This is a genomic window from Paenibacillus sp. FSL H8-0079, assembly GCF_037991315.1.
GTDB lineage: Bacteria > Bacillota > Bacilli > Paenibacillales > Paenibacillaceae > Paenibacillus.
Window position 1 is genome coordinate 1,268,775 of the sequence record NZ_CP150300.1, and the last position, 115,343, is coordinate 1,384,117.

The following is a 115,343-nucleotide window of genomic DNA, read 5'->3' on the forward strand; positions in this document are numbered from 1 at the left end:
GCCGTCAGGCAGCCGTATGGTTGGGGCTTAGCTGTATGCCTGAAGTGCTGCTGATGGATGAGCCGATTGACGGCCTCGACCCGGTCATGCGCCAGCAGATTAAAAATCTGCTGTTCCAGGAAGCGGCTGAGCGTCAAGTAACCATTGTCATCTCGTCCCACAATTTACGTGAGATCGAAGATCTGTGTGACCATGTGGCAATTATGCACAAAGGCCGAATTATTGTAGAGAAGGATCTTGATGATCTGAAGGCGGATACGCATAAAATCCAGGTCGCTTTCCGTCACCCGGACCATGCCAAAGCCATGGATGAGCAGATTGATATTTTGCATGAAGAGAAACGGGGAAGCGTTTCCCTGTACATTGTCAAAGGCAACCGACAACAGGTAACGGATCAATTCCGTGTACATGATCCGTATCTGCTGGATGTATTGCCACTAACACTGGAAGAAATCTTTATCTATGAAATGGAGGACGCAGGGTATGATATTCAACCGATTGTTCTGTAACCGGGGCATCCTGATCCAAAATTTCAGACAGCATGGATGGATAGGCATTTTATATCTCATCACATTGTTGTTCTCACTTCCGCTATATATTGCTACCGAATACAGGGACGCGCCACAGCAGATTACAAGTCTGTTTCAAGCTAATGGTGAAGTGCAGATTCTGTTCGCCATCACACTCCCCGTAGCGGCTGGAATCTTTCTATTCCGTTACATGCAATCAGGTGCGTCTTCAGATCTATTCCACAGTTTGCCGTTACGTCGTAAACATCTATTAACGGTAAATCTATTGATCGGATATGCCATGATTTTGCTTCCGATCTGGATTACAACTGCAATTACCGGCTGGGTATGGGCAGTACTGGATCAACCTGCTTTTCTGTTCGATGGCAGTACAATCTGGATGTGGGGCTTGAGCATGAGCATCTACTCCCTGTTTATGTTCATGCTAACTGTGGCGGTTGGCATGTGTATGGGGCAATCTGTGTTGCAGGGGCTCACTGTATACGCGCTCCTCTTGTTACCTGTGGTCGTGTGGTTCATTATGTCACTTCATCTCCAGCATTATTTGCTTGGATATCCGTACGATGAATTGGGACGTAATTCGGAAATGTCACTTGTTCTTCGCATGGCTTCAATCAGTTATTCTCCTATCACTAATGGAGAACTTATAATCTATTCGATACTCGCAATCCTGTTTATTCCTCTGACTTATGTGCTCTATGCGAGAAGACAGGTTGAATCTGCTACGCAAGCAGTTACGTTTACTCTTGTGAAACCTATATTCCGATTTGGTTTAATGTTTACGTTGGTTCTGATTGGCGGAGCTTACTTCACGATTATTGCTCCAAGAGGATCAGCCGGATGGGGAATCTTCGGATATGTTCTTGGTGGCATTGTGGGTTATATCGTTGCCGAGATGATTATTCGCAAAACATGGCTGATCTGGAGCAGTAGACTTCTGCCCAAGCTGATTTTGTATGGTGTCGTCGCTGGTTTGATATTGTACGTACCTATTGCCGGCTGGAATGGATACGCTGCGCGAGTGCCTGAACTGAACAAGGTGCACAGCATTAAGCTTGGTGGTGAGAGTTATACCTACAGTAACGGTGTCACTCAGAAAAAGGACGATGCTCACCTCTATTCTAATGATCCGGAATACATGGGGGCAGTTATCGCTCTTCATCAAAAAATCGTGGATTCCGATCTTCCTTTACTGAATGATCCAATCAATCCAAGTATGCGTGATGATGAGTATGTATTTATTAATTACAAGCTGGATAACGGCAAGGTGATGAAACGCAAATACTATATTCCAGAAGCCGAATTCCATCAGGAATTAATGGCTCTGAAACAGTCCCATGATTACAAAAGAGTAGCCTTTGAAACGTATAAGCTGGAAGAGGATGCATTAAGTTTTGGCATTCGCGCTGCCACTAGTTCATACCGAAAGGTGTATATTAGCAATCCGGAGCAAGTCCGTGAATTCAAGGAACTCTTGAAACAGGACATTTTGGATCAGACCTATGAAGAACAACGCTCCCCGTGGCAGTCGTTTGCCTACGTGGAGATGAATCAGGACTCGTCTTCGAAAGATCCATTTCAACCAAAAGAGATGTGGAATTTCGAGATCAAACCTAGCTATGATCGGGTATTGGCATGGCTGAAGGAGCACAAATTATACGATCAGTTGCTTGTTCAGGCAGACGGGATTGTCTCCGCACAGTTTGTAAAGCAGGAGATCAACAGTCCGGGTTCGCTTCAGTGGGCGACTCCGCAACCAGAATATATCGATGGGAGTCTAAGCATCAAGAAGCAGGTCGCGACTCAAAACAAAGAAATCATTAGTGATTTGCTCAAGCGTCAACGGTCTGGTTATCTAACAGAGAGAGATACCATCTATCAGATTAAGTTGAATGTAACTCGTGGCGAGAACATCTACATGATGCTGAAAGAAGAAGATCTGACCGAGGAAATGAAAGCTATTTTGGTCAATGAATAAGCTGAGCTGTATCAGTTGTAACTAAAAGCGGGAAGGGTTCTCCCGTTGATCGAAGGGTTGATATTAGACCAGTCAAACTATATAAATTGAACTAAACATTTACACAAAACGGAGAGGATAGAAAGGACCTGAAGAAGCGGAGCGTTCGCCTACAAGCTTTCTGCAAGAAAGCTACATCGGAAGCATACGCTATCCCCGGATTTCCCCTTTATAAAAGGAATCAAAAAAATCTGGGGATAACAGCGATCGGAAGGTTGTTCTGTCATCGGAGTGTGCAGTGTAAATATTCTTTAGTTCAATTTATATAGACACGACTTGACCAGACACAGTGAATGGAATATATTAGAAAAAGAAAAGGTTCGAGCGACTCGTTCAATCGAATCTCATATGGAACGGCTTATGAGGGAAGCACCCGTAAGAGCAGGCAAATGCCTGACTTGCGGGTGCTTTTTTGTCGTTCGCTGATTTCGTTGGCTATTCTGCTAAATATTTTAGAAGAAAGGGTGTAGGAGTACATGCAAACAGAAGCATGGAAGGAAACGATAAGTGAACAGGAGGCAATGGAATGTTGTTCCCTATTGGAACGATCAAGCTCACATAACTTCATAGATCATCATGGCTTGATTAAAGGAGAGAAGGGGCGAAAGCATCTCGAAGATTTAGCTTTAGAGGACATAGATCCAATGGAGACAAGAGTAAGTGCATCTCATGTTCTGACAGGAGATAGCGGTAGTCACGTAATACGTCAAAGTAAAGGCAAACCTGGTAAATTGCCATCGTTGGCTCATCTTTTACTCAGGTCACGCCTACTTATAGGGCTTGTAATTCTGTTCAGCGCAGGCACGATCTATTTTGCTTCCTCAGTCGAGGCAGCGGGTATAGATCTCGGCGTAACCGCGCAAAAAGCGTGGGATACCGTTCTGAACAAAGCCGATGCACAGAACAAGTTGACCCTGCAACGAGCATACGAGAAAGTGGGCAGCTGGAAGACACAAGAGCAGGCTTGGGAACAAAAAATAAAGACACTTCATGCCGCCAATACCGCGGAATTGGAGCGATTGCGTGTAGAAATAAGACAAACTGACGACGCGAAGATCGCAGCTTTAGCTGAAAAGGTAAAGCAAACCCAAGCCCGATATGAACCGCTCTTCACCCTGTACAGTTCAGTCAATCGACAGTTGGATGGAGCCAAAGCCATCAAAAATAAGGAATGGAGTGCAGCGATCCGTACGCAGGCCGACACATTAAGACCTGTTGTACAGCTTGCCAGAGAAGACATTCGGATCAAGAAAAAGGAGCTTGCCGAAGCACGTAAACGGAAGACTGCTGAAGTAAAACGTTTGCGCGTTATGCTGACGGGGGCCGATCCGGTGAAGAAACAGATTCAAACGGCGAAAAAACAGGCTAGCCTGGCGAAAGAACGATATTCAAACGCACTGCAACAGTTCAAACAGAGTACAAAGCAAGGCCAAACATCACGTGTACTCAGCTCATTGAACGCATTGGCTTCTGCAACAGAGAAGTGGGCAGGCTCAAAACAAAATATCCATACACTGGAGCAAAAAGTATCCACTACGTACGTCAAAGTCAGACAGGAACTCGCCAAGAGACCCAAATAAGAGGAAACCCGTTTCGCTCAGCAACGTACACCACTTTAGATGTAAAGACGTTTCTATGATGATGGAGCGAGGTGAAGTTGTTGCAGTCCAAGTTGGAAACGAAACGGGCGGGGAGAAGAGGTTTTAAACGTAAAAGGTACTGGATTCCCATTGTATTACTAATCATGATTACAGGTTTTGTTGGGATGGGTGCTCAATTAACACCGAAAATCACGATATTTTTACTGAAATCAGGCTTTGAACTTGCCAGTGCAGACAAGAACAGTAACGAAGCTGTTATCTCCGAAGGAGTAACTCGTGTTGTGGATGTGCCCTATGCAGACGAAGGTCGTAATGACAGTACACTGGATATCTATTATCCTTCCGTAACATCGGAACCTTTGCCTGTCGTGTTGTGGGTTCATGGTGGTGGATGGGTTTTGGGTGACAAATCGGACATCGCAGATTATGCCGTACAATTAGCCAAACAGGGCTACGTTATCGTCAGTATGAATTATGCGCTCGCACCGGATACGAAATATCCCATTCCCGTGGTCCAAACGAATCAGGCTTTGACTTACGTGAAGAACCATGTCAGTGAGTACCAGGGTGACCCGGAAAACATATTTCTCGCAGGCAATTCGGCAGGCGCCCAGATTGCAAGTCAGACCGCGGCAGTGGTGACCAATCCATCTCTGGCTAAGCTGATGAATATAACGCCAACCATTGAACCGGAAGAGTTACGTGGGGTCCTTCTATTCTGTGGACCATACAATCTGAGCACGGTAGCGGAAACGGGATTTCCGCTCATACGGACATTTCTCTGGTCATATACCGGAGTCAAAACATTTGAAGAGTACCCGCGTCTGGATGAAATGTCGACCGTGTTTCAGGCCACAGCAAAGTATCCGCCTGCATTTATTACCTCAGGCAATGATGACCCGTTGACCAGTCAATCGATTGAACTGGCACAAGTCTTGAAGCGACTTGATGTTGATGCGGAAACCTTGTTTTTCTCGAACTCATCAGAGAAGCTGGGACATGATTATCAATTTGATCTGGAGAGTGAAGCTGGACAACAGGCGATGCATTCGACTGTACGCTTTTTGCAACAGTATAGTCGATGAGCAGACAAGTCTGTGGTACACTCGAAGCAAATGAGGGCGCAGGAGGAGAAGCATGGCAGACAAAGAAGATTTGACTCGGTTCGGGGTGGCGTTTCCTACACCTTTGATTGAGCAGTTTGACCAGTATATTGATGAACAGGGGTACAAAAACCGATCTGAGGCCTTCCGTGATCTTGTTCGCAAAACATTACTGCAACCCTCTGCACTGCAATCCGATCAGGATGTGGCTGGTACCATTGTTATGGTCTATGATCACCATATTAGTGATCTCCCCATTCGCCTGATGGAGCTGCAACATGAGGCGCATCATGACATCATTTCCAATATGCACGTACACTTGAACCATGACCAATGCCTAGAGGTAATTGCCGTACGGGGTAACCTGGGACGATTGCGTCATCTGCATCAACAGATCCAGGTGCAAAAAGGGGTATTGTATGCGGAGCTGTCTGTGACTTATGTAGATGAGCTCAACAAACTGGCCCATGCTCAGAGTAGCGGTCAGGATGGCAATCCGGATCAAAGTCCAGATCATAATCACAGTGCGGGGCAGCATGGGCACAGTCATCATCATCGCTCTGAGGATTAAGACGAAATGTGAGTGTAATTTCTATAAAAATGTAGCGAACCTGAAAAAACAGACCATTGGTTAGATACCAATCGTCTGTTTTTTTGTCGTTTGTTATAATACCTAACTTTATAGAGCGGTACAAATGCTGTGTTATATAACTTTTCAATTATTTATTTCTGAAATATGAAAATATTTGGGTTTTGAAGTTAACTTTATTGACATATGTTTTGTGTTTTGTGCTACAATTTCCGTAAAAAGTAACACGAAATGAATGGGAGTAGCACAACTTTAGAGGGGGAACGACCAGAATGGGCAGATTTTCATGGAGATGGGGAAAACGAAAAGTTAGAACAGGACTAGGCATCTTGCTTGTATGTTCCATTGGATTATCCGGTTGTGCACAGGGGACAGCGCCAGCAACGTCATCGGCAGAGAACGGACAACCGGGGACAACCTCAACCAAAGACGAATTGGTGCTGGCTGTGGGCACCGAGCCGGAAGGCGGGTTTGATCCAACAACCGGATGGGGGCAATATGGGTCACCGCTTTTCCAGAGTACCTTGCTGAAGCGAGATGCCAAGTTGCAACTGGTTAACGATCTGGCAACGACATATTCTGTTAGCGAAGATGGTCTGACCTGGACAGTTACACTTCGGGACGATGTGAAGTTTTCGGATGGGGAGCCGCTTACGGCTGAGGATGTGAAATTTACATTTGAAACAGCTGCCAAGAGTGGGTCCGTGATTGATCTGACCAATATGGCTGATGTGCAGGCACCCGACGATCGAACGGTCGTATTCACACTGAAGTCGCCGCAGTCTACTTTCATCAGTTTGCTGACGACACTTGGCATTGTGCCTGAACACGCCTATGGTGCTGATTATGCAGAGCATCCGGTCGGATCAGGACCGTACAAGCTGGTTCAGTGGGACAAAGGACAACAGGCTATCGTTGAGGCTAATGAAGAATATTACGGAAACAAGTCTGCGTTCCACAAACTCACCTTCCTGTATCTGGATGAAGATGCGGCCTATGCCGCTGCACAGGCAGGTACAGTGGATATTGCTGCTATTCCGGCAGCGTTTAGCAAGCAACAGGTGAATGGCATGACATTGGAGGCTGTGAAAACGGTAGATAACCGTGGCATTATGTTCCCCATGCAACCTGCTGGTGCCAAGTCGGGCGATGGTCTTCCCGCAGGGAATGATGTGACATCCGATCTGGCGATTCGCCAAGCGGTGAATGTCGTGATTGATCGTAAGGCTTTGGTTGAGGGCGTACTGGAAGGGTATGGTCGTCCGGCTTATTCCGTCAGTGATGATCTGCCTTGGAGCAATGCGGAAGCTGTATTTACGGATGCCAATCTCGAAGAAGCGAAGCGCATTCTGGCGTCTGGTGGCTGGGTAGATGCGGATGGTGATGGTATCGTCGAGAAAAACGGCGTTAAGGCCGAGTTCAATCTGCTTTATTTTGCAGGTGATTTAACAAGACAATCTCTGGCACTGGCTGCTGCGGATATGGTTGCCCCGGCGGGAATTAAAATCAATGTGGAAGGCAAAAGCCGTGAAGAGACGAAAAAGCTGGCTTACTCCAACGCTGTATTGTTTGGTTGGGGCAGTCATGATCCTCTGGAAACCTATAATCTCTATAGCAGCACTCATAAAGGAGAAGGGTATTACAATGTGGGGCTGTACAGTAATCCTGTCGTGGATTCTTGGATGGACAAAGCCCTTCAGGCAACAAGTGAGGAAGATGCATTGCCGTTCTGGCAGAAAGCCGAATGGGATGGAACAACAGGTTTCAGTTATCAGGGTGATGCACCATGGGCATGGCTCGTAAATATAGATCATCTGTACCTGGTTACGAATGGACTGAACATTGGCGAGCAGCAGATCCATCCCCATGGTCACGGCTGGCCGGTGACAACCAATCTGGAGGAATGGTCCTGGGATAACAGTACAAAGTAGGAAACGTAGCGGTAGCTTTAGCCTGAATTGGGGAGAGATTGGATGACAGGCAGGAATGGATGGGCTAGATTTGTTGGTTTTAAAATGTTGCGACTTGTATCCTTATTGGTCGGAGTCAGTGTGTTGTCTTTTATATTAATGCAATTCTCTCCAGTTGATCCGATCGAAGCCTATATTGGTGGAGACATGATTAGAGTAAGTGCCGAACAGCGCAGTCTTATCGAAGAACGATGGGGATTGAATGAATCCCCTACAGAACGATTGCTCACTTGGGGACAAGCGCTGATTCAGGGAGATCTGGGAACTTCGATGATCTACAGACAACCTGTAGCAGATATTATTCAGGAACGGTTTATGAATTCTGTCGCACTTATGGCTGTAGCCTGGCTATTATCCGGCATCTTCGGGTTCGCTCTTGGGGTAGTTGCTGCCATGAGACGTGATTCGAAGCTGGATCGCCTGATCTGCTGGTATTGTTATACGTTGGCTTCCACGCCAGTATTCTGGATTGCGCTGTTGCTGCTGATGGTATTTGGTGTGTGGCTCGGATGGCTTCCGGTTGGGCTTGGAGTACCCGCAGGGATGTCAGCTGATCAGGTCACATGGGGAGATCGAGCTATCCATATGATTCTGCCAGCGTTGACTCTCAGCCTGACTGGGGTAGCTTCAATCGCTTTGCATACCCGGCAGAAGCTCACGGATGTGCTGGAGTCAGATTACATTCTGTTCGCTAGAGCCCGGGGTGAGCATGGATTTCAGCTGTTCCGTCGACATGGGTTCAGACATGTTGTTTTGCCAGCCATAACACTACAGTTTGCTTCATTCAGTGAACTGTTTGGTGGGGCTGTGCTTGCAGAACAGGTATTTTCATACCCCGGGCTGGGTCAGGCAACGGTCCAGGCTGGGTTACGCGGTGATGCTCCACTGTTGCTCGGACTTGTGATGTGCAGTGCAATTTTTGTTTTTACAGGTAATATGGTGGCTGACATTCTGTATCGCATGATTGATCCACGAATGAAGGAGGAGCTGATGTCATGAAGCAGACGGTTGAACGCTCCTCCGAGCAGACTCCAGAAACAGCCGAAGTGCAGAAAGTGAACACTGCAACTCAAGAGGTACGACACAACATTAATCCGGAGCTATTGCAAACGGGAGCTGAAAAAGAGACAAGCCATACTAGAAAAGGTTATGCGGGTGTCAGCAACCCACCTTTTCGCAATCCTCGCAAAAGGGCTTTGATCTGGGGCAGTTTCGCCGTGATCTGGATTGTCACTGTGTGGTTGACGGGCAGGCTACTCCCCGCTGGTTCTACGCTAACTTCATTAATGGATCGAAATCTGTCTCCGGCCTGGGCGCATCCATTTGGCACGGATTGGCTCGGAAGAGATATGTTCATGCGTACGTTAAAAGGATTGGCAACCAGTATTCAAGTTGGATTGCTTGCTGCATGTGGCGGTGGACTGATCGCACTGTTGTTAGGTCTGGGGGCCGCTTCAAGCAAGGCAGCCGACCGGGTAATCTCGTGGATTATCGACCTGTTCCTCAGTGTGCCTCATCTGGTATCGCTGGTCATGTTGGCCTTTGTATTCGGTGGAGGTTTGGCAGGAGTGGCGACAGCAATCGCGCTGACGCACTGGCCGAATCTGGCTCGGATTGTAAGAGCCGAGATGATTCAACTGAAATCCGCAGAATACATTCAGATTTCACATAAGTTGGGCCAATCGCGGTTACGAATTGCGGTGCAGCATATGCTGCCACATCTGGTCCCGCAGCTGTTCGTGGGCGTACTGCTAATCTTTCCCCATGCCATTCTGCATGAGGCGGCCATTACGTTTCTGGGGCTGGGGTTGTCCCCGCAACAACCGGCAATTGGAATTATTTTGTCCGAGTCGATGAGATATTTATCTGCTGGCATGTGGTGGCTCGCCTTTTTCCCGGGACTGGCATTGTTGCTGGTGGTTCGCGCGTTTGATGTATTGGGCAACAGTCTGAAGATGTTGACGGGTACAGGTAGTTCAAGGGAGGTGAGGTAAATATGGCTCTTCTTGATATTGAGGGTGTGTCGGTGTCGTTTCGGCGCGCTCGCGGTTGGTTTGCGCATGAACAGACTTATGTCATTCAGAATCTGGATCTTTCCATAAACGAGGGTGAGATCGTGGCTGTTGTAGGTGCAAGCGGATCGGGTAAAAGTGTGCTGGCGCAGGCCATTATGGGTATTCTACCTGCCAATGCCAGGTTGGAGGGGTGTATTAGCTATAGCGGCGAGCCATTGACCCCAGAGCGGCAGCTTCATCTGCGTGGTGATGAACTGATGTTGATTCCACAATCCGTCAGTTATTTGGACCCGTTGATGAAGGTGGGAAGGCAAGTTCAGCCAGTAACCCGAGATTCCGGACGGAAACGAGGCTTCATAACTCGATCGCATATGAAAAAGACGGAGCAGGAGCTGATGGAACGGTATCATCTTCCTCAAGGAACAGCCGGGAAATACCCGTTTGAGTTGTCCGGAGGTATGGCAAGGCGAGTGCTAATGGCGACAGCGACCTCCGGTCATCCGAAGCTGATCATTGCGGATGAGCCGACACCAGGCATCCATCCGGAAGTGTTAGCCGAGACGATGAAGCAATTTCGCGAGCTCGCGAATGAAGGCGTAGGTATCCTGTGGATTACGCATGATGTTACGACAGCCCTGACGGCTGCCGATCGCATTGCTGTATTTTACGCGGGTGCCAATGTAGAGACGGCGCAGGTTGATGATTTTACGGGAACGGGGGAACATCTGCGCCATCCGTATACGAAAGCACTCTGGAATGCGTTGCCACAGAACGGATTTCAGCCACTCCCGGGCTCCCAGCCATTGGCGGGTCAAGAGATTACAGCAGGATGTTCATTTGCTCCCCGATGTAGCGCAGCAACCGCAGCATGTACCCACGAACGTCCTCAGCTTCGTAAGATACGAGGCGGAGAAGTGAGGTGTTTCCATGTCACTTGAAGCACGGGAAGTGAGTTACTGTTACGATCAGACATCGTGGGTGTTCCAGCAGATGAATATGCAGGTGCAACAGGGAGAAGTGGTCGGCTTGTGGGGGCCGAGTGGCTGTGGCAAAACAAGTCTTGGACGCATCCTTGCAGGATATGCCGAACCCGTGTCAGGACAAGTACTTCTGGATGGGAACCCACTTCCTCGTACAGGAGTATGTCCGGTTCAGCTGGTATTCCAGCACCCGGAGAAAGCCGTGAATCCACGATGGCGGATGCGTCGTGTACTTGAGGAAGCGGCTGTGCAGGATGAGCAGTTGCTCGAAGCGTTGGGTATTCAGCAGACTTGGCTGGACCGCAAACCGAGTGAATTATCCGGTGGAGAACTGCAACGTTTCTGTGTGGCGCGAGCACTTGGTACAGCGACACGTTACGTGATCGCAGATGAGATGACGACGATGCTGGATGCAATCACTCAGGCACAGATCTGGCATACTGTGATGGGGGTGGCTCGCGAGCGTGATCTGGGATTACTGATCATAAGCCATGATCGGGATTTGCTGGATAGGCTATGCGACAGAATCACTCCGATGCCAACAATATAGTTTACTTACATCCATACAACGCATAGAGAAATAGGATCAGTTTGATCCAAATTTATGCTGATAGGAAACCGTTCTAGTGATTTATGCAAATTGAAAAATGCATATTTAAAAAGGGTGTCACGGTAGTCAAACATGAAAAAACTCATGGACATGACTACGGGGACACTCTCTTTATTTTCAACGAACTGTACAGGTTAAGCCCTGCTTTAGGAATGGAACGTTGCATAGATGTGCATGAGTGAAATCATGTGTATGGTCCGGAATTTGTGACTTTATTCATATAAGAACAACTTAACGAGCCAGAGAACAGTGGAGAGACAACAAAGACTATTTTTGTACGCCCCTGGTCCTGTTTTAGCCATTAATCGTTTACATCCTCTTACCAGATGCTATTATATTGCTAACATTTGATGGAACAACGGGCTGTTATCCGAATAAGCTCGTACCCATATATGATGAGCATAATTACATGAGCCTTTTGCATAAATCGAGCGAGCGTCATGAATCGTATGTTGCAAAAGGCTGACATTGAATTCAGGAGGCGTATTGGGATGAAAAACAAGAAGTGGTTGATTGCTGCGGGTGTGTTCGGCATGGTGTTGACGGGATCGGCAGGCGTATATGCAGGTACACAACTGGAGACGATCAAAGCTTATCTGAACCATGGACTCGCCATCGAAGTGAACGGGCAGAAATTTACACCGACAGGTGACCAGGGCAAAAAGCTTGCGCCAATTACGTATCAAGGCAGTACATATCTCCCCGTTCGTTCCATTGCAGATGCGTTGAAGACCGAAGTGAAGTATGATTCCCAGAATAATAAAGTAAGTATTGGCTCTTCAAGCTCCTCCGGTGGGTCAACATCCAGTGGCAACAGCGGTTCAACATCGCCGACAACAGGTACAAACACACAGGCTGCAGGCGTGAAATCCAAGTATCTGCCAGCAGATTTCCCATTACCGAAAGATGCCAAGGCAACGAGCTTAATTGAGAGTAATGTGGGCGGCAACGATAAAAAAGTAGTGCTTACGTACACAACAAAAGAAACATTACTAACCGTTGGAACATCCTACAAAGACTACTACCAGACTAAAAACTTAAGCCAAAACAGTCAGGATATACAGGTTGACGGCTTCAGCATCGTGGGTCGTGAAGACGGTGAATATGCCGTAACGATCTCAGGTTCTGTGTCTGCAACCAACAAGGATCTGAATGAAATCACTGTGGTGTGGGGCGAAGAGTAATCCTCCCTTCTATAAAAGGTAAACAGCAAAAGCCGCCCGTTGAAATCATAACAGATTTCATTGGACGGCTTTTAAGGTTGGTTGAATCCCTATCGGGTTCTATACTCTGAACTAACAGTTGGTTACAGGTACTCGTTAAACCATCCGGCAATATGCTCCAGACGGCGTACCCTCAAGTGAGGATGACCTCCCCGAGACAACTCATGGTTGGCGCCTGGGAACCGAACAAGCCTTGTGGTCTGCTTGCGCCGTTTCAACGCAACGTATAACTGCTCGGCCTGTTCAATCGGACACCGCAGATCCTGTTCGCCATGTAATATGAGCAACGGCGTACTCACGTTGCCAACGTAAGCGAGCGGAGAATGTTTCCACAGCTTTTCCGTGTCATCCCACGCGTTACCGCCAATCTGGTCTTCCGTGAAGAAATATCCAATGTCACTTACGCCGTAGAACGATAGCCAGTTGGAGATGGAACGCTGGGTAACTGCGGCCTTAAAGCGATCGGTGTGTCCAACAATCCAGTTGGTCATGAAGCCACCATAACTGCCCCCGGTTACGCCCAATCTGGATTCATCGATAAACTCATATTGGGATAGGGCATAATCCACGCTCTCCATGAGATCACGATAATCGCCACCGCCGTAATCTCCGCGACAGGCGTCTACAAACTGCTGCCCATATCCAAGGCCCCCGCGTGGATTAATGTATACAACAGCGTAGCCTTGTGCGGCGAGAATCTGGAACTCGTGCATAAATGTAAAACCATACATCATGTGCGGGCCGCCATGAATCTCCAGAATAGTCGGGATTTTGACCCCGTCGACCATGCCATGAGGTTTCATGATCCATCCTTGCAGCCGCAGGCCATCTGAGGAATTGAACCAGAAGGTTTCCGGTGTACTAAGGTGGATCTCATCCTCAAGCTGTGGATTGCTATGGGTGAGCTGAATAGGCTCTACTTCGGAATTTTCCGGCTGTTCATACAGATAGATGTCACCAGGACTTCGTGTATCGGCAACAGCGGCAACGATCTGCCCATTTTCCAACTCAGCAAACTGATAAATTTCCCGTTCGTCAGGCAATATATAGTCGGCACTGCTGCCGTCTCGTGCGAATTTGGCGATGCGTACACTACCATGGATGGTCGCTAGACAGAGGATGGATGATCCATCCCGACTGAATACAGGCCCCGTGGTTGTCAGATGTGATCTCATGTCACCAACAATACTATGATTTAGCTGCACGTCCCAATCGGTGCTTAGACATACGAGTTCACCTCCTGATATCGGAAGGGTGTACAGCTTCACAAGTGTGGCATTTCCATAGGAACGGTCGCTGGCGAGCAGTGCCAGGGATTGTCCATCCGGTGCGAAAGTTAGTCGGCTGAACGTATATCCTTCTGGGGTCAACTGCTGCACATCCGATCCGTCTGCCTTGGCAAGGTACACATGATTAGTCAGGGTGTAATCATTATGGTCCTCACCTTCTTCGGGCATCTGCGCGATCCATACGATGGATGTTCCGTCCGGTGACCAGGCGTAGTCTCCAACGTCATAATGACCTGTAGTTACAGGGATTGCTTCCGCTTCGATCGGCGTGATGGTGAAGAGATGGGCACGTCTTCCGTTCCATACTCCGCCGGCATCTGACTTCATGCGAATCCGGTCTACAACATGCTCTTGTGGAAGTTTATGTTCATTGTCTTTAGGATCTGTAAGTTCTAAGTCTTCTTGTCCGCTTATTTCCACGGATGATTTCACAAGCAAAGTATGGCCATCTGGTGACCAGAGCAAGGAACTGACGCCATGTTTCAGGTGACTGATTTGCCGTGCCTCTCCGCCATCTGTTGCGATGATCCACACTTGGGATTTACCATCATTCTCTCGTATAAAAGCAAGCTGAGACCCATCTGGCGACCAGGCAGGGGAATGATCCTTCTCTCCAGAGGTAAAGGGCCTGTCCTTTTGACTCCCCAGATGCAGCAGTCTTAGGTGAGAACAATAACCGTCACGTGCTTCATTCGTTTTCCGGCTTACATATACCAGTTGTCCGCCTTGAGGAGACGGAGTTGGATCGTTAACCCATGTAATCTGATAAAGATCTTCCGATGTGATGCCGCGCTGACTCATCATTGTTTGTCCTCCCACCATGAATTAGAATTGGTTAATTTCCTAACCTTTCCATTTATATTAACGGAAAGCTAGGGACAGGACAATAAGTGTAATGAAGGAGGGGCAAGACATTTAACAATGTATATTAATTGAATTAAATATTTGCACGTAACGTAGAGGACAGAAATAACCTGAAGAAGCGGAGCGTTCGCCTTTATCCCCGGATTTTCACTTTGAAAAAGTGGAATCGAAAAATCTGGGGATAACAGCGATCGGAAGGTTGTTCTGTCATCAGAGTGACCCATGCAAACATTCTTTGTTCAATTCATATAGGTGTGTTAAAAGGATTTGCTCGAAGGATGACGAATCCTAATGTTGAATAAGCGCAGAATTGATGAAAAATTGTCTTAATCCAAATGTTTAACATGGGTGAAATTAGTTTAATGGACAATGCAATTCCTGTTCTATATTCAGGTATTCGATTCAAAGAATTTCGTTTATATATAACTCTTATGATTCAGTCGCAATGGAGGAGGAACGTCACGTTGAGCACATCCTATGAGCAGCATGTGGAATATCCAAACCGAAAACGAATGGCGTGGCTTACAGCAGGGGCGGCACTTTTTGTGGCAGCCGGATTTTTTTTGATTTTTGATGGTTCATCAGTTACGAATGATTCGATCCTTTCGGGTGTGATCGGACTTCTTTCCATTTTATTTTTCGGGCTATGTTTCTGCTACAGTCTGGTAAAGATGATTAAGAAGGAACCTTCTTTTGTCATCGATGAGGATGGGTTTGTGGATTCATCTTCTTATACCGCAGGAGGGGCAGTGGCCTGGAGAGACGTTGAGAATATTTTTATGTATGAATTAATGGGTCAGAAAATGATCGGGGTTAAACTGCGGGATGAGAAAGCCTTTTTGGATCGCCAGAATGGGATGAAACGCAAGTTAATGACGGTCAACAGCAATATGGTCGATGCGACCATCAGCGTTGCCCAAAGCAGCCTCACTTTGCCACTGGATCAATTGTATATCATGATGATGAGCCACTGGAGACATGTGAGTGATAGCATGATTCATGATTCGTATAGTCGTCGTTAGAGGGTCACAAGGTCCATAGAGATTCAGAATGGAGGAATATAGATGATGCATAGTAATGCAACACGCACGATTCTGCTTCCAGATGGAACTGCCCTGCCTGCGATAGGACAAGGCACTTGGAATATGGGAGAGAAGCAATCCAGCCGGGAAGAAGAAGTACGGGCACTGCGTTCCGGTATTGAACAGGGAATGACCGTGATTGATACAGCGGAGATGTATGCTGAAGGTGGGGCTGAAGTTGTTACGGGAAAGGCTATCTCGGGCTATCGTGACGAAGTCTTTCTCGTATCCAAAGTGTATCCCCATCACGCGGATCGCAAGCAGATGATTACGGCCTGTGAACGCAGTCTCAAGCGCTTAGGAACAGATCGCCTGGATCTGTATCTGCTCCACTGGCGCGGAGGAGTACCGCTTGAAGAGACAGTTCAGGCTTTGGAACAATTGAAGCAATCCGGTAAAATCCTGCGTTGGGGTGTATCGAACCTGGATACAAGGGATATGCAGGAGTTATGGAACCTGCCGGAGGGTGCTCAGTGCATGGTGAATCAGGTGCTGTACCATGCAGCTTCGCGTGGTATTGAACATGATCTGCTCTCCTGGATGCGGGAACGGCATGTTCCAGTGATGGCGTATTGTCCCCTGGCTCAGGGTGGCAGACTTCGAAGTGAATTGTTGGAGCATCCGGTCATTCAGGAGATTGCACAGGATCGAGGAGCTACGACTTCGCAGATCGCATTAGCCTGGGTGATCAGGGACGGAGATGTGCTGGCGATTCCCAAGGCAGTACAGCTGAATCATGTGGCAGACAATGCGGCAGCAGTGAACATTGTTTTGACACCAGAGGAACTGACACGGTTGAATGAGGCATTCCCTGCGCCTAAAGGCAAGGTACCTTTAGATATCGTGTGAAATACGACTAATAAATTACGCAGAGCAGATCTTCACGATCTGCTCTTTTTTTGTATGTATATCGATAGGCGGAAGCTTGCCCGTCTATTGTGTAAATCTAAATTTTAACAAATGGGCTTTACAATGTTATTTTACTAGTGTACTATTTAACTAACACACAAGTACAGAGAGGAGCGAGAGCTTTGTGACTATGGAATTTGATAACAACTTACCGATCTATCTGCAGATCATGCAGTACATCAAGAGACAGATTGTGACCGGAACACTTCAGGCAGGTGACAAAATTCCTTCGGTTCGTGAACTCGCGGCTGAATTACAGATCAATCCAAATACAGTACAACGGACATTTCAGGAGCTTGAGCGGGAAGAAGTGGTCGAAACCAAACGGGGCTTGGGCAGATACGTGACAAGTGAGGAGCGGAAGATTATGACGATCAAAAAAGAGATGGCCGGTGAATTGCTAGAACGCTTTCTGACCGGAATGCAGGAACTGGGGATCGAAGAGCAGGATATCTTATCCATCGTAGCCGATGCCGTTGCGGAAGGAAAGGGAGGAACAACGCATGAGTAACATCCTTGAACTGAACCAGATTAACAAGACGTATGGTAATAAGAAAGCGCTCAGTAATATTACATTGGATATTGCTCCAGGCCGAATTGTAGGTCTGTTGGGTAGCAACGGCAGTGGCAAGAGTACGCTCATGAAGCTGGTTGCAGGTTTGTTGCATCCTAGCAGTGGCACGATTCAGGTTACTGGTAAACCAGTTGGTCTGGAGACGAAGTCGCTAGTTTCATTTATGCCGGATCGCCCATTGACCGAGAAGTGGATGAGAGTGCGGGATGCGATTGCATACTATCGCGATTTCTATACTGATTTTGATGAAGAGAAGGCACGGGAGATGCTGGAATTCATGAACCTTGTCGAGAGTGACCGGGTACGGCATTTGTCAAAAGGTATGAATGAAAGACTACAACTAACACTGGCGCTATCTCGTAAGGCTCGTCTGTATTTGCTGGATGAGCCTATTGGCGGAGTAGACCCGGTTGCGCGTGGCAAGATTCTGGATGCGATCGTCAAATTCTATGATGAAGACAGCAGTCTCATCATCTCCACGCATCTTGTGAATGATATCGAACGGATTTTTGATGAAGTGGTCTTCATTCGTGAAGGTCAGCTGGTGATGCGGGAAGAAGTGGAAACACTCCGTCTGAAGTATGGAAAAAGTGTGGATGAGATGTTCAAGGAGGTCTATGCGGAATGATGACATTATTAAAGTATGACTTTAGAAGGAACTGGAATACACTGCTGGCTGGGCTAGTTATTTTGATTATCGCTCAAGTGGGCCTGTCCCTTTTCATGTCTGAGGTCACAGGGATTGTGATTGGCGTTATGGGTTATGTTGGAGTAGGCGTGGCTATTTATGTGAAAATGATCAAAACATACACATCCAATATTCGCTCTTATAATCGCCGCCTTTTACCCGTAACGGGCCTGTCACATGTGTTGTCTCCTTTGATCTTTGGACTACTCTGCGGATTGGGGTTAGTCATTATATTTACGACGCATGCCTACATCTATATTTCAATGAAGCTCAGAATGAACATGCCTACCAATGTTGATTTTTCGGGCCTGCATATTTCGGATTATATTAGTGTGTTGCTGTTTAGCGTATGGGTTGTGGTATTCATGACCGTCATCATCTTCCTATCGATCTCGATTGCAGGCAGCTTCCGTTGGAGAACTGGGCCATGGATTGGAATCGTTGCATTCTTTGTCCTCGTTAATCTGATTGGCTGGTTAGAAAATATTATTATGACAGGAAGCTTCAGTCCAAATGAGCTATTCCGGTATACGGAAGAAAGTACAGGGATCTCGATCACAGCCAATGGCGTATTATGGTCGAATGATATGTGGGGAAGCACCATATTTGAGATCATCGTAGCCGTTATCTTGGTGTGGGCTACCATCTACCTGAACAACAAAAAAGTTGAAGTCTGATGACAGAATAACTTGAATATGATGCGAGCAACCAGGGTTGCTCGTTTTTTTACATCCAGAAATGTTCCACTTTTTGAATCCAATTCCATTAATTATACGTAAATAAAGATATAGTGTGCACTGAGTGTGAGATAAGGTTAAGAGAACGAAAGGCTATGTGAGGGAAAGGAGAAATCGTTATGGAATTATATTTCAGGGATAACTTTTTTAACGCGGGTTACACCGAGATTATGAATCCGAATCAGGAACAGGCCGGGCATCTGGATTTGAAAAGTGTCTTTGGATCTTCGCTCGATGTATCGGATAACTCTGGATTGGTCTGCAGCGGCAAATTCCGCATGTTAACGAATCGTTGGGACATTACTGCAGCAGATGGAAGACATATGGGGGTATTACGGGCGAGGTTTAGTTTCTTCAGCAAAAAGTATGAATATGATGCCGGATCACGCGGAACGTATGATGTGTCTGCTCCAGCATTTTCGCAGGAATATGATATAAGTGGCAGTGGTGGCCGCATCGTGGCAAGTTTCCGCCGTACCAGCGGCTGGTTTAGTTCAGGCGCATTTGTATTAGACAACCAGTCGGAACAACTGGACACGTATGAATTAATTGCGGTGGTTATGGGCGTGCACGCGATTAATAAAAGACGGAACTCGGCTGCCGGCAGCGGTGGAACGTAGTATAGATGCGCATTAACCGTCATATTAGCAAAAGTAGTCTCTTCAGGGTTCGCTGAACCTTGTTCATAGCATTGTGTTGAATCCAGGATACGAGCTTTAGTGGAATGAGGTAAAGCTGGTTGCCGCTGATAAGTTTACGACATTTTTACGAGCAAGTAGGTACACGAAAAAAAAGGTTTGGATTAGATTATCCAGACCTTTTTTGTGTATGGGTTTGCTTTTTGAACAATGGTTTATGGTTAATACAGTCTTACATAATCAATGACTATCGGCATTCGCGAGAGCTTCATCATGCTGGTGCTGTAAGACGCTTCGCGTGCGTTCAGAATGCTGATCAGGTTCAGATTTCGCATAACGGGCTAATGCCTTGGCAGCTGTCTCGGACATGCGTTCCCGCAGCACCGTGTGGTCTGCGATTCGAACCCGTTTGCCCAGAAAACGCATTTTGGATAAGACATAATCCATCTCGTTGCGAGGGATGGTAAGTTCGATCCAATATGTCTGCTGGGCTTCCATGTACTCAACCTGTTTCTCAAAGCAGGAGAAGGCATAGAGGATTCGGGACAGCTCCTGATTGAACTCAGGTAGGACTTCGATAGTGATGGTTGTCTTACGCTTCTCCGTTATCGCAGCGATTCGGGCAGTGTAGCTAGAGCCTGTATCTGGCTCAACCTGTTGGGCTTCCACGGTAACGATGCTGTGTAGCTTGGTGGACATGAGCTTGTCGAAGCGAGGAGCATACCAGAGCACGTACCATTCTTTTTTGACCATGGAATATTCCAGTTTGTACGGGAAGCCAAATTCATCATGGCTTGTGCGTCCATTGCGGACGCGACCCGTCATTCGAAATCCCTGATGATGCAGAATGATTAGCCGTAATTGTCGAAGAAGTGGGTGAGAGACACTGTTTTCTTCGCTTTTAGCTTTTTCGGTTAGATAATCCTGAAGGTTCAGGTCCTGCTCACCATTCAGCATGTTATGCATTTTATCCAACGTTACAGGGCTCAACGCTTCTCTCGCAGCAGGGTGATTCAGCATCATGCGAAGCCAGGCCCGTTCCTGTGAGGTCCAGGTGAACAGTCCGGTTTCATTCAGTCGCGTCATCATCTGGTAGTTGAACATTTTCTCGAACAGGTTCATAATATTCCGCAATCTCCTTCCATTCCTTGATCATCTCCTGGCGTAGTCTCTGAGGTGCGATTATTTCGCAGCTTGAGCCAAAACTCCGTAACCACGGTTTGATCTCGGTGGTACCGTTGACCTGGATTTCGTAGAGAAAGGTACTGTCTGTTTCGGGTATGATTTTACCCCATTGACCTTGCAGACGAACCCGATCCAGAATGAAGTTACGCTGACCACGCTCCGGGTGGAAGAAGCGCGCTTGAACCGTCACGGTATTGCCCGTATCCACGAGCCAACTGTAGCGACTGATGTCAGTCCACTGCTGCTTCAATTCAAGCAAGTATTCTTCTTCTACTGAGTCCTGTTCTTCCAGCTGAGTTATGCCTTCCATGCGGAATTTCACAAAGCCGCGTCGGCCCTGATATCCAATCACATACCAACGACCATACTGATGGTCATAGACCACTTCAAGGGGCACGATCCGGTTGGATCGTCCGCCTGCTTCCCGTTCGAAGCGTGGATTCGTATTCTGTGAACTGTAACTGGATGGTTTTTTTGGTGAAAAGTACAGAAACTGCACACGTTTGCGCTGGCGAATCGCACCAAGCAGTGTGTAGAGATGCGCTTCATCCAGGATACGAGAATAATAGTGATACTTATAGATATAGGGTTCGGTAGCTTCTTCCTGCGGATAACTTGCCGTAATGGCTTTCTTCAGACTATCCCGTAATAAGTACCCTTGTACGGAAGGCACCTGGGTGTTCGCCATAATATCCACAAAATCATACAACTCCAGCTGTTCCTCCACTGTTAATTCGGTAAGGACATCCTGTTGCAAGGCATATCGATACGGTCTGCCACCGGGCTCTTTTCGAATGACCCCAACCTCTTCCAGATACTTCAGATCGGAGCGAATGGTTTTCTCGTCAGGTAATGCCAGATCTTCCGGCAGATCAGCGCAGCAGGCGTCCAGCAGTTCCATCGCCGTTAAGGCTTTATCTTGTAAGGTATGCAAAAGCACAGAAAGTCGCTGAACCTCAGTCTCTTTCATCGACTTGGCGCGGAAGAGGAAGAGCAGCATGGGCTCTGCCGATTCTCCGTACTGGAAGCGGACGAGATCGGCCATTTCCCGGCTTGCTTCGGCACCTGAGCGTTGATCAGCGACAGTTTGCATGATTTCTTTTAATCTGCGATTGGTTTTATCAAAGGTATGTACGGATATGCCAAGCCGCTCGGCATATTGTTTACGGTTATATGCACCACTTGTTAGGGATAACATGCGTAAGAACTGAATTTCTTTGTCAAAACTCTCTCTTGCCATGAACATTCACTCCTTGTTTATCCCTTCATTGTAGCAGGATGAGTGGCAGGTTTCATTTTAAACTTATGAAGGTCGTCATACTTTTGCCATGTTCGTGTGCAGATGTGTGAGGCATAATGAGGGCATAGAGCAGAGTAGCAGACTTGAATTCATCCGGGAAACGATCTGTAACGGGAATGGTAATCCGTGATATATAAAGCAATTATGTTTAAAGGAGGCAACTGACGATGACCTATGTTCATGAAGAAATGAAAGATATGATCAGACAACAATTGAAGCAGATTGAACAGGAGGAGCAGGTACGGATCATCTATGCCTGTGAATCAGGCAGTCGGGCATGGGGGTTTCCTTCACAGGATAGTGACTATGATGTGCGTTTCTTATATGTAAGACCGCTGGAATGGTACTTGTCGATTGAGGATAAAAGGGATGTTATCGAACGCCCGATCAGTGATCAGCTCGACATCAATGGTTGGGATTTACGCAAGGCGTTGAAGCTGTTCCGCAAATCCAATCCCCCACTGTTGGAGTGGCTACAATCACCCATTCAGTATGATGAACAGTATAGTGTGGCACAGCATATCCGTGCATTGTCGCCTTTGACCTTCTCGCCCAAGTCCTGTATGTATCATTATCTGAATATGGCAAAGGGCAATTTTCGGGATTATTTACAAGGGGACCAGGTGAAGATCAAAAAGTATTTTTACGTGCTGCGCCCCTTACTGGCTTGTGGCTGGATCGAACGTTATGATGCGATGCCACCTATGGCATTCGAAGAGCTGGTGCAAGAACTTGTACCTGCGACGACACCGCTATATTCGGAGATTCATGAGTTGCTGCGCCGGAAAAAGGCGGGCGAGGAACTGGATCTGGAGCCGCAGTTGCCGGCAATACAGGCTTTTTTGGCGGAGAGAATCGAACATCTTGACAGACTTGCCGGACAGATGGAGAATGAGCAAATAATTGAATTTGAAGAATTGGACCAGATTTTCCGATTTGCATTGCAAGAGGTATGGAATTGAATCAAAGGAGGAGAACCGATGCATCTAATCTTGAAAGCAAGCGGCACTGACGCGGGGGCTGTATCCCATTTGTTAGCTAAAAATCCGCTGAATATATATGACCGTGTAGACAAAGGTGTGCGTGTAAGAATGGTGTACACTACGGCTACAGAGAACGAAACAGAAGTACTAATTCATGCCGAGCCTGATCCTGTGGATCTGGTCAGAGGTACACCTGATGGGTATGACATTACGCAATATATCAATGATCGTGAGTTCGTGACCAGCAGCCTGTTCTGCTCTTACATACGTGGGGCGCTCGGGACGGCCCTGAATGGTAAGCCGAAGGAAGATTATGTGCAATGGGTAGGTCATGCTTTCGAGTTGGAACTGACCTTTGGCCCAGTGGCGTCCGATCTGCCGGATCGGGTTGTTGAGGAATTATTCTCTCCATTAGGTTACGCCGTTTCGGTGGAACGTGGAGAACTTTCGTATTCATTTGATCTGAAAAATAGAAGTACGGTTCGCCATATCATCCTGCGTGGTCGTAACACGGTACAACATGCACTGCGTCAGCTGTTCCTGCTGATTCCAGTGCTGGATAATTACAAACATTATTTCATCAGTGAAGATGAGATCGATAAAATCAAACGATATGGTGAAGGGTGGCTGGATGCTCACCCACTGAAGGAGCTCATTGTGAAGCGTACGTTGCGTTTTGCCGAACTGATCCGGCAGTATGAGCGTCAAGAGGGTGCTTTGTCTGTGTCTTTTGGACAGGAGAGCGGAATAGCTCAAGTCACCGATACGGTCATTCAGGAGAATAACGTGGGACATCGGGAAGAAGGAGAACAAGGGCATTCGGGGTCCGAGTCAGATAGCGGACAATCTGAACCTCCAGTGCGGTTAAACGAGTTGCGTTATCGTGCGATTACAGATGTGGTTGCAGCGTTGCCAATCAAACGGAGCATTGTTGATATGGGGGCCGGTGAGGGCAAGCTTTCTGCCCGCTTATCCTACATTCCCGGAGTGGAATCAATTCTGGCAGTCGAACCTTCAAGCCAGTCACGACTTCGAGCCATGGAGCGTTTTGCGAAGCTGGAGGGTCGTTCTGGAGTGGCGGCTATGCCGGAGCCGATCATCGGTTCATTGTTTTATTTTGACGAACAGATGCAAAACCAGGACGTCATGATCCTGTGCGAAGTCATTGAGCATATCGAGGAATATCGTCTGAACGGAATTATGGATACAATCATGAACGATTATCAGCCAGAAGTGTTGTTGGTCACTACACCGAACAAGGAATATAACGAAGTGTACGCAATGGAGCAGGAAAGTTTCCGTCACCATGATCATCGCTTTGAGTGGACCCGTGCGGAGCTTGCTTCCCGGTGTGAGGAATGGGCGCAGCACGGAAACTATGGCTATGAAATTAAGGGTATCGGTGAGCATGTAGAAGGTTATGGACAGCCTACCCAACTGGTCATTTTTGAGCGGAGAAAGGAGAGTCTATCATGAGGAAAGAAACGGAATCTAACGAAGTAGCGGGTGCAGGTAGACGGCAGCAGAATCGAGAAAGTGGGACGGAGGGAAGACAGCGTGAGATTCGTCTGCCTCATGCAGGCATCGTTGTTCTTGTCGGCCCGTCTAACAGTGGCAAAAGTACGTTGTTGGATCGTCTCGTCGCAGAAAGTGTCATTCGCCGCACGGAAGCCGTCTCATCCGATCAATTCCGCATGCTGGTTGGAGATGATGAGTATGTGGATTGGAAACATCGTCCCCGCAGCGAAGCGGATGTGATCTATGCCGAGTATCAGCAAGTATCGGCGAAAGCATTTGAAGCGATGGAGGCCATGCTGGCCACCCGCTGCCGTCTGAACAAGCTGACCTGGGTGGATGCGACACATCTGTATCCCGAGGATCGCGAGCGTCTGATTCAGGTGGCAAGGAAAGCTCATGTGCCTGTAATTGCTGTGGTGCTGGATATCCCGGAAAAAGAACTGCTGGAACGTGATGCTCGGCGGGAATATCCGCGTGGACGTCAACGGGTGAAGCAACAGGTGCAGCAGTTCAAGCGTACATTACGCTCGATCCGTGAGGATGGCTTCGATGCCAGTTATGTGCTGAAGCAGCCGGATGAGATTACGTTTGTCCGCACATCCAATCCGCTGGTGACCGACATGGGTACAGGTATTGATATCATCGGAGATATTCACGGTTGTTATGATGAGATGATGGAATTAATCGTGCGCCTCGGGTATGTGGACCAGGACGGAACTGGTCTGTACCGTCACCCTGAAGGACGTAAATTGGTCTCCGTTGGTGACGTAACGAGCCGTGGTCCAGAGTCGTTACAATGTCTGTTGTTCTGGCAACGTCATTGTGCCGCCGAGCTCGCCTACATGATTGACAGTAATCACGGCTGGAAGATCGCACGTTATCTGGATGGTCGTGACGTTACGCTGAGTCATGGTGACGAACGGGTGGAGATGGAACTGCTACAGCTTGAGCAGGAGCAAGGTCAGGAGACAGCAAAGCGAGTACGCGCAGAGCTTAAGACCTTTCTGCTTGATGCACCATCTCATCTGGTCTTTTCTCGCAATGGGGTAAGACAAGTGGTTGTTGCACACGCAGGGATTCGAGATCATTTTATCGGAAAACAGTCCAAACGTATTCAAGATTACTGCCGGTATGGCGATGTGGAAGGGACGGATGAGCAAGGTCGGCCTGTACGCAAGGATTGGTACGTGGATCACAATTCAGGTGAATGCATCGTCTGGGGGCATGATCCCCGTCCATATCCTACGATTGTGAATGATACGGTCAACATTGATCAAGGTGTCGTTTTTGGTGGTATGCTTACTGCTTGGCGAATGCCAGAACGTGAGGCAGTCAGTGTTCCGGCCAAGCAGGATTATGCGGCAGATCCGGATAGTCCATTAAAGCGCTGGGAACAGCGGCGTTTTGCTCCACCTAATATACGTAAGTTCAAGGAGGGTTTTACGGTTCAGACAGCATCCAAACTTGATGTGTCTGTGCACGGTGAGGTGGCGAAGACGGCGATTGATACGTTTTCCCATTATACTGTTCCGCTGGAAGAACTGATCTACATCCCGCCTACGATGAGTCCTCCGCCGGGTGTATGTTCTATAGAGGGATACCTGGAGCATCCACAGGATGCATTCCAGTATTATCGCTCGCAGGGCGTTACCCGTATGGTTGCCGAGAAGAAACACATGGGCAGCCGGGCCATTTTGCTTCTTTTCCGCAATGAGCAAGCTGCGGTGCAGCGAGTGGGCCGACCGATGCTGGGGAACATTGTGACCCGGACGGGCCGATCCTTTTTTGACCCTTCGACAGAGCAGGATGTGCTCTTAAGGTTACATGCGGACTTGACCGCAGATGGTTATTTTGATCGTCATTGGACGGAGTTCGTACTGCTTGATGCGGAGATTGTACCTTGGAATCTGAAGGCGCGTGAGCTGATTGCTTCACAGTACGCACACGTGGCCGAAGCCTCGCTCATGGATCGCTCTACAGTGCTGGGCAAACTGCACGAAGCTGAAGCGGCAGGCCGTAATGTAAATGACTGGTTGCAGCAGACAGCAGGTAAACTCGCTAATGCTGAGACGTTCCGCGATGTATTCCAGAAATACTGCTGGGATGTGGAGAATATCGGGGACATTCGGATTGCGCCGTTCCACACACTGGCACATAGCACGGAAGCATTTTGGGAGCAAACACATGAATGGCATATGGAGCAGAACCGTGAGTTCGCTCGCATGTCGACCCTGATGATGGAGACGGAGTATCGCGTGATCACAAGTGAGGCAGATGAAGCGGATGTCATTCGTTGGTGGGATGAGATTACGGCGGAAGGCCATGAGGGAGTTGTGATCAAACCCGAAACATTCCGCGCCTGGAATAGCAACAAAATGATTCAGCCTGCGATTAAAGTACGAGGACGTGCATATTTGCACATCATCTATGGTATGGATTACCTGGCACCCGAGAATCTGTCCCGGCTTCGTAAACGCAAAACATCCAAAAAAGAACGCCACGCCTTAATGGAGAGTGCATTGGGGATGGAGGGTATTGAGCGCTTTATACGTAGAGAGCCAGTGGAACGAATTCATGAATGTGTGCTGGCAACGCTATCACTGGAGTCGGAGCGAGTGGACCCGCGTTTGTAAACTGTTATGTGAAAATAAATTTATGTATTCACCTATAATGTATGGGTAATTATGGTATGATACTCTGGCCAAACTAATTGCTGGAGGTTATCCATATGCGTATCAAAGTAATAAGCAGTTTGCTTGCCATGTTCATGATTTTTGCTACCGTAGCGTCTGCTCACCCAGGAAGAACAGATGCCAATGGAGGGCACACCTGTCGCACCAACTGTGCAAAATGGGGTCTGAAACAAGGGGAATATCATTATCACAACGGAGGTTCCTCTTCGAGTTCCAAATCTTCATCTTCAAGCTCATCCAGTTCGGGAAGTACCAAGAAAAGTAACAAATCTTCAACGGCAACCCAAAAGAAAGCTGCTCCTAAACCAGAATATATCAAGTCTTCTGTTCAGGTGAAGGTAAATGGTTCCAAAGTTATTTTCACTGAATCTCCTATTGTAATGAATAACACGAATCTTGTACCACTACGTGAGATGGCCAAAGCAATGAAAGCCAAAACATCTTGGGACAGTAAGACTCAAACTATTACGGTTACCAAAGATAAGTACAAGCTAATCTTTACCTTGGGTAGTAAAAAGGTGAAGGTGAACGGGAAAGAGGTCACCCTGCAGGCAGCACCCAAAGAAATTAAGGGAACGACGTACATTCCGCTCAGAGTTTTGGTAGAAGGGCTTGGAGCATCCCTCACTTCATCCGGTAATACGCTGACGGTGAAAGTGAAAGAATAAGAAATCATATAGAAGCAGGTTGGGAGCTAATCCTAACCTGCTTCTATTGCATATACAGATGTATTTATTTTGAGGAGTCCTCATCGCACAACGTATCTTGCGCTGGGACGTATGAGGTATTGTGGATCAGTTCGTATGTGCAACCGCACGAATCTCAATCAGTTGATGTGGGAAGGCGAGTCCCGATGTCCCAACCATCGTGACAGCCGGACGATGAGTACCAATATACTCTTTGTACACGGCGACACACGCCTCAAGATGCTCCTGCGGGTGAACCAGAAAAATCTCCAGTTCAGCAATGTTCGACTTGGTCACATCGAATCCTGCGAGCACACGATCCAAGTTATCCAGTGTCTGACGAACCTGTGCTTCAATATCATCCACACCAATAAACGTCCCCTGCATATCATGCGAAAATTGTCCTGCAATGTAGATCGTACCGTTAACGCTGTATCCCTGAGCGACGCTAAATGCTTCTTCCCACGGTACACCGTGGCTATAGATTTGAGCTGTAGTCATATGTTTCTCTCCTTTGGAATTCAAGATAAGGTTAGTATAAACGGAGAAAAACGACTTGGGCAGTACGCACTTTCATGACAGTGACTATCCACAAGGATAGCGTCAATACGGTGTTTGTAAGCCTAACGACTCATTTAAGAGAATCTTTATATCAGGATATTTAAGTTAGTTATAACTAACTTAAGTCCTATATCCTTCCACTAGAATCTGGGTAATAATTATAGTAGGCAAGTGAAATGGAATCTCATAACGTAACGATAGGGGGTAACCTGTATGGCATCCATGATTCTGCTGGTGAAACAGACGGAGGACGATGAGAAGGTTATTTATCGATTCGGACCGAATGAGCGAAAGATGGGGCTCATTGAGATGAATAAGATCAAGGAAAGTGTGAAGGAGCTGGAACCTGTTCAGGTGGATGGGGTAAGCCCGAGTTTTTTCTTTAACCGAGCCGCGCAGCGACTGGTACGATGTTTATTCAGGGAAGGCGGCAAGTTCCCGGAACGAACGACGTTTGAATCATAGTTTTAGCACTTCAAAAAAACAAGCCCACAACCCTACTCATGTAAAATGTACCCTATAAGATGGACACTTTGAAAAAAGCCCATCTTATAGGGTACTTTGTTTATAATGAAAAAAAACGATGTTGGAGCGGAAATGTTATGACGAAAAGATTACTGACGAAGAAAGAACAAGAACAACTAAAACGGAATCCAAATGTGATCGCTGTTAGTGAAAAGGCGATTACGTATACCGATGAATTTAAGCGCCATTTCATTGCACAAAATGAACAGGGTAAACTGCCACGAGACATTTTTGAAGAAGCGGGCTTAGATGTTGAATGTATTGGTTTAGAGCGTGTCCGTTCTTCTGGAAAACGTTGGCGTGCTTCGTATCGTGAAGCGGGTGTAGAAGGCTTACAGGATACACGTAAAACGAATTCAGGTCGCCCTTCGGAACGTGAATTAACATTAGAACAAAAGATTGAACGATTAGAAGCAAAAAATCAATTGTTACGAGCGGAAAATGAACTGCTAAAAAAGCTCGATCTACTCGAAAGGCAGATGTTGAAAAAGAAATAAAAGTGGCTGTAGAGCTGAAGTTTGAACTCATTTATCGGACGATCAGAACGTATAAATTGAAGCGGTTGGTCAGCTATCTATGCGATATTATGGAAGTATCACGTTCGGGTTATTACAATTACTTCACTGAAAAATCAGCGCAAAAGCGTATAGCTGAAGCCGAAGCAGATGAGATGGTAAAGGAAATGATTTTAAAGGCCTATCGATTCCGTGGACGTAAAAAAGGAGCACGCCAAATTAAAATGACATTAGAAAATCAGTACAAGATGACGTACAACTTGAAGCGGATTCGTCGGATCATGAAGAAATTTGAAATCATCTGTCCCATTCGAAAGGCTAATCCAGCCCGTAGAATGGCAAAAGCAACGAAAGAACATCGCACATGTCCAAACGAATTACAGCGCAATTTTAAGCCAGGCGAGGCGGGAAAGGTGTTATTAACCGACATCACCTATTTAACGTACAAAGGCAACCAGCGAGCTTATTTATCAACCATGAAAGACGCACAGACGAATGAGATTTTAGCGTATGAAGTGTCTTCTTCGTTACGCATAGACATTGCGCTGAACACGCTTCATCAATTGAAGAAACACCGACATATCACAAAAGATGCGTTAATCCATTCCGATCAAGGCTTTCATTATACGAACCCACAATTCCAATCCGTAGTGAAAAAAATGGGGTTAACTCAATCCATGTCACGACGAGGAAACTGTTGGGATAACGCTCCCCAAGAATCATTCTTTGGGCATTTTAAGGATGAAACGAATATCAAAGAATGCGAAACATTAGAAGAAGTAAAACGAGAAATTAAGAGTTATATGACGTACTATAATCATTATCGAGGGCAATGGAATTTGAAAAAGCTGCCGCCTGTAAAATACAGACAGCAGCTTCAACAAGTTGCCTAGTTTTTTTTCAAAATGTCCTTTACAAAGGGTACACTTTAATGGGTCATGGACTTGTTTTTTTATTTCAGAACGTTTTGGCATAAGAGATTAGTGCCGTAATTGTAATGATGTTCAAGAGCGTTGAGATTAGTACTGTCTGGGCTGCAAAATCCGGTTCGTTATCATATTCTTCCGCGAGGATGGATGCGTTGACACCGGTCGGCATACCCGAAGCGATAATGAGTGCCTGTGCAGCGATGCCTTCCAGTCCCAGCAGTAGCACAATTGAAATACCGATAGCGGGGCCAATCAGAAGACGCAAAAATGTGCTAATATACACATCAAGACGGTATAGCCGAATCGGATATTTTACAATCTGTGCTCCGAGTGTCAACAGCGCCACGGCAACCATACTTTGCTGCGCATAGGTCAGCGGCATGGACAGGAACGTAGGCAAGGGAACCTTCCACATGTGGAACAGAATTCCAAGCAAGAGCGCATACGGAACGGGCATTTTAAGAAATCCAATAATCACCGCACGGTAATTACCTTTGAGCTTCGCGCCCTGAATGGACAACACGCCATAGGTGAATGTAAGTAGTGCCTGCAAAGACATGACCAGCGCCTGAATGGAAGAGGCGAGTGGGTCGCCGCGGAATACCAGTGCATTGATGGGCAGTCCATAGTTGCCTGCGTTATCCAGCATAATGCTGTTATTGAAGGCAGCCTTCATGCCTTTATTCATCCGAAGCGATCGCGCAAATACAGAACCTACAATATAGAGAATTAATACATATATTGCGTAAAAGAGTGTCACAGTCCCGAGCAGTTCGCCGGACATATCCGAGTGATACATGCTCATAAAGACGGCTGCGGGGGTAATACAATAGAAATTGATTTTGGCGAGGGTGTACAAGTCCAGCTTGAACACCTTTTGCATCCAGGACCCGACGGCGATCAGAAGAAAGACGGGCAGGACGACTTCAAGCATGATGTCTGCAATCATCAGTTTCAGCTTCCTTTTTCATGAAAATTTCAATCCGATTTCGAAAATGCTTTGCTTATTATATCATTTTATACACACATGAAAGCGTGAATTGACTAAAAAAGATAAGGGGGATTCCCATTATGATTCCAGATCATCTGGATGTTGGTTTATCGATTCTGTTTATTGGCTTCAATCCGAGCATTACGTCTGGAGAGACGGGTCATCATTATGCTTACAAAGGAAACCGGTTCTGGCGCATTCTTGAACGGTCGGGATTAACCCCGCGTTTATACGATGCACAGGAGGATGGAGAGTTGCTGAAGCTGGGGTATGGATTCACGAATATTGTGGCCCGGCCCACCAGAGGTGTGGAAGATATTTCGAAGGAAGAGTATGCAGAAGGACGCCAGATTTTACGGCAAAAGCTGGAGGACTATCGACCGGACATCGCCTGTTTTGTTGGAAAAGGCGTATACACCCAGTACAGCAAGCGCGCCAAAGTGCAATGGGGATTCCAGGACGACCCGGTCGTCAAGGAGATTCAGGAGTTCGTCGCTCCGTCGTCCAGTGGACTCGTACGCATGTCGATGGATGAGATTGTGGCGATCTATTCACAGCTCGCTGATTTTGTTGCGGAGAAGAACGGGGAAAATGAATAGGTAAGAAGGACAGGAGAGACAAAAGGTAGCAGAAAGAGGCTACCACGGAATGTGTAATTGGGGTTGCGAGAAGATTCATTACGAAACCTGTAGAGAATGTGCAGCGGCGATCACAGAATGTAGGTACGCAGAGTTCACCCAGTCGGCTTCGCCGATAGGGCGAATTCTTTTTTTTGGATAAAGTGAGAGGTTTCGGAAACGTCTTCCGTCTATATAGTACAGAACCATGCATGGAAGCTGTAGAGAAGGGGGATTACATGACTCAACAGATACCGGAGGAGGAGCTTATTCAGCGCATTGTTGCAGGGGATAAGCAGTTGTTCTCCGTGCTTGTGGATCGATATAAAAATAAAGTCTACGGCATTATGCGCGGAATGGGCGCGAGTCATCCGGATGCACAGGATCTCGCTCAGGATACGTTTATTCGCATCTATCGTTATCTCCCGTCGAGGCGGGAGGAAAGCAGTTTCTCGTCGTGGGTGTATACCATTGCGGTGAATAGGATGCGGGATTTTATACGGGAAAAGAAACCCGTCATGTCTCCGGTCGATCGGGCGATCGAACCTGTCAGTAATGAAACACCGGAAAAACGTGTGCTGCATAAAGAGATGCAGCGTGAAATATATCGCCAGCTCGAACAATTACCTGAATCGTATCGTCTGGTGTTATTACTGAAGTACACAAACGAGTTGAGCTATGAAGAGATTGCGGATATTACAGGCATGAGTTCAACCAAAGTACGAAACGCCCTTTATCGCGGGAAAAAGACGCTGAGGAAGCAAATGGAACGCAAAGGAGGTTTAGCTACGTATGAAGCCTATTTCAAGGGATGAAGATCGGATGTGGGAGGAGCACCTGTATCGTGAGGAGCCGGACGCAGATTTTACGCTTAAGGTCATGCAGAAGCTGGATGGCGTGTCCATGGAAAGTGGAGAAGATCAGCATCCATTCGAGAAAAAATCCATGAGAACGCATTGGATGCGCCGGACTGGAATCGCCGCAGCGGCAGTTGTGATTCTTGCGGGAGGGGCCTGGTTTGCTTTTGAACGAACAGCAGAGCCAGCACAACCCGCGGTAAATGCTGTGGATCGTCTGCCATTGCCTAACATACCTGTGCCTGAAGCATTGAAATATTCCTATTTTGCGGATGATTACAAACGTCTTAAACCTCTTGGACTTGTGGTTAATCCGGATATCAATATCAATGACCAGGGCTACACGCTTAAAATTGAAGACGTGCTTGTAGACAGATCTCATATGGTAATGACCATGCAACAAACAACACCTGATGGATTAGGGTTATCGCGGTTACTGTCTGAAATGGGGAGAATTCATGTTACGGATGTAGAGGGGCGACAGGTTGCTAGTCTTGCAAGAGATACCAGAACTAAGGGTTCCGTAACCGAACGATTGATATTCCAGTTGCATGATGAAATTCCGGATCAGGTGATCGTGCGGGGGGAACTGCGTAATTTAAATATGGGCAGTTATTATGATTATGAGAAGAGATCCTACGAAGATAGAGATGTTACGGTGGATTGGAGCTTCCAATTTAAGATCGATATGACCCAAGCCAAGTCACTGGCTGTTGAAAATTCTATGGATAACACCTATACGACGCCAGAAGGACTGAAGCTCGATATGACACAGCTTGTACGCACGCCAAACGGAACCCGGCTTGACCTGAATGTGAGTCTGGATGATGAACTTCGTGCCAAAGTAGATGAGGATTGGGCAAATGATATGGACATTATGTATCATATCGAAATCCCTGAAACAAATGAGTATCGAATATTCAATGGGAACAGACCGGATACACGTGAAGCCAAGTTCCGTCTTCGAGATTTGAGCGAACTGAACCAGAACGGTGGTCAGTTGAAGTTGTCTGAGACATGGGACCCTACTTTGGTAACGGTAGATGCGAAGAACATTCGCTTTGTTCTGGATGGATATACCATTCCAGTCAGGGAAGAGAAATCCGTGGGAGTGGACCTAGATAAGATGCGTAAGGATGCTGAGTTCTACACCTACGTACTACGATTTGAACAGTTTGGAGATGAAGTTTTATTTTCCAAATACAATTATTGGCCAGTGCAGCAATCATTAAAGCTACCTGAAAGAAACTATGAAGGAACCTCTTCTCTTGTTTTGGAGGGAGTAGGGACTTTCCAAAATGATATTAATGGAGATCAATGGGTGGCTATAGATCATGAAGGAAAGGAGTATCCCGTTGAAGTGATGGGAACTACGAATCAGCCAAATAAAAACGAAGAATACATCGTAAGTGATCTCAGGTTGATTATCCATGGTTATAAAAAAGAAAATGGAACGAAATTCACTTTGAAACGAACTGCAGTTAACCGTGAGTATCGTGATGTGAATTGGGAAGTGAATCTTCCGTCGTACGATAGCCTGCCTTGGCTAAAATAATTCTCAGACATGAAGTAAATGAAGCTTCGAATGGATGATATAAGGATAGATGGATTAACAGATTTAAGTGTGGATGTATAGATATATAAGGTATAAGCCTAATACACGAAAGAGACCCTGCATATTGGTATGCGGGGCCTCTTTCGTATGCCCCAGATTTACGGGAAATACATGTACCTAACGAATTCATCTTCGAAAAAGAGTACCCTTTCCGAGTTACGCCGATTCCCTTGGAATCAACGTAGTCGATAACATAACCGTCTCTTTCGGTGTTCCCGGTCGTTCGATCCGGCGTTGTAACGCCTCGACGGCGCGCTGTCCAAGCTCCTCTTTGCACAGATTAACCGTGGTCAGGGGCGGGGAGGACGTAACCGCAGAGTGTACATTGTCGATACCGATCACAAGGCAATCTTTAGGCGTGGAGATGCCTATCTCCTGTAGTTTGTGCATCCATTGCAAGGCAATATCATCATTAACACCGATCCAGGCGTCAGGACGTTCGTCATCTGGCATGTTTTGAATTTTGGTGGCCAATTGGTTAACCCATTCGCCGTTCTCATACGGAATGTTCCATTCTCTAAAGCTGGTCGTATGACTGGTGTCCACATGGAAATGGTTCAAAGCCAACTCAATCCCGATTTTCCGCTGGGCAAAGCTCGCAGCACGACCGTCATCTGTGATGAGGCCGATCCGCTTGCACTGCATCGACATTAAATACCTTGCAACGGTGATACCTGCTTCCAGATTATCATGGCTGATCGTATCACAATTCAGCAATGGTTCCTGATGATCTACGAGAATTATAGGCCGACCCGTCTGAGAGAGCCGTTGCAGAACTGTATGAGGAAAAGCCCCCATGACAATAATCCCGGCACAACGTTCCCAGTCCAAGTGAGGAGCAATGGCTTTTTCGGGAGAGGTGTTCTCATCCGTCACTCCGAGTGAGGGAGATACAATAGCATGATGCCAGCCACGCTCATTACATGCGGAGATCATACCTGACAGAACACGTTGCCAGTAGTGAGGTTCACCGCGGTTGAGCTGATTCATGCATATGAGAGCAAACGGTGGGTCGGACGGATCTGCATGGTTAGCAGCAGTAGGACTATTGGTAGCACCTGGAGTACTTTGGCGATACCCCAGAGCCCGAGCGAGTTCCAGTACCCGTGCTCGTGTTGCTTCACTAACACCCGTCTTGCCGCTGAGTGCGCGGGAGACGGCATATTTGGATAATCCGAGCTGGTCAGCCAGCGTCTGAATGGATACTTTACGTGACATATCATTACTCCTTCGTATGTGAGCAGTTTGCATAAATCCAATGAGCCAATCCATTAAATGAATGCAATTTGCAGATGTAAATAGTGAATTGAATTTTCAATGAGATGACCTTTATGAATTGACGATCATCTTCTGACACAGTACACTTACAAATAATAATGTTATTATAATTTATCATAACAAAAATAACAATATAAATTGGAGTGCTAGATCCAATCTACATATGTTCAACTAAACATTTACACGATAACGGAGAGGGCAGAAATAATCTGAAGAAGCGAAGTGTTCGCCTTTATCACCGGATTTCCCCTTTTCAAATGGGAATCAAGAAATCTGGGGATAACAGCGATCGGAAGGTTATTCTGCAATCGGAGTGCTGGTGTAAAAATTTATTAGCTGAACTTAAATAACCAATTCAAAGGAGACGACATCCATGGAACAGTTCAGATTACCGAAAATCCCTATGCCACATTTGGAATTGCCACAAGCTGTGCAGGATATTCTGACTGAGGCGGACGAGCGTTTGCAACATCGACCGAGATTGCTGGCGCAGTTTCGAAATTGTTTTCCGAATACACTGGAAACGACCACGAAGCTATTAGAGGATGGAACAACCTTTGTAATTACAGGGGATATTCCCGCGATGTGGTTAAGAGATTCGGTAGAGCAGGTCATGCATTATGTTCCGCTTGCGAAGGATGACGAGAATTTACAGCGTATCATCGGAGGACTGATCAAAAGGCATACATTCTATGCTGATAAGGATATCTATGCTAATGCATTCAATGAGACGGCGAATGGATGGCATTGGGATGCCAATGATGAGACGGAGATGTCACCTTGGGTTTGGGAACGGAAGTTTGAGCTGGATTCTCTTTGTTTCTCCATGAAGCTGGCTTATACATATTGGCGGGAGACGGAACTCACGGATATATTTGATGAACGTTTCAAAAAAGTGATGGAGAGTATCGTTCAACTATGGGAGACAGAACAGCAACACGCAGAGCAATCACCTTACCGGTTCATGCGTCGCAATTGTCCAGCCCATGATACCCTTCGTAATGAAGGATTGGGAATGCCCGTGAATTATACGGGCATGATCTGGTCTGGATTTCGTCCAAGCGATGATGCCTGTGATTTTCATTATAATATTCCGGCGAACATGTTCGCTGCGGTAACCTTGCGGCAGATGGGGGAGGTCGCGAAGTGGGTGTTCCGCGATGAACAACTGGTAAGCCGGATGGCTCGTTTAGAAGAAGAAATACGACACGGTATCTCCCTGTACGGTACTTATCGTCATCCAGAGTATGGGCAAATTTATGCTTATGAGACGGACGGTTACGGTAACTATTGTCTGATGGATGATGCAGGCACACCTGGGCTGATGTCCATTCCGTATATGGAGTATGCTTCGATTGAAGACATGGTGTATCAGAACACACGTCGATTCATCTTGAGCAAAGAAAATCCGTTCTACTATGAGGGGAAGGTAGCGAAAGGCATTGGTAGCCCGCACACCCCTCCGGGATACATCTGGCACATGGCGCTATCCATGCAGGGGCTCACCGCAGACAATGACGAAGAGATGCTGGCGATGATTGAATTGCTGGAAAACACGGATGCGGGTACCGGATATATGCATGAGGGTTTCCACGCCGATGATCCCAACACATTCACCAGACCGTGGTTTGCCTGGTCCAATAGTCTGTTCTCGCAACTGGTGTATAAGGCAATGAAGAAAGGAATTCTATAAAATGATGAAAGTTCAAAAAGATGCTCACTGCTCGCGAAGCAGCCGTTCCGGTTACGAATCGTTCTTTTGATCGCTGTTATCCCCGGATTTCCTGATCGACTTTTGTAAAGTCGAAATCCGGTGATAAAGGCGAACGCTTTGCTTCTTCAGAATCGATTTCGTTCCCTGCACTGCTTTTACTATCGAGCGCGACTGTTTTTGAACGATATCATTTTTAAAATAGGAGAGTAGGTAAAAAAAACAAGAAAGCCCAAACTGCTGAACATTGCAGTTGGGCTTTGTTTAATTGAAAAACACAGGCGCTTTGCTATGTGTTTTTCAGCAGATCGGCGATGAACACTTTCTGGCCTATGCGGGCGCTTTCCAGGGAAGCGAGGACCATAGCCATGCTAAACTGGTTATCGCTGCAATCGGTTTCTGGCAGTCGTCCGGATTCCAGTGCAGCGAACATGTCTTCGAGACAGCCGTGATGACCTGTTTTGTCCATGACAGGCAGTTCCGCTTCAATCCGCTCACTTGGCTGGAAAAAGGATGGTTTGCCGTCAGCATCCAGGCTTTGCGCAGTAACTACTTCAGCATAGATGTCATCGTGACCATCCCAGATGGCGGTTCCTTTTTCACCCGTTACGCGCCAGCTTGCTTCCCATGATGTGGGTACACCCTCTGCGCACCAGGACCCGCGATAGTTGAACACGGACCCGTCAGACATCTCAAATATACATAACGCCATCGCATTGCCCTGATACCAGGAACCTGGAGGGTTGAACTCATGGCAATATACCGATACCGGGTTGGCTCCGAGAATATACCGTGCCTGATCAAACGTATGTATCGCCATATCGAGCAGCAGTGGACTATCCATCAGATCCCGGAAACCGCCAAAGTGTGGCCCGAGGAAAAAGTCGGCCCCTGCGTAACCTACCTGCCCTATAGCTCCGCCGGAAATGAGGTGCTGGTAGGCGCGGATCCGCGGATCGAAACGGCGATTCTGCATGACGGCTTGAATGTGTCCTGTGCTGCGAGCAGTTTGCACAATATCTGTGCAATCGGAGAAGGATTCCGCCAGTGGTTTTTCGCCAAATACATGACATCCTTCCTTCAGCGCTGTCATGGCAATGCCGTAATGGCTCGCCGGGATGGTGACATCGAATACGATATTCGCACCAGTCGCTTGAATGGCCTCACGGATATCGGTGAACGTGGGGCAGGTGAGGCCATGTCTTGTAGCAAAAGCAAGGGCTGTCTGTTCATATAGATCGACCAGCCCGACGATTTCTGTATCCGGTCTTTGCAAGGCATAGTCCGCCCACGTGTTTGCCATAGCACCGCAGCCAGCAATAATTACCCGATAAGGATGAGTCATGTTCTCATCTCCTTTGCATGGATTGTGTTATACAGCTCGCATTGTTTTCGAGAAATGAGGAATAGATAAATAAGGGTGTTATCCAACCTCAGGCCAGTAGTAAGTTAAGTTTAAGTTGAGGTTGGTTTCCTATACCGGATTTGGCACAAAATCGCCGCCGCGGCATTGTTTCAAATATCGCAATGCATGTACCTGTCCGGTCATTTCGAGTTCGTCTTTGTAGACGGGATCATGCCAGCCTTCGATATCAATCGTGCCTTGATAACCGTTCTGACGCAGGATGGTAATGATGTCTGCCCAGTTGCTATCCCCGAAGCCCGGGGTGCGGTGCCAGACAAATTCACGTGGGCCATGCACACCATATTCCTTGACGATATCCCAGGCAATCGTGGCATCTTTGCCATGTACGTGGAATACTTTGTGAGCCCATTTGCGCAGTTGTGGAATAGGATCGATCAGGCTGGACATTTGATGGCAAGGCTCCCATTCCAGTCCGACATTGCCATCTGGAACAGCGTCGAACATCATCTCCCAGGCCGTCGGGTTATGGGCAATGTTCCAGTCGCCCGTCTGCCAGGTTCCACCCATATCACAGTTTTCAAAAGCAATGCGTACACCCCGGTCTGCTGCCCGGCGTGCCAATTCACCAAATACTTCCTTGAACCGGGGGATAGACTCGTTAATGGGTTGATCGGTCAGACGTCCGGTGAATCCAGAGACGATATCTGCACCGAAGAGCTGTGCATTATCGATAACCCGCTCCCAGCTTGCCAGTGTATCGGCGTTGTCTCCGGCTCCTGTGAGCGGATTACCAAATACACTCACCGCGGAAATGACAATACCTTGTTCGTCCACGATTTCACGGACACGTTTGGCTGTCTCTGCCAAGTCCAGGTCGCCAGTTGTTTGCCAGAAGGTCAGGTTAAATGATTCAAAGCCGTGTTGCATGATCTGCGGAATAACACGGACGGCGTCTTGCCCGCCTACAAGGGTACCGATGCGTAATGATTTATCCATGGTTGTATTTCACTCCAATATTGGCTTATAGTACTTCGTGACACACTCATTATAGCCGTGCATTAACAGGATGGCTCTACACAATCTTGTGTAATATTAGTCGGATCTTGTTCAGAGGGGGGAGAAGTCGTGCTAGATCTGAAAGCGCTTCACGAAAACACCCGAATTGATCATAAATCACACCCATTTCAGCTGTTCCGAAATCGGTGTCAGGATATGAAAAAGGAAGAATGTATTCTATATTTGCATTGGCATGAACATTATGAACTGATTGTCATGCGTAAAGGTAGTGCACTGTTTCATATCGATAGCAAACCTTATGTGGTGCAAGCTGGTGAGGTCATCATCATTCCGGGAGGTACGTTGCATGTCGGGTATGCTCTGGATGATGGGGATGTGGATTATGATTCCGTTGTGGTTAACCGTGCATTGTTTCATGATTTCACTCATGATCCCGTACATGAGCAATATGTCGCGCCGTATCTGGAAGGCAGGGTGAGGTTTCCGGTCAAACCGGCAGAGGAAAATGCAGCCTGCGCAAGCTATTATTCTTTGCTGAATGAGGCTGTGGAGGAAATGGCGTTACAGCCCCCGGCTTATCAGCTCGTGGTGAAGTCCAAACTGCATGCTTTGTTCACCCTGCTTGCGCGTACCTTTATGCCGCAGCAGCTACCGGATAAATCGGTCGGATCGTATTTTCCAAACCGCGAACGTTTTAAACAGTTGATTGCACAGATTGAAGCGGACCCCACAGGTAAGATGTCTGTTACGGAAGCGGCAAGCCATGTGGGATTAAATGCGTATCACTTCTGCAAAATGTTCAAAAAGCTGACCGGACGTACCTTCGTGGAATACGTGAACGGGTGCAGGATGGGTGAGGCAGAACAACTATTGCAAAACAGTAGTCTGACCATTACAGAGATCGCCGCCAGAGTCGGCTGCGACAATGCCAACTATTTTACGAAGTTATACAAACAGTACAAGGGCATGACCCCCTCGCAGGGGCGGGGGAGAAAAGAGGGTTGAGCGCGAGCAGTTTAGCAGTAGTCTCGAATAAAATGTCTATAACGAAGGTTGTGACTCTAAGTAACTCGCAGTCGCAATTGTGAGCAAAAGCAAAAGCAAAAGCAAAAGCAAAAGTAGAAGTAGAAGTAGAGCACACAGCAGTGATTACCGTAACAATACTCATACTCACATCTACGAAGAATAACCCGGATAAAGGCCAATTCAAGGCGTTCATCCGGGTGGTTTTGATTCAATAATAGTAAGACAATCATCTATGTGTACAACGTGCTCATTTCATAAATCTGGAGAACAGACGATTGGCTTTCTTGGCGAGGTCGTCCATTTTGACGTTGGCATGATCGAACTGATTGTATCCCCATTTGATCGTTTGCAGCATGCGTGGAGATATGGGCGTTCCTTTGATCCGCGGATAGATGTTGTGATAGGCCCAGACCAGATGCTCCCAGCGATTGTCATTGCCGTCCTGAATATACTCAGATACGTCGATCACTTTGCCCCGTCCATCCTGAAGAATTACATTTTTCAGATGAATGTCGCGAGGGTTCAGCCCCCGGCTGCGAACGGCTTCTCGCGCTGCGTCCACATCGAGCATCACCTGCTCGGGGACGGGGATTCCTTTTTCCAAACATTCCAGCAGGGTATCTCCGGGTTCAAAACTAATCACTAGAACATTCCGGCCACTGCCGTAATAGGTAGGGAAGTATGGCAGGCCTTTGAGTTGCTCGTATACTTGCTTTTCATTTTCGAGTTTGTCCAAGGCATGATCCGAGTACATCTTGAAGGCATACTGCGGCAAGCCGTCATACGTAAATACAGCCGCATCCGTACCTGTGCCAATGCAATTCAATCCTTCTACATCGCCGATGATGTTCACGAGCTCATTCCGGTCGCTTCCGATGACTTGGATCTGTTGTAATGCTTCTTCCGCCTGGAACCAATCCGGTCGATTCATGGGTGGTGCCTCCTTTTAGGATATGCCTGTACAATTTTTAACTTATAAACATTTTCTAACGAACCGAGAACGTCTTATCTCACGTTTGTGTGTGAGATTCGTTAGCGCAGGGCCCGCGCTGGACCCGTAAGACCCTTACTAGCATCTTGGACTCGCTGCCCTCTATGGAGTATATTATGCGTTCTGCTCCGCAATTTCATCTTTTGGTGATGTTACTATATAAACGATACGGATCGAATCGGAAACGGTTGCGTCAGAAGAAAATAACGGAAGCGCGCTTGCGGCAATGTTGCCCGGGCTTTATACTGTGAGCATTAAGGGATCTCATGCAGATCCGGCATACAGAAAGGCAGAATATCTTATGGCACAATACCCGCAGTGGTCTTATTCGCAGTCGCGGGCGAGTATGTTCGATGAGTGCCTGCGCAAATATTATTATCATTATTACGGTGCCCATAACGGCTGGAAGACAGACTCTGCTGATGAGATGCAGGTTCGTCTGTACCGTCTGAAACAGCTTAGCAATCTGTACCTTGTCTTCGGGGACCTTGCGCATCGGATGTGTGAGTCGGCGGTACGCAGCAGGGAAGAGGGCAAAGATAAACCGCGTGAACACTTTTTGGAACAGACGATACGCAAGCTGCTGAATCAGGCGTATGTGGAATCGATGGACGCGGATCAATGGCGGCTGAACCCCAAGAACCGCACGATGTTGTCCGAGATTTATTACGGGGATGATACGTTGAATGACCGGATCGCCACGATTAAGGAGCGGGCTTCGGCCTGTGTTAGTAACCTGTACCAGACGCTTACGTGGGAGGACTTGTCCCGGGCAAGTACGGACATTCTGGAGATTGAGAAATGGGATACCATGATGCTGCATGATACGCGCGTGTATGTGAAGATGGATTTATTGTATCGACGCAGTAACGGCAATATTGTCATTGTGGACTGGAAGACGGGCAAGGAAGATGACTTCTCGGATCAGCTAATGCTGTACGCATCCTATGTGAGAGAGCACTACCGGGTTCCCTTGGAGCAGATTGAGCTGCGAGTGGAGTACCTGTTAACCGGGAAGCATCGAGAGTTCACGGCCACGGAAGAGGATATTCGGAAGGTGGAGGAGAACGTGGGTCGTTACATCGAGGAGATGCGATCCTGCGTGGAGGATGAGTATTACAACCGTCCCAAGGACGTCAACTATTTCACGGCGATGCCATCGCACCGGTCCTGTCAGGATTGCAACTTCCGCGAAGTATGTAGCGAACGGGCGGTCTAGAGCGCCAAAACCAGAAGAACATACGTAAGGCCTTATACCAAAGAGCTATTTCATATGTGAAAAAAATCAAGAAGCGCAAGCCGGGGACATCATCTGCCCGACTCGCGCTTCTATTGCGTCCCACAGGCCTGGCGACAAGGCGCCGAGGTGGAACGATCCTATCAAGATCACTGGACAGCGGCGGTATTCTCCAGCGCCTGTCCTGCAGGAACATAGTCATGCCCGAGATCCCGGGCAACCGCCTCATACGTGATATGTCCATTCAGCACGTTGACCGCGCTGCGAATGGACGAACTGCCGCGAATCGCGGCGGCTGCACCGTGGTTCGCCAGCTGCAGCGCATAAGGCATGGTGGCGTTGGTCAGCGCCACCGTGGACGTACGCGGCACGGCGCCTGGCATGTTCGCCACCGCGTAGTGCACGACGCCATGTTTCACATAGGTCGGTTCATCGTGGGTTGTGATATGATCAATGGTCTCAACGATCCCGCCCTGATCAATCGCGACATCCACTATGACCGAACCCGGTGCCATCGTCTTAACCACTTGCTCGCTGACAAGTGTTGGCGCCTTGGCGCCCGGAATCAGCACCGCACAGATCAACAGATCTGCCGCCGCAACAGCTGTTGCAATGTTGGACGGGCTGGATACCAGCGTGTGGATCTGATTGCCGAAGATATCATCCAACTGGCGCAGACGATTCAGATTCAGGTCAAGGATGGTCACATCGGCGCCAAGACCAATAGCAATTTTGGCTGCATTTGTTCCCACCGTTCCGCCACCAATAATGATTACTTTCCCCCGACTGACGCCGGGTACACCTGACAACAGAATGCCCTTGCCACCTTCTGTTTTCTCCAGTAGCTGTGCTCCGATCTGGGAGGCCATGCGGCCTGCAACTTCACTCATAGGGGTGAGCAGGGGTAGGGCACTGTTGACCTCCAACGTCTCATACGCAATAGCCGTTACCCGACTTTTAATAAGGGCTTTGGCAAGCTCCGGTTCCGCTGCGAGGTGCAGGTATGTGAACAGAATCAGTCCCGGACGAAAATATCCATATTCACTGGCAAGCGGTTCTTTCACCTTGATGATCATATCGGCTTCGGTCCACACGGACTTGGCATCCATCCGAATCTCGGCGCCCGCAGTTTGATATTCATGATCCGTGAATCCACTGCCAATCCCCGCGCCTTGTTCAATCAGTACCTGGTGACCGGCTCTGATGAAATCAGCAGCCCCGGCCGGAGTCATTGCTACACGATTCTCATTGTTTTTGATTTCTTTGGGAATTCCGATTCTCATCACCATGCACCTCGTCCATTTATTGGTTGTTAGCTTATACTACAAGTTTATGACTTGCATAATCGTTTTGCACCTTACCCGATGTCTAATTTTTAGGGAACCAACTCAACATATTGTCGAAAAAGACTGTTCAGGACATTTGTCCATGGATTATAATGTAAGAAAAAATAACACGAAGAGGGATCGCCATTGCAAAATGACCGCGTGTTTACGATCAAAGATATCCTTGCACGTCCGGTATTTGGCCGAGCAAGACTAGCGGCAGGGAAGGATGGAGTGAACCGTCAGGTGGGCTGGGTTCATGTATTGGAGATTACGAATGTATCTCCATTCGTAAGCCCCCATGATCTTATTTTATCCACCGGACTGTGGCTTCAATCGGAAGAAGGGCGCGAAGAGTATCTGCTTCAGCTGATTGGCAGTGAGGCAGCAGGGCTGTGTGTGGAGTTTGGCACTAGCATATATGGAATCCCGGAAGAACTGATTGAACTGGCGGACAGACACCAGTTCCCGCTGATCGTATTTGAACAACCGGTTCGTTTTGTGGAGATCACACAGGATATTCACTCTCTGCTCATTAATCATCAGCACCAGCTGCTGAAAAGTCTGGAGGCTTACTCCCGTCAGCTTCAGCAGCGAACATTGCAGAGTACGGATATGTCTGCTGTGCTGAACCTGCTGCATGAGTACGCTGCAAAACCAGTGGTGTACATCTCGTCCATGGAGCCGGGCAGTTATGTGCCCGAACTGGCTCCAGAGATGGAACAGGCCATCTATACCTGGTATGAACAGGAGGTAGAGCAACTGGATCTGAATGATTCGGATACCGAATTATGGTTTCACATGGACGAAGAGAAGGTTCTACTGTGCCAACCGGTCGTCTGTTTCGGACAGGTATTCTCTGCTGTGGGCATGATCGTGCATCCGTCCGCTCCAGTAGAGTATCTCAAGTTGTTACTCGACTATACGGCAAAAGCGGCGGCAGCGCTCACGCTTCGTTCCCAGTTCCTTGAAGAGAAAATGGTCCGCAATCAGAACGAGCTGATCCAGGATCTGATGAATGGCAACATCCATCAGGAGGAACAAGCCCAGACCCGAATGGGACTTCGTTTGCTGGTGAAGGGACAGTACTGGTTTGCGGGAGGGGTTATCGAGATTGAGCATCGGTTGAAGGGTACAGGCCGGGAGCGAATGGAAGCGAATCATCAGGATATTCTTGTCCTGCTTCGTTCCTTGCTCAAGAAGAACAATCTGCCCAGCCTGATTATGCTGAAGAATAATCAGGTGTATCTGTGTTGTGCGAAGGAAGCAGTAACTGCTAATACGCGTCATCAACTGCTGCGCTTGCTGGAAGGAATCACGCTGGATGTGAACCGGTTTGCCAGCCGTAACTTGAAACAAGTCACCATCCATGCGGGATTTGGCAAGTTACGCAGCCGTTTGACCAGCTTGCCTGAGAGCCTTCAGGAGGCCTATCAGGTGATTGAAGTTTCGAGATCGGTAGAGCAGATGGAACATGTCCACTTTTACGAACGTATGGGTATATATCAAATGTTAAAAGCCTTGCCCCAAGCCTTCCTGCAGCCCTTTGTCCAAGATCATCTGGGTGTACTGATTGAACATGACCAGACCAATCACCTGCGATTGGTAGAGACGCTGGATGCCTATCTGCAGAATTTTGGTTCCAAACGGGATGCTGCTGCCCAGTTGTTTGTTCATCGGCAAACGCTGTATAACAGACTGGAGAAACTGGAAGAGCTGATGGGACCTGATTACATGAGTCAGGAGAGAAGAATCTGTCTGGAGATGGCGCTACTCGCGCATGCGATGATTGAGAATGGACAGTGGCAATCCTCTTGATGGGGTGATATGAGATGTAAGAAAGACTGTGCATTAAGCTTGTACTAACTCGTGCACAGTCTAGCAGTTTTTGCTGATCCGCCGAGTATGTTGTAACGAGGCGGGAAGGTGTTGCAGGATAGGAGTGGAGCGGCGTCCCCGATATAGTTTCGTTTGACCGGAGGATGGTGCCAGTGATAAAGAAGAAGGAGCAGCCAGCCGATATGGGGGTGTTGACCGGTCGGAGCGTCCTTCCGGTTCTGCCTCATGGGCTGCCATTGAAATACCGCTTTGGAGCAGCCATTCATTAAGTCGTTTGGGATTGATTCCGAGTTGTCCGCTCAGATTACAGATATCGAGGTTTATTCTCACACAAATCCGCCTTTCCTGGAATATCGGGCTGGTAGTAGGCTTTGAAAGGGAAGCATGAATTCGAGATCAGTAAATGCTCATGTGCATGTTGAGTGTAGCTTGATCGGCGGAATGATCCATTATGATAAGAAGTAGCGCGGAAACACATATGTATACCTTGTTATACGTTTTCAAGTCCGCTGTATTTGAATATTTCCAATAAATTGGCTTTTAACAAGATTCTATCACTTCACATGCATCTGCGCGTCTCAATATAGTCTCAATTTTGTGAGAAAATAGAATCAATTTCATAATACCTTCAGCTGCTTCAATCAAAGGTAGATATAGATCAAAACGATTCAATTTGTCTATATTTAGTTACTAAATGGATAGTTTACTGAGTTATGAAGTTGATTCAAAAAATATATTAAAAGTACCAGTACCTAGTACGGAGGACATATATGGGAAACAGTAGTGAGGCACAATACGACAAATATGCTAAGGATGGGAAACGTTTCGTTGGTCGAGCCAAGGAACTGACGACACTCGAGCAGTGGTTCGAACATCCGGAAGCCCCATTAACCATATTTTCAATTACGGGTATGGGAGGCATCGGTAAATCTTCCTTGCTTTCAGAAATGTTATCCATATCTCGGGATCAAGGTGCAACGGCAATATGGATGGACGGCCGATCATGCGGTGCGACCCCTTCCGTTTTTATGGATTATTTGTCCTCGACTTTGGGGTTGGAAACAATGGATCGTGAAGATTACCCGCGACCGCTGAGTTTGCTGAAAGATACTTCGGTCGATAAACGATTGGTCCTGGCAGTAGATAATTATGAAGAACTCGCACTGCTGGAAAGTTGGTTCATGGAAGTCTTCATATCCAAACTTCCGTTAAGAGGCATACTTGTTGTTCTTGCATCACGTCCGGAAATGGCATCCACCTGGCGGACACATCCCCGATTGCATCGTCGGTTTGTACCGATGCGGCTTCAACATTTTACCGTCGATGAGATTACGGAGTATATCACGGTGGCAGGCTCCCTGAATCAGGGCGTGGCAGGCACTATTACGAGAATGACTGATGGGCATCCGCTGGGTCTGGCCCTTGCTGTGGAAGCGGCGGATCAGAGACGCAATCTTCCTCACGCCGAATGGGCCGAGCTGTCGCATATGATCAGTGCCCGATTACTATTGGAACTTACCATTCCCCGTCTGCATCCTATGGTGGAGGTATTAACACTGGTTGAGACAGCGAATCAGGAATTGTTATCCGCTGTATTGGATATGACTGTGACGCAAGAAGAGTTTCACATGCTGAGACAGATGTCTTTTATTCGTTCCGGCCCGGATGGTCTTGCTATGCATGATATGGCCAGGGTGCATCTGCTACGGGATTTTCGCCAACGTGAGCCACATCGGTTGCAGACGATGCGTATCAAAATCGCCAAGTTGCTGAAACCACTGCATGAGCAGGCAGGGCTCCATGAGCGTCGCCAGATCGCCCGGAAGATGCTACTGCTCTGTCAGGAATCGATGCTGCAATATCGCAAGTACGCGGATGTGTCCCGTGATTCCTTGTTCTCGCCTCTTGAAACGATGAGAAAAGAGGAGCTGCCTGCTTTGCACAGATTGTTACATCAATGGTGCGAGTATAGCGTGGAACCATGGCAGGCTGTGTCCTACGGCCCCTTCCTGGATGAACTGGCGCACCGTCATCCCGAAGGGATCGTATTGATGCATGACAAGCTTGGAGAGCCAATCGCCATGTTCGTTACCGTACTTGTACATAAGGATAGTAGTGAGTTGCTCCTGAAATATTTTCCGAATGAGATGCATGAATGCTTTACGCCGCAGGAACTTGGGAATGATCCCGATCAGAGTGATACGCACTTTGCTTGGTTGGCTGCGGCAAGAGATGACGTGCCTGGTTACACACGAGAAGAACTGGTGGGGTATATGGCACTGGACCGACTGTCTCTGTTGGGTGATGGTGCGAGAGTAATGCTGATTGCGACCAATCCTCATCTGAAGTTGTTCCTGCAGAGTATTGGCTTTCAGATGCGGAGAACCCAAACCCGTGCTTGTGACAGATATGAGGACCCTGCTGATGTGCTTGATTTGGATTTGCGTAGTGGGCAATTCGGAGCGTGGGTTATGTCCCTGCTTGATCCGGCATGGCGAGATGATTGGATACAGCCAGGAACAACGGGGCGGGAGCGAACATCTTGGTCGGAACAGGAGGTTCGCAAGATGCTGGGGCACCTTCGTTCTCCAGGGGAATTGCATGAATATGCTGGCAGGGTTAAAGGAGCAAAGGATGGCATCCAGTTACAGCTGTATGTCATGGATCTGTTGGAAGGCAGAGTGCAGGGTCTATCTCCACAAGATCAGATGCTGTTATATGCGGCCTACTGGACGCATGCTGGCAATCCAACTGCCGCAGCCCAGACATGTTCCATGAGTCGGGCCACATTCTATCGCCATCTCAGAATAGCGCTGACTCGCTTGGCACGGATCTTGTAGGGTTCTATCCATTCATTCATATACCGATTATAACGACAAGAAGAGGCTGGTCATAGACCAAGCCTCTTCATGCGATTGTAGAGCGTTGCCCTGGAGATGCCGAGTTGCTTCGCGAGTGTTCGTTTGTTGCCACCTGCTGCCTCCAGATATTGAATTAAAAGTTGCGCTTCATAGGTTTCCAATTTTTGTTGATAGGTATCATTGGAGACGAGAATGGAATCATCAGAATTTACCACATTCGCAGCGGTTCGAGGTTTTTGTTCCGTTCCCGCCATATGCTGACGTTGCTCATGTTCACTGTTGGTATGTGGGTGAATTCCCGATGTCAGCTGCACTTCGGACTGTTCTTGCGCAATCAGGGAGAGAAGCGTATCGGGCAGGTATTCCGGCTTGACCTCACCATCTGTGGTCAGAATGGTCAGACGTTCTATTACATTTCTTAATTCACGAACATTACCTGGCCAATCATACTGGAACAGCAACTTGAACACCTCAGGTGGAACCAACTCAATATGACGGTTGTAGAGCAATGAGAACTCTTGCAGGAACGTCTGGGTTAATTCATATATATCTTCCTTGCGCATGCGCAGGGGAGGGATAACAAGGTTAATGACGTTAAGTCGATAATACAGATCTTCCCGGAATTGATTACGGGCAATCATGCTGAGCAGGTTCTGGTTGGTTGCTGCGATAATTCGGCAGTCGGCTTGTTTCATACGCGTTCCCCCCACAGGAAAGTAACTTTTCTCCTGCAATACCCGAAGCAGCTTCACTTGTAGTTCCAATGGCATCTCACCGATCTCATCCAGAAAAAGAGTACCCCCTTCGGCAAGCTCGATCTTGCCCTTTTTGCCTTTGGGATCAGCGCCGGAGAAGGCGCCCTTCTCATAGCCGAATAACTCACTTTCGAACAAGGAAGCGGGGATTGCTCCGCAGTTAATGGCGATAAATGGTGCAGTTTGTAATTCACGAAGATCATGAATGGCTTTGGCGAATAACTCCTTGCCTGTGCCACTCTCTCCGAGGATGAGTACGGTTGCTGAGGTGGTGCTGATTTTGCGGATGGTATCCAGACACTGGCGAATGACCGGGCTGCTACCTTTGATACGAGCAAATGGATCAGTGTCAGGACGCAGTCTGGCGACGGCTTTCTCCAGATGTTGGACTTTGGATGTCATATGTAATAGTTCCTGATGCAATCGGATTTCGGTTGTGATATCTACTTCCGCAGCTACTGCGCCCACAATGCGTCCATCCAGCTGAACCGGGCGGGCGTTAATCAGAGCGAACAGATCTGGTCTCGGCTGATGCTGTTTGCGATAGACGGTTTCGCCGGTATATAACGTCTTGAGGGACTGGAGGCGATCAGGCGGAAAAAAGTCTGCGGCAGGCTGTCCGATGATGTCATTTTTGCTAATTGAAAATACATGCTCCGCACCAGATGTCCAGTAGGCCACCTTGGCTTCTTCATTGATTAAGGTCAGTGCTGAACCTGCTGTTTCCAATGTGGTCTCAAAATAGGCCTCTATTAGCCGATGCGCATGCATCATGGCATGCAAAACATCGGATACGGCGATATATCCCAATATGGGTCCATCATCCTGAATGAACAGATAAGAAGATGTGTCGAATAAGGAGATAGTATCTGCCAGTGATGTTGAAGACGGTATGGTAGGCGTGGGGAGACCTGTATCCAGAGTGGCCACATCCGTACGCAATAAAGACATTAAATCTGGAAGTAGATGTTTCATTGGTATCACCTCAGTTGGGGTATAACGTTCAGAACTTTACCTGTTACAAGGAATTCTTGTGATTTGAGTAAATGGAAATATTTGAGTGAAGATAGTTATCCATATTATAGCTTTCAAAATGAAGTGTGTATAGATTTTTTGACATGAAGCATACATAATGCATTCGAAAATAGTAGTTGAGTTTGTGATATGTATTTATAATACGCTTTCATTTTTATTATTTGGGCTTAGTTATTAGAAAACATTAATCAAGTGGGAATATGAGTGAGGTATGAGTCATTAAATATAACATTTGATTCGGAATGAAAGGTTATTTTAAAAGGTTAAGTGATTCTATGTACTGCCCACTCAGTTTGTCCACACCATTAAGAATCTTCTGAATAATACTATAAGAAGGACTGAACGAATTCAATCAAAGGAGGGTGATGAAATGGCTATTCTATCAACTGGGCCCATTGAGAATAGTATTTCAGGTATAACCGGTATCCGGCCGACTCAATCCGTTACGATCAAAATCGATAACCGGAATGAGACAGAAATGTTCACGGTGCTTCTTCGGGGCTATTACCTTAATGGAGTCAGAACACTATATGTAGAAGAACTGCTCAATGTATCACCTAATCAGGTTATAACCAAAGATTATGATGGGAATTTTGACGCTTTCGAGTTTGTATTTTCAACCTCAGACACGGCTGCTGAGGAAGCCCAAATATCCGTATGGGGCAAAGGTACTGAAGACGAGTTAGTCGCAGCTCACCGATTGGTGTCTCAGGAGTTGTTGGGAGAGACACAGAGTACAACGGGAAAAGGTTTATCCTCATATGCTTATATTTTTAATACTTCAGCTCAGACTGTTGCTACCGAAGCGGACATAACCTTTGACAGTAACCAAAATCTTACGAATATTACTCATACACCTAATACCGCTGAGATTATAATTGGCAATGCTGGTGACTACGCAGTATTTTTTATCGTTGCAGGTGTACAGGCAAACCAATTCACCCTTTATCAAAACGGAGCTCCTGTGGGTGGTAGTGTCTATGGTACTGGTGCGGGTACCCAACCCAATCCAGGAATGGTCATTATCACTGCTGCATCAAATGATGTACTGACATTACGGAATCATTCCAGTGCATCAGCAGTTGATCTGCAGACCCTGGCAGGCGGAACACAGATTAATGCCAATGCCTCTATCCTAATTCAACAACTGAGCAGTTAAACTTTTCGAGCTTGTATTTTTGATTAATAAATGGATGTGTCTAGAAAAATAGACATTTAAAATTGGGGTTGCTAATTTTTTAGACATTATGAGATGAACCGGAGCAAAGAAAAATTGGATGCTCTGGTATGGTGTTCGTCGAGAAAAACCATGTGCCTTGCAAGATAGAGGCAGCATGGTTTTTATTTTGCCTTTGTTCATTTATATATTGATTTAGCTGAGATAATTATCGGAACATATTCTTAACAACCATCCAGAGATTAGCCGGTTTTTCGGCCAAACGGCGGGTGTAGTACGGATACCACATGGTGCCATAAGGCACGTAACAGCGAATCCGATAACCTTCTTTGGCGAGACGTTCCTGTTCGCTCATGCGCAGACCATATAACATCTGAAATTCAAACGCATCCGGTGATATTCCGCGGTCTTTGGCGTATTGTTTGGTCCAGCTGATGATGTGATCGTCATGCGAGGCAACCGCTGTGTATACCCCCTGATCGAGATGATTGCGAATCATCGTTTTGAATTGATGAATGACTTCAGAAGCATTCTGATAGGCCACAGATCCTGGCTCTTTGTAAGCTCCTTTGACCAGACGAAGCCGGATGCCTTCCCGAATCATATCCCGCGTATCTTTCTCGGTGCGATGCAGATAAGCCTGCAATACTGTGCCTGTATTATGCAGTCCTTCCGAGTGCAGTCTACGCACAATGTCCAGCGTCGCTTGAGTAAATGGGCTATCCTCCATGTCTATTCGGACGAACAAATCATGCAGCTTGGCTTGTGCGGCAACGGTACGGATATTTCGATAGCCCTCTTCTGGGTCGAGTGCGAGGCCCATTTGGGTTGGCTTCAGCGATACGTTGGAGTCTGCCTTCTCACGTGCAATGCCTTCTACCAGTCGTACGTACTCATCCCTGTATAATGCCGCTTCGCTGAGGCGGGTGATGCCCTCGCCCAGATGATCAAGCGTAGCCATGATGCCCTTGTTGTTGAGTATGCGGATCTCTTCGAGAGCTTCCTCCAAGGTATTGCCTGCAATGAACTTGCCTGCCAGCCTTTTGCCGTATTTGATGGACAGGTTCTCCACAGCTTTGTTGCCTGCCACGGTCAACAACGTTTTACGATATATTTCCGTTCCCACGCTCATCTTCGTTTCCTCCTTATTCCTTCTGTATCCTTAATTCAAGCAAGATATGTGCCAGATGTGGCGATGGTTTACTATTTTTATTTGAAAGAAAGCTGCATCGGAAGGTTATTCTGTCATCGGAGTGGCCCGTGTGAATTTTCTGTAGTTGAATGTAACGAGAAAAATATTTCAATTCCAACCGGAGTTGGCACGGATTTTGCTACATATATTTGGTGATGAGTATCATACACAAAGCAATTCAGGCGAGCAGCCAGCGAACCCACATCCTGAAGGAGGAATCATTCATGAATATCCCTTTTGTTAACGAACCATTTACACCCTTTGCGGTCCCGGCGAACCAGGAAGCATTCGAAGACGCACTTCGTCAGGTAGAAGCTGAACTTGGGCGGGAATACCCTGTTATTATTGGTGGTCAAAAAATAACAAGTAGCCGCACGTTAACTTCCGTGAACCCCGCAGCCAAGAATCAGGTTGTCGGAACGATTCATCAGGCAGATCAGGAATTGGCCGAGAAAGCCATTCAGACAGCAACGGAGACATTCCACACCTGGAAACATACCGACCCGAATGAACGGGCCCGTTACCTGTACAAAGCAGCGGCCATTATGCGCCGTCGCAAGCATGAGTTCTCCGCATGGATGGTCTATGAAGCTGGCAAGACTTGGCCTGAAGCCGATGCGGATACAGCGGAAGCCATTGATTTTATGGAATTCTATGCACGGGATATGCAGCGACTGAGTGAACCGCAGCCTCTCGTGCGGATTGCAGGGGAAGATAATGAACTGAGTTATATTCCGCTGGGCGTTGGTGTGGTCATTCCACCTTGGAACTTCCCGCTGGCGATTATGGCAGGCATGACTTCGGCTGCATTGGTATCTGGCAACACAGTAGTCTTGAAGCCTGCCAGCACAACTCCGGTAATTGCGGCAAAATTCATGGAACTGCTCGCAGAAGTTGGCGTGCCGGATGGCGTCGTGAACTTTTTACCAGGACCAGGCAGTGAAGTTGGCGATTATCTCGTGGATCATGCGCTTACCCGTTTTATTAGCTTCACCGGTTCCAGAGATGTAGGACTGCGAATTAATGAACGTGCAGCCCGTACCGCTCCAGGTCAGAAGTGGATCAAGCGGGTCATTGCAGAGATGGGTGGCAAGGATTCTATCGTTGTAGACAGTGACAGTGATCTGGAACTGGCGGCAGAGTCCATTACCGCTTCGGCATTTGGTTTCTCAGGACAGAAATGTTCGGCGTGTTCCCGTGCCATTATTCATAAGGATGTATATGATGAAGTATTGCAAAAAGTGATTGAACGGACACAGAAACTAACGATGGGCAGTCCACTTGAAGTGGGCAGTCAGGTTGGGCCGGTTATCGATGATAAGGCATATGCGAAGATTACGGAATATATTGAAATTGGCAAGAGTGAGGGACGTCTTGTGCATGGTGGCGGTACAGGGAACGTTGAAGGGTATTTCATTGAACCAACCATTATTGCGGATGTGGACCCGAAAGCCCGGATTGCGCAAGACGAGATTTTTGGACCTGTGCTTGCGTTTATCAAAGCAGAATCCTTCCAGGACGCACTGGATATCGCCAATAATACGGACTATGGCCTGACTGGCGCGGTGATCTCGCGTAATCGTAAACATCTGGAACAGGCAAGAGGCGAGTACTTCGCGGGTAATCTGTACTTCAATCGAAAATGTACCGGAGCACTGGTGGGCACGCATCCATTTGGTGGATTCAACATGTCGGGTACGGATTCCAAGGCAGGTGGAAGAGATTATCTGCTGCTGTTTACACAAGCGAAGCTCGTATCGGAGAAATACTAAACCAATTATCCATGATCCGACTAAAAGAGTGCTTACAATAGCTTGAATAGTATGCTATTATCCCTGCAAATGCTTTTGTTCGGATATGCTTATTACCCAGCAACGCATAAGGAGGGATACGGATGTTAGGTGTTCAGTTGGTACAGGAACAACGTATTCGGCTGTCCATCACGCCGGAGATGAAACAATCCTTTCATTTGCTAACCATGTCTGGTCAGGATCTGACCCGTTATTTGCAGGATGCGGCAGAGGAAAATCCGGTGCTTGAACTGGAAGAACAAGCTGAGCCTCTCGCCCGGATTCCGCGGCGAATGGATCAGCGCAGATATGCTTCCTATGATCCGCTGCTTCAGGCCAAAGGTGCCGAACCTACATTGGAACAATTGCTGATTGCACAAATTCGAGTGATGACACTTCAAGATGAATTGGAAATTATAGCAGTATATTTGGCAGGATGCGTTAATGATGATGGATATCTGACGGTTGAACTGGCAGAGGTGCAAGCAGCACTTGAGCTACCGATGAGCGAGGTTGCAGCAGGACTGGAGCTTCTCCAGTCGCTGGACCCCGCCGGTGTAGGAGCGCGGAATTTGCAGGAATGTTTGTTGCTCCAGATCAGACGTGATCCATCTGCTGCGCTGCATGCGGAGCGGATGGTGGAAGCGGGATTGGAAGCACTGGTTCCTTTTCACCCAGGTCGAACAGGGAGCCGATTAGGTATGACCTCACGGGAAGCTCAGACTGCCTATGACTATATTACACGTCTGGATCCCAAGCCCTGTCGATCCATCGGATGTACGGAACGACCGCATTACATTATTCCCGATGCTATTGTTGGATTGCGTAATGGGGAGGCTCATTTCAGTCTGCATGCGGCAGGTAACCCTCGTGTATCCATGAATGAAGCATGTTTCCGTTGGATCAGGGATGAGGCACCAGACGAAATTTGGTCTACTCGCGCGGCAGAAGCGAGGGCTATCATTCGTAGTGTACACCAGCGGCGCAGAACGTTAATGCGTGTGCTGGCGGCCGTGATGGAAGAGCAGAAGCACTTTTTGATTAAAGGACCATCCGCGTTAAAACCGCTTAATCTCGCTATTATTGCAGAGAAGATTGGCATGCACGAATCAACGGTAAGTCGTGCCGTGAACGGTAAATATATAGACACCCCGCATGGTGTATATGAACTCAGAACTTTTTTTGCCTCGGGAATTGGTACAACGTCCGGGGATAAAACATCCGCCTCAGCAGTGAAACGGAGATTAAAAGAACTCATTCGCATGGAACAGACCCATCGGCCGCACTCGGACAGTCAGTTGGCGACACTACTCGCTGAGGACGGGATTATCATCTCTCGCAGAACGGTCACCAAGTACCGGGAGGAGCTTCAAATTTTGCCTTCCCTTGAGCGTAAACGGTGGGCTTAACGGAGTAGCAAGCGTAGTTTGATCGCTGAATACAAAAGAACCCCTGCAAACCGGATCAATGGTTTGTGGGGGCTCTTTGTGATGTTATTCGTGTTTGATCTTCTGCATTCCTGCATTAGATTTCCTGATTCCCTACATGCGTTCCATATTACGTAGAAAGTGTTCTCCGGCAATACCTGGCGTGGTCATCTGCTCCGGATGAAGAATCTCTTCCAGTTCTTCCGGTGTCAGCAGTCCGCGTTCCAGAATGATCTCCTGCAAGGTAAGTCCAGTCTTGAGAGCTTCCTTCACGATGGAAGCTGCCACATTATAACCTAAGTGCGGGTTCAACGCCGTAACCACACTGAAACTTTGCTTCATGATTAATTCGCAGCGCTCACGGTTGGCTTCCATCTCTTCCACCGCATAACGCGTGAAGACATCAATACCGTTATTCATAATTTTCAGAGATTGCAGCAAATTGAATGCAATAACCGGGCCCATAACATTCAGCTCGAATTGGCCAGCTTCACACGCCATACAGATCGTATGGTCGTTACCCATCACCTGGAAAGATACTTGGTTAATGACTTCGGCCATAACAGGGTTGACTTTGCCCGGCATAATGGACGAACCGGGCTGACGCGGTGGCAGACGCAATTCATTGAATCCTGCACGCGGACCTGAAGCCATCATGCGAATATCATTACAGATTTTGGACAGGCTGACTGCACATACCTTGAGCGCTGCTGAAAGTTCCAGATAGGCATCCGTGTTCTGCGTCGCATCCACGAGATCTTCTGCTGTCTGTAGTGGTAGTCCGGTAACATCAGACAGGTGCTCCGTAACCTTGACGATATATTCGGGTTTCGCATTGAGGCCTGTACCTACCGCAGTTGCACCCATATTAATAGTAAGCAGGCGGCGATTGGCGAATTCAAGACGCTCGATATCCCGTCCGATTACGCGGGCATAAGCTCCGAATTCTTGTCCAAGGCGAATAGGCACGGCATCCTGAAGATGTGTACGGCCTACTTTAACCACATCGTTGAATTCCTCTTCTTTTTTACGGAACGCATCCTGTAGTCTTTTCATGGTAGCGAGTAACGTTTCGGATAGTCGATACGCCGCAATACGCAATGCTGTAGGCACCACGTCATTGGTGGATTGGGACATATTCACATGATTATTAGGATTGCAGTGGAAGTAATCTCCCTTACTTTGCAATAACAGTTCGAGTCCGCGATTGGCGAGAATTTCGTTCATATTCATATTCATGGAGGTGCCTGCACCGCCCTGAATGGAGTCCACAATAAAATGATCCAGATGATGGCCTTTCATCATTTCTTCAGCCGCCATGACGATGACATCGCCAATTTTGCTTGGTAGCATTTTCAGCTCCATATTCGTAACTGCCGCAGCCTTTTTCACCGCGGCCAGAGCTGTGATCAACTCCCGGTGTACCGGAACGCCGGTAATCGGGAAGTTCTCTACGGCCCGCACCGTCTGAATGCCGTAATAGGCATAAGCAGGTATTTCTTTTTCACCGATAAAATCTTTCTCCGTCCTTGTGGACATAGTAGACATTTCGTTCGCCTCCAGTGGCATCCAATAAATAGGTCAGCTCCGGCATTGCCGAAGCGCACTCAGTATATCATTTAAGCAAAATGGATGCCAAGCTAAATCATTTCGCCTAATTTGCCGATAATAATTTAAATTAAGGATTTATTTTACACGTAGTTCATCATTAAAGGGGGCTGAAAAGCTTGTCTTATTCATTATGCACTATATGGTAGAGAAGTCATGCATGAACCATAAGCAGGGAGTGGATAGAACGGTTTCAGTGATGTATGTCACATGATATTTAGTACATGATTGGTAAAATAGGAAAAAAGGACTACGGGGTGTAAACATGAAATGGACTTTAGGCGCAAAGACAGTCGCGGGTTTGGTACTGATCTCAATTATTACGTACGGAACTAGCGGCTTTTTTATATTTTTCCTCCAGGACTGGCTCTCATTTAACATGCCAAGCTGGTTGTATATCTCCATCATCCTTGTTATGGGGGTGTGTTGGAACGGGATTCTCGGATGGTTCGCCTCTCGCTGGCTAACTCGTCCAATTGTTCAGCTTTCTCGTGCGGCACAACAAGTTTCATCCGGGGATTTGACAACCGAGATTCCACAGCGACGTGCGCAGGATGAACTTACTGTATTATATGATGCTTTTCGCGTAATGGTTTCTAATCTCAGAAGTATTGTAAACGATATCGCAGACAGTACACGTACAACATCACAGAACGCCCAGTCGCTTAGTGAAGCGATTACGCAAGCTGCTGAGCAGATCGAGATGATGTCGGAAGCGGTGGATCATATTGCGGTGGGAGTAGAAGAACAGAAAGTTACTTCTCATCAGTCTCTGATTACTGCGGATGAGATGTTGAACGACTTCCAGCGTATGCATAGCCAGTCGATGGGCATGACAGAGATGTCTGGTCAGATGGAACGATCGGTGGATCATACGAAACAGACCTTCTCATCCCTGATGAAAGGAATGGACGAGCTGGCCGAGTCTCACAATCGTTCTCGTGACATTATGCTGTTGCTGGAGAAGGAAGCCTCCGATATCGAGGTAATTACCCAGTCTGTCAAAAATATTGCTGAGGAAACAGGACTGCTTGCCCTGAATGCTTCCATTGAGGCTGCACGAGCTGGCGAAGAAGGTTCTGGTTTTGCAGTCGTGGCGCAGCAGATCCGCAAGCTAGCAGACGAGAGTAAAGAATCGGTGCATCGTATTAATGAGTTGATTAGTCGTGTGCAGCAACGGATCAGGGAGACGGCACAACTGTCTCATGAGCAGCATGGACTGGTGGTTAATGAATCCGAACGGACGATCTCTGTGGATCAGACGTTGCATGAACTGACAGGTACGGTGGAAGTATTTATGAAGGGTGCACATGATATCGGTTCCAAAATTGCAGAACAGACAGGACGCGTGGAGCAAACACACGGTCATGTGAAGAAGATCCAGGGGAAAGCCGGATCGTTCTCGGATGAGGCGAGACGAATCATGGATGCCGCACACGAAGAGACAGCCATCATGGAGGAGATTTCCTCCTCGGCTGAAGAACTGAGACAATTAACGGATCGATTAATGGACAAAACCAAAGCATTCCGGATGCAGCCTTAAGCTGTGTTCGGAATTTTTTTTGCTTTTTAAGAATAATTTTGCCTTGGGAATTTGCTTATTCTGGTTAAAGCCGAACGTTCTTTCGTGAAAAGAGAAATATGTAAAGATTTTTTTTTGAAAGATTAACAAATTCGCAACTTGCAGGCGATAAATGAAGATATAATAGGATTATCACAACAGAAGAAGGAGCCCAGTATATTGAAAACTTGGACAGGTATCCTGCTGATGATTATTTTGGCGGTAGCTACGATTAGTACAACTTCAGCTGCCAGAACCATGAATGAATCGCAAAAACAGCTTAACATAGATGATCAATCCAGCCAGACCGAAGTGGTCGAGGCTTCCAATATAGATAAAATGCATGACGCAGCGAATACAATTCAAGAATCGATTCCTGTTAAAGAGCAGTACGTTTCAGTTGCATCGGAAAATGAGAATATCAGATTATACCCTATGAAAGTTGAGGGTTCAGGATATATATATAACGGAATGATTTTGGAAGTGGACGGCAAGACGCGAGAATTTAGTGATTGGCAAGGAGAAGGCGGGTCTTACAAGCCCGAAGTACACGAGCTGGATCTGAACGGAGACGGCCAGAAAGAGATTGTTGTTCTGTACACGGAAGGTCATGGAACAGGTATTTATTTGGGACAAGCACGTATTATTAATCCGGTAACGCTGGAAGAGATGAAGATGCAATCTCTCGATGAGATCGTGAAGCAGCATGTGCAGTCGAAAGTTACGGTTAGATCAGACCGTGTGGATGTTGATGTCACCGTTGATGGCCTACAAGCAGAGCCTTCACGGATCGAGGAAGACACAAGTGGTGGCGAATATAACAAAGAGTTGGGATTCGGTGGAGTGACGTATTACAGTGTGGAGGATGGTAAGCTTGTCGTATCAGCAGCAGGATCTTATGGTTTGGGTCTATACGCTGGTGATCTGACATTTGCTTATGCGTATCAAGATGGCGAATGGAAGGCCGCAGATCTGAAGTACAGCATGGAAATATATGAAGAAGAATATTATGAATCCTTTGATTGAGATTTAGTGAACAGTTGAACAGAATATCTCCTTTCTGCCTTTGCGGACAATGGGGAAAAGGACGAGGCTGAAAAAAACGTGACATACAGCCTCGTTTTGTGCTGCCCAGACATAGGAAATGTGTACTAAAAATGCAGGGAATAATTGACATGATCACTTTAGTCGTTTAAATGTATAAAGGACAACTCATTTAACGTTCAGGAGGGATTTTGATGAAGAAGAAGGTTGTACTGGGTTTGATGGTAGGCACATTAACGCTTGGAATCGGGACAGGTGCACTCGCAGCAACAGGGCTGGAACCAATTAAAGCTTATTTGAACAACAAGATTACGCTGAAAATGAATGGTGCTACGGTGACAGCCAAAGATGCAAATGGTAAAACAGTGTTGCCCATCACGTACAATGGGACGACTTATTTACCTGTGCGTGCGGTGGGTTCATTACTTGGGACAGAGATCACTTATGACAGTGCAACCTCTTCGGTGTTGATTGGTGGGAATAATGGTTCCTCGCCATCTGAAACCGATAAACTGACGCTCAGTTCACTCGGAACATCTGTACTTGGGACATCCGCATGGCATACTAAAGATCCTGCGGAGACCACTTACAAAGGCAAGGATTATAAAGATGTATATCTGCATACGGATTCCGTGAAGCAAGGGGATGACTTCCAGATCATGACGGGTAAAACGTATTCTTCCCTGCATCTGGAACTGGCCGCTCTTCAAGGTAATCAGGAGGTACATGTAATTAACCAGGACAATACGGTTCTCAAAAAGCTGAGTATAGCACCGGGAAGCGGCTTGGTAAGTCTGGACGTGGATGTATCAGGCACGGAGGCTATCTTTGTTGAGATTGTCACAGAAGATCCGGGCTCATCGCTGTTTGTGCCGCTTACAACATCGTATTTGGTTAAATAAAATAGACGTAAAAAAACGATTATCAACGATGATGTTGCTGGATCAAGTCCATCACACACATTGTGATAATCGTTTTTATGTTTATTCAGTTTAAACCACGTTGGTCATGTGAAATTAACGGATGACGGTGTCTAGCGGTTTAAGATTAGCTTCAATCTCGGCACGGCGACCTTCGAGGAATGGCGGCAAGGCAAGTGATTCTCCCAGATGTGCCAATTCTTCGTCTGTATCAAATCCCGGACCATCGGTTGCCAGCTCGAACAGAATACCGTTCGCTTCACGGAAATACAGGGAGCGGAAGTAGAAGCGGTCTACAAAACCGGAGCTTGGGAATTGGAAGTTATGAACGCGTTCCACCCATTGTCTGAGTTCTTCCTCATTGTCCACACGGAACGCAACATGGTGCACGCTGCCACGTCCAGGGCGTTCTTGTGCAAGATCGTTACGTTCTTCAAGATGCACCTCGGAGCCGCTGCCCCCTTCGCCTGACTCAAAGACCAGTACATCAGGTTGACCTGGAGTAAAGGCAGGGTAACTTCCTTTTGCTCTGAAACCAAGCAGTTCGGTGAGAACCGGAGCAGTGAGGGAGGCGTCTTGTACCGTGAGATGGATAGGGCCAAGACCTACAATGCCATACTCGGCAGGCACAGGGCTCTGATCCCATGGTTTACCACCAGCGACACCTGTATTGTTTTCATCCGAAACCAGAATCAAACGTTGTCCTTCAAAGTCCGTGAATGAGAGCGTGGCACGACCACCGCGTTCAACAATCTCTCCATGAACAACTTCGAATTCGTCAAAACGTTGCTGCCAGTAGGTAAGTGCAGCATCATTTGGCACACGCAGTGACGTTGCTGAGATGCTGTTCACGCCTTCACGAGTCTGTCCTGCCATCGGAATTTCGAAGAAGGTAAGCTCGGTACCTGGATTACCTTTCTCATCGCCATAGAAGAGATGGTAGACGGACACATCGTCCTGGTTGACTGTTTTCTTGATCAAGCGCAGACCCATGATGTTGGTATAGAAACGATAGTTCTGATCGGCATGTGCTGTTAGGGCAGATACGTGGTGAAGTCCTTTGATTTGCATAATAATTCCTCCTAGTTAGGTTTTGAGTACGGTATATTTTATTTCGGTTAAGAAAGTTACTAACTTTTAGTTTGTTTTGGTTCTGAAATTATCTTAACATAAAGATATTTAAATTACAATGCTTATTTAGAATTCCAACTGGACAGCTCTTTCATTCAATGGCAAAATGAAAAAGTTAACATTAAAGAAAGATAATGTTGGTGAGATGATCGCAAAGGAGAGAAGAGATGTATGGCGTATCCACCATGGCTGGACCCTTATGATGCAGAGCCGTTTATTCTGTTCTCCACTTCACATATCGTTTCCATTAGCTTAATTACAGCATTGATCCTCCTGATGTTTTTGCTTCGACACCATCTTCGGTCATGGTCAGAGAGGACACGCCGCACACTGCGGATTGTTCTAGCCTGTATCATGTTCGCTTGTGAAATTGTGCTGCAACTCTGGTATATGTATGGAGGGATATGGAGCCTGCAGACGTCTTTGCCACTCGAACTATGCAGTTTGTCTTTGTTATTATCGGGGGTATTATTACTCACACGCAGTCGTTGGTTACATTCTGCACTGTTATTCGCAGGCATCGCAGGAGCCCTTATGGCTATTCTGACGCCAAATCTGGGTTATGGTTACGCGCACTTTCGATTCATTCAATTTTTCGTCGCTCATGCCTGTATCATTTTGGCTTTACTCTACATGACGTGGGTGGAACAACTGCGACCTAGCTGGAGATCTGTGGCGGGTTCGATGATCTTTGTTAATGTAGCGGCACTCATTGTATACGTTGTGGATGTCTTGCTTGATGCGAATTACATGTTCTTGAGATACAAGCCGAGTACACCCTCGGTGTTGGATATGCTAGGTCCTTATCCCGTGTATATCCTTGGGGAAGAGATACTGGCGCTGGTCTTGTTCTCGCTGATGTACATTGTGCTTTTCGCCATCCCAGACCGTTTGAATCATCGTGTGAAAAAAGGTAAAAGCTCCTCGGTATAGTGGTGATCCTTGTAGTTGCGACTGTGTCGTATCATTATTCTTTATAAATAAAACATCCCGCAGTAATCTGAACGGATCAGATCGCTAGCGGGATGTTTGGGCGTTGTCCCTGAATGGGGGCCAACGCTTATTTATATTTTTATCCACGGAGCAGAGATTCCGCACCATCCACGTAGATTCGTGTACCCGTAACATGAGAGGCTTCATCGGAAGCGAGGAACAGAACGAGGTTCGCAACTTGCTTGGACGTTCCGGGTTCACCCTTAAGCGGATGTTCATGACCTTCAGGGAATTCAACGGGAATCTGTACTTCTTTCAGATCATCTGACGGATAGGTATTATCATCAATGTTGGTATCGATGGCACCTGGGCAGACGGCGTTTACACGGATCTTATAACGAGCCAGCTCCAGTGCAGCCATCTTGGTAAACGCAGTTTGTCCCGCTTTGCTGGAAGCGTATGCAGAGAACCCGATACCTGAGAAGACCCGGTTACCATTGATGGAACTGGTAATAATGATACTGCCGCCATGTTCTTTCAGATGGGGGATGGCATATTTGACGGTTGCGAAGGTTCCGCGCATATTGATCTCCATCGTCTGGTCCCAGTCCTCGATTTCCATCGTTTCAATCGGGGCCATCGTTCCATTAATGCCAGCATTCGCAAATATGATATCCAGTTTACCTGCTTCAGTCGCAGCCTGATTGATCGCCTTCTGCACATTGTCCGGTTTAGAGATATCACATTCGATCACATACGCTTCTCCGCCAGCCTTTTCAATGGTCTGTTTCGTTTCCTCTGCATTTTCGGGTGTACGATCCAGCATGTACACTTTGGCTCCGTGCTCGGCGAAACGAATGGCGGTAGCCTGACCAATACCCGATCCACCTCCGGTTACAATCGCTACTTTGCCTTCCAAACGTTGTTCTGTCATCTCTGATCCCTCCATCGTATAGATTATCGTTGTACCTTCTACTTCTACATACCCGGCTCAAGACTGGTGAATCAATATGTGTCTATATCAAAAAAACAGGCCCGCAACGCGGCCCTGTTCTGGGAGCAGATCATCTTCATGATCTGTCTGCTGTCATATTATTTTGGCATGTGAATGGTGGGAAACTCTCATTCAGGTCATGCCCAATACTTACTTATGTTTCTTCCAGTCTATTGTGCTGTTATTGAGCAAATATTCGAAGTCGTTATCCCGGCGCTTTTGCTCCGCTTGGCGAGCTTCTTCTGCTTGCTGACGTTCCTGCTCTTTAACTGCTGCTTCGGCAGCTTTTGCCTCATCTGCCTGAGCTTTCAGCTTCTCTAACACATCACTGCTAAGTAGATCTTTCAGTGTTGTGGGTTTATCCTGTGCTACTGCTGCTTTGGGTGCAGGAGTGCGTTTTTTGGATTTTGCCATAGGAAAATCTCCTTTCCAAACATGAATCAGGTTCCATTTATCATACAGTAGTCATAGTATATCAGGTTCCCGGAATTCATTCCATGAATCTGCGGAACAAAAGCAGGAAAACGGGGTATGCGTGACGAATGAAAACGGGTATAAAATCATATAATAATACCGATACTGCGACTATTCCCTGAAGAAAGGAGTCGTTGTTCGTGGAAGTAAACCGTAGTTTACTGAAAGGGCTTGCATGGGGCGTTGCCTTTAGCTTCCCGTTATGGATTGCGATTATCGGCTGGTTACGTTTGATGGGATGGATGTATTGAGGATGATGCCAGAAGAGGTCCTTTTTTATAAAGTTAGTTATGTAACCGCTATCATTAAATTCAATAAATAAAGCTCTGCCTTGCGACATTCGCATAGGTCAGAGCTTTTATTTGTTTAGCAGTTCATTAACTCATTAATGAGATATAAAAATGAGGTTTCATCTGTTTGGCTAAGCAGCTGATTAAGGCACTTTTACCGGCTCTGGATACTCCAGACCATGGGTATCTACCGTAACTTTTTTCATGACTTGATCGGCAACCGGTTTGTCAGCTCCACCTATTTCTTGAGCTGCTATACCATCAACGACTTCCATACCTTCTGTTACCTTGCCAAAGGTGGCATATGCGTTATCCAGGTAATCCGCGTCAGCTAGCATAATGAAGAATTGGGAGCCAGCAGAATCCAAATCATTTGTACGCGCCATGGAGATAACCCCACGCGTATGATTCAGGTGGTTTTTGTGACCATTAGATGTAAATTCACCCTTAATCGTGTATCCAGGGCCTCCTGAACCGTTGCCATCTGGATCACCACCCTGAATCATAAAGCCGGGAATGACCCGGTGAAAGATCAGGCCGTCATAAAAGCCCTGGTTCGCTAGTGAAATAAAATTGTTCACCGTATTGGGGGCAATTTCCGGATATAGCTCGATGACGATTTTCTGTCCATCCGCCATTTCAATGGTAGCTACCGGATTAGGGCCCGTTGGTTCAACAGGAGCCGGTGTTTCCGTAGCGCCACTGGAAGGGCGTCCACAACCACTAATGACGATAAGCAGCATCGCGAGAACCAGCGAAACCACAGTGTTTTTTCTCCACCGTAAAGACATGAAAACGTTCCTCCTTGCATCTCTGCATTATATATTTTCTCCAAATCATATTTGGATATTTACCCAACTATCATACCGTTTTTATGGACAGGATGGCAATGCAATACGTGTGGTTGTGGTGAACAAGGGATGGTCTTCGTGGAATCATGGGTGTAAAATAAGGAAAATGCTTCCGCATCGGGGACGACGGGTCTGTTCCGTCCGCTCCAATACACGGCAGTCCCGACGTCAGTAACGGAAAGGGCGTGCGGGTATATGAACTTCTCGTGGAAGCGCAATCTGGTGATTTTATGGATTGGTGTATTTTTTTGCAGCACCGCGTATTCGATCTCTATTCCATTTCTACCCCTGTTTCTAAGTTCCGATCTGGGGGTTCGTGATCATCTGGAGTTATGGGCGGGACTGGCTTTCGGCATTACATTTCTTGCGAGTGCGCTCGTGTCACCGTTCTGGGGATCACTGGCTGACAAATACGGGCGCAAGCCCATGCTCATCCGGTCAGGATACAGTCTTGCCGTCTTATATTTAATCAATTATTTCGTGCAGGACCCCTATTCGCTGATTGTTGTTCGATTGTTCCAGGGCCTGCTTGCAGGGTTTGTTCCAGCGGCGATTGCTCTTGTGGGCACGAATACACCTGAAGAGAAGACGGGGTATGCACTGGGCATCATGTCTACTGCGGGAGCCACAGGTGGTATTATCGGACCGTTAATCGGTGGCGTGGTGAGCCATTATTATGGGAACCGGAATGCATTTTTGTTTTCGGCCATTGTAGTGCTGGTCTCTGCGATCATCGCAACCTTCTGGGTAAAAGAAGAGAACTTCAACCGGAACAAGGCGCGTTCCCACGTCATGGATGACATTCGTGAAGCGAGAGCGAATCGCTTGTTTATGACGGTGCTTGGCATGATGGGCATATGTACATTCTCCGTCATGATTCTGGAGCCACTATTGACGGTCTACGTGATGGAGATGGGTATACAGCCTGATCGCGCCTCACTCAGCTCAGGTATTATTTTCTCAGCGGTAGGAGTAGCAACAGTTATTATGGCACCGCGTTGGGGCAAGATTGGTTCAAGGATTGGATACGGTAAAGTGCTGATCATTGGACTGGTTGGTGGGGCTGTAGGCAATCTTCTACAGTTCTTTACAACAGGTTATATCGGATTTGGCGTATTGCGATTTGTATATGGTTTATTCTTTGCGGCTGTATTTCCGGCGATTAACGCCATGATTGTGCAGGCTACTGCATCTAGTTTTAGAGGCAGGGCCTTTAGTTTGAATCAGTCCGCTGCCCAGATCGGGACGATGGCGGGGCCAATCATTGGTGGTGTTCTCGGCGGCTGGCTGCCGATTCGCTGGATTTTTATCATTAACGGAGTTGCGTTGTTAATCACTGCGATTGTGGCGAAGTGGTCGGGATTGGATCACAAACTGCCCGTGGCAAGTAAGGTTCCCGCTAAACGGTGAGCTGAAGTGCGAATAGAAAGTGAACTAAAAAAGAACGAAAAAGATGACGCTGTTGTTACAGACGTCATCTTTTTTAGGTCTATACGGATCTATATTGATTGGTTGTCCGAAGAGGGCTTACGGGAAGCCTTCTCTTTAGGAATGGCATGCTCAACCGCATCGCGTTGATCCTCATCCTCAAGTGCTTCGGGGAAGGAGTCCTCAGTGAAGAGTCCAAAGTCTGGATCAATATCCCGTTCGGTCACGAGATTATCCGGTTCATGCACATGCTTGTGGTGATCTTCCTTCATCGTGTATGCACCTCCTCGTTCAGGATGTCATCACAGCCGTTAGCGTCGCGGTGGAATGTCGTTCTCCGGCTTGGCATCCGCACCAGCACCATTGAGCAGATCGGTACCATGCAATGCATCCGGATCGGGTGCAGCAGGATCAACCGGACTGTTGGGTTGCAGAAGATCTGCATCCGGTACAGATTCCAGCGGTGTCTCAGCCAAACGTGAATCCAATTCCGGCTCGTCCACAGCGGTTGCGGCTACGGGTGCCAGATCCGAATCTTCCGTTACAATTCGTCTACCCGAAACTTCATCAAAGGTGTCCATATCGCCTTCTGGAACTTCCGTCTCTGGTGGAATATCGCGGGACCTTTGGTAACGGTCATAATAGCGGTCGCTCTCTTCGTTACTGATCGGTTTGTCAGACATGAGTAGCACTTCCTTTCATCTCGGTTTCTCAAAAGCTTCTTACCCCGTAGTTACCCAAAGCGCTAACGTTGTAATCTTGCACAGGTTATTATCCCCGGGTGTTTGCTACGATATGAATGCCTTAGAATTTGGGAAATACATACTTGACCAAGAAGTATAAGAATCCAAAAAAGATAATGATATACGCGGCATATTTAATAAATGTGGAAGCGACCATACTTGAATCTGATTTATGCTGAACATCCTTATGTTCCACCTCAACCGTACGATGTGGCTCATTCATTGGAATCATCTCCTTAGGGTGTGTGTTTGCTTTGAGAAACCATTACACCCGAAGCAACGGATTGAATCGCAGCTACCGTTTTTACAGCTTTTCCTCTTTTGGCTATGTTATGATGAAGTATGAATATGTAAGGGAGGGATTTCAAGTGGACTGGTTCACACTGGGCAATATGATCACACGCATCCGTATTGGGCAAAAGGCGTCCACACCCGGGTTCTCCCGTACCGTCATCCGTCGTCCGGATGGGTTGTTTTGGGTAGGCGGTATATGGTCCGGGCAAGTTGTCCAGCTAAGGGATTTCCTTTTTTCTGATATATGGACCATCTATGATGATGAAGAAACAGAGCAGTGGCTTGAATTCCGCAGTCAAGTTGAACAGAAGGAACGTGAAATGATAGAGAATCAGTTCGAAGATCTGCGTGATTGATTGAATGATTTTAACAATAAAATGGAAATAAAACTATAAATCGACTTAAATGTGAATTTCATTTTATCTCAAGAAGGTGACGTGACAAACGGTGGCGAATGATAGATGAGAGAATCTAAGATAGGGAAAATTAGAACTTTGAGGTGCTGTGAATGAAAAATGTGCCCAAAGCTATCGTCATCTTATGGATGAGTGTATTGATTATTCTAGGTATGCCGCATGGGATAGTCTTTGCAACTACAGGAGAGGTTCAACAGCCTGTATCCATTGCAGGATGGGAAGTAAAATGGGGGAACGTTGACGATCAGGGGTTCATCAGTGAAGTTAAGGGAGCAGACGAGATATGGGAAAAGCAGGGTGTCGATAAGTTAGAGTATAGCAGTACAGATCGATCGAGCTCCTTATGGACTCGCCTGACCATCCCTGTATTGACTGAGGAAAGTTCAGCCATTCGATTCGAGAACATTAAAGGCAATCATATTGTGATCTATCTGGAGGACCGCAAGGTCTACGAGAACTACCATTACAATTATGATAATAATGCTGTGTTGCTGCCCTTATCCAATGAGAATTCAGGTGACACGCTCTATGTATGGTCGCAAAATGAGAAAGGCCGTTTGGGCATACAAGGTACCGTTCAAGTTGGACCGTATGCCGCTTTACAGGAGAAATATATCCATAACGGGCTTATTGATGTCATCTTGGGCGCGACTTTTGTCTTCACAGCGATTACGATGCTGAGTTGTACGTTCTTTCTGGGCAAATTCCACAAGGGGTTGTGGATCTCGCTATGCATCGTGATGGGCTCCATCGGCACGATGATCATCACGTACTCGCAATTTTTATATACGTTCTACCAGGTATATGGTGACCTGTATTCGGTAGTCTTTGATCTGGCGATGCTATTGGGTATGCCAGCGCTCTGTTATTTCTTTGAACAGATTATCGGGCCAGGTCTGCATGGAATCTTCACCAAACTACGAAAAATACAATTCATATATTCAGTTGTTGCTGTGTTTTCTCTATTTATCTATGTTACTTCAGGCGGACAATGGGAGTTCCTCTACAATCTGCTCGTACAGCGTGTGGTTGGCATGGTGCTTGTCATCCTGCTGACAATTCTGTTGGTTGGTACCATCGCCAAAGCGCTACAACGAAACCGGGAAGCGATGCTGCTTGCGACAGGATTCGGTACATTTGCCTTGATCAGTGTGGCTGAATTGTTGTGGTACTATCAGCGGAGTGGTTCATATCATCTTTTATGGTGGAAATGGTCGATGGTTGCATTTGTGATCTCGTTGATTGCCATTCTCGGAAGTCGTTTTGCTGAAAAACATACCAAAGTGCTAGAGTACTCCAAAGAACTGGAGTTGTTCAACAACGAGTTGCAGCGATCTGAAAAGATGGAGATTATTAGCGAACTGGCTGCTTCCGTTGCCCATGAAGTACGTAATCCGCTTCAGGTGACAAGAGGGTTCCTTCAGCTCATGACAGAACAGGAAGACAACAAAAATAAGGGGTATGTTCGAATTGCGTTGGAAGAACTTGATCGGGCTTCCGGCATCATTACGGACTTTCTTACCTTTGCCAAACCTGAGTTTGACCACATTATCTCGCTCAATATCTCGGATGAATTCAATCATATCGAAGGTATTCTTGTACCGATGGCTAATCTCGAAGGTGGTAAAATCACCACCGACATTCCGCCAGATCTATATATTCGGGGCAATTCCTCGAAGTTCAAGCAAGCTTTTATCAATATTATCAAGAACAGTATTGAAGCTCTGCAGGGACAAGGCCAGATAGATATCTGGGCGTATAAGCAGGATGGAATGATTAAGGTGCATGTCAGGGATAACGGAGAAGGAATGGACGAGGAAGCACTCTCCCGGTTGGGCGAGCCTTATTTCTCCAACAAAATCAAAGGCACAGGCCTCGGCATGATGGTGACTTTCCGCATTGTTGAAGCGATGCAAGGACAGATCAGCTTTACAAGCACCAAAGGGGTAGGAACAGAAGCGGTTGTATCTTTCACCGAGTTCGTCGAATGACGGACTCACAGAAGGATACAACCGCTTTTTTTGTTCCTACCCCTGATGTCTTACATTACAAGACTAGCTCACCCGATTTAACTTCTCCAAGGTCCACAATTCACATCATAATTTACTTTGGAAGGGTTGGGAGGTATGACAAGAACATAGTCATTCTGCTGCTCCTCAACGGTACGTACCTGAATGTGCTCCGGAATTACGATGCCGAACGCTTCACGAAGCGCCTGCTTCGGATTGGAGTGCAATTGTTGTCTGAAGTGCTCGTCACTCCAAGCCTTTTCAATAATATCCTCATGCAACGTTTTCTCTGATACCATCATCGTCAACATTCCCTTCATATTTAAAATTAAACTGAATCAGCTTCATCCTTGTGCTCAGGATTCCAACTGTTGCTCGCTGATCCAGTGATGAAACCCGCCTTGGAGGAGCTGTTTCTTCCGTTGTGTAATGTCCTGAATAGCTTGTACTAAAGTACTGTATAAATAGGAATTAAACGTCTCAAGATGCGATATACCTGAGTTAGATGATGTTAATATACGATTATATTGATAAGCAATGTCTACGTAAGAGTTCATGAGTTGTGTATTGTATACATTGTCATGTATACGTTCGCTAAGAGGATGAGCGGGATAGTTGTGATTCAGTGCTTCGGATATGTGGGAGAGGTAGCTGTTGTAGTTTCCATGCACAGCATCTTGTTGCGTGTCTGTGAAGTCATCGGTCATCTGGAGTGTCATGAGTGTGATATTGATGCCAGAACACACCGGGATTATCCGGTCGGACTGTTTTTGCAGAAGCAGTGCACCCGTAGCTCCAATGAGCAGAGGAGCAGCCTTTTGCGCAATCAACAAGGGACTCTTTTGAAAATAATCAATGGAATGCTCACCCGTTACACTTACGGCCCAATCCACGACATATTGTCTGAAATAGATCCAGAATGTGGAGGAAGGATCGAATAATTCCGAGTAAGATTGAAGTGCATCCATGTAATATAAATTACCCACGGATAATTTCCATGTGGCATCCTCAGGTTGTTCATCCATTACGTCGTCCTGATTCAGAAAATATAACATGTGAATGAGGCAGGCTGTACTTAATTGGTGTGCTTTTTCTTGGGGTAGTTTGTCTGAGTGTTGCATCCAGAGTGGAATGATGTACCCGATGTAACTGTGTCCTGAATCTCGTAACAGCGGATTAACCGAATACAGTTGTTTCAATGCATATCCTGACAAGGGTTCGGGATATTTCCGTACGAGTTGTTCCGCTGAAGCAAACACGATCTCCAGATCGGATCTAAACGGATCTAACCATTCTCTTCGCATCGTTACATATCGTCCTTCCTGCGATAAGGTGATTCAGGACTGTTCAACTATATCAGTGTAAATAATATGTAGTTCAACTGATATAGATCATGAAGTTACACTCAGTATAGCGGAAATAAACTGAAAAAAATAGGATTTTTTGTGATCAATTGTGAGAAAAATGATGACTTTTTGTATTTTATGGCATAAAAAAGTGGATTTTAGGCTCAAACTAGGGAGGCATAGGATTTCGACATCGGAAAGGCGGCAGAAAAATGAACATGAAATGTAAAACATGGATAGCAGCCGGATTGGCAGCTATAGTCATAACAGCAGGAACTGGGCATGTGGCATTCGCTGATCCAGCACTTCGGATTGAGGAACATAACGATGCATCTAAAGCTTCTTCGTCCGCTAAACAAGCAAAACCATGCATGCAGGCAGGACACGGTTTGTTTATGATCGGTGAAACGGCAGACCTGCTGGGGATTGGTCTTCGGGATCTGAAAGCACAGATGGAGCTGGGCAAGACGTTGTCCCAGATTGCCAAAGAGCGTAAAGGACTTAGTGAGGAGCAGTTACTGCAGAAGTTGAAGCCTACATTGGCGCAGCGTCTGGATCAAGCCGTAGAAGAAGGTTGTCTCACCAAGGAACAAGCAGCAGCTACCAAGGCAGACATGGATACCAAGTTGAAAAAGGTCATCAATACCCCGCTTCGCGATTTGCGGCGTGAGTTTGCCCACCATGGCAAACGTTCCATGGTAGATAAGGGCGAAATTGCCCGTTTTATTGGAGTTACACCTGCTCAACTGCATGAGCAGCTTCAGGGAGGGAAGTCCCTGGCTGAGATTGCTCAGGCAAAAGGCATTAGCGAGACACAGCTGGTGGACAAGCTGAAGGAACAATTGACGGGTGATCTGAAGAGGTTTGTGAATCAGAAGGGCAATGCGCATCCAGCCCCAGGTCACCAAGAGCCTGTTCCCGGACGATCCACTTCGACCGAAGTAAAATAAAGAAGGGCGTCTCCATAAGGGGGACGCTCTTCTTGGTTCATAATGTCTCACTCGTTCCCGGACTACGAGTGTGGCGGGGTGACGGAGTTCGGTCAGGTGAATTTCTTTTGTCCGCAGCAGCAGATGAATTGGGGCTTAAACGTGGTTTACGCATTAACCCTACCGTGAAGCGGGAGCCAGGAAGTTTGGATAGTGTGCAACTGATCGCAAGGGCTATACCAACCGTCACAAGGAACGAGAGCAATGTTACAGGCAGATGCCATCCACTGAGTTGAAGCGGTCTCGTAACGTAAGCGATCGCGTAGATCACCAGTGCATGAACCAGATACCCGCCAAATGAATAGCGGCCAATCCAGGATAACAGGCGCTGAAACCGTGTATCTTTTCCCTGCATCAGTACAAGGAAACCATACAACATGAGCATCTGAGCCATAATGATGAGGAATGTGGTTGGTTTCAAATAAGTAGAGATATTCAAATTAACAACATCCCCGGACCCACGCAGCACATCGTATCCAAGCCAAATGTACATCCCTATAAACATACAGATCGTCCATGGCAATATCTTCGTGCTCCAACTCCTCCAGCTATCCACTGACCAGGCACACACGGCACCCAGTAAAAAGTAGAACCAGTACATGATCCATGAATAGGAACGATATTGCAGCAACGCGGACCAGGGCTCAGAAAGTGATTCTGTCCAGCCACCCATATTATAGTAGGACCATTTCATAAGCAGGGCGTAGAATGCTGCTGCAAAGAGAATTAGCGCCATAATGACTTGCATGGGCGTGAAACGTGAGGCGTTCTGAATACGCTTCTGAATGGCTTTCGCTCCCGCCAGGAACAAGGGAAACAGAATATAGAACTGAAACACCATAATGACAAACCAGAGATGATATCCCGTCTGCGGGACAAACAGTTCACGGACAAGACTGCGAAAGTCCGGTATGCCTGCAAGCCAGAACTGGGGGGTAAAGATACGGACAGAAAGCCAGTAGATGAGTGTCCATACGACAAACGGCATATAGATATCGCCAAATCGCTTTCGAATGAAGCGAGGATATTCCGGTTTGGTATTACGGTGATGGTAAAACAGCATTACACCTGATAGAAATACAAACGTTGGCGTACCGAATCGGGTCAGATGATAAATCATAGTCAGCATAATGGAATCCGGCTGCTCAATATCGGCACGATAGATATACTCAGCGATATTATGCTGCATGACGATCGCCAGAAAGGCAATGCCCCGCAGCTCGGTCCATTCCGCTATGCGCGGTTTTTTCACATGTAATCCTCCCTCCAGGAACCGGAGTTCATCATATAAGGGTACCTGTTAAACATTAAGGCTGCATTAAATGGAGAAAATAGGTACAAAAAAAGACGGCTTCGGCCGTCTTTTCTGTTGATATAATTCATGCTTGTTTTAGTTCTGCTCTTCTGATGATGGAGTCTCGGAGGACGTGGCATCTTCTTCAAACAGTTTCTGAATATAGGACTGGAGTTTGGTTACATCAACACCCAGTACCTGAGCTGAGCCAACGAGTTCATTGGTGAGCAGCTTGTTCGGTGGGATCTGTTGTTGATCGATATCGTTCACATGGATATCGAAGCCTAGTGATGCGAGTTTTAACATCTGGGTTGGACTAAGGTCCGTCTCAATATAGGGAGCGATGGCTTCCAGGATATCCGGGATTTTGAAGAGCGACGTGGTGCTCTGCATCTTCTTTGCCAGCTCAGTCATGAAGATCCGCTGCCGTTCGGTACGCGTAAAATCCGAGGTGGCATCATGCCGGAACCGAACATATTGAAGGGCGGTCTTGCCGTCCATATGTTGCAATCCTTTTTTCAAATCAATGTCGTACATATGTTTATCCGCTTTGCTAGTGTAATACATGTCTTTCTCCACATCAATCTCAATACCGCCTACCGCATCAACGAGTGCCATGAAACCTGTAAAGTCTGTGTAGACATAATGCTGAATGGGAATGCCGAGCAGATTACTGACGGTTTGTTTGGTCAGCTCCGCACCTCCGTAGGAAAAGGCTGCATTAAGCCTGCTCTTGCCATGCCCGGGAATCGCGACATAGGTATCACGCAGTACGGAGAACAGGTGGGCTTTCTTGGTGACCGGATCAATGGAAGCGACCATGACCGAGTCTGAACGTCCTGCATCATCACCTCTGGAGTCTCCACCAAGCAATAGTATGTTTACCCGTTCCTGGCCCTCCCATCTGGGAATCGTTGTCGTTGGAGTGTCTGAATCGCTGCCTGTGCCCGAAGAGGAAGAATCGGATGAAGTCCCGGAAGCAGTTGAGATGCTATTGGCAAAATGAACAATCGAATATCCGTAATATACAATGACACCTGTGACAGCAAGTGCCAGGGTCAGGGCTGTACCCCATAACCATTTTTTAAGCATAATCTTCACCTTTCTATGTTTGAACTGATATGTAACCCAAACTAGTTTAACAAAAAGAAAGCAAAATGTCCTCTTTGATTTCGTAACTTCGGTCGAGAGGTGGATTGTTTGACAAATAGTTAGTGTATATTTATTATGTAAAAAATAATCTTGTTTTGTGTAATGGAGGTATTAAAAGATAGTTATGAATCAATCCATATTTAATTGGATCAATCAGTTTGCAGACCGAATTCCGTTTCTGGACTGGTTTATGATTACATCTTCCGAGTATGCGGTTTGGATCATGATCGCACTGCTCGTTATTGTATGGTTTCTCGGCGATCCATCGAAACAGCGAATTGTTTTCTATGCCTGTGTAGCGTCCATCGTGGCGCTAGTGTTGGCCAAATGGGGGATATCGCCAGCAGTAGGCCATCCAAGGCCTTTTGTGGAAGGGCCAGTACATCAGCTGGTAGCCCATGTACCCGATCCTTCTTTTCCAAGTAAGCACGCTTCCTTTGTATTTGCTCTTGCTGCTGCTTCATTCTTCATTGGACGCCGCTTCGGGTTATGGATGCTGTTACTTGCTGTGTTGACAGGGGTATCTCGTGTATATGTAGGTGTGCATTATCCAGGAGATATTTTGGGCGGATTCCTTCTGGGCAGTCTGCTCAGTGTAATTCTGATTACGACCCGCAATTACACCAAGTCGATTCCCAACTTCTTCATTAACATACACCGACGTGTTTTTCGTTAGCGTCTGAACGTAATGTGTGGCGAAGACGTGATGGTTTTGTTCAATAAAGAAGTCTCTTATCTCTGGTTCTGCCAAAGATGGGAGACTTCTTTTGCGTTATATGCGGAGTTACATGAAATTTATAGAAATAGAATTCTAACATCTACAATTCATGACGATAGGTGTCGATATACTATAAATATGTATTATTTTGAGGAGTGGGACACATGGAAGAAACACGGGGAAACATGTTGGGGAAATTGAAGTTAACGATTCGAGGCAAGTTACTGACTGGTTTTCTGATAGTCGTGGCTTTGTTGATTATTGTAAGTAGTTATGCGTTAATACAGATCCACAATATGTCAGGTAAAGCGAATGAAGTGGATCAGACCTGGATGCCCAGTGTAACCCTGTTAGGCATGATGAATGGGGATGTCTCCGACGTAGAGCGGTTGGCGCTGGCAATTATTGTTGAGCAGGACGAAAACGAAACAACCAAGATGAATGAAGCGTTACAGCTTCTTCTCACCAAGATTGAGGATGAGCGCAAACAGTTGCTTACATACATTGCAGGCAGCGAAGAAGCACTTAAGTTATATAATGAGAACTTCAGTACGAATTATGATGCCTATGTGGCTAAAATGCCTGCATTCATCGAATTGGGTCTGGACAACGACTATGAGGGAGCCAGTAGACTTCATACCGAGGCCTATCCAATGTGGTACACAGCTAACGACACACTTGCCCAGTTGATTAACTTGAGCAATGAAGGATCGGAAGCGGCAACGAGTGAATCTGTTGTGTTGGCAGAGAATACATTCAATGTAATTTTGGCAGTGACCATTTTTGCATTCTTAGTTGCAGTATTTATTGCATTCTTCATTGCAAGCATCATCTCACGTCCAATCAAAAAAATGAATGAAGCAGCCATGGCTATCGCCAATGGTGATCTGACGGGTGAGACGATTGTACTGAAGAACAGGGATGAACTAGGAACGCTGGCGGCTTCTTTCAATACCATGAGTGGCAATTTACGCTCGATGATTGAATCGGTGTCAGTAACCTCTGAGCAGGTAGCGGCTTCATCGGAAGAGCTTCTTGCAAGTGCAGAGCAAAACACTCAAGCCTCGGAACAGATTTCAGAAACGGTTGAGGAACTGGCTGTGGGCACGTCAGATCAGGTGGATATTGTGAAGCGTTCTTCGCAGGCGATGAATGAGATGGCTCTCGGATCAGAACAGATTGCCGAGCTTGCTCAGAGTGTATCGGTATCGGCTGTAGATGCGGCGAATCAATCTTCTGAAGGAAACATGATTATTCAACAAGCGGTGGAACAGATGGGTTCTGTTCGAAATTCCATTGCTTCGCTGACAGAGCTGGTTACAGGGCTGGGAGAACGTTCAGCAGAGATTGGCACGATTACCGAGGTGATCAACAACATTGCCCGGCAGACCAATCTGCTTGCACTGAATGCAGCCATTGAAGCCGCACGAGCGGGAGAGCATGGACGTGGTTTCGCCGTCGTTGCGGGAGAAGTACGGAAGCTGGCTGAGGAATCCTCCACTTCTGCGCAAAGAATTACGGATCTCGTACAATTGATTCAGAAAGATACGGATCATGCTGTTCAGGCTGTTAAAGTGAACAGCAGTGAGACGGAAGCCGGAATCGAGATGGTTACTGCGGCAGGACAAGCATTCGAACAGATCTCGGATGCGGTCAACAAAGTAGCGGGTGAGATTCAGGAAGTATCTGCAGGTTCAGAGGAAATGTCGGCGAGTACAACTGAGGTTGTAGGATATGTGAGTCAGATCTCCAACATTGCCGGAGAAGCAGCAGGCGGGGTGCATAATGTATCTGCCGCAACCCAACAGCAGCTGGCTTCGATGGAAGAGATTGCATCATCCGCAGGTTCATTATCCAAGATGGCTGAGGAACTGCAGGAGCAAATCAACAAATTCAAAGTGTAACCAATGAGATGTCCTGACACATGGTGATGTGCAGGCATGCCCAGGCTGATGGTCAGAAATGTCATTTGGTTTGTGGTGCTGGTTATAGCAATGATAAGAAGCTGTTTCTCTAACACGCATATGCGTCAGAGAAGCAGCTTTTTTTGTCGCATGATGCCGAGCAGGTCACAACAATGTTATTTTAGAAGTCACCAACGCTTATATTGCAAGTTAAACAAAAGACTATAATGGTAATTAATGGTGGAAGTTACACGGAGTTACACCATGGGGAGGAGCGGATACCATTCGCAGTCCAGAGTAATGCATACGGAACATTCATGAAGAGGAGATGAATAGTTGAACATGAAGGGGAGCTGGTGGAGACGAGTCGCTATGATTGCGTTATCGGCAGGACTACTGGCAGGCAGTTTATCGATGGGTACTGGACTTCGTAAGGCGGATGCGGCCGCCGGAAACCAGAACTATGCTGAAGCACTGCAAAAGGCCATCTATTTCTATGAGGCGCAGCGTTCGGGTCCATTACCAGCGAACAATCGAGTCGAATGGCGTGGCAATTCGGGCATGCAGGATGGGGCTGATGTAGGTGTTGATCTGACCGGGGGATGGTATGATGCCGGAGATCATGTGAAATTCGGATTACCGATGGCGTATTCTGCTACCATGCTGGCCTGGTCCGTCGTGGAATACCGCGAAGGATATGAGCAGGCAGGGCAACTGGAGGAGATTAAGGATAATATCAAGTGGGCCACAGACTACTTTATGAAAGCGCATACGAAACCAAATGAATTATGGGGACAAGTCGGAGCCGGGAATACGGATCACGCCTGGTGGGGCCCGGCTGAAGTGATGCAGATGAACCGACCGGCCTTTAAGATTGATGCTTCCTGTCCGGGCAGTGACCTGGCGGGAGAAACTGCGGCATCACTGGCAGCTGCTTCGATTGTATTTGCCGATGATGATCCTGTGTATGCTGCGAAGTTGCTTCAACATGCGAAGGAACTGTATCACTTTGCTGATACTTACCGGGGGAAATACTCCGATTGTATTACTGATGCGCAATCGTTCTATAACTCGTGGTCCGGATATTATGATGAGCTGGCATGGGGTGGGGCATGGCTTTATTTAGCCACTAATGATAGCGCTTACTTGTCCAAAGCCATTGCGGCCACCAATCAGTGGTCTTCCAGTGGAGGTGCCGCCAATTGGCCATATACTTGGACACAAGGCTGGGATACCAAAAACTACGGTGCCCAGATTTTGCTGGCGCGTATTACGTCCAGTCTGAACATGCCGGAAGCTGCAAGCTTTATTCAATCTACCGAGCGTAACCTGGATTATTGGTCTGTCGGAACCAATGGACAGAGAGTCAGATACACACCAGGAGGTCTGGCTTGGCTGGATCAGTGGGGCTCGCTCCGGTATGCCGCCAATGCATCTTTTATCTCGTTTGTCTATTCCGACTGGGTTAGTGACCCTGTGAAAAAAGCAAGATATCAGGATTTTTCCGTCTCACAAATGAACTACATTCTGGGCGATAATCCACGTCAGAGCAGTTATGTGGTGGGATACGGGCAAAATGCACCCCAGCATCCACATCACCGGACCGCTCACGGATCTTGGGTGAACAATGAGGATGTCCCGACGAATCACCGCCATATTCTGTATGGTGCCATGGTAGGTGGCCCGGATACATCGGATGGGTATACCGATGATATCGGGGATTATGTGAGCAATGAGGTGGCAACGGACTATAACGCCGGATTCACTGGTGCGCTGGCCAAAATGAATCTGCTATTTGGTCAGAATCATCAGCCCCTTGCAAACTTCCCTGCACCTGAGGTGAAGGGTGATGAGTTCTTTGTAGAGGCTGCTGTTAAATCATCCGGTTCCAATTATACGGAAATCAGGGCACTGCTTAATAATCGTTCCGCTTGGCCTGCCCGTATGGGAGACCAACTGTCCTTTAAGTATTTCCTGGATTTGAGCGAGGTGTATGCTGCTGGACGCACTGTATCAGACGTGCAAGTGACAACCTCCTATACAGAGGGGGCGACGGTATCCCAACCGGTTGTGGTGAATGCAGCCCAGCATATCTATGCCATTACGGCGAACTTCGGTAATACGAAGATCTATCCGGGTGGAGAGGGGAACTATCGTAAAGAAGTGCAGTTTCGTATTACAGGCCCGCAGGGCGCATGGAATGCAAGCAATGATCATTCGTTCCAGACGTTGACTACAGGCAATCCTGTGAAGAGCGTATACCTTCCAGTCTATGATGCAGGGGTGAAGGTGTATGGACAGGAGCCTAGTGTTACACCGGTCACGGTTCCGGGCGCACCTGCTGGTGTGCAGGCTGTGGCAGGTAGCAATCAGGTTAGCTTGACCTGGGCTGCTGCATCCGGGGCCGAATCATATACGGTGAAACGTTCCGAGGTGAGTGGAGGACCGTATACATCTGTCGCTACGGGTGTCATTGGATTGACCTATACGAACACGGGACTGACGAACGGGAAGGCTTATTATTATGTGTTGACCGCCGTGAATGCTGCCGGGGAATCACCGGGTTCTGTACAGGTGTCGGCTACGCCGCAAACAGCAACGACGGTGCCGGGAGCACTGACTTTAAGTGGGACAGCTGGCAATGCGCAGTCGATCCTGACCTGGACAGCAGCTTCGGGTGCTACTAGCTATAAGGTGCAACGTTCGGTAGCAGGCGGGGCATATGCGGATGTGGCAACCGGATTGTCCGTGCTGACTTACGCCGATACGACAGCCGTGAATGGTACCACGTACAATTACCGGATTGCAGCAGTGAATGCGAACGGACAGACGCTGTCCAATGTCCTGGCACTGACGCCTTCTGCACCTCCGGTGACGACCGGTACACTCGAAGTGCAGTACCGCAGCGGAGGGTCCGCGAATGCGAGCAATGCGGTGACCCCGCAGTTCAACGTGAAGAATACCGGAACGCAGGCGATTGATCTCAGTACCGTGAAGATCCGATATTATTTCACCAAGGATGGTGCGGAGAACATGACCTTCTGGTGTGATTATGCCCAGATGGGTACGGCCAATATCGAAGGGACATTTGTCGCAGTGAATCCGGCGAAGGGTACAGCAGACACGTATCTGGAGATCAGCTTCAAGTCCGGAGCGGGCAGTTTGGCCGCGGGAGCAGAGACCGGCGTGATCCAGACACGCTTTTCCAAAAATAATTGGAGCAATTTCGATCAAAGTAATGACTATTCCTATGACGCTAACAAGACGGCCTTTACGGCTTGGAGCAAGGTAACCGGGTATCAGGGAAACACTAAAGTATGGGGCTTGGAGCCGTAACTGACTGAATTTCATAAGTCGAAGAGCAGCATGGGCAGACCCAAACAACAGCGTTTATATTTAATTTCCACTATTCCAGGGAGGTATATATTCATGTTGAAATCAGCTGCGAAAAAAAGTTTAACAGCCATGCTGGCGGGAACCGTCATGTTGACCGGATACACCGGACTCTGGGCAGGGCCGCAAACGGCACATGCCGCAGATCAGGCCATCGAGATTCAGTCAGACAGCATTAATGAAACCCGGTTTTTGCAATTATATGATCAGTTGAAAGATCCGGCGAACGGATATTTTTCTCCAGAGGGCATTCCGTATCACTCCATTGAAACGCTGCTCAGCGAGGCTCCGGATCATGGGCACATGACGACATCAGAGGCGTATAGTTACTGGCTATGGCTGGAGACAATGTACGGTCACTACACGGGGGATTGGTCCAAACTGGAAGCGGCATGGGATAGTATGGAAAAATACATTATCCCGGTCAATGAAGGCGATGGCAATGAAGAGCAACCTACCATGAGTTATTACAATCCGAATAGCCCTGCCACGTATGCAGCGGAAAAATCTTTCCCGGATCAATATCCATCGGCGATTAATGGACAATATGCAGCAGGGAAGGACCCGCTGGATGCGGAGTTTAAAGCAGCTTATGGGAACAATCAGACCTATCTGATGCACTGGTTGCTGGATGTGGATAACTGGTACGGGTATGGGAACCTGTTGAATCCATCTCATACGGCTGCTTATGTGAATACGTTCCAGCGTGGGGAGCAGGAGTCCGTGTGGGAAGCGATCCCGCATCCGTCTCAGGATAATAAAACATTTGGGAAGCCGAACGAAGGATTCATGAGCCTGTTCACGAAAGAAACGCAGGTACCATCAGCGCAGTGGCGTTATACAAATGCAACCGATGCAGATGCACGTGCAGTACAGGTGCTGTACTGGGCGAAGGAGATGGGATACACCAATACGGCGTATCTGGATAAGGCGAAGAAGATGGGCGACTATCTGCGATATGGGATGCACGACAAGTACTTCCAGAAGATCGGCAGTGCGAAGAACGGTACACCAACTCCGGGTACAGGCAAGGATTCCAACATGTATCTCATGGCCTGGTATACGTCATGGGGCGGTGGCTTGGGTCAAGGTGGGGATTGGGCTTGGCGCATTGGTGCAAGTCATACGCATCAGGCATATCAAAATCCGGTCGCGGCATATGCCTTGTCTGATCCGGCAGGTGGCCTGATCCCCAAATCAGCTACAGCAAAGGCAGACTGGAATGCATCCTTGAAGCGTCAACTGGAGTTCTACACATGGTTACAATCCCATGAAGGAGCGATTGGCGGGGGAGCAACGAACAGTCTGGATGGTTCATACAAAGCCTATCCGGCAGGCGTAAGTACATTCTATGATATGGCTTATCAGGAGGCCCCTGTATATCGTGACCCGGATTCCAACACATGGTTTGGATTCCAAGCATGGTCGCTGGAACGTGTAGCTGAAATGTATTATATTCTCGCTGAGAGTGGAGATCTGAGTTCCGAGAACTTCCAGATGGCCAAAAAAGTCATTACCAAGTGGATCGACTGGTCCAAGGATTATGTATTTGTAGATGAGCGTCCAGTGACGGATGCCCAAGGGTACTATCTGAACGCAGCAGGAGGGCGAATTCTTGGTGGTCTGAATGCCCAGGTGGCGACAACTCCAGCCCCAGGAGAGTTCTGGATTCCAGGCAGTCAGGAGTGGCAGGGTCAACCGGATAAATGGAATGGCTTCAGTTCCTTTACGGAAAATCCGAACTTCCGTGTGGTCACCAAAGATCCTGCGCAGGATACAGGGGTTCTGGGAAGTTACATTAAGGCACTGACTTTCTTTGCCGCAGGAACCCAGGCAGAGAATGGAACGCTCAGTGCCAAAGGTCAGGAAGCGAAGGATCTGGCTGAGACACTGCTGGATACGGCGTGGGATTACAATGATGGCGTGGGGATTGTAACGGAAGAAGTGCGTAAAGACTACTTCCGCTTCTTCGCGAAGGAGATCTATATCCCGGCGAACTGGTCTGGAACCTTTGGTCAAGGCAACACGATTCCAGGCACAGCAGGTGTACCTTCTGATCCGGCAAAAGGTGGCAACGGCGTATACATTGGATACTCCGATCTGCGTCCAGCTATTAAGCAAGATCCGGCATGGGCTTACCTGGATAATCTGTACAAAACGTCGTATAATCCGACAACGAAAACATGGGAAAATGGCGCACCGACCTTTACGTATCACCGTTTCTGGTCACAGGTGGATATGGCTACAGCGTACGGCGAGTATGATCGTCTCCTCGGAGATTCTGATAGTCCGGAAGTGGAAGTACCCGCTGCTCCTGCTGGTGTAACAGCAACTGGAGGAAGCGAGCAAGTGGTTCTGAATTGGAACGCAGCCGCTGGTGCAGCCACGTATACCGTGAAACGTGCAGAAGTGAACGGTGGTCCTTATACGCCTGTAGCGACAGGGGTCACAGGATCAACATTCACGGACACAGGCTTGATCAACGGCACAACGTATTATTATGTCATCACGGCGGTGAATGCCGTAGGTGAGTCCGCACCGTCAACACAGGCATCTGCAACACCACTGGCAGGTATCATTGTGCCAGGCGCTCTCACCCTTTCAGGAACAGCTGGTAATGCTCAGGCAGTACTGACATGGACAGCATCGACTGGAGCAGCGACTTACAAAGTACAACGTTCGGTGGGTAGCGGACCATATGCGGATCTGGCAACAGGTTTGACCGCACTGACGTATACCGATGCTACAGCGGTGAATGGTACGGCTTACAATTACAGAGTTGTTGCCATTAATACGAGTGGTCAGACAAATTCGAATGTACTGGTGCTGACACCATTAGCACCTCCAGTTACAACGGGAACACTTGAAGTACAATACCGTAATGGTAGTTCAGGAACTTCGGGCAATGCGATTACACCACAGTTTAACGTGAAGAATACGGGCACAACGGCTGTGGACTTGAGCAAAGTGAAGGTCCGGTATTATTTCACCAAGGACAGTGCCGCTGATCTGAGTTTCTGGTGTGATTATGCACAGATTGGCAGTGGTAACGTGGAAGGACATTTTGTTTCCGTAGATCCGGCCAAGGGCACGGCAGATACGTATCTGGAGATTGGATTCAAACCGGGTGCTGGCAGCTTGGCTGCGGGTGCCGAGACTGGAATCATCCAGGGACGTTTTTCGAAAAACAACTGGACGAATTTTGATCAAACGAATGATTATTCCTTTGATTCCACCAAAACGGCTTTCAGTGCCTGGACGAAAGTGACAGCTTATCAGGATGGCGCCAAGGTATGGGGGATTGAACCTTAAACGAGCTGTTCAACTAGCCGTCGGGTAATGATACGAACGATACAGGTTAAGCCCGGGAGAAATCCCTGGCTTTTTCTTTTTTTTTATAAAATACTTCAAATTTGAATGATCTTGACCGAAGAATATAAAGGGTAATTATGTAAGTAATTCAACTATTTTAAATGAGAGGAAGGTAGAGTATGTTTAATGTTTTTGGGAAAAAGATTCGAATCAGCTTGTTGCTTACCATTGTTATTACGTTTGTTCTTCAGGATTTCACAGGAGGTATCCACGTCGCGGAAGCAGCGGGTAACGTCATTAAAGCCACGGACTTAGGCGTGAAGGTCAACTCCAAATCTTCACAAACGAAGGAAATTCAAAATGCATTGAAGTATTTCTATGACCGGGGCGTAGAGGGAACGGTTCATTTTCCAAAAGGGACATATCTGGTAGACGAATCCATTCGTCTATATGCAGGAGTAAGTCTGTCCGGTGACGGAATAGGGCAAACGATATTTAAGAAAACCGGATCAGCGGGCCAATATGTCATTGGTAACCCCATTCTGCGCAACAATGATGCACGTCTTAACATCAAGTTATCCGATATCACCATCGACGCAGATCGTACGAATCGCGAGGCCCGTGGGGAGAGTCAGGTAGGCGGAATCATTATGGATATGGCTGTCTCTCACCTCACACTGGATCGTATCGAGATTCGGGATACAACGATTGGTGCACTACTTCGCAGAACGAAGGATTCGGAGATTATCAATAGCCGTTTTGACCGGAACAATGGACATGCCATTGCGACAGGACACGAGAGTTATCCAGCAGGTGAGTTCACGAATGTAAAAATTATGAATAACCAAATTACCAATTCAGGTGGGGGCAGTGGTATCAATCTATCACGTGCAACCTTCACAACGGTATCCGGGAATCAGATTATTAATAAAACTCATCAAACGGATGGGTACGCAGGTATTCGCATTCCCAATGAAGGTGCCAACAACACGATTAATAACAATGTGATTGAGAATTATCCGCGTGGAATCTTTGTGCTGACGGGTGCGACAGGCAACCAGATATACGAAAACACGATTATTAATGCATCCTTGCAGGCTATTCTGGTCGAATCGAACAACAATACATTCACGAGCAATACCATTTTCCAAAGAAACGCTGCGCTGAAACCCGATGCAATCATTCGACTGGCTAATGCCAACAACAACAAGCTCATTGGTAACGAGATGACGACGAACGCTGGGTTTTCCGGGATTGGCATACGTACCACTGCATCTAGCAACAATGAGATCCGAAATAATGTAACCGACACCGCTGGCAAATCGATCAGTATCGAGGGTGGAAGCAAAAATGTGAACACGGGGAACCGTAATCGGTAAATGAACCATAGTAATGTTTACCATATTTGCGATATTAAACATTAAAAACTAGTTCTTATGACGCATGTCCTGGATGAGAATTGGCCTAGCTCTTATACCGTGGAAAAATGAAGTATATCAAATAGTTACAATAATTTAACCTTTGAAAAAGAAGGGATCAGCAGTGTTTTTTACCAGCAGCTGATGGACAGACCCTGATACTTAGTGCTCAAGTGTGCCTATATCAATACAGGACTTTCGACTGATGAACGTTATGGATAGCCCGTTTACAATGAGGCAAGCCCGGGAGAACCAAGCCAGGTTAAAATTCTGTAACATCAGGGGGAACTCGACATCATGAACTGGAAGAAAACCATTATTACGGCAAGTGTCACAGCAACGATGCTGATGGGAAGTCTGACGACAGGAGCACTAACGGCACAGGTATCGGCAGCTGCTGTTAACAATTCACAAGTAAAAGTAATCTGGGGCGTAAACCTGCGCACATCACCTACTTCTTCTGCGAAGATTGTTCGCATGGTCGCTAAAGGGGAAACGGTAACGGTGCTTCAGCAATCCGGTTCGGATTGGTATAAGATTAAGGATTCTGCTAACCGGACAGGCTACATATCTTCTTCATCCAAATACACACAAGCTGTTAGTGGTAGCACAAGCGGATCGGGTTCAAATAGTGGTACATCGGAAACCGGCAATGCGTCTGTGGAAAAAGTGATTGCGGCGGGAATGAAATATTGGGGTACACCGTATGAATTCGGAGCGAGTCGTAACAGTACAGCTACTTTTGACTGTTCCAGCTTTGTACGTCAGGCCTTCATCGATGCACTTGGCATCAAGCTTCCAGCGGATTCTCGCAAACAAGGAGCCTATGTGAAGGAAAAGGGTGCGGTTCAGACCAACTGGAAAAACCTGAAACGCGGCGATCTGATGTATTTCATGTCGTATAAAGGTAGCTCTGCGTCATCGTATTCCAGCGTTAATAAATCTAGCGCAACCATTACCCACACAGGGATTTACCTGGGCGACGGCAAGGTATTACACACATATTCCAACGCCGGCGGTGGTGTAACAACTAGTGATATCTCCGGCAAACACTGGGAGTATCGCTTCCTGTTTGGTGGCAGTGCGCTGTAGGTTAGAATAAGGAACTTCTTAAGATATTCCGCGGATGTTCTACGATATTTTGCAAATGTTCATATGCATATAAAACACCTTCCATTCTGCCTTTGACGGGCGAGTGGAAGGTGTTTTTGTGTTATTTATTATTCCGAAAAACTCAATCCTGATAGTACAGTCGGAACAGGATATCCTGGTTGTAGTTGCCGAATCCCTCACCATACAAGGTCAGACCGCCCACATGCTGGGCATCTTCCTCCACTGAGAGACGCAAGGTCCATTGGTTTCGTTCTACCGGAATATCCGCGAGTGTGATTTCGGACAAGTGCTGTCCATCAATAAACGTACCTTCATTCGTAATTCGCAGCACCTTAAGCATGCCATATTGATTGACACTGTCACTCCACCATTCCGGGGTGAACATGCCGCGTCCGTTGCCTGAATCTCCAGGGCTTGTCCATTCCCCCAATCGGATGCCATTAAGCATAAATGTAATATCTGAGGGCCAATTGGGATTCACCGAAGGGGCTTCTGATCCGATCTCCAGAGACAATTCAATGGCATTGATCTGTTGTCCGGATAAGATATAGTTTGGAATTTTGTACTCCACGAATCCACGACCAAACCATAGAATATGGGCGTGCATGCGCTCGGGGTCGAGAAAATAACGAGGGTCATCGTACTGTCCAATGACCTGAGTGGATGTAGCTAGACCACATGTAGGATAGACGTCAAAATGAGTGTAGTGCCCAACAGGTACAGAAACCTCATGAAGCTTGCGGGATGTTCCGGTTTCCTGAGGCATGGAGATGCCAATCCAGTCTACAGCAAGGCTATTCATTTTATGTGTGCCGCCGTCTTTGCGTATCATTTTGGACTGGATAATACCCACATCTTGAAGTTTGCGGACATGCATGGTCACGATGGCACTACTCAGACCCAGTGAAGCAGCGAGGTCTTTCACATTCATCGGTGTCTCTGCAACAAGGCGGATGATCTGTAGACGAACTTCACTGGCGAGTGCTTCATATAGGGGTAGAAATTCAGCATCGGTATTTGCTCTGATCACAAGTGTTCCTCCATTTTCGCGTATTGAATTAAGTTAAACATAAATTCAGTGAAAAGAATAACATTTTGCAAAATTCCTGTTGAAATTAACGCTATAATCGATTTTAATATAAATATGAACGTTGATCCATAGAATATAAATTAATTTTTATATTAATCTTAGGGAGTTGAAATTCATTATGGAAAAAGCAAAAATGACGGTAGACAAGGATTTTACAATTGGCGTAATTGACAAGCGTTTATACGGTTCATTCATTGAGCATCTCGGACGTGCCGTGTACGGTGGAATATATGAGCCTGGACACCCATCTGCGAACGAACAGGGTTTTCGCACGGATGTGCTGGAGATGGTGAAGGAGCTGCAAGTACCGATTGTACGTTACCCTGGGGGAAACTTTGTATCCGGTTACAATTGGGAAGATTCGGTTGGACCAGTGTCAGAACGCAAACGCAGACTTGAACTGGCCTGGAGAACGATTGAGACCAATGAATTTGGCTTCAACGAATTCGTGGACTGGGCGAAACAGGCCAATTCTGAAGTGATGATGGCGGTCAATCTGGGAACACGGGGTACGGATGCAGCTCGCAACATTGTGGAGTACAGCAACCATCCGGAAGGTTCGTATTATAGTGATCTTCGCATCAAGCATGGATACAAGCAGCCGCATGCGATCAAAACATGGTGTCTGGGCAATGAGATGGATGGTCCTTGGCAGATCGGTCACAAAACGGCAGAAGAGTATGGACGGTTAGCTGTTGAAGCGGCAAAAGTCATGAAGTGGACGGACCCGACGATTGAGCTGGTAGCCTGCGGAAGTTCGAACCTGAATATGCCTTCGTTCCCGGAATGGGAAGCAACGGTACTGGATCATACGTATGACCACGTTGAGTATCTGTCCTTGCATCAATACTACGGCAATCAAGAGCAAGATACGCCAACCTTCCTGGCACGCTCGCTTGAAATGGATCGTTTTATCGATACCGTGAAGGCGACTTGTGATTATATCAAAGCGAAGAAGCGTAGCAAGAAGACGATGTATCTTTCCTTTGACGAGTGGAATGTATGGTATCACTCCAATGAAAATGATTCGAAGATGGACCCGTGGCAGATTGCTCCACCACAGCTGGAGGATATCTACAACCACGAGGATGCACTGCTTGTCGGCTGTATGCTTATCAGTATGCTGAAACATGCGGATCGGGTCAAAATGGCCTGTCTGGCACAACTGGTTAACGTGATTGCACCGATCATGACAGATACGGGCGGTGGTTCATGGAGACAGACGATCTTCTATCCATTCATGCATACGTCCCTCTTCGGACGTGGAACAGCATTGGTGCCATTGATCCAGTCTCCAAAATACGATACAAAACAAATCACAGATGTTCCTTATCTGGAAGCTATTGCGGTTCATAACGAAGAGCAGGGTGAAGTGACTGTATTCGCAGTCAACCGTCATCTGGAAGAATCCCTTCCGCTGGAAGTGGATCTGCGCAGCTTCGGGAAGTGTACCGTGATCGAGCATATCGTGCTGGAAAGTGATGATCTCAAAGCAACGAATACAGCTGCACAACCGAACCGTGTCGCTCCTCATAACCGTGGAGGTGCAGTTATATCTGATACCCTGATCACGGCGAGCTTGGCAAAAGCATCATGGAACGTGATTCGTTTGAAAGTTCAGTAATGGTCAGCGTACTTCTTGAATCAAAAAAACTGGGTGCGAGTATATCGCATCCAGTTTTTTTCGTTGTATTTTATAGGGAGAGGGAAGGCATTGGAGTTGCGTGCGCACTTACCCTTTAAAATTCAAAACTTTCTCCGTCGCGTGGAATGAGCACCTGACCATCCAACTGCTCGGATGCCAGATAAGTGGCCAGATCCGTGCGAGACACCACACAATGGTTAATCGCATCCATGTGCACAGCGATGACATGAGCCGACGGTGCATGGCGCTTCACGGCAACAACGTCAGGCCCGTCCATTGTAATGGGATCACCCTCTACGAAGCGAGCTCCTCCGGCGTTTAGGACAATGACTTCAGGGCTGTATTGGCGAATAGCCTCAGCGGGTTCTTCACACCAGATGGTATCCCCGGCAATGTACGTGACAGGTTCTCCATTTGCTTCAAGTACAAAGCCGGACACCTTGCCCATACGTTCGCCGATTTCACCCGTACCATGACGCCCGGAAGTGAGGGCGAATCGAACAGAGTGATACTCATGCTTCTCATCTACAGCTGTTACATCCGTGAATCCAGCTTCTAGAAATGTGTTCTCGTCCCCAGGCTGGCAGATCAGCGGGATGTCCTTGCGAAACTGCTTCGCTGAGGCTTCATCCCAGTGGTCCAGATGGGTGTGTGTGATAATCAACAGATCCGGATTCAGATAATCCGTTTCGAGTTCTGGCAGACCGACTCTTGGGTTACGCAGCTCATTTGGTGTGTTTGGAAAAGCAGGCATGACTTCAGCGTCCATCAGCATCGGGTCGACGAGGATGTTCAGCCCTCCGAATTCCAGCCAGAGTGTAGCATGGCGAATCAATTGAATTTTCATTATATTTGCACTCCTTCAGGTTGTTTAATAGTATTACCCTATATGGTATACAACCCGTTTAACGTCGTACATAACATGATGAACGGAATTAGGCCACTCTAATTTCACTGTGAAAGGATTGCTGAAGCCACATGAATGAAACGATAGATGACACAGATATACGCATTCTGCAGATCCTGATCGAGGATGCCAAACGTTCTCATAAAGAGATTGGTGAAGAGGTGCATCTCACAGGACAGGCCGTCGGTGCAAGAGTGCGCAAGCTGCAAGATCTGGGTGTGATCGAAGGGTATACGGTAAAATGGAACCCGGAACGCCTAGGCCGCGGCCTTCAGGCTTTTGTTACGGTTTTTCTGAACTCCGGCGACAGACATGCCGCCTTTCGTGCATTCATTGCTGAACGTGAGGACATCGTTGAAGTCCACCGCGTCAGCGGAGAAGGCTGTTATCTGATGCGGGTACAGACTGGCACTACAGAGCAGCTTGGACTACTTCTTGAAGCATTGCTGCCTTACGGCAATTACAAAGTCAGCCTGTCCATAGGTGTAGAGAAATCGCAATGATGTAAGCGAAGCTTGTCCTCATCCATCCCGATGCTCAACGAGCTTGCTGCTGTTCCTGTAAAGTCTGCTGAAGCAAAACCACCGCCTGGTTCAGCTCTTTTTTGCTGAGTAGGTGATCAGTCTGAACGTGCGATCGTGTGCCGTCCTTCAGGTACAGGACGAACATGGGGGAGGCAGACAGGAGCCACTTACTGCGGGCAGGTGAGGCAAGTTCAACTTTGCGGATCTGGCTCCATGGAATTTTCCGTTTGCCAGTACGTATAGACTCATCATCCCAAGACAATAACACGGCAGGGTTTCGGGTTAGTCGAGACAGGAACATGAAGAACAATGGACCGATCAACCACATCCCCAGTACGGCCGCGATGGAATAGTATATGGTCTCCAGTCTTTCGGCTTGTCCATCCACGATGATCCACAACAGGATCACGCACAAGAGAAGTAACAGGAAGCATAAACTTCCTTTCCATAGAGCCGTGCTGCGTCGGTAACGAATGTGCTGGTTGTTACGCTCGGGTGTTTCAGGTTGTTGCATAGATCCTCCTCCTAATCAACATTGCTGCTCGCTATGCCAAACGTGCCGCCTGCATGAGCAGAGCGGCATGTTCAACGTTCTTTGTTTACTATAACTCAGGTTCATTACCCTGATATAGCTGAATTTTTACCTGCATCACGCGCATGGGTGTACAAGTCAGCATACACACCTTTGGCTGCGATCAGTTCCTGGTGTGGGCCTTCCTCCACAATCTCACCATCCTCCATCACCAGAATTCGATCGGCATGCATCACCGTAGACAGGCGATGGGCAATGACAATGGTGGTGCGACCCTGGGATACCGATTCCAGCGCCTGCTGCACGAGCTGTTCAGTGTGTGAGTCCAGATTGGCGGTTGCTTCATCCAGAATGAGCACGCGAGGCTGGAACACCACGATCCGGGCAAATGAGATCAACTGCCGCTCCCCGGCAGACAGACCGCTTCCGCGTTCGGATAGATGCGTATCATATCCTTGCGGTAAACGTGAAATCATCGCATGTGCTCCGACAAACCGACAGGCCTCAATCGCCTGCTCTCGCGTAATATCCTCACGAAACATTCTCACATTATCAATAATGGAACCGGAGAATAGGAAGGGTTCCTGTTGAATCAGACCCACGATCCGATGAAGCTTGGCCTGCGGCAGATGCCGGATATCGGTACCATCAATCTCGATACTGCCCTTGTCTACATCATAGAAGCGATTGAGCAGGGAGATCAGTGTACTTTTACCAGCACCTGTTGTTCCCACGATACCTACCATTTCGCCCGGATAGAGGTGCAAGTTCATCTGCTGAATCAAGGGCCGGTCTGCCCGATAACCGAACGATACATCATTAAAATCAATCTGGCCCATTACACTCTGAGGTTCCAGTGACGAAGCCTGTTGAGGTTCGGGATCGGCAACTTCAGGCCGCGTATTCAGAATGTTCCAGATGCGATCCATCGATACGGTCGTGGACTGGAATGTATTCCATTGCATCGTAATCTGGTTAATCGGTTGAAAGAACTGACGGATATAGCTGATAAACGCATACAGTACACCGACTTGCAGGGACTCGCCCAGTACGGCGCGACCCCCAAGCCAGACCATCATGACCAGTGCCGCATTGCCAAGGATATCAAACGTCCGGTTGAATATGACATTGGAGCGGGCTTGAGCAATGTTGGCTTTCAGATGGTGCGCATTTTGTTCCGAGAAGCGTTTCTTCTGTTCTTCTTCCTGGTGAAAAGCTTGAATCAGGAACATGCCGGACAAGTTCTCCGCCGTAAATGCGATCAGACGGGAGAGACGCGTACGGGCATTTTGATAAGCTTTTCGCAGTCGACTACGGAATAATACCGCAACCACCGCAATGACAGGCAGAACGATCAGGGAGTAACTCGCCAGCACCGGATCAAGTTGGAACATAAAGACGATAATCAGCACCAGCATCATGCCATCTCGAATCAGACTGAGCAGTACTTGGGTGAAGAAGCTGCTGATGGTTTCCGTATCACTGGATACGTTCGTGACCAGACTGCCGATATGAAAACGGTCAAAGAAGGACATGGACATTTTGGAGATATGTTTGAACAGGTCCTTTCTGATCCGGGATACAATGTTCTGGCCCACGTGCTGCAACAGATTGTTTTGGATATAGGTGAAAATAAAACTGATGACAGCCAGCCCAAGAAAGATGGCTGCGAGCTGAACGAGAAAGCCTACGCTGGTCTTCCCTATAGCCAGATGATCATCGATAGCGATCTTCACCAGATAAGGTTGCAGCAGATCTGCCGATATGCCAAGCAGTGAGCAGAAGAAGATACCGGCAAAAGCCCATTTATGCGGTTTGGCGTATGCCATCATCGCCTTAAACGAAGTTCGTTTACTCTGATCAGCCTCTGCATCTGGGTGAAGTTCAGCGTTATCGTTAGACATGATGTAATCCCTCCTCCTGCAAACGGTAGGTTACCGCATACAATCCTTTGGCAGCCATCAGCTGAGCATGTGTACCCTGTTCAGCAACGCGCCCTTCATCCAGAACGATAATATCGTCTGCATGACGGACCGCGCTGATGCGATGAGAGATGATCAATGTGGTCTTGCCCTTGCCGATCTCGCGCAAACTTCGCAGAATGCCACTCTCGGTGACAGCATCAACGGCGCTCATGCTGTCATCCAGAATAAGTAACTGTGCTTGCTTGATCAAGCCCCTCGCCAGACTTGTACGTTGCCGTTGTCCACCTGATAACGTGAGTCCTCGTTCGCCAAGTAGGGTATCGAACCGATCGGGAAAACGGACAATATTATCATAGATCATGGCTTGGCGCGCACTATGCTCCACCGTATCCAGCGATACTTCCCGGTCGCTAAATGCGATGTTATCCCGGATGGTGGTACTAAACAGGAATCCATCCTGAGGGACATAGGCGATGCGCGATCTTAGACTTTCCAGCGACAGCTGCCGAATATCTGTACCATTGATGCGGATCGTTCCTTCAGGTGGTTCATATGTACGCAGCAATAGCTTAACGAGGGTACTTTTACCCGAGCCGGTCTTGCCTACAATGCCGACCGTTCGTCCCGCACGGATATTGAGTTGAATGTTTTTGAGAGCAGGAGATGAACTGCCAGGGTAGGAGAAAGTTAGATTCTCCATGGTGATATCTTGTACGGTTTGGAGCGCTGTGGCTTCAGGAAGCTCACGCACATCGGCTACTTCGCTCAGCAGATCATTCACCCGTTCCAGGGATGCGCCTGAGCGCTGGACGGTATTGATGACATTACCGATCTGCTGAAGTGGTCCCATGATGATCCGCAGATATAACGTCAAGGCGACAAAACTTCCGAGCGTAATGGAATTCTGCATGGTCATAATACCACCGACAAGCAAAGAAACGACCAGTGAGATCGCTCCGAGCAGCGGGAGCAAAGCTTGAAACAAGGAAGACAGACGAACGAGTCGAAGCTGTTTGCTCTTGATCGCATCGACGGTGGTTCCAAAGCGGGCACGAGCACTATCTTCAATAGCAAACGTCTTAGTTACGCGAATGCCGCCCAACTGTTCTTCTGCGGATTCCGTCATGGTTGCAAGAGCTTCCTGTACGTCACGAGAGCGCTTGCGAATCCGTGGACCGAAAAACACGACCAGAAATGGAATGGCCAGCAAGGGTACAACACTGATCAGAATAAGCGTCAGCGGAATCCCGCTAAGCAGCATCATGACAATACAGGACAACAGCAGGAATGTTGCATTGGTCATGAGCGTAACGCCGTTGGATATGGCTTCACGGACGGAAGTCACGTCATTCATGACATAACTGAGCAGTTTTCCGTTTCCCTGTTTGGAGAAATAGTGTTCACTGAGTTCGGAAAACTTACTGAATATACGCTCACGCGTCATGAATTCGAAGCGTCGACCGAGCTTCATAATCATGAATTGTCCGGTGCCGAACAGTAGATTATACCCGATGGCAATAGCTAGCAGGGAAAGGCTGTACCTTACGACAGTCTGCATCTGGAGCGTATTCTGCATCAACTGATCCGTGAAACTGCCCAGTATGCGGGGCAAGGATGCCTGCCCGACATTGGATGCAATAATTAGAAGAACAGCAACCAGATAGATAGGCCAGTTGGACACAACGTAACCGCGAAGTAATCCTTTCTTGGACATAAGCATTGTTCTCCTTTTGGTATAGGTGAAGTCAGTCCAGCATGTGGAGTCAAGAAAAGGGCCGACACCTGTTATTAGCGCGTCGTGCCCTCTTACTGTATGCGATCTGGTTTGCAGTTTATCCGTCATCCGATGGATTTCTCTATTCTTATTTTTGCGCTAATCCGAATGGATGTCAACGAAGCCACTTAGCAAAAGCTGGTGGCTTGGACTAGTGAACGCGGAGAAGAGATGTATGCCGTGTTCCTGTGTTGTATTCACCAGATGTCGAAATTACTGAAACATTTTCTAAGGGTATCCCGTCTGTAGGAATGAAGAGGTAAAAAATAGGCTTTACTAATCATATGGAGGTGCCAGGAAATGAAACATAAAAAAGGATTGGCTGCAACACTTGCGCTCTGCGTTTCTTTGACAGCAGGAGGTGCATCGGTACTCGCTTTTTCAGATGTGAAGGATGAAGGACAGAAGTCGGTTGTGGATTCTTTGAAATCAAAAGGCATTGTTAACGGAGTAACGGCGGATCTGTTCCGTCCAGATCTTGCATTGTCCGAGCCTCAGGGTGTTCAACTGATTGTGAATGCATTTGGTCTGAAAAATGCATACGCTGCGTCTTCCGCTCAGGATAAAATTAGCCCGGACACGTGGTATGCCGATGCTGTTCAAGCGGCTACGCAAAATGGATTGTCCGTTCCGGTAGAAGTGAACCCGCAGGGCAAGATGACACGTGAGCAGTTTGTTATTTTGCTGCATGAAGGAATTAACACAACCGGCAATTATCCGGTGATCATGTTGTATAATGGTATCAAGGACGAAAATAAAATCGGTAAGGACGCCAAATCTGCAGTCCAGAACCTGCTGAACATGAACATCATTGAACTGGATAAGGACGGTAACTTCCGTCCAGATCAGTCGCTTACCCGTATGGAGGCTGCAAGCATGATCTTCAATGCACTTGAATTTGTAGATAAACACGGCAATGGCGGCTCAGCAGAGCCAGCTCCAACCACTCCAGGTGAAGGCCAGCAAGCGATCGTACCTGAAGTGACAACGACGAAGGTTGATGACAAAACAACTAAAGTTAAACTCAGTGCTGAAATGCCTCACCCTGGTTATGGATTGAAGATTGATGATGTAAAATTGGAGAAGGATGGACGTGCCATCGTGCTCTATTCCATTATTCAACCTGATCCGGACATGATGTATCCGATGGTTATCACGAATGTGACTGCAGAAACGGATATCCCAACAGGCTATACGGCAGAAGCTCAGCCTTCTGGCAAGTAATCTATTTTTCTAAACAGAATATAGCTTAACTTAAAAACCCACTCTTCATGCGTACATGGAGGGTGGGTTTTCCGTTGCTGAGGGTTATTCTTCCAGCGGTTTATAGTCAAACCAATCAAAACTTGCAGGAGTGCGTTCCCCCGAGGGATCGTAGGCATACATGGCTATAATCACACCTGTGAAGCCACTTGCCACTTCGGTAGACAACAGATGGGTTTCACCCGAACCTACTTCGATGGCATCGGATGAGCCTTGCTGGTAGAGGAACGTAAAGTGATTCCGGTCGGCCTTGATCTGTAAAACAATCGGACCCTGCTCACAGTCAAGCATCTGTTCAGTTCGTAGAGAACCGACAGTTCGTCGTAGGATGATTTTTTTCTGGCCGTCGATCTGTGTTACAGCCAAGTCATAATGATATTTATTATTCATAAATACAGTTAATCCGGCTTCACCGCCGCTCGCACCTGGCTCATAATGCAGCTCGGCAGCCATGTTGCATAAGAAATGGCTCAAGCGACGCCCGACAAAGGCTGGATTTTGTCCATCATCGAGCGAAACTGAATGACCCCGCAGGATGAGTTGCCCGGGATTTTCTGTGAGCGTCCAACTATCCGGAGCCGGGTTCCGCAAGAAGATCCAGTTCATGTTCAATGTTGGTTCGTCAAAATGATCCCGTATAGCCTGAGGTGACCAAGGATGCTCAGGCAACGAAGGTCTGGTCATCTCCGGCTGAATATGTCCGTCCACACCGATTATCGGCCAGTTATCTTCTGTCCACGTGACAGGGGCCAGGAAGGTCTCGCGCCCCAGATGGTGTCGCATGGGGTAACCTGCCGGACGAAGGCCCAGACATACGGCCCACCAGCTTCCATCCTGGATCTGGACAAGGTCTGCATGACCCGTTGCATGGATACTGGATTTCATGCTTCGATTGGACAGAATCGGATTATGAGGGCACGGTTCAAATGGTCCGTATGGATCTGTGCTTCGAGCAACGGTCTCCATGTGACCATACTCCGTTCCACCTTCGGCGATCATCAAATAGTAGAAGTCATTTATTTTGTACAGGTGGGGAGCTTCGGGGGCTGCTCCTCCGGTTCCGGTCCAGATCAATCGGCTATTGGTTAGTCTGGCTCCGGTCGTGATGTCTATCTCGCACTGATAGATGCCCTCGCCTTCATCCCCATTACAGGCCGTTTGAAAATACACACGACCATCTTCATCAAATAGAAAAGAGGGATCTATACCATCTTGATCAACAAAGATGGGAGTAGACCATGGCCCTTCGGGTTGGGTGCTACGTACATATAGATTTCCGCCGCCGCTGACATTGGTTGTTGTCATATAGAACCAGCCATCATGATACCGGAGTGTTGGAGCATAAATACCGCCAGAGCTGCCTGCATTCGCTAGAGGAAGTTGTTCTGGGGTAGTAAGGATATGACCGATCTGACGCCAGTTCACAAGGTCTTTACTGTGGAAGAGGGGTACACCCGGGAAGTATTCAAAGGTACTAGTCACCAGATAAAAGTCTTCATCTACACGGCAGATACTTGGATCTGGATAAAAACCCGGAATCACCGGATTAGTATATTTCATCATGTTATACTCCTATTCATTGTGAGAGTTTAGTACGAATCTGGACACATTGAGAATCCCTGCTACAAGGCGAATTATAACGCTTTTTAGTATATGGAACCTTGATTTTTCGGTCCTGGAATAGCATGATATAGACATTCAACCCAACTATGTTCGCGGAGGGGAATGCTTTTGAGTAATGCATATTTGAGATGGTTTACTTCAGACCATCAACAATTTCCGTTTTTTATTCAGTACGGTGGACATGTTGAGGACATGGAGCTTCATAATCATATGGATTTTACGGAACTTGTGATTGTTCTGAATGGTCATGCAACCCATGTGGTGAACACCGAGGAATTTTTTATTAAAAAAGGAAACGCGTTTGTCATCAATGGTGACACCCATCATGCGTATAAAGACCCTCATGATTTTAGGATCTGTAACGTGATGTTCAGTCCCGAGATGCTTGCTTCGGCTGGGCCTGATCTTAGGAAATCCAACGGCTTCCAGGCACTGTTTGTTTTGGAACCGTTTTATCGCAATACCCACTCATTTCCGAGTAAACTGGCGTTATCCATTTCCAGTCTGGAGTATGTCGAATCGTTGATATCGTTCATGATTGAGGAGTATCACAGTAAACAGCAAGGCTATCAGACGATGCTGATCTCACGTCTAACGGAGATGGTTGTATATTTGTCGAGGCAATATGATACGCAGGAAAAGGGCATTGAGGGCAATAATTTGATGCATCTGGCGAATGCCATTTCATATATTGAGGATCATTATCTGGAGCCATTGTCGCTGGAGGACATTGCGGGGAAGTCGAACATCTCGATAAGGCATCTGAATCGGATTTTTCGATCCTATTATCAGATGACTCCGATCTCTTATCTGCAGAAGTTGCGTCTGGAAAAGGCTTGTCATCTATTGAAAAACGGGAACCTGTCCATTACGGAAATTTCGTATGAATGCGGGTTTAACGACAGTAATTATTTCACCCGCCAGTTTAAGAAAGCCTTTGGAGAGTCTCCCAAAACATACAGGCAAAATCATTAATATGGGAAACAACAAAATAGGGCCTCCGCATAGGGAAGCCCTGTTTAATGTTTTTCAGAGACACGCTAATAGTTCAAAAGGCGACCATTATCATGCCACTGACCGTACATTTTATTTTCCTTCGTATTGGTTATGAATTTATCCAATCTCTTCTGGAATAATGCTGGCTGATTCTTAACACTTTGGATCGTATCGATCCGAACGTTTTGATACAGGGTAGGGAAGGACAGGAAGTTCGTATAAACCCGTTGGTCCTCTTTCAGCCTTTGTTCGATCACACCATCAATAATGAAAGCATTCAGGTCCATCACAGGAAGAACCTTTCTGCCCTTGTCATGCATCAAGCCCAACTTTTCAAGACGGCGGACACGTTCCTTGTTCAATTCAGTCCAAGAGCTTCGTTTGCTTCGGGGAGATAATCTCTGTGCTAATTGGGTCTCGGATATTTTCTTTTTGACACCATCGATCCATCCGAAACATAACGACTCTTCAACCACGTCCAAGTACAGCAGGGTATCCGAAGTTGGTTTCATGCTCACAATCACCCAACAAGAATTCTGGACTTTTCCGTGCTCTTGCAACCAATTTCTCAATTCTTCCCTCGATGTCACGGGGATACAATGTACATTTTCCATCGAATCGTTGTCTATACTTGAGCCGGTTCTTGATACCAAAAGAGTGAATAGTCGTTCATGATGGAGGCGTGCCCCAATTGACGCAGCATAGTAGATACATTGCCTCGGTGGTAGGTCCCGTGATTGACCAGATGGAATACCATTTCCGATAAGCTGGTTTCGCGTACTCCGGCAAATGGGTTATTGAGTAGAACGGTTTGTTCCAGATCATCTTGGCCTTGGAGGCACTCACTGTATTGTACCGACAATTCGGCAAAACATTGGATGTACTCATCAATTGAACCGTGTATCTCACTATTGAGAGGTATGCATGCTTGCAGCGCCTCGGGCATACCTGTGCCGGTTAACACCAGGTACCACATCTTATCCACGGCATAGATATGGCTGAGGGCATGAGCGATGGTTGGAAACGAACTATTCACTTCCTGACTCAGTACAGAAGCGGGCAGTTCCTTGATTCTGCTCAAGATGGTTTGAGTGGCCCATGAGTGGTAGTTATACATCTGCTCCGGATGATTCATTAATAATTGTCTCCTTTAATTTGGCGGTGGATTGGGTTACTTACTGAGACGATTATAAAAAAAGAAGTATGACAACAGCGTGTCATACTTCTTCATAGAGCTTGAGTGCGTTTTGAAGTTGTTCTTTCAGAATGCCACGTAATTCAATCGGTTCAAGCACCTCGGCGCCACTGCCCAAACTAAGTAGAAACGACCATAACCACTTGGCATGTAACGGCTGATGGACCCGGATATGCATCGTCATACTTCCATCCTCGTGAAATTGCTTATCCGCTTGTTGAAAATGATCCATAGCTTCCGCGAGTGCTTCCGGTTTCACTAGAAATACAACATCACTGATCTGGTCTTGCCATGATGGATCTGACACAACAGTCGCCTGAGGAAGCTCCAGATGTGGTTGAAAGTGTTCCGATGTCAGGTGCACGTTCATCATCCGGGACAGTCGAAACTCCCGATAATCCTGCCTTGTCTGGCAAAATCCATAAACGTACCAATTACGATATTTAAAATGAAGTCTTACTGGTTCCAGATGGCGGGTTATATGTTCATTTTTCGTATTGATGTAGTCAAAACGCACAACTTGATGCTTCGTAATCCCTGTACGGAGATGAGGAAGGGCGTCGGGTTCCGTTCGACGAGTCTCCAGATCCACCGATAGACTTGGGTTCTGATGCTCGGGTCCAATCGTCTGTAGACGTTCAATGGTTCCCTGTGCACGCGCGTCTTCGAATACGGTGGATAGACTGCTAAGGACCGTAATCAGGGCATCCACATCATAAGAACCGAGCAGGCTCTTATCCATTTTATATCCATCCATCATGCCATATCCGCCTTTAAGTCCCTGATGGGAGACAACCGGAAAGCCAGCTGCGCAGATTACATCAATATCCCGATAGATCGTTCTGGGGGACACCTGAAACTCTTCCGCCAGAGTGGAAGCAGACAACACTTCGTGGTTCAGTAGTTTATATATGATTGAGATTAATCGCTCCAGTTTCAAAAGGTATCCCCGCCCGTTATTCCATTTTGTCATTCCAGGCCATTATTATATCACGACATAGCAAACAAGATGGAAGGCTACAACTGGTCAACATAATTTATATAACCTACTATGTTTTGTTCCAGCTGGAATGAACAAGGGAGTGGTCAGGATGAAACAACAAAAAAAGAGTGCTGAATCGCACTCTTTCTAAGGTACATTATTGTTGTGTTGAACAGTTATCTTGGTAATCCTGTGTTGAGCTGCCATTTCAAGCTTTATGTCAGAGGGGGCTCTATTCCTCTTGCACGTTATAGAGAACGCGAGCAAGCAGATTCTGTCCGTAATTGCCAAAGTTTTTGCCGAAGATTGTTAAGCCACGTTTGTTCAAAGGTCCGTCCGTTACAGCAATGCGGAAGTGAATATCGCTTTTGTAATCCAAACCAATCTGGTCCAGCGTTACGTCCGAGATACGACATCCATCAATATAGCTACCTTCCTGCGTGATTCGGATCAGCTTCAGCATGCCGTACTGATTCAGATGGGGAGGCCACCATTCCGGGTTAAAGGTACCACGTGTATTGCCAAAATCCCCCGGACTCGTCCAGCAGCCAATCTCAATACCGTTAATGTAGAAATAAATATCCGAAGGGTAATTGTCGCAAAAGCCAGGTGCCTCCGAACCCAGTTCCATCGACAACTGAATTTCGCTAAACGACTGATTGGGCTTGAGATAGTTGGGAATCCGATATTCCAGATAACCTTCAGCCAGCCAGATCATCTCCGCATCAATTCGCAATGGATCAGCAAAGTAACGCGGATCATCGAATTCTCCAACAATACTGTCTCGGGTAGCGAGACCACATGTAGGTGCTGCCTGATAATCGCTGTAGTGTCCTACCTGAATTTCCACCTCGTAACGGTTGTTAATCTCCTGTGAACGCAGATCAACCATTAATTTTTCCTCATTGAGATAACATATTTTCTGAATTCCATGTTTACCAACAGCGGTGTTGATCTCGATCAATCCGCTTTCTTCGAGCTTCTTGATATGCATCGTGATGGCACCATTGCTAAGTCCAAGTTTGGTTGCAAGATCATTGAGATTAAGACTTTGGTTTTTGGCCAGAAGCTCAATGATCTGAATCCGGATTTCTGAACTGAGCGCTTTGAAGATATTCACACCCGACATCAGATCTTTAATATAAATCATAGGTGGAGTTCCTTTCCCCGTTCTGAACAAAGTCTCTTTGTAACAGACATTTGCACATTTATATGTTTTATTTCAGATAATTATAAATCATTCCCTCATGGAAGGGAAGGGCAGAGAAATAGAAGCCAAAACCCCTATGTATAGCGCAAATAGGAGTATATAATTTATATTTTGTTCACTATTCCGGTTAAAATAAGTGTTAATCAGTTCACATATATTTGAAATATACCATTGAAATGTCATGTAACCGCTTTTATAATCCTATTATACCTAAATTGATTCATTACTTCATGAACCTAATTAACCATTTGATCAGGAAAGGTGGAGTTCGGTTTGGAAAAGTTAAGCAATGTGAAGAGGTTTAAGTGGAAACAGTTGGCGTTACCGGCATTACTTGTGATGGTACTACTGCTTGCAGGTCAGTCAAAAGCTATGGCGGCGTTCTGGAATCTGACCGGTGATACCGCCGTTCATGATCCATCAATCATTAAAGAGGGCAGTTCCTGGTACACCTTCTCAACCGGTCCGGGCATTCAGGTGTTGAAATCGGATAATGGATCGTCCTGGTATCGTGTTCCACAGATCTTCTTAAGTAAACCATCCTGGTGGGCTTCTGCGGTTCCGGGACAAAGCGGATTGGATGTATGGGCACCAGACGTAGAGCAGTACAACGGAAAAGTATGGCTCTATTATTCAATCTCCACCTTTGGTTCCAATCGGTCTGCGATTGGTCTTGCGTCCGCGAACAGTATTGGTGCGGGACAGTGGAAAGACGAAGGGTTAGTACTTCAGACCACGACCGCCAATAATTATAATGCCATTGATCCGAATCTGGTCATTGATGCTTCAGGCAATCCATGGCTGGCCTTTGGTTCTTTCTGGAGCGGTCTGAAGATTGTCAAGCTGGACAAAAACACGATGAAACCGACGGGAAGCATAACTTCCATTGCTGCGCGTCCGAATAACGGGGGTGCTATTGAAGGACCAAGTGTTGTATATCGTGGCGGATACTATTACCTGTTTGCTTCAATCGATTCTTGCTGCCAAGGGGTAAACAGTACCTACAAGATGGTCTATGGGCGTTCGACCAGTATTACAGGCCCTTATGTGGATAAAAACGGAGTGAATATGCTAAATGGCGGCGGAACGGTACTGGATACAGGCAATGTGAAATGGAAAGGTCCAGGTGGTCAGGACGTATATAACGGGAATGTCATTGCACGACACGCCTATGATGCAGAGGATAATGGCAATCCAAAATTGCTGATTAATGACTTGCTGTGGGACGCTAATGGTTGGCCGAAATATTGATTTACTTTAGATAAATATAAAATGTTTTATAAAAGTATTGACTAAAGTGATCTGGATTTGTTAAATTTAACAACAGAAATCCTATTTCATCCAATTGAATACGGTTACAAATCCAGATCAGGAGGGGTTCAGATGGTAAAGAAAAAGAATTGGGTCACATTTATGCTTCTTATGCTGGTAAGTGCGCTGGTACTTGCGGGCTGCGGAGGAGGAAGCAGCGGTGCGAGTGGGGACAAAGAGTTAACGTTTATGTTCCGCGGGGGCACAGATGAGCAGAAAGCATATCAGGCGGTGGTCAAGAAATTCGAAGAAGATCATCCGGGTGTGAAAGTAAAAATTATTGTAACGGCTGCAGATCAATACGCAACCAAGCTAAGAGCGGCAATTACAGGCAACAGCTTGCCTGACGTATTTTATTTTAATCCAGGCGATATTAAGGCCTATGCGAACAGCAATGTTCTCATGAATCTTACACCTTACATTGAAAATAATGCGGATGTTGATTTGAATAACATCTGGAAATATGGAGTGGATCTATACCGTTATGATGGCAAGATGGCAGGTCAGGGTGATCTCTACGGCATGCCGAAGGACCTCGGGCCATTTGCACTAGGCTACAACAAGACTTTGTTTGAAAAAGAAGGCATTCCATTCCCTGACAAGGATAAACCATATACATGGGAAGAGTTCGTTAAGGTGAATCAGCAAGCGACCAAGGATACCAACGGGGACGGTAAACCGGATGTATTCGGTACAGGCTTTAACGTACAGTGGGCACTGCAATCCTTTGTATGGAGCAATGGTGGGGACTGGCTGGATGAGAGCAAAACGAAGGTGACAATTGATGATCCGAAATTTGCAGAAGCTCTGCAATTCTTCGCGGATATGCAGAATGTATACAACATTACACCTTCCATTGAGGAAGCGCAAACATTGGATACCTACCAACGCTGGATGAAAGGCGAAATGGCCTTCTTCCCTGTAGGTCCTTGGGATATGAGTACATTCGAGACATTGCCTTTCGAGTATGATTTGCTACCTTTCCCTGCGGGATCGACTGGCAAGTCGGCTACGTGGATTGGCTCCCTGGGAATCGGAGTATCTGCGAAATCGAAACATCCGGAAGAAGCGGCAGCATTGGTGAACTACCTAACCGCTTCGAAAGAAAGTATGCAGCTACTGGTAGATGCCAAGGTACAGATTCCGAATCTGCTTGATATGGCAGACGAGTGGGCTAAAGATACATCCACGAAACCATCCAACAAGCAGGAGTTTATTGATATCGTAGAGGATTACGGACGTTCTTTGCCAGGTAACTACACGTACAATGCGGAGTGGTATGACCTCTTCTTCACAGACATCCAGCCGGTATTGGATGGCAAGATTACAGCCGCAGATTATGTGAAGCAGCAACAGCCAAAAATGCAGAAGTTGCTCGACAAAGCGGTTGAACAGGAACAGAAATCTCAGAAATAGTAGATAGGAAAGGGTGATGCCGGCAGCCTGCAATCATGCTGCTGGCATCATTCGTATTGGAACTTATGGGATTCCATACGGGCATGTGGCATTCGTTGATCGGCAAGGTTCAATCGAAGAATGCCACATGCTGATACTAGAAACAGGGGTGAACGCCGTGATTACGAAATCGAGTTTGTATCGCAAAGAGATGCTGTACGGATATCTGTTTATTTTACCTCCGATCCTTGGGTTGCTGATCTTTGTCATGTTTCCATTCCTCTACTCCCTCTATGGTTCCTTTACCGACTGGGATGGACTGGGACAGATGAACTTTATCGGATTGGCCAACTTCAAGGACTTGCTCACGGATGACTTATTTTACAAAGCGATGTTTAATACATTCTTCCTGATGCTGGGGATCCCGATTGGCCTTTTGCTGGCATTGTTGCTGGCTATGGGTTTGAATCGTAAAATTCCCGGGACTACGACCTTCCGCGTAATTTACTATATTCCGGTCATCTCCTCTCTGGCTGCAGTGTCCATCATGTGGAACTGGGCGTATAACGGGGATTACGGTCTGGTGAACCAGTTCCTCGGTCTGTTTGGCATTGAGGGTCCCAACTGGCTCGCGAATAAAGACACAGTCAAACCAGCACTGATTATTATGACGGTCTGGAAAGGTTTGGGATACACCATGTTATTGTACCTGGCAGCGCTGCAAAGTGTATCACGTACATATTATGAGGCGGCTGAACTGGATGGAGCCAATGGGTTCCAGATTTTCCGCAATATCACCTGGCCGATGGTGAAGCCTGTTACCTTTTTCCTCGTCGTTACGAATATCATTGGCGGTTCCCAGATCTTTACCGAGATGAACATTATGACGCCTACAGGTGGTCCTGAATATTCATCGGCTTCGATTGTCTTCTACATCTGGCAGAAAGCCTTCAGTAACCTTCAGATGGGTTATGCGTCAGCCATGGCTATGATTCTTGGTATTTTCATTTTTGTCATTACCTTGGTGCAATTCAAAATGAACGAAAAATCAGCCTATGATGGGGATTAATTGTCAAGGGAAGGAGTGAATCGGAGATGTCTTACAGTCAAAAAAGGAATTTAACGAACACGATCATTTTTATCGTACTTGCGATTGGTGCTATTGCGATGGTTGCACCACTGATCTGGATGCTATCCACTTCATTGAAGGAGAAGCAGGATGTATTCGCGCTTCCACCAGTGTGGATACCTGAAGTATTTCAATTTGGAAAGTATAAGGAAATCTGGGAAGCAGGGCCGCTGCTAAGCGGGATCAAAAACAGCCTCATTGTCGCGGTGAGTGTAACGATCGTCGGTACGTTTACATCCAGTATCGCTGCGTTTGCTTTTGCCAAATTGAGATTTCCGCATAAAAACAAACTGTTTCTTGCTTTGCTTGCTTCCATGATGATTCCATATCCAACAGTCATGATTCCACAGTTCATGATGTTCTCCAAGCTTGGCTGGACAGATACATTATTGCCGCTTATTGTACCGGGGTTGTTCGGTAATGTGATTATGATCTTCTTCCTCCGGCAATATCTGCTTAGTGTGCCAGATGCCATTATTGAAGCAGCCAAAATTGATGGAAGTTCCTATTTCCGGCTCTATTCCAGTATTACATTCCCGTTGATTAAACCTGCCGTTGCTGCACAGTTAATTCTCTGGTTTATGGGGATCTGGAACGATTATCTCGCACCGATTATCTATCTGAATTCACCGGAGAAGCAGACGCTTCAGCTGGTTATAGCGAACTTCAATGCCACGTATGCAATCCAGACGGATTATCCACTTATTATGGCAGCATCGATTGTGGCTCTGTTACCGGTATTAATCATCTTCCTGATCTTCCAGAAACAGATAATTGAATCGGTTGCCATTTCGGGAGTGAAGGGATGAATCAGCGGAAGAGATTCCGAGGGTGGACATTTTCGAAGAGAGGGGTTGTTGCTTCCATGTTGCTGTTGTTGATTACTGGGGCTACTGGCTGTACTGGAGAAGGGGCGGGAGAAACGGTGCCCCGTCCGCTCTTTCCTGAAGCTCCTCAAGATACCCAGCTGTATGACACTTCCGTACTGGATGATGAATCCCGTTGGACGGTGAACAATGCGCATGATCCGGCCATTATCAAAACTGATCAGGGATACTACGTCTATTCCACAGACGTTCGTGTAGCAGGGGAAGCGAAACCCGGCGTCATGGTACGCAAATCGGATGATCTGATCCACTGGACGTGGGTAGGTCAGGCTCTACCGGGCATTCCGCAAGAAGCGCTGGATTGGACAGGGGCAGTCAATTTGTGGGCACCGGATGTGATTCAGGCTGGCGATACCTATCGGATGTATTATTCGGCTTCTTCTTTTGGCAGTACTCAGTCGGCTATTGGTCTGCAGACATCGTCATCTCCCGAAGGCCCTTGGACAGATGAAGGACTGGTTGTGCAAACTTCTGCCAATGAACAAGACAAATTGAATGCGATTGATGCCAATCCCATTGTGGATGCCGAGGGCAATTCGTGGATGGTATACGGTTCATTTTTTGACGGTATCTATATTGCACCACTCGATCCGGACACGGGGAAATTCAAGGACGAGGGCTACGGTACCCGCATTGCCGCTCGGGATCGTGCTACGGAAGAAGGGGCAGTCGAGGGTCCATACATTGTGTATAACCCGGAGTTCAAAAAGTATTATCTATTCGTCTCCTATGATTCCTTATTCGAGGACTATAACGTGCGGGTTGCGCGTGCTGATTCAATCACAGGACCGTATACGGACATAAACGGCAATAACATGCTGGATACGGAGCATCTGCCACAATATGAGATTGGCACCAAAATTCTCGGCGGTTATCGCTTCACAGAAGGTGAAGGCTGGGTTGCGCCCGGACATAACTCCGTTCTGAAGGACGGAGATAATTATTACATCGTGCATCATGCACGGGGTGAGACGGATAAAAACTGGCCATATCTGCATGTACGCAAAATGTTATGGACCAAGGACGGATGGCCTGTGGTTTCACCTGAGCGTTACGCCGGTGAGATAGTACAAGATATTCCGAAGTCCATGATTGCCGGGGAATGGGAAGGCATGGCGCTTGATCCGTCCGTGGATGGACAGATTCAGGCTGTGCCATATACCCTAACGGGCAACGGTAAAATTAAAAGCGAAAACGGTTCAGGAACCTGGACATTTGACGGTAAACAAACATTGACACTGAAGTGGAAAGAAAGCCCATGGGGCGGAGCTTCCACGGAAGAGCTAAAGCTGCTCCCGTCCTGGGACTGGGAGCGAAGCCAATCTGCGCTCGTAGTAACAGGCCTCGATGACCGCGGTATCGCGGTCTGGGGCAAGCAGATTAGCGCAGCTGAGGAGTAAGGAGCGAGCTGCCGCTCTAAGAGTGCACAAGTAGTGAGGGGGCGGAAGGAGCCGCAGGAGCGAGTTTGGCATCCGATTTCAACCGCCAAGAGCGGTGGGAAAAAGAAATCGGAGGACAAGAGAGCGCCAAGGCCCTACCACCACCGAACGTCCGCTGTGTACCTAAAGCTGCCTATAGCTCGGTAGCCAGCACAGCATTACGTGGGGAGAGTTGACCCTGCGAAGCGGTCAACCCCATAAGACCGAGCCAATAAAAAGGCTCGAAGTAAGGTTGTAATCCAGCGAGCATTTTAAGAGCGAGCTACCGCTCTAAGGGTGCACAAGCAGTGAGGGGGAGGAAGGAGCCGCAGGAGCGAGTTTGGCATCCGATTTCAACCGCCAGGAGCGGTGAAAAAAGAAATCGGAGGACAAGAGAGCCCCAAGGCCCTACCACCCCCGAACGCCCGCTGTGCACCACCCGAAAAGGTTTTCGCTTTTTTCGCAATGGGGTTACATCCCTAACTACGAGCCAAACAACATTTGAAAGGGGAGCATTCCCATGACTGATTCCATTACATTTACTAATCCCATCCTGGAGCAGCGCGCTGATCCGTGGGTGTACCGTCATACGGACGGTTACTATTACTTTTCCGCATCCGTACCTGCCTTCGATCGAATTGAGATTCGGCGAGCAGAGACGTTGGAAGCGTTGAGAGATGCTGAGCCGGTAACGGCTTGGACCAAGCGTGATACTGGGCCGATGAGTGCCAACATCTGGGCACCGGAAATTCATTTTATCGATGGCAAATGGTACATACATTACGCTGCGGCTCACACCAGTGAGACTAACGAAGGCCTGTTCGATCATCGGATGTATGTTCTGGAGAACGATTCTGCCAATCCACTCGAAGGGGAGTGGGTAGAGAAAGGACAGATTTACACCCGGTGGGAATCATTCGCGCTAGATGCAACGACCTTTGAGCATAAGGGTATCCGCTATCTGGTCTGGGCGCAGAAAGATCCTGATATTGTGGGCAACTCCAACCTGTACATTGCCGAAATGGAAAACCCATGGACGCTACGCGGCGAACAGGTCATGATCTCAACGCCAGAGTACGATTGGGAAATCATCGGCTTTAAGGTTAATGAAGGAGCAGCCGTGATGCACCGAAATGGGCGATTGTTTATCGGCTACTCGGCCAGTGCGACCGATTACAACTATTGTATGGGTCTGCTCACCGCAGATGAAAATGCCGACTTGCTTGATCCGGCGAGTTGGGTAAAATCACCGGAGCCGGTGTTCCAGACTTGTGAAGCGAACGGCCAATACGGTCCGGGCCATAACAGCTTTACGGTGTCACCGGATGGCAAGACCGATATTCTGATTTATCATGCGCGCAATTACAAAGACATCGAGGGTGATCCCTTGTATGATCCGAACCGTCACGCCCGTGCTCAAGTGATTCATTGGCGTGAAGATGGCACACCTGATTTCGGTGTTCCAGTTCCAGATGGAAAAGCAGCAGCAGAAGCAAAATAAGATGTAGTGAAACCTTATATCCAAGAGCCCTTAGTTAGCGAGTGATGCTGATTAAGGGCTCTTCTGTATGTGAACGATAAGGAATAGTGGTCTACATATTGATGTCTTGGATATAAAACAAAGCAACCACAACGATGATTTTTGCGTATGAGAAAGATACGGATTACGATACACAACCTATTAGGAGGATCACATATGGATTCACGCGAAACATTGGACCACGAACTTGAACAGATTTTGAAATGGGAAAAACAACAGAAGGACTTGTTTATATGGGATAAAATCGGGCGTCTGCCCTTTGCGATGTTGGATAAAGTGATGCCTAAAGCGCTGAAACAGAAGATCGGAGATTCCCTGAATGACGTCGGTCAGTATGTACAGAACGGGGGCAAGTTCCTCGTACAGAAGAAAAAAGTAGCCAAGCTGTTGCAAGAGGAAGCCGAGAAATCCGGTTATTCCATGTCGGATACGACCGATCGTCTGGAACAGGATGCTGAAGCTGAGGGGACAGCCAAGATTCATAGTGTAGAAAATCTGCCACTTCAGGTGCTGGACCAGGTAGCCGATAACATTACCGAGAGTCGAACGAAGTTTGCCGCGGCTCAAGGAGCAGCTACAGGGTTTGGTGGCATTGTAACCATTGCAGCAGATATTCCCGTGGTGATGGGGCTTTCCTTGAAGGTACTACAGGAGATGGCACTATGTTACGGCTATGATCCCGATGAACCGCTGGAGCGTATCTTTATTGTCAAATGTCTGCAGTTCTCTTCCGCCGATATTGTAGGCAAGAAGGCGATTATTGAAGAACTGGCCGCTTACGACGATCCGGACAAGCCTATTGAAGTGGTATCGCAGATGCAGGGGTGGCGGGAGGTTTTTAACTCCTACAGCGAATCCTTTGGTTGGAAGAAACTGTTCCAACTCGTGCCGATTGCCGGCATGGTGTTTGGTTCAGTGAGCAACAAAAATACGATCCGTGATGTAGCCGAAGCAGGTAAAATGCTGTACAAAAAACGGCTGATCCTTCAGCGTTTGAAATAAGGTTATAGCAGAATACTTAATTGAAAGAGATGAATTTTACATGTTAAACAAACAAGGTTTCTATGATCTTTTGGATCGCAACAATATCGTTTACGAGAGTATAGAACATCCCGCAGTATATACGATGGAGGAAATATTCTCTTATCAAATTCCACATACAGAACATATCGTTAAAAACCTATTTCTACGTGATGACAAGAAGCGCAACTATTATCTGGTAACGATTGCTGGAACGAAGTCTGTTGATTTGAGAAGTTTAAGCGAAAAGATACCTAGCCGTAAACTCAGTTTTGCGAGTGAAAAGGATTTGTTGGAGTTCCTCGGATTGGAAAAAGGGCATGTTAACCCTATGGGGGTTCTCAATAATATTCAGAAGAACGTAACCGTCGTCTTTGACAAGGATCTAGTCGGTCAGAAAATCGGAATTCATCCCATGGAAAATACGGCGACGGTATTCCTTGAATTTGAAGATGTGAAGGAATTGATTACAGCTCATGGCAGCAGCGTTGTCCTGTGTGACGTGGAATAAAACTGCTTTAAGCTGAATTCGAGAAAAACAAATATAACAAAAGGGTTCCTGCCGCTCTGTAAATACAGAGTTGGAGGGAACCCTTTTGTTGTGGTTAGACTGTTTATTTACTACAAATGTAGGTTACTCTTCACTACCATTTTCTTTCGCCCAGATATTCAGTAATTTATCGGATGGAAGCAGGAACGTGAAGATCCCGAGCAGGGGCAGGAAGCTGCACATCTGCATCACCGGTGATACACCGAAGACATCAATCCAGTTACCCAGAACAAGTGCGCCCAGACCTCCCATACCAAATGCCAGACCTGTGATCAGGCCCGAGACCGTTCCGATTTTGCCTGGAATCAGCATTTGGGCGTATACAACCGTAACCGAAAAGCTGGATAACATGATAAAACCAATAATGGTTAGCAGTACGCCTGTCCAGAACAGGTTCGCATAAGGCAACATCAGCGCCAGAGGAGCAGCTCCGGCCATGGACAGGAAGATCAGGTTACGTTTGCCGAATCGATCCGCCAAGGGGCCTCCGAAGAACGTACCCAGTGCTCCGGCAGCCAGGAACAAGAAGATATAGATCTGCGCGTCCTCTGTGGACAATCCAAAGGTATCTTTCAGATTAAACGCATAGAAGCTGCCGATGGAAGCGATATACCAGGAACGAACAAAGACGAGCAAGATCAATAGTGTAATGGCGGCAGTAATCTTTTTACGTAAAGCAGGATTGGGTGCACGACGGGCAGCAGCCTGTCTACGCAGGTATCCTCCCGATTGCAGCATGCGTCCATACCAACGGGCTATGTAGATCTGAACTGCAATCCCCATGGCAGCAATGCCTGTAAATCCAATGGCACCGAACAGTCCAAACGGGATAAAGATCCAGCGTGTAAGCAATGGGGCAAGGGATTGTCCGGCGTTACCTCCGACCTGAAAGATGGATTGTGCCAGCCCACGGCGCTGACCAGCAGCCATATGCGATACCCGTGAACCTTCTGGATGGAAAGCTGCGGAACCCAGACCCACAAAAATAACGGAGATGAGCACAGCCATATAACTGTCAGCGAAGGCCAACAGCAACATGCCGGTAAATGTAAAACCCATGCCTATGGGCAGAATGGATGGCGTCGGTTTTTTATCTGCAAACCAGCCTACGACAGGCTGCATAATGGATGCGGTAAAGTTAATAGCAAATGAGATCCATCCGATCTGAGTATACGTGAGGTGCATGGAATCTTTTAGAATCGGAAAAATGGCTGGAATAACTGACTGGATCGAATCATTGAAGAGATGAACCAGACTGATGGCAATAAGTATCCGGTAAACAGTGCTTTGGGCATCCGATCCGGGTGGGGCTTTCGAACGCGCTGCGGCGTCCTTGGTTAATGTGGATTGAGTAGACATGTACAATTCTCCTTTGGTCGCGGTCACGAGGGATCAGCGCCTGATGTTGTAATATATGCGTGTAAGCATATTGTTACATAATAGGATAGATTGATTGGACCGACAAGGGGAACAAGGGAAAACGTTGTTGAATGCAACTCTATTTCTGAGGTGGTTATTTATAGCATTACATTTACAAAACAAACATATTACTTTAGCATCTACTGTAAGAAGACTCATATTTATGTGTAATAAGGATAGAGGAGGAATGGATGTGAAATCCTTATCACCTTATGAATCCGCCAAACGTGAGTTAGTGATGACTATTTTGTATATGGCTGTAATAACGTTTCAGGCTATCTATGTTGCACCGAAATCTCCATCTGTTGCTATCGTCATATTTATCATTTTTCAATCGATTGGTGTGCTGATGTTGCGACATTACATTAAAAAAGTCAAAGAACTAAAGGAAGATCAATCTACTTGAGTTTCAATGCGATCCCATTGTATCGAGAGATTGAGGTTCTACGGGTTTAAACTAAACAAAGAAAAAGCCGGACTTCTTCAGATTTTGAAGAGTTCGGCTTTTCTGTGTCCTATAATTTATTATAGCAGAGTTGATTTACCCGCCAGTTTAACGATTATCAATCGTCTCCGGGTACATATCATGATTCATCATGCGGTGGTCGGCCATCTGTTCGTATTTCGTTCCCGGCTTACCATAGTTCGTATAAGGGTCAATGGAGATGCCGCCGCGCGGTGTGAATTTGCCCCATACTTCAATGAAGCGCGGGTCCATCAGCTTGATCAGGTCGTTCATGATGATATTCACACAATCCTCGTGGAAATCACCATGGTTGCGGAAGCTGAACAAGTACAGCTTGAGCGATTTGCTCTCCACCATTTTCACATCAGGAATGTAGCTGATATAGATCGTCGCAAAGTCCGGCTGACCCGTAATCGGGCACAGGCTAGTGAACTCCGGACAGTTGAATTTTACAAAATAATCGCGGTACGGATGCTTGTTATCAAAGTTCTCCAAGATTCCCGGATCATATTCAAACGTATATTTAACGTTCTGGTTGCCCAGCAACGTCACATCTTGCATCTCTTCAGGTTGTCTCATCGGTTCGTAAACGCTCCTTGTTTCCGTCAAAGCCAAAGCCTCGCGGTATATATGAATAGGCAATTTTTTTGCCTGTTGAATTCTTTTATTTTCTAAGGACGTGTTGTCCTCATCCTTACATCATGCCGCCCATTCCACCCATCAAACGCCGCGTTTGTTGCCCCATACCAGCGTATGAAGCTGTGGAAGCACACGAACATCATTCAG

The 115,343-nt window shown here is 47.2% G+C and carries 98 protein-coding genes (2 of these 98 cut by a window edge); 61 read left to right on the forward strand and 37 right to left on the reverse strand.

The genetic code is table 11. The features are described from left to right. The 11 genes from MHI06_RS05535 to MHI06_RS05585 all read left to right on the forward strand — a co-directional run. On the forward strand, window positions 1–509 hold the 3' portion of the coding sequence (locus tag MHI06_RS05535; RefSeq protein WP_340400749.1) for an ABC transporter ATP-binding protein. Its footprint begins 394 nt before the window's first position; the window shows 509 of its 903 coding nt (coding positions 395–903); its start codon lies beyond the left edge, outside the window; the stop codon is at window positions 507–509. Further along, on the forward strand, window positions 484–2,508 hold the full coding sequence (locus MHI06_RS05540; RefSeq protein ID WP_340400750.1) for a hypothetical protein: 2,025 nt from the start codon (window positions 484–486) through the stop codon (window positions 2,506–2,508). The genes MHI06_RS05535 and MHI06_RS05540 overlap by 26 nt, the downstream gene beginning before the upstream one ends. A 515-nt stretch (window positions 2,509–3,023) precedes the next feature. Further along, entirely contained in the window at window positions 3,024–4,127 is a 1,104-nt protein-coding gene (locus MHI06_RS05545; RefSeq protein WP_340400751.1) for a hypothetical protein, read from the forward strand. Between the two features lie 77 nt (window positions 4,128–4,204). Further along, a complete protein-coding gene (locus MHI06_RS05550; protein WP_340400752.1) occupies window positions 4,205–5,233 on the forward strand; it encodes an alpha/beta hydrolase in 1,029 nt (342 codons plus the stop codon). Window positions 5,234–5,285: 52 nt separating this feature from the next. Beyond that, the gene (gene nikR / locus MHI06_RS05555) at window positions 5,286–5,822 is read left to right on the forward strand and encodes a nickel-responsive transcriptional regulator NikR (RefSeq protein ID WP_340400753.1); all 537 of its coding nucleotides are present in this window, start codon (window positions 5,286–5,288) and stop codon (window positions 5,820–5,822) included. A gap of 290 nt (window positions 5,823–6,112) precedes the next feature. After that, complete coding sequence (locus MHI06_RS05560) at window positions 6,113–7,771, forward strand: ABC transporter substrate-binding protein (protein ID WP_340400754.1); 1,659 nt, start codon at window positions 6,113–6,115, stop codon at window positions 7,769–7,771. Between the two features lie 42 nt (window positions 7,772–7,813). Further along, complete coding sequence (locus MHI06_RS05565; protein ID WP_340400755.1) at window positions 7,814–8,809, forward strand: ABC transporter permease; 996 nt, start codon at window positions 7,814–7,816, stop codon at window positions 8,807–8,809. Then, window positions 8,806–9,804, forward strand: a complete 999-nt coding sequence (locus MHI06_RS05570) for an ABC transporter permease (RefSeq protein ID WP_340400756.1) — start codon at window positions 8,806–8,808, stop codon at window positions 9,802–9,804. Before MHI06_RS05565 ends, MHI06_RS05570 begins: the two co-directional genes overlap by 4 nt. 2 nt (window positions 9,805–9,806) lie before the next feature. Further along, the gene (locus MHI06_RS05575; RefSeq protein ID WP_340400757.1) at window positions 9,807–10,763 is read left to right on the forward strand and encodes an ABC transporter ATP-binding protein; all 957 of its coding nucleotides are present in this window, start codon (window positions 9,807–9,809) and stop codon (window positions 10,761–10,763) included. Further along, window positions 10,753–11,355, forward strand: coding sequence for an ATP-binding cassette domain-containing protein (locus tag MHI06_RS05580; protein WP_340400758.1), 603 nt, complete (start codon window positions 10,753–10,755; stop codon window positions 11,353–11,355). Before MHI06_RS05575 ends, MHI06_RS05580 begins: the two co-directional genes overlap by 11 nt. 551 nt (window positions 11,356–11,906) lie before the next feature. Further along, entirely contained in the window at window positions 11,907–12,599 is a 693-nt protein-coding gene (locus MHI06_RS05585; RefSeq protein ID WP_340400759.1) for a stalk domain-containing protein, read from the forward strand. Between the two features lie 122 nt (window positions 12,600–12,721). Here the strand turns inward: MHI06_RS05585 and MHI06_RS05590 are convergent, their stop codons facing one another. After that, a complete protein-coding gene (locus MHI06_RS05590) occupies window positions 12,722–14,731 on the reverse strand; it encodes a S9 family peptidase (RefSeq protein WP_340400760.1) in 2,010 nt (669 codons plus the stop codon). A 524-nt stretch (window positions 14,732–15,255) separates the two neighbouring features. Here MHI06_RS05590 and MHI06_RS05595 point away from each other — a divergent pair. The 6 genes from MHI06_RS05595 to MHI06_RS05620 all read left to right on the forward strand — a co-directional run bounded on the left by MHI06_RS05595 (window position 15,256) and on the right by MHI06_RS05620 (window position 19,401). Next, entirely contained in the window at window positions 15,256–15,813 is a 558-nt protein-coding gene (locus MHI06_RS05595; protein ID WP_340400761.1) for an STM3941 family protein, read from the forward strand. 42 nt (window positions 15,814–15,855) lie between these two features. Then, entirely contained in the window at window positions 15,856–16,722 is an 867-nt protein-coding gene (locus MHI06_RS05600) for an aldo/keto reductase (RefSeq protein ID WP_340400762.1), read from the forward strand. A 184-nt stretch (window positions 16,723–16,906) separates the two neighbouring features. Further along, window positions 16,907–17,293 (forward strand): GntR family transcriptional regulator, encoded by a 387-nt coding sequence (locus MHI06_RS05605; RefSeq protein ID WP_026081254.1) that lies wholly within the window; start codon window positions 16,907–16,909, stop codon window positions 17,291–17,293. Then, window positions 17,286–17,984 carry an ABC transporter ATP-binding protein gene (locus tag MHI06_RS05610; RefSeq protein ID WP_340400763.1) on the forward strand — a complete coding sequence of 233 codons (699 nt, stop codon included), beginning with the start codon at window positions 17,286–17,288 and terminating at the stop codon, window positions 17,982–17,984. Before MHI06_RS05605 ends, MHI06_RS05610 begins: the two co-directional genes overlap by 8 nt. Continuing rightward, window positions 17,981–18,721, forward strand: a complete 741-nt coding sequence (locus MHI06_RS05615; RefSeq protein ID WP_340400764.1) for a hypothetical protein — start codon at window positions 17,981–17,983, stop codon at window positions 18,719–18,721. The genes MHI06_RS05610 and MHI06_RS05615 overlap by 4 nt, the downstream gene beginning before the upstream one ends. Window positions 18,722–18,900: 179 nt before the next feature. Then, window positions 18,901–19,401 carry a hypothetical protein gene (locus MHI06_RS05620; RefSeq protein WP_340400765.1) on the forward strand — a complete coding sequence of 167 codons (501 nt, stop codon included), beginning with the start codon at window positions 18,901–18,903 and terminating at the stop codon, window positions 19,399–19,401. 258 nt (window positions 19,402–19,659) lie between these two features. On the opposite strand, the gene MHI06_RS05625 is transcribed toward MHI06_RS05620, so the two are convergent. Together MHI06_RS05625 and MHI06_RS05630 are read right to left on the reverse strand one after the other, a co-directional pair. Continuing rightward, complete coding sequence (locus MHI06_RS05625) at window positions 19,660–20,541, reverse strand: WYL domain-containing protein (RefSeq protein ID WP_340400766.1); 882 nt, start codon at window positions 20,539–20,541, stop codon at window positions 19,660–19,662. Beyond that, window positions 20,489–21,844 (reverse strand): WYL domain-containing protein, encoded by a 1,356-nt coding sequence (locus tag MHI06_RS05630; RefSeq protein ID WP_340400767.1) that lies wholly within the window; start codon window positions 21,842–21,844, stop codon window positions 20,489–20,491. Before MHI06_RS05630 ends, MHI06_RS05625 begins: the two co-directional genes overlap by 53 nt. Window positions 21,845–22,071: 227 nt before the next feature. Here MHI06_RS05630 and MHI06_RS05635 point away from each other — a divergent pair, with 227 nt between their 5' ends. The 4 genes from MHI06_RS05635 to MHI06_RS05650 all read left to right on the forward strand — a co-directional run bounded on the left by MHI06_RS05635 (window position 22,072) and on the right by MHI06_RS05650 (window position 27,766). Further along, window positions 22,072–22,866: a nucleotidyltransferase domain-containing protein gene (locus tag MHI06_RS05635; RefSeq protein WP_340400768.1), complete on the forward strand. Its 795-nt coding sequence runs from the start codon at window positions 22,072–22,074 to the stop codon at window positions 22,864–22,866. Between the two features lie 18 nt (window positions 22,867–22,884). After that, window positions 22,885–24,363, forward strand: a complete 1,479-nt coding sequence (locus tag MHI06_RS05640) for a 3' terminal RNA ribose 2'-O-methyltransferase Hen1 (RefSeq protein ID WP_340400769.1) — start codon at window positions 22,885–22,887, stop codon at window positions 24,361–24,363. After that, a complete protein-coding gene (locus MHI06_RS05645) occupies window positions 24,360–27,038 on the forward strand; it encodes a polynucleotide kinase-phosphatase (RefSeq protein WP_340400770.1) in 2,679 nt (892 codons plus the stop codon). The genes MHI06_RS05640 and MHI06_RS05645 overlap by 4 nt, the downstream gene beginning before the upstream one ends. A gap of 95 nt (window positions 27,039–27,133) precedes the next feature. Further along, complete coding sequence (locus MHI06_RS05650) at window positions 27,134–27,766, forward strand: copper amine oxidase N-terminal domain-containing protein (protein ID WP_169480295.1); 633 nt, start codon at window positions 27,134–27,136, stop codon at window positions 27,764–27,766. A 126-nt stretch (window positions 27,767–27,892) separates the two neighbouring features. Here the strand turns inward: MHI06_RS05650 and MHI06_RS05655 are convergent, their stop codons facing one another. Beyond that, entirely contained in the window at window positions 27,893–28,285 is a 393-nt protein-coding gene (locus MHI06_RS05655; RefSeq protein WP_169480294.1) for a RidA family protein, read from the reverse strand. 273 nt (window positions 28,286–28,558) lie between these two features. Here MHI06_RS05655 and MHI06_RS05660 point away from each other — a divergent pair, with 273 nt between their 5' ends. Then, window positions 28,559–28,810, forward strand: coding sequence for a hypothetical protein (locus MHI06_RS05660; protein WP_062832925.1), 252 nt, complete (start codon window positions 28,559–28,561; stop codon window positions 28,808–28,810). A gap of 137 nt (window positions 28,811–28,947) precedes the next feature. Next, a protein-coding gene (locus MHI06_RS05665; RefSeq protein WP_340402059.1) for an IS3 family transposase occupies window positions 28,948–30,278 on the forward strand; the annotation gives its coding sequence in 2 pieces (ribosomal slippage) (window positions 28,948–29,329 and window positions 29,329–30,278; 1,332 coding nt in all). Window positions 30,279–30,342: 64 nt separating this feature from the next. On the opposite strand, the gene MHI06_RS05670 is transcribed toward MHI06_RS05665, so the two are convergent. After that, window positions 30,343–31,263 (reverse strand): AEC family transporter, encoded by a 921-nt coding sequence (locus MHI06_RS05670; RefSeq protein WP_339790792.1) that lies wholly within the window; start codon window positions 31,261–31,263, stop codon window positions 30,343–30,345. A gap of 122 nt (window positions 31,264–31,385) precedes the next feature. On the opposite strand from MHI06_RS05670, the gene MHI06_RS05675 reads away from it, so the two are divergent. The 3 genes from MHI06_RS05675 (at window position 31,386) to MHI06_RS05685 (ending at window position 34,334) form a co-directional block, all read left to right on the forward strand. Beyond that, entirely contained in the window at window positions 31,386–31,904 is a 519-nt protein-coding gene (locus MHI06_RS05675) for a mismatch-specific DNA-glycosylase (RefSeq protein ID WP_340400771.1), read from the forward strand. A 257-nt stretch (window positions 31,905–32,161) separates the two neighbouring features. After that, window positions 32,162–32,737 carry an RNA polymerase sigma factor gene (locus MHI06_RS05680; RefSeq protein ID WP_340400772.1) on the forward strand — a complete coding sequence of 192 codons (576 nt, stop codon included), beginning with the start codon at window positions 32,162–32,164 and terminating at the stop codon, window positions 32,735–32,737. Further along, window positions 32,715–34,334 carry a hypothetical protein gene (locus tag MHI06_RS05685; protein ID WP_340400773.1) on the forward strand — a complete coding sequence of 540 codons (1,620 nt, stop codon included), beginning with the start codon at window positions 32,715–32,717 and terminating at the stop codon, window positions 34,332–34,334. The genes MHI06_RS05680 and MHI06_RS05685 overlap by 23 nt, the downstream gene beginning before the upstream one ends. Window positions 34,335–34,550: 216 nt before the next feature. On the opposite strand, the gene MHI06_RS05690 is transcribed toward MHI06_RS05685, so the two are convergent. Then, complete coding sequence (locus tag MHI06_RS05690; RefSeq protein ID WP_340400774.1) at window positions 34,551–35,612, reverse strand: LacI family DNA-binding transcriptional regulator; 1,062 nt, start codon at window positions 35,610–35,612, stop codon at window positions 34,551–34,553. A gap of 433 nt (window positions 35,613–36,045) precedes the next feature. Between MHI06_RS05690 and MHI06_RS05695 the strand changes: the two genes are divergently transcribed. Then, complete coding sequence (locus MHI06_RS05695; protein WP_340400775.1) at window positions 36,046–37,365, forward strand: glycoside hydrolase family 125 protein; 1,320 nt, start codon at window positions 36,046–36,048, stop codon at window positions 37,363–37,365. A gap of 307 nt (window positions 37,366–37,672) precedes the next feature. On the opposite strand, the gene MHI06_RS05700 is transcribed toward MHI06_RS05695, so the two are convergent. Beyond that, window positions 37,673–38,728, reverse strand: coding sequence for a Gfo/Idh/MocA family oxidoreductase (locus MHI06_RS05700; RefSeq protein ID WP_340400776.1), 1,056 nt, complete (start codon window positions 38,726–38,728; stop codon window positions 37,673–37,675). A gap of 129 nt (window positions 38,729–38,857) precedes the next feature. Further along, window positions 38,858–39,745, reverse strand: a complete 888-nt coding sequence (locus tag MHI06_RS05705; RefSeq protein ID WP_340400777.1) for a sugar phosphate isomerase/epimerase — start codon at window positions 39,743–39,745, stop codon at window positions 38,858–38,860. Between the two features lie 129 nt (window positions 39,746–39,874). Between MHI06_RS05705 and MHI06_RS05710 the strand changes: the two genes are divergently transcribed. Beyond that, a complete protein-coding gene (locus MHI06_RS05710; protein ID WP_340400778.1) occupies window positions 39,875–40,771 on the forward strand; it encodes an AraC family transcriptional regulator in 897 nt (298 codons plus the stop codon). Window positions 40,772–41,039: 268 nt separating this feature from the next. Here MHI06_RS05710 and MHI06_RS05715 read toward each other — a convergent pair whose 3' ends face one another. Further along, the gene (locus MHI06_RS05715; RefSeq protein WP_076329467.1) at window positions 41,040–41,723 is read right to left on the reverse strand and encodes a serine/threonine protein kinase; all 684 of its coding nucleotides are present in this window, start codon (window positions 41,721–41,723) and stop codon (window positions 41,040–41,042) included. A 361-nt stretch (window positions 41,724–42,084) separates the two neighbouring features. Between MHI06_RS05715 and MHI06_RS05720 the strand changes: the two genes are divergently transcribed. Then, entirely contained in the window at window positions 42,085–43,002 is a 918-nt protein-coding gene (locus tag MHI06_RS05720; RefSeq protein ID WP_340400779.1) for a PD-(D/E)XK nuclease family protein, read from the forward strand. Window positions 43,003–43,169: 167 nt separating this feature from the next. On the opposite strand, the gene ald is transcribed toward MHI06_RS05720, so the two are convergent. Further along, window positions 43,170–44,303, reverse strand: a complete 1,134-nt coding sequence (gene ald, locus MHI06_RS05725) for an alanine dehydrogenase (RefSeq protein WP_340400780.1) — start codon at window positions 44,301–44,303, stop codon at window positions 43,170–43,172. A gap of 189 nt (window positions 44,304–44,492) precedes the next feature. Here ald and MHI06_RS05730 point away from each other — a divergent pair, with 189 nt between their 5' ends. Continuing rightward, window positions 44,493–46,163 carry a PucR family transcriptional regulator ligand-binding domain-containing protein gene (locus tag MHI06_RS05730; RefSeq protein ID WP_340400781.1) on the forward strand — a complete coding sequence of 557 codons (1,671 nt, stop codon included), beginning with the start codon at window positions 44,493–44,495 and terminating at the stop codon, window positions 46,161–46,163. 791 nt (window positions 46,164–46,954) lie between these two features. Further along, window positions 46,955–49,024 (forward strand): ATP-binding protein, encoded by a 2,070-nt coding sequence (locus MHI06_RS05735; RefSeq protein WP_340400782.1) that lies wholly within the window; start codon window positions 46,955–46,957, stop codon window positions 49,022–49,024. Window positions 49,025–49,074: 50 nt separating this feature from the next. Here the strand turns inward: MHI06_RS05735 and MHI06_RS05740 are convergent, their stop codons facing one another. Continuing rightward, window positions 49,075–50,775 carry a sigma 54-interacting transcriptional regulator gene (locus MHI06_RS05740; protein WP_340400783.1) on the reverse strand — a complete coding sequence of 567 codons (1,701 nt, stop codon included), beginning with the start codon at window positions 50,773–50,775 and terminating at the stop codon, window positions 49,075–49,077. Between the two features lie 430 nt (window positions 50,776–51,205). On the opposite strand from MHI06_RS05740, the gene MHI06_RS05745 reads away from it, so the two are divergent. Then, complete coding sequence (locus tag MHI06_RS05745) at window positions 51,206–51,994, forward strand: hypothetical protein (RefSeq protein WP_340400784.1); 789 nt, start codon at window positions 51,206–51,208, stop codon at window positions 51,992–51,994. Window positions 51,995–52,220: 226 nt separating this feature from the next. Here MHI06_RS05745 and MHI06_RS05750 read toward each other — a convergent pair whose 3' ends face one another. Further along, window positions 52,221–53,144, reverse strand: coding sequence for a proline dehydrogenase family protein (locus tag MHI06_RS05750; RefSeq protein WP_340400785.1), 924 nt, complete (start codon window positions 53,142–53,144; stop codon window positions 52,221–52,223). A gap of 284 nt (window positions 53,145–53,428) precedes the next feature. On the opposite strand from MHI06_RS05750, the gene pruA reads away from it, so the two are divergent. After that, window positions 53,429–54,976: an L-glutamate gamma-semialdehyde dehydrogenase gene (gene pruA / locus MHI06_RS05755; protein WP_340400786.1), complete on the forward strand. Its 1,548-nt coding sequence runs from the start codon at window positions 53,429–53,431 to the stop codon at window positions 54,974–54,976. Window positions 54,977–55,098: 122 nt separating this feature from the next. Next, complete coding sequence (rpoN, locus tag MHI06_RS05760; RefSeq protein WP_340400787.1) at window positions 55,099–56,403, forward strand: RNA polymerase factor sigma-54; 1,305 nt, start codon at window positions 55,099–55,101, stop codon at window positions 56,401–56,403. 132 nt (window positions 56,404–56,535) lie between these two features. Here the strand turns inward: rpoN and MHI06_RS05765 are convergent, their stop codons facing one another. Continuing rightward, window positions 56,536–57,969 (reverse strand): aspartate ammonia-lyase, encoded by a 1,434-nt coding sequence (locus tag MHI06_RS05765; protein ID WP_340400788.1) that lies wholly within the window; start codon window positions 57,967–57,969, stop codon window positions 56,536–56,538. A gap of 325 nt (window positions 57,970–58,294) precedes the next feature. Here MHI06_RS05765 and MHI06_RS05770 point away from each other — a divergent pair, with 325 nt between their 5' ends. The 3 genes from MHI06_RS05770 (at window position 58,295) to MHI06_RS05780 (ending at window position 61,536) form a co-directional block, all read left to right on the forward strand. Beyond that, on the forward strand, window positions 58,295–59,572 hold the full coding sequence (locus MHI06_RS05770; protein ID WP_062832946.1) for a methyl-accepting chemotaxis protein: 1,278 nt from the start codon (window positions 58,295–58,297) through the stop codon (window positions 59,570–59,572). A gap of 198 nt (window positions 59,573–59,770) precedes the next feature. Then, a complete protein-coding gene (locus MHI06_RS05775; RefSeq protein ID WP_340400789.1) occupies window positions 59,771–60,616 on the forward strand; it encodes a hypothetical protein in 846 nt (281 codons plus the stop codon). 212 nt (window positions 60,617–60,828) lie between these two features. After that, window positions 60,829–61,536: a hypothetical protein gene (locus MHI06_RS05780; protein WP_340400790.1), complete on the forward strand. Its 708-nt coding sequence runs from the start codon at window positions 60,829–60,831 to the stop codon at window positions 61,534–61,536. 114 nt (window positions 61,537–61,650) lie between these two features. Here MHI06_RS05780 and MHI06_RS05785 read toward each other — a convergent pair whose 3' ends face one another. Further along, entirely contained in the window at window positions 61,651–62,625 is a 975-nt protein-coding gene (locus MHI06_RS05785) for a ring-cleaving dioxygenase (RefSeq protein WP_340400791.1), read from the reverse strand. A 231-nt stretch (window positions 62,626–62,856) separates the two neighbouring features. Here MHI06_RS05785 and MHI06_RS05790 point away from each other — a divergent pair, with 231 nt between their 5' ends. Further along, window positions 62,857–63,618, forward strand: a complete 762-nt coding sequence (locus tag MHI06_RS05790) for a TIGR02206 family membrane protein (RefSeq protein WP_340400792.1) — start codon at window positions 62,857–62,859, stop codon at window positions 63,616–63,618. 139 nt (window positions 63,619–63,757) lie between these two features. On the opposite strand, the gene MHI06_RS05795 is transcribed toward MHI06_RS05790, so the two are convergent. From MHI06_RS05795 to MHI06_RS05805, 3 genes are all read right to left on the reverse strand, one after another. Further along, window positions 63,758–64,552, reverse strand: coding sequence for an SDR family NAD(P)-dependent oxidoreductase (locus tag MHI06_RS05795; protein ID WP_340400793.1), 795 nt, complete (start codon window positions 64,550–64,552; stop codon window positions 63,758–63,760). Between the two features lie 210 nt (window positions 64,553–64,762). Continuing rightward, on the reverse strand, window positions 64,763–65,026 hold the full coding sequence (locus MHI06_RS05800) for a YqkE family protein (protein ID WP_169480271.1): 264 nt from the start codon (window positions 65,024–65,026) through the stop codon (window positions 64,763–64,765). A 493-nt stretch (window positions 65,027–65,519) separates the two neighbouring features. Continuing rightward, entirely contained in the window at window positions 65,520–66,167 is a 648-nt protein-coding gene (locus tag MHI06_RS05805; protein WP_211175596.1) for a peptidylprolyl isomerase, read from the reverse strand. Window positions 66,168–66,422: 255 nt separating this feature from the next. Between MHI06_RS05805 and MHI06_RS05810 the strand changes: the two genes are divergently transcribed. Further along, entirely contained in the window at window positions 66,423–67,637 is a 1,215-nt protein-coding gene (locus MHI06_RS05810; RefSeq protein ID WP_340400794.1) for an MFS transporter, read from the forward strand. An 89-nt stretch (window positions 67,638–67,726) separates the two neighbouring features. Here MHI06_RS05810 and MHI06_RS05815 read toward each other — a convergent pair whose 3' ends face one another. The 3 genes from MHI06_RS05815 to MHI06_RS05825 all read right to left on the reverse strand — a co-directional run bounded on the left by MHI06_RS05815 (window position 67,727) and on the right by MHI06_RS05825 (window position 68,621). Then, window positions 67,727–67,927: a hypothetical protein gene (locus tag MHI06_RS05815; protein ID WP_340400795.1), complete on the reverse strand. Its 201-nt coding sequence runs from the start codon at window positions 67,925–67,927 to the stop codon at window positions 67,727–67,729. 39 nt (window positions 67,928–67,966) lie between these two features. Then, window positions 67,967–68,338, reverse strand: coding sequence for a hypothetical protein (locus MHI06_RS05820; protein ID WP_145146336.1), 372 nt, complete (start codon window positions 68,336–68,338; stop codon window positions 67,967–67,969). A gap of 121 nt (window positions 68,339–68,459) precedes the next feature. Next, on the reverse strand, window positions 68,460–68,621 hold the full coding sequence (locus MHI06_RS05825; protein WP_017690239.1) for a hypothetical protein: 162 nt from the start codon (window positions 68,619–68,621) through the stop codon (window positions 68,460–68,462). 145 nt (window positions 68,622–68,766) lie between these two features. On the opposite strand from MHI06_RS05825, the gene MHI06_RS05830 reads away from it, so the two are divergent. Continuing rightward, the gene (locus MHI06_RS05830) at window positions 68,767–69,048 is read left to right on the forward strand and encodes a hypothetical protein (protein ID WP_062832955.1); all 282 of its coding nucleotides are present in this window, start codon (window positions 68,767–68,769) and stop codon (window positions 69,046–69,048) included. A gap of 152 nt (window positions 69,049–69,200) precedes the next feature. Beyond that, window positions 69,201–71,099, forward strand: a complete 1,899-nt coding sequence (locus MHI06_RS05835) for a HAMP domain-containing sensor histidine kinase (protein ID WP_340400796.1) — start codon at window positions 69,201–69,203, stop codon at window positions 71,097–71,099. 77 nt (window positions 71,100–71,176) lie between these two features. On the opposite strand, the gene MHI06_RS05840 is transcribed toward MHI06_RS05835, so the two are convergent. Both MHI06_RS05840 and MHI06_RS05845 read right to left on the reverse strand, forming a co-directional pair. Then, window positions 71,177–71,419 (reverse strand): NHLP leader peptide family RiPP precursor, encoded by a 243-nt coding sequence (locus MHI06_RS05840; RefSeq protein WP_211175595.1) that lies wholly within the window; start codon window positions 71,417–71,419, stop codon window positions 71,177–71,179. Window positions 71,420–71,473: 54 nt separating this feature from the next. Continuing rightward, window positions 71,474–72,421, reverse strand: coding sequence for a hypothetical protein (locus tag MHI06_RS05845; protein ID WP_340400797.1), 948 nt, complete (start codon window positions 72,419–72,421; stop codon window positions 71,474–71,476). Window positions 72,422–72,675: 254 nt separating this feature from the next. On the opposite strand from MHI06_RS05845, the gene MHI06_RS05850 reads away from it, so the two are divergent. Next, entirely contained in the window at window positions 72,676–73,413 is a 738-nt protein-coding gene (locus MHI06_RS05850) for a hypothetical protein (RefSeq protein ID WP_340400798.1), read from the forward strand. A gap of 37 nt (window positions 73,414–73,450) precedes the next feature. On the opposite strand, the gene MHI06_RS05855 is transcribed toward MHI06_RS05850, so the two are convergent. Both MHI06_RS05855 and MHI06_RS05860 read right to left on the reverse strand, forming a co-directional pair. Then, complete coding sequence (locus tag MHI06_RS05855) at window positions 73,451–74,704, reverse strand: acyltransferase (protein WP_340400799.1); 1,254 nt, start codon at window positions 74,702–74,704, stop codon at window positions 73,451–73,453. Window positions 74,705–74,842: 138 nt separating this feature from the next. Continuing rightward, entirely contained in the window at window positions 74,843–75,838 is a 996-nt protein-coding gene (locus MHI06_RS05860; RefSeq protein WP_340400800.1) for an LCP family protein, read from the reverse strand. Window positions 75,839–76,022: 184 nt separating this feature from the next. Between MHI06_RS05860 and MHI06_RS05865 the strand changes: the two genes are divergently transcribed. The 6 genes from MHI06_RS05865 to MHI06_RS05890 all read left to right on the forward strand — a co-directional run bounded on the left by MHI06_RS05865 (window position 76,023) and on the right by MHI06_RS05890 (window position 87,735). Next, the gene (locus MHI06_RS05865) at window positions 76,023–76,574 is read left to right on the forward strand and encodes an undecaprenyl-diphosphatase (RefSeq protein WP_340400801.1); all 552 of its coding nucleotides are present in this window, start codon (window positions 76,023–76,025) and stop codon (window positions 76,572–76,574) included. Between the two features lie 206 nt (window positions 76,575–76,780). After that, window positions 76,781–78,520, forward strand: coding sequence for a methyl-accepting chemotaxis protein (locus MHI06_RS05870; protein WP_340400802.1), 1,740 nt, complete (start codon window positions 76,781–76,783; stop codon window positions 78,518–78,520). Window positions 78,521–78,862: 342 nt separating this feature from the next. Beyond that, window positions 78,863–81,856 carry a glycoside hydrolase family 9 protein gene (locus MHI06_RS05875; RefSeq protein ID WP_340402060.1) on the forward strand — a complete coding sequence of 998 codons (2,994 nt, stop codon included), beginning with the start codon at window positions 78,863–78,865 and terminating at the stop codon, window positions 81,854–81,856. A gap of 93 nt (window positions 81,857–81,949) precedes the next feature. Next, entirely contained in the window at window positions 81,950–85,225 is a 3,276-nt protein-coding gene (locus tag MHI06_RS05880; RefSeq protein WP_340400803.1) for a glycoside hydrolase family 48 protein, read from the forward strand. Between the two features lie 179 nt (window positions 85,226–85,404). Continuing rightward, window positions 85,405–86,604 (forward strand): glycosyl hydrolase family 28-related protein, encoded by a 1,200-nt coding sequence (locus MHI06_RS05885; RefSeq protein ID WP_340400804.1) that lies wholly within the window; start codon window positions 85,405–85,407, stop codon window positions 86,602–86,604. Window positions 86,605–86,940: 336 nt separating this feature from the next. Next, window positions 86,941–87,735: an SH3 domain-containing C40 family peptidase gene (locus MHI06_RS05890; RefSeq protein ID WP_340400805.1), complete on the forward strand. Its 795-nt coding sequence runs from the start codon at window positions 86,941–86,943 to the stop codon at window positions 87,733–87,735. Between the two features lie 142 nt (window positions 87,736–87,877). Here MHI06_RS05890 and MHI06_RS05895 read toward each other — a convergent pair whose 3' ends face one another. Then, complete coding sequence (locus MHI06_RS05895; protein WP_340400806.1) at window positions 87,878–88,786, reverse strand: ArsR family transcriptional regulator; 909 nt, start codon at window positions 88,784–88,786, stop codon at window positions 87,878–87,880. A 178-nt stretch (window positions 88,787–88,964) separates the two neighbouring features. Here MHI06_RS05895 and MHI06_RS05900 point away from each other — a divergent pair, with 178 nt between their 5' ends. Continuing rightward, window positions 88,965–90,470 (forward strand): alpha-N-arabinofuranosidase, encoded by a 1,506-nt coding sequence (locus MHI06_RS05900; RefSeq protein ID WP_340400807.1) that lies wholly within the window; start codon window positions 88,965–88,967, stop codon window positions 90,468–90,470. A gap of 115 nt (window positions 90,471–90,585) precedes the next feature. Here MHI06_RS05900 and MHI06_RS05905 read toward each other — a convergent pair whose 3' ends face one another. Continuing rightward, a complete protein-coding gene (locus MHI06_RS05905; RefSeq protein WP_340400808.1) occupies window positions 90,586–91,338 on the reverse strand; it encodes an MBL fold metallo-hydrolase in 753 nt (250 codons plus the stop codon). A 131-nt stretch (window positions 91,339–91,469) separates the two neighbouring features. Between MHI06_RS05905 and MHI06_RS05910 the strand changes: the two genes are divergently transcribed. Then, a complete protein-coding gene (locus tag MHI06_RS05910; protein WP_340400809.1) occupies window positions 91,470–91,901 on the forward strand; it encodes an Lrp/AsnC family transcriptional regulator in 432 nt (143 codons plus the stop codon). 34 nt (window positions 91,902–91,935) lie between these two features. Here MHI06_RS05910 and MHI06_RS05915 read toward each other — a convergent pair whose 3' ends face one another. The 3 genes from MHI06_RS05915 to MHI06_RS05925 form a co-directional block, all read right to left on the reverse strand. Continuing rightward, window positions 91,936–92,436 (reverse strand): hypothetical protein, encoded by a 501-nt coding sequence (locus tag MHI06_RS05915; RefSeq protein WP_340400810.1) that lies wholly within the window; start codon window positions 92,434–92,436, stop codon window positions 91,936–91,938. 104 nt (window positions 92,437–92,540) lie between these two features. Further along, window positions 92,541–94,358 (reverse strand): ABC transporter ATP-binding protein, encoded by a 1,818-nt coding sequence (locus MHI06_RS05920; RefSeq protein ID WP_340400811.1) that lies wholly within the window; start codon window positions 94,356–94,358, stop codon window positions 92,541–92,543. Next, the gene (locus MHI06_RS05925; RefSeq protein ID WP_340400812.1) at window positions 94,351–96,093 is read right to left on the reverse strand and encodes an ABC transporter ATP-binding protein; all 1,743 of its coding nucleotides are present in this window, start codon (window positions 96,091–96,093) and stop codon (window positions 94,351–94,353) included. Before MHI06_RS05925 ends, MHI06_RS05920 begins: the two co-directional genes overlap by 8 nt. A gap of 360 nt (window positions 96,094–96,453) precedes the next feature. Between MHI06_RS05925 and MHI06_RS05930 the strand changes: the two genes are divergently transcribed. Next, window positions 96,454–97,377 carry an S-layer homology domain-containing protein gene (locus tag MHI06_RS05930; RefSeq protein WP_340400813.1) on the forward strand — a complete coding sequence of 308 codons (924 nt, stop codon included), beginning with the start codon at window positions 96,454–96,456 and terminating at the stop codon, window positions 97,375–97,377. Between the two features lie 84 nt (window positions 97,378–97,461). On the opposite strand, the gene MHI06_RS05935 is transcribed toward MHI06_RS05930, so the two are convergent. Continuing rightward, window positions 97,462–98,976, reverse strand: coding sequence for a glycoside hydrolase family 43 protein (locus MHI06_RS05935; protein ID WP_340402061.1), 1,515 nt, complete (start codon window positions 98,974–98,976; stop codon window positions 97,462–97,464). Between the two features lie 171 nt (window positions 98,977–99,147). Here MHI06_RS05935 and MHI06_RS05940 point away from each other — a divergent pair, with 171 nt between their 5' ends. Then, window positions 99,148–100,014 carry a helix-turn-helix domain-containing protein gene (locus MHI06_RS05940; protein WP_340400814.1) on the forward strand — a complete coding sequence of 289 codons (867 nt, stop codon included), beginning with the start codon at window positions 99,148–99,150 and terminating at the stop codon, window positions 100,012–100,014. Between the two features lie 65 nt (window positions 100,015–100,079). Here MHI06_RS05940 and MHI06_RS05945 read toward each other — a convergent pair whose 3' ends face one another. From MHI06_RS05945 to MHI06_RS05960, 4 genes are all read right to left on the reverse strand, one after another. Continuing rightward, window positions 100,080–100,649 carry a YdeI/OmpD-associated family protein gene (locus tag MHI06_RS05945; protein WP_340400815.1) on the reverse strand — a complete coding sequence of 190 codons (570 nt, stop codon included), beginning with the start codon at window positions 100,647–100,649 and terminating at the stop codon, window positions 100,080–100,082. 11 nt (window positions 100,650–100,660) lie between these two features. Beyond that, window positions 100,661–101,170: a DinB family protein gene (locus MHI06_RS05950; protein ID WP_340400816.1), complete on the reverse strand. Its 510-nt coding sequence runs from the start codon at window positions 101,168–101,170 to the stop codon at window positions 100,661–100,663. 82 nt (window positions 101,171–101,252) lie between these two features. After that, on the reverse strand, window positions 101,253–102,170 hold the full coding sequence (locus tag MHI06_RS05955) for a YafY family protein (protein ID WP_340400817.1): 918 nt from the start codon (window positions 102,168–102,170) through the stop codon (window positions 101,253–101,255). A 274-nt stretch (window positions 102,171–102,444) separates the two neighbouring features. Continuing rightward, complete coding sequence (locus tag MHI06_RS05960) at window positions 102,445–103,362, reverse strand: winged helix-turn-helix transcriptional regulator (protein WP_062832986.1); 918 nt, start codon at window positions 103,360–103,362, stop codon at window positions 102,445–102,447. 399 nt (window positions 103,363–103,761) lie between these two features. Between MHI06_RS05960 and MHI06_RS05965 the strand changes: the two genes are divergently transcribed. From MHI06_RS05965 to MHI06_RS06000, 8 genes are all read left to right on the forward strand, one after another. Further along, on the forward strand, window positions 103,762–104,673 hold the full coding sequence (locus tag MHI06_RS05965; protein WP_340402062.1) for a glycoside hydrolase family 43 protein: 912 nt from the start codon (window positions 103,762–103,764) through the stop codon (window positions 104,671–104,673). Window positions 104,674–104,805: 132 nt separating this feature from the next. After that, window positions 104,806–106,149, forward strand: coding sequence for a sugar ABC transporter substrate-binding protein (locus MHI06_RS05970; RefSeq protein ID WP_340400818.1), 1,344 nt, complete (start codon window positions 104,806–104,808; stop codon window positions 106,147–106,149). Between the two features lie 157 nt (window positions 106,150–106,306). After that, window positions 106,307–107,197: a sugar ABC transporter permease gene (locus MHI06_RS05975; RefSeq protein ID WP_124117107.1), complete on the forward strand. Its 891-nt coding sequence runs from the start codon at window positions 106,307–106,309 to the stop codon at window positions 107,195–107,197. A 26-nt stretch (window positions 107,198–107,223) separates the two neighbouring features. Further along, window positions 107,224–108,066, forward strand: coding sequence for a carbohydrate ABC transporter permease (locus MHI06_RS05980; RefSeq protein WP_124117106.1), 843 nt, complete (start codon window positions 107,224–107,226; stop codon window positions 108,064–108,066). Window positions 108,067–108,122: 56 nt separating this feature from the next. After that, window positions 108,123–109,544, forward strand: coding sequence for an arabinan endo-1,5-alpha-L-arabinosidase (locus tag MHI06_RS05985; protein ID WP_340402063.1), 1,422 nt, complete (start codon window positions 108,123–108,125; stop codon window positions 109,542–109,544). Window positions 109,545–110,082: 538 nt separating this feature from the next. Next, window positions 110,083–111,063 carry a family 43 glycosylhydrolase gene (locus MHI06_RS05990; RefSeq protein WP_340400819.1) on the forward strand — a complete coding sequence of 327 codons (981 nt, stop codon included), beginning with the start codon at window positions 110,083–110,085 and terminating at the stop codon, window positions 111,061–111,063. 195 nt (window positions 111,064–111,258) lie between these two features. Then, entirely contained in the window at window positions 111,259–112,104 is an 846-nt protein-coding gene (locus tag MHI06_RS05995; RefSeq protein WP_340400820.1) for an EcsC family protein, read from the forward strand. Window positions 112,105–112,144: 40 nt separating this feature from the next. Further along, window positions 112,145–112,633, forward strand: coding sequence for a prolyl-tRNA synthetase associated domain-containing protein (locus tag MHI06_RS06000; protein ID WP_340400821.1), 489 nt, complete (start codon window positions 112,145–112,147; stop codon window positions 112,631–112,633). A 123-nt stretch (window positions 112,634–112,756) separates the two neighbouring features. Here MHI06_RS06000 and MHI06_RS06005 read toward each other — a convergent pair whose 3' ends face one another. Further along, entirely contained in the window at window positions 112,757–114,031 is a 1,275-nt protein-coding gene (locus tag MHI06_RS06005) for an MFS transporter (RefSeq protein ID WP_340016010.1), read from the reverse strand. 253 nt (window positions 114,032–114,284) lie between these two features. Here MHI06_RS06005 and MHI06_RS06010 point away from each other — a divergent pair, with 253 nt between their 5' ends. After that, on the forward strand, window positions 114,285–114,497 hold the full coding sequence (locus MHI06_RS06010) for a hypothetical protein (RefSeq protein ID WP_340400822.1): 213 nt from the start codon (window positions 114,285–114,287) through the stop codon (window positions 114,495–114,497). 147 nt (window positions 114,498–114,644) lie between these two features. On the opposite strand, the gene queF is transcribed toward MHI06_RS06010, so the two are convergent. After that, window positions 114,645–115,136, reverse strand: coding sequence for a preQ(1) synthase (gene queF, locus MHI06_RS06015; protein ID WP_340400823.1), 492 nt, complete (start codon window positions 115,134–115,136; stop codon window positions 114,645–114,647). Window positions 115,137–115,277: 141 nt separating this feature from the next. Then, window positions 115,278–115,343, reverse strand: the final stretch of a protein-coding gene (queE, locus tag MHI06_RS06020) for a 7-carboxy-7-deazaguanine synthase QueE (protein ID WP_340400824.1). The gene runs 708 nt beyond the window's last position; 66 of the gene's 774 nt are visible here — the last part of the coding sequence; its start codon lies off the right edge, out of view; its stop codon occupies window positions 115,278–115,280.

Excerpts from the sequence above, each read along its gene's own strand:
- MHI06_RS05540 (WP_340400750.1), top strand. The coding sequence starts at position 484 with ATGATATTCAACCGATTGTTCTGTAACCGGGGCATCCTGATCCAAAAT.
- MHI06_RS05545 (WP_340400751.1), top strand. The coding sequence starts at position 3,024 with ATGCAAACAGAAGCATGGAAGGAAACGATAAGTGAACAGGAGGCAATG.
- nikR (WP_340400753.1), top strand. The coding sequence starts at position 5,286 with ATGGCAGACAAAGAAGATTTGACTCGGTTCGGGGTGGCGTTTCCTACA.
- MHI06_RS05560 (WP_340400754.1), top strand. The coding sequence starts at position 6,113 with ATGGGCAGATTTTCATGGAGATGGGGAAAACGAAAAGTTAGAACAGGA.
- MHI06_RS05565 (WP_340400755.1), top strand. The coding sequence starts at position 7,814 with ATGACAGGCAGGAATGGATGGGCTAGATTTGTTGGTTTTAAAATGTTG.
- MHI06_RS05570 (WP_340400756.1), top strand. The coding sequence starts at position 8,806 with ATGAAGCAGACGGTTGAACGCTCCTCCGAGCAGACTCCAGAAACAGCC.
- MHI06_RS05575 (WP_340400757.1), top strand. The coding sequence starts at position 9,807 with ATGGCTCTTCTTGATATTGAGGGTGTGTCGGTGTCGTTTCGGCGCGCT.
- MHI06_RS05580 (WP_340400758.1), top strand. The coding sequence starts at position 10,753 with ATGTCACTTGAAGCACGGGAAGTGAGTTACTGTTACGATCAGACATCG.
- MHI06_RS05585 (WP_340400759.1), top strand. The coding sequence starts at position 11,907 with ATGAAAAACAAGAAGTGGTTGATTGCTGCGGGTGTGTTCGGCATGGTG.
- MHI06_RS05590 (WP_340400760.1), bottom strand. The coding sequence starts at position 14,731 with ATGATGAGTCAGCGCGGCATCACATCGGAAGATCTTTATCAGATTACA.
- MHI06_RS05600 (WP_340400762.1), top strand. The coding sequence starts at position 15,856 with ATGATGCATAGTAATGCAACACGCACGATTCTGCTTCCAGATGGAACT.
- MHI06_RS05610 (WP_340400763.1), top strand. The coding sequence starts at position 17,286 with ATGAGTAACATCCTTGAACTGAACCAGATTAACAAGACGTATGGTAAT.
- MHI06_RS05615 (WP_340400764.1), top strand. The coding sequence starts at position 17,981 with ATGATGACATTATTAAAGTATGACTTTAGAAGGAACTGGAATACACTG.
- MHI06_RS05620 (WP_340400765.1), top strand. The coding sequence starts at position 18,901 with ATGGAATTATATTTCAGGGATAACTTTTTTAACGCGGGTTACACCGAG.
- MHI06_RS05625 (WP_340400766.1), bottom strand. The coding sequence starts at position 20,541 with ATGAACCTGTTCGAGAAAATGTTCAACTACCAGATGATGACGCGACTG.
- MHI06_RS05630 (WP_340400767.1), bottom strand. The coding sequence starts at position 21,844 with ATGGCAAGAGAGAGTTTTGACAAAGAAATTCAGTTCTTACGCATGTTA.
- MHI06_RS05635 (WP_340400768.1), top strand. The coding sequence starts at position 22,072 with ATGACCTATGTTCATGAAGAAATGAAAGATATGATCAGACAACAATTG.
- MHI06_RS05640 (WP_340400769.1), top strand. The coding sequence starts at position 22,885 with ATGCATCTAATCTTGAAAGCAAGCGGCACTGACGCGGGGGCTGTATCC.
- MHI06_RS05645 (WP_340400770.1), top strand. The coding sequence starts at position 24,360 with ATGAGGAAAGAAACGGAATCTAACGAAGTAGCGGGTGCAGGTAGACGG.
- MHI06_RS05650 (WP_169480295.1), top strand. The coding sequence starts at position 27,134 with ATGCGTATCAAAGTAATAAGCAGTTTGCTTGCCATGTTCATGATTTTT.
- MHI06_RS05655 (WP_169480294.1), bottom strand. The coding sequence starts at position 28,285 with ATGACTACAGCTCAAATCTATAGCCACGGTGTACCGTGGGAAGAAGCA.
- MHI06_RS05660 (WP_062832925.1), top strand. The coding sequence starts at position 28,559 with ATGGCATCCATGATTCTGCTGGTGAAACAGACGGAGGACGATGAGAAG.
- MHI06_RS05670 (WP_339790792.1), bottom strand. The coding sequence starts at position 31,263 with ATGATTGCAGACATCATGCTTGAAGTCGTCCTGCCCGTCTTTCTTCTG.
- MHI06_RS05675 (WP_340400771.1), top strand. The coding sequence starts at position 31,386 with ATGATTCCAGATCATCTGGATGTTGGTTTATCGATTCTGTTTATTGGC.
- MHI06_RS05680 (WP_340400772.1), top strand. The coding sequence starts at position 32,162 with ATGACTCAACAGATACCGGAGGAGGAGCTTATTCAGCGCATTGTTGCA.
- MHI06_RS05685 (WP_340400773.1), top strand. The coding sequence starts at position 32,715 with ATGAAGCCTATTTCAAGGGATGAAGATCGGATGTGGGAGGAGCACCTG.
- MHI06_RS05690 (WP_340400774.1), bottom strand. The coding sequence starts at position 35,612 with ATGTCACGTAAAGTATCCATTCAGACGCTGGCTGACCAGCTCGGATTA.
- MHI06_RS05695 (WP_340400775.1), top strand. The coding sequence starts at position 36,046 with ATGGAACAGTTCAGATTACCGAAAATCCCTATGCCACATTTGGAATTG.
- MHI06_RS05700 (WP_340400776.1), bottom strand. The coding sequence starts at position 38,728 with ATGACTCATCCTTATCGGGTAATTATTGCTGGCTGCGGTGCTATGGCA.
- MHI06_RS05705 (WP_340400777.1), bottom strand. The coding sequence starts at position 39,745 with ATGGATAAATCATTACGCATCGGTACCCTTGTAGGCGGGCAAGACGCC.
- MHI06_RS05715 (WP_076329467.1), bottom strand. The coding sequence starts at position 41,723 with ATGAATCGACCGGATTGGTTCCAGGCGGAAGAAGCATTACAACAGATC.
- MHI06_RS05720 (WP_340400779.1), top strand. The coding sequence starts at position 42,085 with ATGGCACAATACCCGCAGTGGTCTTATTCGCAGTCGCGGGCGAGTATG.
- ald (WP_340400780.1), bottom strand. The coding sequence starts at position 44,303 with ATGAGAATCGGAATTCCCAAAGAAATCAAAAACAATGAGAATCGTGTA.
- MHI06_RS05735 (WP_340400782.1), top strand. The coding sequence starts at position 46,955 with ATGGGAAACAGTAGTGAGGCACAATACGACAAATATGCTAAGGATGGG.
- MHI06_RS05740 (WP_340400783.1), bottom strand. The coding sequence starts at position 50,775 with ATGAAACATCTACTTCCAGATTTAATGTCTTTATTGCGTACGGATGTG.
- MHI06_RS05745 (WP_340400784.1), top strand. The coding sequence starts at position 51,206 with ATGGCTATTCTATCAACTGGGCCCATTGAGAATAGTATTTCAGGTATA.
- MHI06_RS05750 (WP_340400785.1), bottom strand. The coding sequence starts at position 53,144 with ATGAGCGTGGGAACGGAAATATATCGTAAAACGTTGTTGACCGTGGCA.
- pruA (WP_340400786.1), top strand. The coding sequence starts at position 53,429 with ATGAATATCCCTTTTGTTAACGAACCATTTACACCCTTTGCGGTCCCG.
- rpoN (WP_340400787.1), top strand. The coding sequence starts at position 55,099 with ATGTTAGGTGTTCAGTTGGTACAGGAACAACGTATTCGGCTGTCCATC.
- MHI06_RS05765 (WP_340400788.1), bottom strand. The coding sequence starts at position 57,969 with ATGTCTACTATGTCCACAAGGACGGAGAAAGATTTTATCGGTGAAAAA.
- MHI06_RS05770 (WP_062832946.1), top strand. The coding sequence starts at position 58,295 with ATGAAATGGACTTTAGGCGCAAAGACAGTCGCGGGTTTGGTACTGATC.
- MHI06_RS05780 (WP_340400790.1), top strand. The coding sequence starts at position 60,829 with ATGAAGAAGAAGGTTGTACTGGGTTTGATGGTAGGCACATTAACGCTT.
- MHI06_RS05785 (WP_340400791.1), bottom strand. The coding sequence starts at position 62,625 with ATGCAAATCAAAGGACTTCACCACGTATCTGCCCTAACAGCACATGCC.
- MHI06_RS05790 (WP_340400792.1), top strand. The coding sequence starts at position 62,857 with ATGGCGTATCCACCATGGCTGGACCCTTATGATGCAGAGCCGTTTATT.
- MHI06_RS05795 (WP_340400793.1), bottom strand. The coding sequence starts at position 64,552 with ATGACAGAACAACGTTTGGAAGGCAAAGTAGCGATTGTAACCGGAGGT.
- MHI06_RS05800 (WP_169480271.1), bottom strand. The coding sequence starts at position 65,026 with ATGGCAAAATCCAAAAAACGCACTCCTGCACCCAAAGCAGCAGTAGCA.
- MHI06_RS05805 (WP_211175596.1), bottom strand. The coding sequence starts at position 66,167 with ATGTCTTTACGGTGGAGAAAAAACACTGTGGTTTCGCTGGTTCTCGCG.
- MHI06_RS05810 (WP_340400794.1), top strand. The coding sequence starts at position 66,423 with ATGAACTTCTCGTGGAAGCGCAATCTGGTGATTTTATGGATTGGTGTA.
- MHI06_RS05815 (WP_340400795.1), bottom strand. The coding sequence starts at position 67,927 with ATGAAGGAAGATCACCACAAGCATGTGCATGAACCGGATAATCTCGTG.
- MHI06_RS05820 (WP_145146336.1), bottom strand. The coding sequence starts at position 68,338 with ATGTCTGACAAACCGATCAGTAACGAAGAGAGCGACCGCTATTATGAC.
- MHI06_RS05825 (WP_017690239.1), bottom strand. The coding sequence starts at position 68,621 with ATGAATGAGCCACATCGTACGGTTGAGGTGGAACATAAGGATGTTCAG.
- MHI06_RS05835 (WP_340400796.1), top strand. The coding sequence starts at position 69,201 with ATGAAAAATGTGCCCAAAGCTATCGTCATCTTATGGATGAGTGTATTG.
- MHI06_RS05840 (WP_211175595.1), bottom strand. The coding sequence starts at position 71,419 with ATGATGGTATCAGAGAAAACGTTGCATGAGGATATTATTGAAAAGGCT.
- MHI06_RS05845 (WP_340400797.1), bottom strand. The coding sequence starts at position 72,421 with ATGCGAAGAGAATGGTTAGATCCGTTTAGATCCGATCTGGAGATCGTG.
- MHI06_RS05850 (WP_340400798.1), top strand. The coding sequence starts at position 72,676 with ATGAACATGAAATGTAAAACATGGATAGCAGCCGGATTGGCAGCTATA.
- MHI06_RS05860 (WP_340400800.1), bottom strand. The coding sequence starts at position 75,838 with ATGCTTAAAAAATGGTTATGGGGTACAGCCCTGACCCTGGCACTTGCT.
- MHI06_RS05865 (WP_340400801.1), top strand. The coding sequence starts at position 76,023 with ATGAATCAATCCATATTTAATTGGATCAATCAGTTTGCAGACCGAATT.
- MHI06_RS05870 (WP_340400802.1), top strand. The coding sequence starts at position 76,781 with ATGGAAGAAACACGGGGAAACATGTTGGGGAAATTGAAGTTAACGATT.
- MHI06_RS05875 (WP_340402060.1), top strand. The coding sequence starts at position 78,863 with ATGAAGGGGAGCTGGTGGAGACGAGTCGCTATGATTGCGTTATCGGCA.
- MHI06_RS05880 (WP_340400803.1), top strand. The coding sequence starts at position 81,950 with ATGTTGAAATCAGCTGCGAAAAAAAGTTTAACAGCCATGCTGGCGGGA.
- MHI06_RS05885 (WP_340400804.1), top strand. The coding sequence starts at position 85,405 with ATGTTTAATGTTTTTGGGAAAAAGATTCGAATCAGCTTGTTGCTTACC.
- MHI06_RS05890 (WP_340400805.1), top strand. The coding sequence starts at position 86,941 with ATGAACTGGAAGAAAACCATTATTACGGCAAGTGTCACAGCAACGATG.
- MHI06_RS05900 (WP_340400807.1), top strand. The coding sequence starts at position 88,965 with ATGGAAAAAGCAAAAATGACGGTAGACAAGGATTTTACAATTGGCGTA.
- MHI06_RS05905 (WP_340400808.1), bottom strand. The coding sequence starts at position 91,338 with ATGAAAATTCAATTGATTCGCCATGCTACACTCTGGCTGGAATTCGGA.
- MHI06_RS05910 (WP_340400809.1), top strand. The coding sequence starts at position 91,470 with ATGAATGAAACGATAGATGACACAGATATACGCATTCTGCAGATCCTG.
- MHI06_RS05915 (WP_340400810.1), bottom strand. The coding sequence starts at position 92,436 with ATGCAACAACCTGAAACACCCGAGCGTAACAACCAGCACATTCGTTAC.
- MHI06_RS05920 (WP_340400811.1), bottom strand. The coding sequence starts at position 94,358 with ATGTCTAACGATAACGCTGAACTTCACCCAGATGCAGAGGCTGATCAG.
- MHI06_RS05925 (WP_340400812.1), bottom strand. The coding sequence starts at position 96,093 with ATGTCCAAGAAAGGATTACTTCGCGGTTACGTTGTGTCCAACTGGCCT.
- MHI06_RS05930 (WP_340400813.1), top strand. The coding sequence starts at position 96,454 with ATGAAACATAAAAAAGGATTGGCTGCAACACTTGCGCTCTGCGTTTCT.
- MHI06_RS05935 (WP_340402061.1), bottom strand. The coding sequence starts at position 98,976 with ATGAAATATACTAATCCGGTGATTCCGGGTTTTTATCCAGATCCAAGT.
- MHI06_RS05945 (WP_340400815.1), bottom strand. The coding sequence starts at position 100,649 with ATGGAAAATGTACATTGTATCCCCGTGACATCGAGGGAAGAATTGAGA.
- MHI06_RS05950 (WP_340400816.1), bottom strand. The coding sequence starts at position 101,170 with ATGAATCATCCGGAGCAGATGTATAACTACCACTCATGGGCCACTCAA.
- MHI06_RS05960 (WP_062832986.1), bottom strand. The coding sequence starts at position 103,362 with ATGATTTATATTAAAGATCTGATGTCGGGTGTGAATATCTTCAAAGCG.
- MHI06_RS05965 (WP_340402062.1), top strand. The coding sequence starts at position 103,762 with ATGGTACTACTGCTTGCAGGTCAGTCAAAAGCTATGGCGGCGTTCTGG.
- MHI06_RS05970 (WP_340400818.1), top strand. The coding sequence starts at position 104,806 with ATGGTAAAGAAAAAGAATTGGGTCACATTTATGCTTCTTATGCTGGTA.
- MHI06_RS05980 (WP_124117106.1), top strand. The coding sequence starts at position 107,224 with ATGTCTTACAGTCAAAAAAGGAATTTAACGAACACGATCATTTTTATC.
- MHI06_RS05985 (WP_340402063.1), top strand. The coding sequence starts at position 108,123 with ATGTTGCTGTTGTTGATTACTGGGGCTACTGGCTGTACTGGAGAAGGG.
- MHI06_RS05990 (WP_340400819.1), top strand. The coding sequence starts at position 110,083 with ATGACTGATTCCATTACATTTACTAATCCCATCCTGGAGCAGCGCGCT.
- MHI06_RS05995 (WP_340400820.1), top strand. The coding sequence starts at position 111,259 with ATGGATTCACGCGAAACATTGGACCACGAACTTGAACAGATTTTGAAA.
- MHI06_RS06000 (WP_340400821.1), top strand. The coding sequence starts at position 112,145 with ATGTTAAACAAACAAGGTTTCTATGATCTTTTGGATCGCAACAATATC.
- MHI06_RS06005 (WP_340016010.1), bottom strand. The coding sequence starts at position 114,031 with ATGTCTACTCAATCCACATTAACCAAGGACGCCGCAGCGCGTTCGAAA.
- queF (WP_340400823.1), bottom strand. The coding sequence starts at position 115,136 with ATGAGACAACCTGAAGAGATGCAAGATGTGACGTTGCTGGGCAACCAG.